Annotated in this window: 109 protein-coding genes, 1 tRNA gene, 3 pseudogenes and 1 riboswitch (2 of these 114 cut by a window edge); of the genes and pseudogenes, 39 read left to right on the top strand and 74 right to left on the bottom strand. The window is 44.2% G+C overall.

All coding sequences use genetic code 11. The features are described 5' to 3' along the window. On the bottom strand, positions 1 to 405 hold the beginning of the coding sequence (gene floT, locus GYO_RS37665; protein WP_014114915.1) for a flotillin lipid rafts scaffold protein FloT. It extends 1,125 nt beyond the left edge of the window; 405 of the gene's 1,530 nt are visible here — the first part of the coding sequence; the start codon lies at positions 403 to 405; its stop codon lies beyond the left edge, outside the window. A 20-nt stretch (positions 406 to 425) separates the two neighbouring features. Continuing rightward, positions 426 to 950: an NfeD family protein gene (locus GYO_RS37670; protein WP_041521049.1), complete on the bottom strand. Its 525-nt coding sequence runs from the start codon at positions 948 to 950 to the stop codon at positions 426 to 428. Positions 951 to 1,118: 168 nt separating this feature from the next. Between GYO_RS37670 and GYO_RS37675 the strand changes: the two genes are divergently transcribed. Then, positions 1,119 to 1,607, top strand: a complete 489-nt coding sequence (locus tag GYO_RS37675) for a DinB family protein (RefSeq protein ID WP_041521050.1) — start codon at positions 1,119 to 1,121, stop codon at positions 1,605 to 1,607. Between the two features lie 5 nt (positions 1,608 to 1,612). On the opposite strand, the gene GYO_RS37680 is transcribed toward GYO_RS37675, so the two are convergent. The 3 genes from GYO_RS37680 to betB form a co-directional block, all read right to left on the bottom strand. Beyond that, on the bottom strand, positions 1,613 to 2,194 hold the full coding sequence (locus GYO_RS37680) for an MOSC domain-containing protein (RefSeq protein WP_014114918.1): 582 nt from the start codon (positions 2,192 to 2,194) through the stop codon (positions 1,613 to 1,615). 84 nt (positions 2,195 to 2,278) lie between these two features. Continuing rightward, positions 2,279 to 3,487 carry a choline dehydrogenase gene (gene gbsB, locus GYO_RS37685; RefSeq protein ID WP_014114919.1) on the bottom strand — a complete coding sequence of 403 codons (1,209 nt, stop codon included), beginning with the start codon at positions 3,485 to 3,487 and terminating at the stop codon, positions 2,279 to 2,281. A gap of 15 nt (positions 3,488 to 3,502) precedes the next feature. Beyond that, the gene (gene betB, locus GYO_RS37690; RefSeq protein ID WP_014114920.1) at positions 3,503 to 4,975 is read right to left on the bottom strand and encodes a betaine-aldehyde dehydrogenase; all 1,473 of its coding nucleotides are present in this window, start codon (positions 4,973 to 4,975) and stop codon (positions 3,503 to 3,505) included. Between the two features lie 198 nt (positions 4,976 to 5,173). Here betB and gbsR point away from each other — a divergent pair, with 198 nt between their 5' ends. The 4 genes from gbsR (at position 5,174) to ktrB (ending at position 8,846) form a co-directional block, all read left to right on the top strand. Further along, a complete protein-coding gene (gene gbsR / locus GYO_RS37695; RefSeq protein ID WP_014114921.1) occupies positions 5,174 to 5,716 on the top strand; it encodes a transcriptional regulator GbsR in 543 nt (180 codons plus the stop codon). A gap of 205 nt (positions 5,717 to 5,921) precedes the next feature. Further along, a complete protein-coding gene (gene bslA / locus GYO_RS37700) occupies positions 5,922 to 6,467 on the top strand; it encodes a biofilm surface layer hydrophobin BslA (RefSeq protein WP_003222741.1) in 546 nt (181 codons plus the stop codon). A 145-nt stretch (positions 6,468 to 6,612) separates the two neighbouring features. Then, positions 6,613 to 6,761, top strand: a riboswitch (cyclic di-AMP (ydaO/yuaA leader). Between the two features lie 72 nt (positions 6,762 to 6,833). After that, a complete protein-coding gene (gene ktrA, locus GYO_RS37705; protein WP_014114922.1) occupies positions 6,834 to 7,502 on the top strand; it encodes a potassium uptake protein KtrA in 669 nt (222 codons plus the stop codon). A gap of 6 nt (positions 7,503 to 7,508) precedes the next feature. Then, positions 7,509 to 8,846: a Ktr system potassium transporter KtrB gene (gene ktrB / locus GYO_RS37710; RefSeq protein ID WP_014114923.1), complete on the top strand. Its 1,338-nt coding sequence runs from the start codon at positions 7,509 to 7,511 to the stop codon at positions 8,844 to 8,846. A gap of 35 nt (positions 8,847 to 8,881) precedes the next feature. On the opposite strand, the gene GYO_RS37715 is transcribed toward ktrB, so the two are convergent. The 3 genes from GYO_RS37715 to GYO_RS37725 form a co-directional block, all read right to left on the bottom strand. Next, complete coding sequence (locus GYO_RS37715) at positions 8,882 to 9,145, bottom strand: YiaA/YiaB family inner membrane protein (RefSeq protein ID WP_003222348.1); 264 nt, start codon at positions 9,143 to 9,145, stop codon at positions 8,882 to 8,884. 108 nt (positions 9,146 to 9,253) lie between these two features. Continuing rightward, complete coding sequence (gene lytG, locus GYO_RS37720) at positions 9,254 to 10,102, bottom strand: exo-glucosaminidase LytG (protein ID WP_014114924.1); 849 nt, start codon at positions 10,100 to 10,102, stop codon at positions 9,254 to 9,256. A gap of 159 nt (positions 10,103 to 10,261) precedes the next feature. Continuing rightward, a complete protein-coding gene (locus GYO_RS37725) occupies positions 10,262 to 11,797 on the bottom strand; it encodes an MFS transporter (RefSeq protein ID WP_014114925.1) in 1,536 nt (511 codons plus the stop codon). A 459-nt stretch (positions 11,798 to 12,256) separates the two neighbouring features. Here GYO_RS37725 and cdoA point away from each other — a divergent pair, with 459 nt between their 5' ends. Next, entirely contained in the window at positions 12,257 to 12,742 is a 486-nt protein-coding gene (gene cdoA, locus GYO_RS37730) for a cysteine dioxygenase (protein WP_041521051.1), read from the top strand. A gap of 617 nt (positions 12,743 to 13,359) precedes the next feature. Here cdoA and GYO_RS37735 read toward each other — a convergent pair. Beyond that, the gene (locus tag GYO_RS37735) at positions 13,360 to 14,091 is read right to left on the bottom strand and encodes a putative immunity/bacteriocin fusion bifunctional protein (RefSeq protein WP_014114928.1); all 732 of its coding nucleotides are present in this window, start codon (positions 14,089 to 14,091) and stop codon (positions 13,360 to 13,362) included. 50 nt (positions 14,092 to 14,141) lie between these two features. After that, positions 14,142 to 14,408, bottom strand: coding sequence for a hypothetical protein (locus tag GYO_RS37740; RefSeq protein ID WP_014114929.1), 267 nt, complete (start codon positions 14,406 to 14,408; stop codon positions 14,142 to 14,144). 289 nt (positions 14,409 to 14,697) lie between these two features. On the opposite strand from GYO_RS37740, the gene GYO_RS43505 reads away from it, so the two are divergent. Further along, entirely contained in the window at positions 14,698 to 14,946 is a 249-nt protein-coding gene (locus GYO_RS43505; protein ID WP_238528882.1) for a tyrosine-type recombinase/integrase, read from the top strand. 173 nt (positions 14,947 to 15,119) lie between these two features. On the opposite strand, the gene GYO_RS37750 is transcribed toward GYO_RS43505, so the two are convergent. From GYO_RS37750 to GYO_RS37760, 3 genes are all read right to left on the bottom strand, one after another. Beyond that, a tRNA-Ala gene (locus GYO_RS37750) sits at positions 15,120 to 15,192 on the bottom strand. Positions 15,193 to 15,296: 104 nt separating this feature from the next. Then, positions 15,297 to 16,127 (bottom strand): undecaprenyl-diphosphate phosphatase, encoded by an 831-nt coding sequence (locus GYO_RS37755; RefSeq protein WP_014114931.1) that lies wholly within the window; start codon positions 16,125 to 16,127, stop codon positions 15,297 to 15,299. 92 nt (positions 16,128 to 16,219) lie between these two features. Beyond that, complete coding sequence (locus tag GYO_RS37760) at positions 16,220 to 17,386, bottom strand: AI-2E family transporter (RefSeq protein WP_014114932.1); 1,167 nt, start codon at positions 17,384 to 17,386, stop codon at positions 16,220 to 16,222. A gap of 180 nt (positions 17,387 to 17,566) precedes the next feature. On the opposite strand from GYO_RS37760, the gene iolU reads away from it, so the two are divergent. Then, positions 17,567 to 18,553, top strand: coding sequence for a scyllo-inositol 2-dehydrogenase (iolU, locus tag GYO_RS37765; RefSeq protein ID WP_014114933.1), 987 nt, complete (start codon positions 17,567 to 17,569; stop codon positions 18,551 to 18,553). A gap of 40 nt (positions 18,554 to 18,593) precedes the next feature. Here the strand turns inward: iolU and rhaA are convergent, their stop codons facing one another. The 10 genes and pseudogenes from rhaA to mcpB all read right to left on the bottom strand — a co-directional run bounded on the left by rhaA (position 18,594) and on the right by mcpB (position 33,094). Next, positions 18,594 to 19,868 (bottom strand): L-rhamnose isomerase, encoded by a 1,275-nt coding sequence (rhaA, locus tag GYO_RS37770; RefSeq protein ID WP_014114934.1) that lies wholly within the window; start codon positions 19,866 to 19,868, stop codon positions 18,594 to 18,596. A 25-nt stretch (positions 19,869 to 19,893) separates the two neighbouring features. Beyond that, positions 19,894 to 20,208 (bottom strand): L-rhamnose mutarotase, encoded by a 315-nt coding sequence (gene rhaM / locus GYO_RS37775; protein WP_014114935.1) that lies wholly within the window; start codon positions 20,206 to 20,208, stop codon positions 19,894 to 19,896. A gap of 14 nt (positions 20,209 to 20,222) precedes the next feature. Continuing rightward, the gene (gene rhaB / locus GYO_RS37780) at positions 20,223 to 21,683 is read right to left on the bottom strand and encodes a rhamnulokinase (RefSeq protein WP_014114936.1); all 1,461 of its coding nucleotides are present in this window, start codon (positions 21,681 to 21,683) and stop codon (positions 20,223 to 20,225) included. Between the two features lie 4 nt (positions 21,684 to 21,687). Further along, positions 21,688 to 22,464, bottom strand: a complete 777-nt coding sequence (gene rhaR / locus GYO_RS37785) for a rhamnose catabolism operon transcriptional regulator RhaR (protein WP_014114937.1) — start codon at positions 22,462 to 22,464, stop codon at positions 21,688 to 21,690. Positions 22,465 to 22,524: 60 nt separating this feature from the next. Beyond that, on the bottom strand, positions 22,525 to 24,594 hold the full coding sequence (locus GYO_RS37790; RefSeq protein ID WP_014114938.1) for a bifunctional rhamnulose-1-phosphate aldolase/short-chain dehydrogenase: 2,070 nt from the start codon (positions 24,592 to 24,594) through the stop codon (positions 22,525 to 22,527). A 135-nt stretch (positions 24,595 to 24,729) separates the two neighbouring features. Then, positions 24,730 to 26,718 (bottom strand): methyl-accepting chemotaxis protein, encoded by a 1,989-nt coding sequence (locus GYO_RS37795; RefSeq protein WP_014114939.1) that lies wholly within the window; start codon positions 26,716 to 26,718, stop codon positions 24,730 to 24,732. Between the two features lie 112 nt (positions 26,719 to 26,830). Then, positions 26,831 to 27,781, bottom strand: coding sequence for a methyl-accepting chemotaxis protein (locus GYO_RS44375; RefSeq protein WP_371864114.1), 951 nt, complete (start codon positions 27,779 to 27,781; stop codon positions 26,831 to 26,833). Between the two features lie 42 nt (positions 27,782 to 27,823). Then, positions 27,824 to 28,819: pseudogene (gene mcpA, locus GYO_RS44380) on the bottom strand (methyl-accepting chemotaxis protein); the annotation flags it as partial. 119 nt (positions 28,820 to 28,938) lie between these two features. Beyond that, on the bottom strand, positions 28,939 to 30,930 hold the full coding sequence (gene tlpA, locus GYO_RS37805) for a methyl-accepting chemotaxis protein TlpA (protein WP_014114941.1): 1,992 nt from the start codon (positions 30,928 to 30,930) through the stop codon (positions 28,939 to 28,941). A 175-nt stretch (positions 30,931 to 31,105) separates the two neighbouring features. After that, on the bottom strand, positions 31,106 to 33,094 hold the full coding sequence (gene mcpB, locus GYO_RS37810; protein WP_014114942.1) for a methyl-accepting chemotaxis protein McpB: 1,989 nt from the start codon (positions 33,092 to 33,094) through the stop codon (positions 31,106 to 31,108). A 159-nt stretch (positions 33,095 to 33,253) separates the two neighbouring features. Between mcpB and GYO_RS37815 the strand changes: the two genes are divergently transcribed. Next, a complete protein-coding gene (locus GYO_RS37815) occupies positions 33,254 to 33,991 on the top strand; it encodes a protein-glutamine gamma-glutamyltransferase (protein ID WP_014114944.1) in 738 nt (245 codons plus the stop codon). A gap of 12 nt (positions 33,992 to 34,003) precedes the next feature. Here the strand turns inward: GYO_RS37815 and GYO_RS37820 are convergent, their stop codons facing one another. The 8 genes and pseudogenes from GYO_RS37820 to GYO_RS37850 all read right to left on the bottom strand — a co-directional run bounded on the left by GYO_RS37820 (position 34,004) and on the right by GYO_RS37850 (position 39,958). Beyond that, positions 34,004 to 34,258 (bottom strand): protein YuzH, encoded by a 255-nt coding sequence (locus tag GYO_RS37820; RefSeq protein ID WP_014114945.1) that lies wholly within the window; start codon positions 34,256 to 34,258, stop codon positions 34,004 to 34,006. A 24-nt stretch (positions 34,259 to 34,282) separates the two neighbouring features. Further along, positions 34,283 to 35,314 (bottom strand): nitronate monooxygenase, encoded by a 1,032-nt coding sequence (locus GYO_RS37825; RefSeq protein WP_014114946.1) that lies wholly within the window; start codon positions 35,312 to 35,314, stop codon positions 34,283 to 34,285. A 13-nt stretch (positions 35,315 to 35,327) separates the two neighbouring features. After that, on the bottom strand, positions 35,328 to 35,726 hold the full coding sequence (locus GYO_RS37830; protein ID WP_014114947.1) for a secondary thiamine-phosphate synthase enzyme YjbQ: 399 nt from the start codon (positions 35,724 to 35,726) through the stop codon (positions 35,328 to 35,330). Beyond that, positions 35,686 to 35,818 (bottom strand): annotated as a pseudogene (locus GYO_RS44355) (hypothetical protein). Before GYO_RS44355 ends, GYO_RS37830 begins: the two are co-directional and overlap by 41 nt. 26 nt (positions 35,819 to 35,844) lie before the next feature. Continuing rightward, complete coding sequence (locus tag GYO_RS37835) at positions 35,845 to 37,509, bottom strand: glycoside hydrolase family 13 protein (RefSeq protein WP_014114948.1); 1,665 nt, start codon at positions 37,507 to 37,509, stop codon at positions 35,845 to 35,847. A 126-nt stretch (positions 37,510 to 37,635) separates the two neighbouring features. Next, the gene (locus tag GYO_RS37840; RefSeq protein ID WP_014114949.1) at positions 37,636 to 38,928 is read right to left on the bottom strand and encodes a hemolysin family protein; all 1,293 of its coding nucleotides are present in this window, start codon (positions 38,926 to 38,928) and stop codon (positions 37,636 to 37,638) included. Positions 38,929 to 38,972: 44 nt separating this feature from the next. Beyond that, the gene (locus tag GYO_RS37845; protein WP_003220791.1) at positions 38,973 to 39,650 is read right to left on the bottom strand and encodes a zinc metallopeptidase; all 678 of its coding nucleotides are present in this window, start codon (positions 39,648 to 39,650) and stop codon (positions 38,973 to 38,975) included. A 44-nt stretch (positions 39,651 to 39,694) separates the two neighbouring features. Then, a complete protein-coding gene (locus GYO_RS37850) occupies positions 39,695 to 39,958 on the bottom strand; it encodes a YuzI family membrane protein (protein ID WP_014114950.1) in 264 nt (87 codons plus the stop codon). A gap of 46 nt (positions 39,959 to 40,004) precedes the next feature. Between GYO_RS37850 and mstX the strand changes: the two genes are divergently transcribed. Next, a complete protein-coding gene (mstX, locus tag GYO_RS37855) occupies positions 40,005 to 40,337 on the top strand; it encodes a biofilm formation protein MstX (RefSeq protein WP_014114951.1) in 333 nt (110 codons plus the stop codon). Next, entirely contained in the window at positions 40,334 to 41,320 is a 987-nt protein-coding gene (kbfO, locus tag GYO_RS37860; protein WP_014114952.1) for a potassium channel protein KbfO, read from the top strand. The genes mstX and kbfO overlap by 4 nt, the downstream gene beginning before the upstream one ends. Here the strand turns inward: kbfO and GYO_RS37865 are convergent. The 5 genes from GYO_RS37865 to GYO_RS37885 all read right to left on the bottom strand — a co-directional run bounded on the left by GYO_RS37865 (position 41,317) and on the right by GYO_RS37885 (position 46,114). Continuing rightward, positions 41,317 to 41,721, bottom strand: coding sequence for a YugN-like family protein (locus GYO_RS37865; protein WP_014114953.1), 405 nt, complete (start codon positions 41,719 to 41,721; stop codon positions 41,317 to 41,319). The two genes, kbfO and GYO_RS37865, sit on opposite strands and share 4 nt — an antisense overlap. 59 nt (positions 41,722 to 41,780) lie before the next feature. Next, complete coding sequence (locus tag GYO_RS37870) at positions 41,781 to 42,152, bottom strand: hypothetical protein (protein ID WP_072566771.1); 372 nt, start codon at positions 42,150 to 42,152, stop codon at positions 41,781 to 41,783. Positions 42,153 to 42,210: 58 nt separating this feature from the next. Next, positions 42,211 to 43,563 (bottom strand): glucose-6-phosphate isomerase, encoded by a 1,353-nt coding sequence (locus GYO_RS37875; RefSeq protein ID WP_014114955.1) that lies wholly within the window; start codon positions 43,561 to 43,563, stop codon positions 42,211 to 42,213. Between the two features lie 111 nt (positions 43,564 to 43,674). Then, positions 43,675 to 44,847 carry an iron-containing alcohol dehydrogenase gene (locus GYO_RS37880; RefSeq protein ID WP_014114956.1) on the bottom strand — a complete coding sequence of 391 codons (1,173 nt, stop codon included), beginning with the start codon at positions 44,845 to 44,847 and terminating at the stop codon, positions 43,675 to 43,677. A gap of 103 nt (positions 44,848 to 44,950) precedes the next feature. Then, positions 44,951 to 46,114: an iron-containing alcohol dehydrogenase gene (locus tag GYO_RS37885; protein WP_014114957.1), complete on the bottom strand. Its 1,164-nt coding sequence runs from the start codon at positions 46,112 to 46,114 to the stop codon at positions 44,951 to 44,953. A gap of 230 nt (positions 46,115 to 46,344) precedes the next feature. On the opposite strand from GYO_RS37885, the gene GYO_RS37890 reads away from it, so the two are divergent. Then, on the top strand, positions 46,345 to 46,581 hold the full coding sequence (locus GYO_RS37890; RefSeq protein ID WP_003220771.1) for a DUF378 domain-containing protein: 237 nt from the start codon (positions 46,345 to 46,347) through the stop codon (positions 46,579 to 46,581). Between the two features lie 205 nt (positions 46,582 to 46,786). Here GYO_RS37890 and yugI read toward each other — a convergent pair whose 3' ends face one another. The 3 genes from yugI to GYO_RS37905 form a co-directional block, all read right to left on the bottom strand. After that, entirely contained in the window at positions 46,787 to 47,179 is a 393-nt protein-coding gene (gene yugI / locus GYO_RS37895) for a S1 domain-containing post-transcriptional regulator GSP13 (RefSeq protein ID WP_003228864.1), read from the bottom strand. Between the two features lie 201 nt (positions 47,180 to 47,380). Then, complete coding sequence (locus GYO_RS37900) at positions 47,381 to 48,541, bottom strand: aminotransferase (protein ID WP_014114958.1); 1,161 nt, start codon at positions 48,539 to 48,541, stop codon at positions 47,381 to 47,383. Next, positions 48,542 to 49,042, bottom strand: a complete 501-nt coding sequence (locus GYO_RS37905; RefSeq protein WP_003220765.1) for an Lrp/AsnC family transcriptional regulator — start codon at positions 49,040 to 49,042, stop codon at positions 48,542 to 48,544. Between the two features lie 148 nt (positions 49,043 to 49,190). On the opposite strand from GYO_RS37905, the gene GYO_RS37910 reads away from it, so the two are divergent. Then, a complete protein-coding gene (locus GYO_RS37910) occupies positions 49,191 to 50,012 on the top strand; it encodes an alpha/beta fold hydrolase (protein ID WP_014114960.1) in 822 nt (273 codons plus the stop codon). A 27-nt stretch (positions 50,013 to 50,039) separates the two neighbouring features. Here GYO_RS37910 and GYO_RS37915 read toward each other — a convergent pair whose 3' ends face one another. Further along, positions 50,040 to 50,300 (bottom strand): YugE family protein, encoded by a 261-nt coding sequence (locus GYO_RS37915; protein ID WP_014114961.1) that lies wholly within the window; start codon positions 50,298 to 50,300, stop codon positions 50,040 to 50,042. A gap of 86 nt (positions 50,301 to 50,386) precedes the next feature. Between GYO_RS37915 and patB the strand changes: the two genes are divergently transcribed. The 3 genes from patB (at position 50,387) to kapB (ending at position 53,397) form a co-directional block, all read left to right on the top strand. Then, entirely contained in the window at positions 50,387 to 51,550 is a 1,164-nt protein-coding gene (gene patB, locus GYO_RS37920) for a cystathionine beta-lyase PatB (protein ID WP_014114962.1), read from the top strand. A gap of 128 nt (positions 51,551 to 51,678) precedes the next feature. After that, the gene (gene kinB, locus GYO_RS37925) at positions 51,679 to 52,965 is read left to right on the top strand and encodes a sporulation sensor histidine kinase KinB (RefSeq protein ID WP_014114963.1); all 1,287 of its coding nucleotides are present in this window, start codon (positions 51,679 to 51,681) and stop codon (positions 52,963 to 52,965) included. A 45-nt stretch (positions 52,966 to 53,010) separates the two neighbouring features. After that, positions 53,011 to 53,397 carry a kinase-associated lipoprotein KapB gene (gene kapB, locus GYO_RS37930; protein WP_014114964.1) on the top strand — a complete coding sequence of 129 codons (387 nt, stop codon included), beginning with the start codon at positions 53,011 to 53,013 and terminating at the stop codon, positions 53,395 to 53,397. 26 nt (positions 53,398 to 53,423) lie between these two features. On the opposite strand, the gene kapD is transcribed toward kapB, so the two are convergent. Both kapD and GYO_RS44170 read right to left on the bottom strand, forming a co-directional pair. Then, the gene (gene kapD, locus GYO_RS37935) at positions 53,424 to 54,041 is read right to left on the bottom strand and encodes a 3'-5' exonuclease KapD (protein WP_014114965.1); all 618 of its coding nucleotides are present in this window, start codon (positions 54,039 to 54,041) and stop codon (positions 53,424 to 53,426) included. 75 nt (positions 54,042 to 54,116) lie between these two features. Then, a complete protein-coding gene (locus tag GYO_RS44170; RefSeq protein ID WP_041521190.1) occupies positions 54,117 to 54,320 on the bottom strand; it encodes a hypothetical protein in 204 nt (67 codons plus the stop codon). Between GYO_RS44170 and GYO_RS37945 the strand changes: the two genes are divergently transcribed. The 3 genes from GYO_RS37945 to GYO_RS37955 all read left to right on the top strand — a co-directional run bounded on the left by GYO_RS37945 (position 54,223) and on the right by GYO_RS37955 (position 57,832). Continuing rightward, positions 54,223 to 55,431, top strand: a complete 1,209-nt coding sequence (locus GYO_RS37945) for a multidrug efflux MFS transporter (RefSeq protein ID WP_222593570.1) — start codon at positions 54,223 to 54,225, stop codon at positions 55,429 to 55,431. The two genes, GYO_RS44170 and GYO_RS37945, sit on opposite strands and share 98 nt — an antisense overlap. A 92-nt stretch (positions 55,432 to 55,523) precedes the next feature. Continuing rightward, positions 55,524 to 57,398 carry a transglycosylase domain-containing protein gene (locus GYO_RS37950; RefSeq protein WP_080010099.1) on the top strand — a complete coding sequence of 625 codons (1,875 nt, stop codon included), beginning with the start codon at positions 55,524 to 55,526 and terminating at the stop codon, positions 57,396 to 57,398. Between the two features lie 20 nt (positions 57,399 to 57,418). Then, the gene (locus GYO_RS37955) at positions 57,419 to 57,832 is read left to right on the top strand and encodes a thiol-disulfide oxidoreductase DCC family protein (protein WP_014114968.1); all 414 of its coding nucleotides are present in this window, start codon (positions 57,419 to 57,421) and stop codon (positions 57,830 to 57,832) included. Positions 57,833 to 57,849: 17 nt separating this feature from the next. On the opposite strand, the gene GYO_RS37960 is transcribed toward GYO_RS37955, so the two are convergent. Continuing rightward, entirely contained in the window at positions 57,850 to 58,407 is a 558-nt protein-coding gene (locus tag GYO_RS37960; RefSeq protein WP_014114969.1) for a YufK family protein, read from the bottom strand. A 177-nt stretch (positions 58,408 to 58,584) separates the two neighbouring features. On the opposite strand from GYO_RS37960, the gene malK reads away from it, so the two are divergent. From malK to maeN, 7 genes are all read left to right on the top strand, one after another. Then, positions 58,585 to 60,186, top strand: a complete 1,602-nt coding sequence (gene malK, locus GYO_RS37965) for a malate sensor histidine kinase MalK (RefSeq protein ID WP_014114970.1) — start codon at positions 58,585 to 58,587, stop codon at positions 60,184 to 60,186. Continuing rightward, positions 60,179 to 60,886: a two-component system response regulator MaeM gene (maeM, locus tag GYO_RS37970; RefSeq protein ID WP_003220739.1), complete on the top strand. Its 708-nt coding sequence runs from the start codon at positions 60,179 to 60,181 to the stop codon at positions 60,884 to 60,886. Before malK ends, maeM begins: the two co-directional genes overlap by 8 nt. Positions 60,887 to 61,355: 469 nt before the next feature. Further along, a complete protein-coding gene (nupN, locus tag GYO_RS37975; RefSeq protein ID WP_014114971.1) occupies positions 61,356 to 62,435 on the top strand; it encodes a guanosine ABC transporter substrate-binding protein NupN in 1,080 nt (359 codons plus the stop codon). Positions 62,436 to 62,510: 75 nt separating this feature from the next. Next, positions 62,511 to 64,043 carry a guanosine ABC transporter ATP-binding protein NupO gene (gene nupO / locus GYO_RS37980; RefSeq protein WP_014114972.1) on the top strand — a complete coding sequence of 511 codons (1,533 nt, stop codon included), beginning with the start codon at positions 62,511 to 62,513 and terminating at the stop codon, positions 64,041 to 64,043. Beyond that, entirely contained in the window at positions 64,036 to 65,082 is a 1,047-nt protein-coding gene (gene nupP / locus GYO_RS37985; protein WP_003241062.1) for a guanosine ABC transporter permease NupP, read from the top strand. Before nupO ends, nupP begins: the two co-directional genes overlap by 8 nt. Further along, on the top strand, positions 65,083 to 66,042 hold the full coding sequence (gene nupQ / locus GYO_RS37990) for a guanosine ABC transporter permease NupQ (protein ID WP_014114973.1): 960 nt from the start codon (positions 65,083 to 65,085) through the stop codon (positions 66,040 to 66,042). It begins immediately after the preceding gene. A 154-nt stretch (positions 66,043 to 66,196) separates the two neighbouring features. Further along, a complete protein-coding gene (maeN, locus tag GYO_RS37995; RefSeq protein ID WP_014114974.1) occupies positions 66,197 to 67,543 on the top strand; it encodes a sodium/malate symporter MaeN in 1,347 nt (448 codons plus the stop codon). A gap of 37 nt (positions 67,544 to 67,580) precedes the next feature. Here maeN and GYO_RS38000 read toward each other — a convergent pair whose 3' ends face one another. Next, a complete protein-coding gene (locus GYO_RS38000; RefSeq protein WP_014114975.1) occupies positions 67,581 to 67,796 on the bottom strand; it encodes a hypothetical protein in 216 nt (71 codons plus the stop codon). A gap of 229 nt (positions 67,797 to 68,025) precedes the next feature. Between GYO_RS38000 and GYO_RS38005 the strand changes: the two genes are divergently transcribed. Genes GYO_RS38005 through mnhG form a run of 7 tightly spaced genes read left to right on the top strand, consistent with a single transcriptional unit; the run spans position 68,026 to position 73,794 of the window. Beyond that, positions 68,026 to 70,431 carry a Na+/H+ antiporter subunit A gene (locus GYO_RS38005; protein WP_014114976.1) on the top strand — a complete coding sequence of 802 codons (2,406 nt, stop codon included), beginning with the start codon at positions 68,026 to 68,028 and terminating at the stop codon, positions 70,429 to 70,431. After that, positions 70,424 to 70,855 carry a Na(+)/H(+) antiporter subunit B gene (locus GYO_RS38010; RefSeq protein WP_014114977.1) on the top strand — a complete coding sequence of 144 codons (432 nt, stop codon included), beginning with the start codon at positions 70,424 to 70,426 and terminating at the stop codon, positions 70,853 to 70,855. Before GYO_RS38005 ends, GYO_RS38010 begins: the two co-directional genes overlap by 8 nt. Then, entirely contained in the window at positions 70,855 to 71,196 is a 342-nt protein-coding gene (locus GYO_RS38015) for a Na(+)/H(+) antiporter subunit C (protein WP_003220730.1), read from the top strand. Before GYO_RS38010 ends, GYO_RS38015 begins: the two co-directional genes overlap by 1 nt. Continuing rightward, positions 71,189 to 72,670, top strand: coding sequence for a Na+/H+ antiporter subunit D (locus GYO_RS38020; RefSeq protein WP_041521055.1), 1,482 nt, complete (start codon positions 71,189 to 71,191; stop codon positions 72,668 to 72,670). Before GYO_RS38015 ends, GYO_RS38020 begins: the two co-directional genes overlap by 8 nt. 5 nt (positions 72,671 to 72,675) lie before the next feature. After that, positions 72,676 to 73,152 (top strand): Na+/H+ antiporter subunit E, encoded by a 477-nt coding sequence (locus GYO_RS38025; RefSeq protein ID WP_014114979.1) that lies wholly within the window; start codon positions 72,676 to 72,678, stop codon positions 73,150 to 73,152. After that, positions 73,152 to 73,436, top strand: coding sequence for a Na(+)/H(+) antiporter subunit F1 (locus GYO_RS38030; protein ID WP_014114980.1), 285 nt, complete (start codon positions 73,152 to 73,154; stop codon positions 73,434 to 73,436). Before GYO_RS38025 ends, GYO_RS38030 begins: the two co-directional genes overlap by 1 nt. Beyond that, the gene (gene mnhG / locus GYO_RS38035) at positions 73,420 to 73,794 is read left to right on the top strand and encodes a monovalent cation/H(+) antiporter subunit G (protein WP_014114981.1); all 375 of its coding nucleotides are present in this window, start codon (positions 73,420 to 73,422) and stop codon (positions 73,792 to 73,794) included. Before GYO_RS38030 ends, mnhG begins: the two co-directional genes overlap by 17 nt. A gap of 38 nt (positions 73,795 to 73,832) precedes the next feature. Here the strand turns inward: mnhG and GYO_RS38040 are convergent, their stop codons facing one another. The 6 genes from GYO_RS38040 to degQ all read right to left on the bottom strand — a co-directional run bounded on the left by GYO_RS38040 (position 73,833) and on the right by degQ (position 78,694). Beyond that, positions 73,833 to 74,213 (bottom strand): hotdog fold thioesterase, encoded by a 381-nt coding sequence (locus tag GYO_RS38040; protein WP_003220719.1) that lies wholly within the window; start codon positions 74,211 to 74,213, stop codon positions 73,833 to 73,835. 15 nt (positions 74,214 to 74,228) lie between these two features. Then, positions 74,229 to 74,873: a two-component system response regulator ComA gene (gene comA, locus GYO_RS38045; protein ID WP_003220716.1), complete on the bottom strand. Its 645-nt coding sequence runs from the start codon at positions 74,871 to 74,873 to the stop codon at positions 74,229 to 74,231. Positions 74,874 to 74,953: 80 nt separating this feature from the next. Beyond that, the gene (locus GYO_RS38050) at positions 74,954 to 77,266 is read right to left on the bottom strand and encodes a sensor histidine kinase (RefSeq protein WP_014114982.1); all 2,313 of its coding nucleotides are present in this window, start codon (positions 77,264 to 77,266) and stop codon (positions 74,954 to 74,956) included. A gap of 15 nt (positions 77,267 to 77,281) precedes the next feature. Further along, the gene (gene comX / locus GYO_RS38055; RefSeq protein WP_014114983.1) at positions 77,282 to 77,503 is read right to left on the bottom strand and encodes a competence pheromone ComX; all 222 of its coding nucleotides are present in this window, start codon (positions 77,501 to 77,503) and stop codon (positions 77,282 to 77,284) included. Beyond that, positions 77,500 to 78,369 carry a polyprenyl synthetase family protein gene (locus tag GYO_RS38060; RefSeq protein WP_014114984.1) on the bottom strand — a complete coding sequence of 290 codons (870 nt, stop codon included), beginning with the start codon at positions 78,367 to 78,369 and terminating at the stop codon, positions 77,500 to 77,502. Before GYO_RS38060 ends, comX begins: the two co-directional genes overlap by 4 nt. A 184-nt stretch (positions 78,370 to 78,553) precedes the next feature. Further along, entirely contained in the window at positions 78,554 to 78,694 is a 141-nt protein-coding gene (degQ, locus tag GYO_RS38065; RefSeq protein ID WP_003220708.1) for a degradation enzyme regulation protein DegQ, read from the bottom strand. Between the two features lie 221 nt (positions 78,695 to 78,915). Between degQ and GYO_RS43830 the strand changes: the two genes are divergently transcribed. Both GYO_RS43830 and GYO_RS38070 read left to right on the top strand, forming a co-directional pair. Next, positions 78,916 to 79,041, top strand: coding sequence for a hypothetical protein (locus tag GYO_RS43830; RefSeq protein ID WP_014114985.1), 126 nt, complete (start codon positions 78,916 to 78,918; stop codon positions 79,039 to 79,041). Positions 79,042 to 79,155: 114 nt separating this feature from the next. Next, positions 79,156 to 79,524: a YuzC family spore coat inner layer protein gene (locus tag GYO_RS38070; RefSeq protein ID WP_014114986.1), complete on the top strand. Its 369-nt coding sequence runs from the start codon at positions 79,156 to 79,158 to the stop codon at positions 79,522 to 79,524. On the opposite strand, the gene pdeH is transcribed toward GYO_RS38070, so the two are convergent. The 7 genes from pdeH to GYO_RS38105 form a co-directional block, all read right to left on the bottom strand. Next, complete coding sequence (pdeH, locus tag GYO_RS38075) at positions 79,500 to 80,729, bottom strand: cyclic di-GMP phosphodiesterase (RefSeq protein ID WP_014114987.1); 1,230 nt, start codon at positions 80,727 to 80,729, stop codon at positions 79,500 to 79,502. The genes GYO_RS38070 and pdeH overlap by 25 nt on opposite strands. Before the next feature lie 135 nt (positions 80,730 to 80,864). Further along, positions 80,865 to 82,337, bottom strand: coding sequence for a nicotinate phosphoribosyltransferase (locus tag GYO_RS38080; RefSeq protein WP_014114988.1), 1,473 nt, complete (start codon positions 82,335 to 82,337; stop codon positions 80,865 to 80,867). 15 nt (positions 82,338 to 82,352) lie between these two features. Further along, complete coding sequence (locus GYO_RS38085) at positions 82,353 to 82,904, bottom strand: cysteine hydrolase family protein (protein ID WP_014114989.1); 552 nt, start codon at positions 82,902 to 82,904, stop codon at positions 82,353 to 82,355. 96 nt (positions 82,905 to 83,000) lie between these two features. Continuing rightward, complete coding sequence (locus GYO_RS38090) at positions 83,001 to 83,399, bottom strand: YueI family protein (RefSeq protein ID WP_014114990.1); 399 nt, start codon at positions 83,397 to 83,399, stop codon at positions 83,001 to 83,003. Positions 83,400 to 83,470: 71 nt separating this feature from the next. Next, positions 83,471 to 83,719: a YueH family protein gene (locus GYO_RS38095; protein ID WP_014114991.1), complete on the bottom strand. Its 249-nt coding sequence runs from the start codon at positions 83,717 to 83,719 to the stop codon at positions 83,471 to 83,473. A gap of 72 nt (positions 83,720 to 83,791) precedes the next feature. Beyond that, positions 83,792 to 84,013: a spore germination protein gene (locus GYO_RS38100; protein WP_014114992.1), complete on the bottom strand. Its 222-nt coding sequence runs from the start codon at positions 84,011 to 84,013 to the stop codon at positions 83,792 to 83,794. A 59-nt stretch (positions 84,014 to 84,072) separates the two neighbouring features. Further along, positions 84,073 to 85,182 (bottom strand): AI-2E family transporter, encoded by a 1,110-nt coding sequence (locus GYO_RS38105; RefSeq protein WP_014114993.1) that lies wholly within the window; start codon positions 85,180 to 85,182, stop codon positions 84,073 to 84,075. Between the two features lie 114 nt (positions 85,183 to 85,296). On the opposite strand from GYO_RS38105, the pseudogene GYO_RS38110 reads away from it, so the two are divergent. Beyond that, a pseudogene (locus tag GYO_RS38110) lies at positions 85,297 to 85,683 on the top strand (DUF2283 domain-containing protein). A 40-nt stretch (positions 85,684 to 85,723) separates the two neighbouring features. Here GYO_RS38110 and GYO_RS38115 read toward each other — a convergent pair. From GYO_RS38115 to GYO_RS38155, 9 genes are all read right to left on the bottom strand, one after another. Continuing rightward, positions 85,724 to 85,960, bottom strand: a complete 237-nt coding sequence (locus GYO_RS38115) for a YuzF family protein (RefSeq protein ID WP_014114995.1) — start codon at positions 85,958 to 85,960, stop codon at positions 85,724 to 85,726. A gap of 186 nt (positions 85,961 to 86,146) precedes the next feature. After that, entirely contained in the window at positions 86,147 to 86,677 is a 531-nt protein-coding gene (locus GYO_RS38120; protein WP_014114996.1) for an HD domain-containing protein, read from the bottom strand. A 196-nt stretch (positions 86,678 to 86,873) separates the two neighbouring features. After that, positions 86,874 to 87,605 (bottom strand): (S)-benzoin forming benzil reductase, encoded by a 732-nt coding sequence (locus tag GYO_RS38125; RefSeq protein ID WP_014114997.1) that lies wholly within the window; start codon positions 87,603 to 87,605, stop codon positions 86,874 to 86,876. 63 nt (positions 87,606 to 87,668) lie between these two features. Then, on the bottom strand, positions 87,669 to 88,124 hold the full coding sequence (essA, locus tag GYO_RS38130) for a type VII secretion protein EssA (RefSeq protein ID WP_080010100.1): 456 nt from the start codon (positions 88,122 to 88,124) through the stop codon (positions 87,669 to 87,671). A 31-nt stretch (positions 88,125 to 88,155) separates the two neighbouring features. Further along, the gene (gene esaA, locus GYO_RS38135; RefSeq protein WP_014114999.1) at positions 88,156 to 91,401 is read right to left on the bottom strand and encodes a type VII secretion protein EsaA; all 3,246 of its coding nucleotides are present in this window, start codon (positions 91,399 to 91,401) and stop codon (positions 88,156 to 88,158) included. After that, positions 91,398 to 95,885: a type VII secretion protein EssC gene (essC, locus tag GYO_RS38140; RefSeq protein ID WP_041521056.1), complete on the bottom strand. Its 4,488-nt coding sequence runs from the start codon at positions 95,883 to 95,885 to the stop codon at positions 91,398 to 91,400. Before essC ends, esaA begins: the two co-directional genes overlap by 4 nt. A 60-nt stretch (positions 95,886 to 95,945) precedes the next feature. Next, positions 95,946 to 97,277 carry a type VII secretion protein EssB gene (gene essB / locus GYO_RS38145; protein WP_014115001.1) on the bottom strand — a complete coding sequence of 444 codons (1,332 nt, stop codon included), beginning with the start codon at positions 97,275 to 97,277 and terminating at the stop codon, positions 95,946 to 95,948. 14 nt (positions 97,278 to 97,291) lie between these two features. Next, entirely contained in the window at positions 97,292 to 97,531 is a 240-nt protein-coding gene (yukD, locus tag GYO_RS38150; protein ID WP_010329928.1) for an ESX secretion system protein YukD, read from the bottom strand. A 70-nt stretch (positions 97,532 to 97,601) separates the two neighbouring features. Continuing rightward, positions 97,602 to 97,895, bottom strand: a complete 294-nt coding sequence (locus GYO_RS38155) for a WXG100 family type VII secretion target (protein ID WP_003220661.1) — start codon at positions 97,893 to 97,895, stop codon at positions 97,602 to 97,604. Positions 97,896 to 98,465: 570 nt separating this feature from the next. On the opposite strand from GYO_RS38155, the gene adeR reads away from it, so the two are divergent. The 3 genes from adeR to GYO_RS38170 all read left to right on the top strand — a co-directional run bounded on the left by adeR (position 98,466) and on the right by GYO_RS38170 (position 101,723). After that, positions 98,466 to 99,695, top strand: a complete 1,230-nt coding sequence (adeR, locus tag GYO_RS38160; protein ID WP_053407036.1) for a sporulation transcriptional activator AdeR — start codon at positions 98,466 to 98,468, stop codon at positions 99,693 to 99,695. A 101-nt stretch (positions 99,696 to 99,796) separates the two neighbouring features. Next, on the top strand, positions 99,797 to 100,933 hold the full coding sequence (ald, locus tag GYO_RS38165; protein ID WP_014115003.1) for an alanine dehydrogenase: 1,137 nt from the start codon (positions 99,797 to 99,799) through the stop codon (positions 100,931 to 100,933). A 112-nt stretch (positions 100,934 to 101,045) separates the two neighbouring features. Then, a complete protein-coding gene (locus GYO_RS38170; protein WP_014115005.1) occupies positions 101,046 to 101,723 on the top strand; it encodes a YukJ family protein in 678 nt (225 codons plus the stop codon). A 43-nt stretch (positions 101,724 to 101,766) separates the two neighbouring features. Here GYO_RS38170 and GYO_RS38175 read toward each other — a convergent pair whose 3' ends face one another. The 8 genes from GYO_RS38175 to GYO_RS38210 all read right to left on the bottom strand — a co-directional run. Next, positions 101,767 to 101,976 carry an MbtH family protein gene (locus tag GYO_RS38175; protein ID WP_014115006.1) on the bottom strand — a complete coding sequence of 70 codons (210 nt, stop codon included), beginning with the start codon at positions 101,974 to 101,976 and terminating at the stop codon, positions 101,767 to 101,769. A gap of 14 nt (positions 101,977 to 101,990) precedes the next feature. Then, a complete protein-coding gene (dhbF, locus tag GYO_RS38180) occupies positions 101,991 to 109,130 on the bottom strand; it encodes a non-ribosomal peptide synthetase DhbF (protein ID WP_014115007.1) in 7,140 nt (2,379 codons plus the stop codon). A gap of 19 nt (positions 109,131 to 109,149) precedes the next feature. Next, complete coding sequence (locus GYO_RS38185) at positions 109,150 to 110,085, bottom strand: isochorismatase (protein WP_014115008.1); 936 nt, start codon at positions 110,083 to 110,085, stop codon at positions 109,150 to 109,152. Positions 110,086 to 110,117: 32 nt separating this feature from the next. Beyond that, positions 110,118 to 111,737 carry a (2,3-dihydroxybenzoyl)adenylate synthase gene (locus GYO_RS38190; RefSeq protein WP_014115009.1) on the bottom strand — a complete coding sequence of 540 codons (1,620 nt, stop codon included), beginning with the start codon at positions 111,735 to 111,737 and terminating at the stop codon, positions 110,118 to 110,120. Positions 111,738 to 111,765: 28 nt separating this feature from the next. Continuing rightward, positions 111,766 to 112,962 (bottom strand): isochorismate synthase DhbC, encoded by a 1,197-nt coding sequence (gene dhbC / locus GYO_RS38195; protein WP_014115010.1) that lies wholly within the window; start codon positions 112,960 to 112,962, stop codon positions 111,766 to 111,768. Between the two features lie 25 nt (positions 112,963 to 112,987). Then, positions 112,988 to 113,773 carry a 2,3-dihydro-2,3-dihydroxybenzoate dehydrogenase gene (locus GYO_RS38200; protein WP_014115011.1) on the bottom strand — a complete coding sequence of 262 codons (786 nt, stop codon included), beginning with the start codon at positions 113,771 to 113,773 and terminating at the stop codon, positions 112,988 to 112,990. A 201-nt stretch (positions 113,774 to 113,974) separates the two neighbouring features. Next, positions 113,975 to 114,841, bottom strand: a complete 867-nt coding sequence (besA, locus tag GYO_RS38205; RefSeq protein WP_041521057.1) for a ferri-bacillibactin esterase BesA — start codon at positions 114,839 to 114,841, stop codon at positions 113,975 to 113,977. A 213-nt stretch (positions 114,842 to 115,054) separates the two neighbouring features. Next, a protein-coding gene (locus GYO_RS38210; protein ID WP_014115014.1) for a sulfite oxidase-like oxidoreductase crosses the window boundary here: on the bottom strand, positions 115,055 to 115,343 show its 3' end. The gene runs 308 nt beyond the window's last position; 289 of the gene's 597 nt are visible here — the last part of the coding sequence; its start codon lies beyond the right edge, outside the window — the gene reads right to left on this strand; it ends in the stop codon at positions 115,055 to 115,057.

The raw sequence follows: 115,343 nt of genomic DNA on the forward strand, positions 1-115,343 counted from the left end.
CGCTTCCTGCTCGCGGTCGTCTTTTGATTTTCCTAAAAATTGTTCGGCTGCTGTAGCGATTTCTCCTATAGAACCGCCGATTTTAATAATCGCAGTTCCATCGGCCATTACAGGCACTCCTTGTTCTGTATAGACTTCAGGTGTCGATACATCAAGTTTGCTCGATAATAGGCTTAGCGGCTCTGCCTGCTGGAAGACGGGAAGGACAAAGGTTCCTCCGCCGCGGACGATTTTAAGACGATTGCCGCCTTCATCGACATGAACATTTTTATTGCCCAGATAGCTCCCCGTTACGATTAACGCTTCATCAGGCCCTGCCGTACGATACTTTGTGATAAACACGGCTATAAGTGCAATTAATAAAAAGAATACAACTCCGATGACAATTATAATCGGCATTGTCATATCACATTCCTCCTTGTGTTTTAAATAGGTTCATGTGGAGTGACCGAAAGAACTCCGTTGTTAACATCCACGATCAAAACAGCTGTTCCGTAACTGATCTGCTGATTATCAAAACTGACCGCTGACTTTGAGATGGTACCGCCTATCCCTTCAATGACCACTTCACCATACCCATCAACAGGAACAGCTGTAATCACTTTACCAACTCTTCCTCTTAGATCATCTTCTTTATAAGCCAATGATTCTTCTGCGGATGATAATGGGACCAGTACAAAGATGTGAAGCAATACCACCAGCATGATCGAAAGGATGCAAGATAAAAGCGCGATCAACAGGCTCGACATGGGCAATATGAGCTCGCCTATATATCCGCCTGCTGAAAAACATGTAAAAAATGCGAGCACCAATGTCGGATTAAGAAAAGGAATGCCTTCTGACAGCCCTGCAAATACGTCTCCGAAAAATAGAAATAACAGCGTAAGACTGCCCGCAATAATAAGCGTATAAAGATAAATCGTTTGTATAGGAACGCCAAATAACTCCAATTCCCTCATCCTTTCTTCACCAATGCATTGATGAACGGCCGCCGTTACCATTTATACGAGATACAATGTAAAAGGTTTCAAAATTTTAAGATAAATAACCCATTTTGAAGTGCTTGATAAATGATAATTGCTTATATATATGGTAATGTCATTTTAGGAGGAGATATGATGAGTATCTTTAATGAAGCCAGATTAGAAACGTGGAACGAAGTAAAAGGACTTTCTGACGAAAAGCTGAATCAAAAGCCCTCTGCTGAAGAATGGAGCATACGGGAAGTGCTTGACCATTTGAAAAAAATCGATATGGCCGCACAAAAAATGCTGAAGGAACGTGTAAAGGAAGCTCCTGTTAAAGAAGTTGAAGAAAAACCGCTTGAGGTAGCACAGGATAGAAATAATAAACGGAAAGCTCCGAGTCATCTTGAGCCTGAGCATGATTTTATTTCAGGCAGCCAAATGAAACGCGAGCTTGATGTGGTGAGAGAGCAGCTGACTGCTGCAATTGCCTCTCTGAAAGAAGAAGATTTTGAGAGAGTGCTTCCGCATCCTGTGTTTCAAGAGCTGACTGTCAGACAGTGGATCGATTTTATCGGCCACCATGAAAAACGGCATCTCAGCCAGATTAAAGAAATTAAAGAGAAGATAGAAAGGGCCTGATTTGATCAGACCCTTTCTGCTTTTCGTGGTTTGACTTTCCGCTGATAGGAATGAACTTCTATTTCATCACCTGCGTAAACAGCTCCGGGTCTCTCAACAATGCACACAATCCCTCTTATGCCCAGTGCATGACGGACAAAAGCCGGTGCCAGCTTTGACTTGTCCGGATAATAAGACTGAATGACTTCTCCCGGCTGAATACACGGATCATTTTCTCCCTCACACAGCAAAGCGGCCCCACTTGGAAAAATGAGCCGGCTTCCTTCTTTTAATGAAGTAAGATCAGGTATGCCGCTGACTGCCACATTCGCCCCGAGCCATTCCGGCAAAATGCTCGGCACTCCCATTTTTAAAGCAATTTCATCACATTCCTCTATTGAAACAATAGAAATTTGTCTCCGGTTAAAAATTTCAGTCCCTCTTGAAAACATCGGTTCTCTGGCTCCCGCTTTTTTGGTCAGGCCAAAATGCAAGTCGCCGGGGATGCCGCCATAATCAAAATCTAGCTTGTCCATTTGCTTTGTTACGAAGCTTTCTGTATCTGCGATATATACACCTTCCGTTTTTGCGGTTATACGCTTCCACATCAGCAGCACCTTCCTTCTCTAAAATTTCCATCTATGCTTTATTATCCAAAAAAATCCCGCTCTGTAAAGGAGCGGGACATGTAGTTATACCGTTTTAGGTGTAAGGTTAAAGCAGCGCTTGTAGATCCAATTGTATGCTTTTTCATTTAAATCTCTAGGGTTTCCGAAGGTTTGCGGATCTTTCATCGCTTCTTTTGACAAACGTTCGATCATATCAGGTGATACTCCCTGCTCTTCTAAAGTCGGTACTTCTAAGTCTTCGACCAGGTCATACATCCAATTGACAGATGCTTTCGCAGCTTCTTCTGTTGTCATATTGCTTGTATCAATACCGAACGCTTTCGCAATACGTGCAAATTTCTCAGGGTAGCCCTTCCAGTTGTACTCCATGACAGGTCCCATCATCGCAGCCACACATTGACCGTGAGCGACTGGGATAATACCGCCAAGCGTTTGGCTCATCGCATGAGCCGCGCCCGCTGATTCACTGCCGTAAGAAAGACCTGCAAGCATCGCAGCCTGCGCCATTCCGTATCTTGCTTCCAGATCCTCTCCGTCAGCAAATGCTCTTTTAATGTAATGAGCGGCATATTCAATCGCCATCAAGGCAACTGCATCCGTGATTGGCTGCGCAAATTTCATTGTATAGCACTCAATGGCATGAGCAAGCGCATCAATTCCCGTCATGGCTGTTACATGCGGAGGCATTGAAACATGAAGCTCCGGATCAATGATGGTCAGGTGCGCTGCGATCAGCGGACCGCCCGTGTTGAATTTGAATTCTCTATCTTCATCTGTGATAACCGCCCATTGGGTTACTTCTGATCCTGTTCCAGCCGTTGTCGGAATTGTCGTCAGCGGAGGAATACGGTTTTCCAGCGGCTTTTTCCCATCTGCCGCTTCATAATCCAGCACGCTTCCTTCATGAGTGGCTTCTACTCCGATTGCTTTTGCAGTATCCATGGAGCTTCCGCCTCCGACTGCCACCAAACCATTACAGTTCTCTTTTTTGTAAAGCTCAGACCCTTCATTCACCAGACGGACAGGCGGGTTTGGCTCTACTTTATTAAAGAGCACCACTTCAATGCCTGCTTCTTTAAGTGATTCGATAACAGGATCTACGACGCCGGCTTTATAAATTCCAGGGTCTGTGACAAGGAGTGCTTTTGAAACGCCAAGCGCAGCTACTTCTTCACCCGTATTCTTGACTGCTCCGATTCCGTGCTTAATCACAGTCGGAATTTCAAATGTATGGAATTTGTGCATGCTTTCTATTTTCATATTTAATGTCATCATTAACTCCCCCTCTTATGAATTGAACCAATTAACCGCTGCCGGTTTTGTATTGCGATACACATGTTTGACTTCTGTGTATTCTTCAAGACCTATTTTTCCAAGCTCGCGTCCGAACCCGGATTGCTTATAGCCACCCCATGGCGCCTGTGCAAAGTACGGATGGAAATCGTTAATCCAAACTGTCCCCATTCTCAAGCGGGCTGCTACGCGTTCGCACTTTTCAATATCTTTTGACCATACCGCTCCGGCCAAGCCATAGATGGTATCATTCGCAAGCGCGATAACCTCTTCTTCCGAGCTGAAGGTTTCGACTGTCAATACAGGACCGAAAACCTCTTCTTGAACGATTCTCATGTCAGATTTACAGTTTGAGAAAATAGTAGGTTCATAGAAAAAGCCTTTTTGAAGCGCAGGGTCTTCCGGACGCTTGCCTCCTGTCTCCAGCTTCGCACCTTCTTCTATTCCGATCTCTACATATTTTTCTACTTTTGCCCTGTGCTCTGCCGAAATAAGCGGGCCGCTTTCTGTCTCTGCGTGAAAACCATTTCCGAGTTTTATGCGTTTTGTCCGTTTGACAAGCTCTGCTAAAAATTGATCGTGAATGGCATCTTCAACAAGCAAGCGGGAACCAGCTGAGCATACTTGGCCGGCGTGGAAAAATACAGCGTTTAATGCCTGATCGACCGCAACCTCTAGATCTGCGTCCTTGAAAACGATATTTGGATTTTTTCCGCCAAGTTCAAGTGCGATTTTTTTGACGTTTCCGCTTGCTGCCCGCATGATTTTTTTGCCTGTTTCGATTCCACCCGTAAACGAAATCAAATCGACGTCTTTGTTTACGGCAAGCTCGTCGCCCACTGTGGCTCCCGGTCCAAGAACAAGATTTGCGACACCTTTTGGAACACCGGCTTCTTCCATCAGCTTAAAGACTTTGATTGTCGTCAGCGGCGTGATCTCACTTGGTTTCATGACGATAGTATTTCCTGCAGCCAGTGCGGGTGCGATTTTCCAGCTCGCTTGCAGGAGCGGATAATTCCACGGCGTAATCTGGCCGCAAACCCCGATTGGCTCTCTGATGATTTTGCTTTCTGAATCAGGGATCGGAGATGAAATGATCTCTCCGCCATCTTTATCTGCCAATCCGGCGTAATATTGAAAAACATTGGCGATATCGTCCATATCCGCCTTGCTTTCTTCGAGTGTTTTTCCAGTATCAAGCGATTCAAGCTCAGCCAGCTCATCAAGGTCGCGCCTGATTAATTCCGCAATTTTCAGAACAATCTTCCCGCGTTCAAGCCCCGATAGAGATGACCATTCTCCTTTGTCAAATGCTCTTCGCGCGGCTGCGATTGCCTTGATGGCGTCCTCTCGACCTCCTTCGCTTACGGTTGCAATTTCTTCTTGATTAAATGGGTTGATAATGCTGCGGATCTGCTCTTTTTCGGCACTGATCCATTCTCCGTCAATATATAATGTTTGACTCATATAAGCCTCCTTGACGTAAATAAAGTTTGTTAAATAAAAATTTAACGTTTTTAACAATATTAATCTAACATACGAATTTTAAACTGTCAAAGCCCCATTTTGATTTTTCTTTTTGACATTTCTTTATGTTTCGTTAAGATAAAGAACATAAAGAAATAACTTAACGAATTTAATTTTCTAAAGGAAAAGAGGGTCAGTATGGATGAAAATCCAGAATTTGCAGCTATAGAACAGGCTCGGGATCTTGTTATCGACTCCATTGCTGAAACGATGGATCTTTACGGAATTACCCGCAGTGTCGGGATTCTATATGGGACGATGTATATGAGGGATGAGATGACGCTTGACGAAATGCGTGAGGAATTGCAAATGAGCAAGCCAAGCATGAGCACAGGCGTCAAAAAGCTTCAGGACTTAAATGTAGTGAAAAAAACATTTCACCGGGGCATCCGCAAGCATACATTTGTAGCTGAAAAAGATTTCTTCAAATTTTTCACAAATTTCTTTCCGCCCAAATGGGAACGGGAAGTTCAGGTAAATGTAGCAGCAATTGAAGAAGCTCAGGCTGATTTACAAGAGGTTTTAAACAAAGACAGTCTCAGTGAGGACATCAAAAATGAAGCACTGCAGTTATACGAGCAGCTGGAAAGCTCTAAAGCTTACTATGATTGGCTGAAACGGCTTGCTGAATCGGTGCAGAGCGGGGAAATTTTTAAATTTATACCGATTGAAACAAAGTAAAACAGAAACGCCTGGGAAACCGGGCGTTTTTTTGTTCTTTTATATGTAATTACTACAAATTTGAAAAATACGGGAAAAACACCCCATTTACTTCCAAAATATTTGATGGTAATTTTATGTAGGTAAAATTTGTATTTGGCCGTTCAGAGGAGGTGAAAAGCGGGCAGGCCTGTATATTTTATAACTTTTTAGGGGGAATTTTATTATGAAACGCAAATTATTATCTTCTTTGGCAATCAGTGCATTAAGTCTCGGTTTACTCGTTTCAGCACCTTCAGCTTCTTTCGCGGCTGAATCTAAATCAACTTCCGCTCATACTGAGTCTACTATGAAAACACAGTCAACAGCTTCATTGTTCGCAACAATTACAGGGGCCAGCAAAACTGAATGGTCTTTCTCAGATATCGAATTGACGTATCGTCCAAACACGCTTCTCAGCCTTGGCGTTATGGAATTTACATTGCCAAGCGGATTTACTGCAAATACGAAAGACACAATGAACGGACGTGCGTTGCGTGAAACACAGATCCTCAATAACGGGAAAACAGTAAGAATCCCTCTGGCACTTGATTTGTTAGGAGCTGGCGAGTTCAAATTAAAACTGAATAACAAAACACTTCCTGCCGCAGGTACATATACTTTCCGTGCGGAGAATAAATCATTGAGCATCGGAAATAAATTTTACGCAGAAGCCAGCATTGACGTGGCTAAGCGCAGCACTCCTCCGACTCAGCCATGCGGCTGCAACTAATCTAAAAGACCGGTTAACGCCGGTCTTTTTTACGTTTTTGACCTCCCCTTTTTCCTCTTTTTCCAGTTATCTTTTTCTAGTTTAAAATTTAAATTGACAAACTCTAGAAACAGGAGTAAATTCTTGAGTGTTCAATTTCATACAGTCTCTTTTACCGCTTAATCAAATACGAACGGGGGAACCAACGATTGGCTGTTTTTTTAACAGCCTTGGGGTGAATCTTACTAAGTAAGAGGGGGTACTCTGAATCCCTAATCCGACAGCTAACCTCGTAGGCGTTTACAGAGAGGAGGTCTATTAGCGGCCATTCTTTGAAATGGTCTTTTTTGCTTCAAAACGTTAATTTCACTAAGGGAGTTATGAACATTGGGAAGAATAAAAAATAAGCAATTTGCCGTGATCGGACTGGGCAGGTTTGGTGGAAGCATTTGCAAAGAGCTTCACAGAATGGGCCATGAGGTCCTTGCGATTGATATCAACGAAGAAAAGGTAAATGCATACGCTTCTTACGCAACTCATGCGGTGATCGCCAACGCCACCGAAGAAAACGAATTGCTATCGTTAGGAATACGCAATTTTGAATATGTGATCGTTGCAATCGGAGCGAATATTCAAGCGAGTACCCTGACCACCCTATTATTAAAGGAGTTTAACATTCCACATATTTGGGTGAAGGCTCAAAACCATTATCATCATAAGGTGCTTGAAAAAATCGGCGCTGACCGCATTATTCATCCTGAAAAGGATATGGGCGTCAAGATCGCACAAAGCCTTTCTGATGAGAACGTTTTGAATTACATTGATTTATCTGATGATTACAGTATTGTCGAGCTGCTGGCAACACACAAGCTTGATTCAAAATCGATTATTGATCTGAATGTAAGAGCGAAGTACGGCTGCACGATCCTGGCCATTAAACATCATGGAGATATCCGTCTTTCTCCAGCACCTGAAGACATCATACACGAACAGGATTGCCTGGTGATCATGGGGCACAAAAAGGATATTAAACGTTTTGAAAACGAAGGGATGTAGACATAGGTGACACTTCAAAAGGATAAAGTGATCAAATGGGTTCGTTTTACACCGCCTCAAGTGCTTGCAATTGGTTTTTTTCTTACCATTATCATCGGGGCTGTGCTGTTAAAGCTTCCGATTTCTACAATGAAGCCATTGTCATGGATAGATGCCCTTTTTACTGCAGCTTCGGCTACAACTGTTACAGGGCTTGCAGTTGTCGATACCGGTACAGAATTTACACTTTTCGGGCAAACTGTCATCATGGGGCTGATTCAGATCGGCGGGCTTGGATTTATGACTTTTGCTGTTTTGATCGTCATGATATTAGGGAAAAAAATCGGATTAAAAGAACGAATGCTGGTTCAGGAAGCCTTAAACCAGCCGACAATCGGCGGCGTCATAGGCCTTGTCAAAGTCCTGTTTCTGTTTTCCATCAGTATTGAGTTGATAGCAGCACTCATCCTATCCATCAGGCTTGTGCCCCAGTATGGTTGGGCATCCGGCTTGTTTGCCAGTCTGTTTCACTCAATATCTGCTTTTAACAATGCCGGGTTTTCGTTGTGGCCGGATAATTTGATGAGCTACGTTGGCGATCCTACAGTTAACCTAGTGATTACTTTCTTATTTATCACAGGAGGAATCGGATTTACCGTTCTGTTTGACATTATGAAAAATCGGCGATTTAAAGCCTTTTCTCTACATACGAAAATCATGCTGACAGGAACCCTGATTCTGAATGCGGTCGCTATGCTTGTGATCTTTATTTTAGAGTACAGCAATCCCGGCACGCTCGGCCACCTGCATATAGGAGATAAACTATGGGCTTCCTATTTTCAAGCTGTGACGCCAAGAACCGCTGGCTTCAATTCTCTTGATATTGGAAGTATGAGAGAAGGAACGATTGTATTTACTTTATTATTAATGTTTATCGGAGCAGGCAGTGCTTCAACGGCGAGCGGCATTAAGCTGACTACGTTCATCGTGATTTTAATGTCTGTGATCGCTTATTTGCGAGGTAAAAAAGAAACGGTTATTTTCCGCCGCTCCATCAAATATCCGATTATCATTAAAGCTTTAGCTGTGAGCGTCACCGGTTTGTTCATCGTGTTTTTAGGGATATTCGCCCTGACGATCACAGAGCAAGCGTCGTTTATTCAAATTGTGTTTGAAACTTTTTCCGCATTCGGAACTGTCGGTTTATCGATGGGATTGACTCCTGAACTTACAGAAGCGGGGAAATGTATCATTATTGTTATCATGTTCATCGGAAGAATTGGTCCTTTGACGTTCGTGTTTTCATTTGCGAAAACAGAGAAATCAAATATTCGTTACCCTGACGGCGAGGTGTTTACGGGGTAATAACAAAAAATCCGGCGATTTAGGCGCCGGATTTTTTATGATTCGATATGAGATTGATTTTGTCTTTTTTCCTGTTCCGCGATGATTTCGTTATCCTCTGCATTATCACGGGTCACTTTTTGTGTAAGAATCGCACCGACCGCTACAAGTATCATAACAGCGATGTAATAGCCTTTTTCATTGAGTTCCAGATTATCAGCATTATAGAGTCCGATACTAAACAAAAATACTCCCGCAAAAAAAGTGAAATAAGCTAGTACTGTAAAGGCAACCGTGTTTCTCCGTCTATATTTCTGCACCTTTGTTCCCTCCTGAAAGCATAGTCAATAAGTGATAACTTCCGTGGAATATTATACCTCAAATTCCCCTGAATGGAACAAAGAATTAAAAATACCAGGAGAAAGGGCTCAGGTTGCTTCCTTTATTTCAACAGCTGAATCATCAATCCAACCGATGAGTTTATCATTGATTTGAAATTGGTACCATACGGACTGGCCTTTCTGCTTTTTAGATACAACCTTTATGTCTTTGCCGACGTAAGATTGGGCAGAGGTGAGCTTTATGGACCGATCATCAGTAGAAGGCTTGGACCATATGTCTTGAACGGCACTGTCTTTAATGGCGGCTTTTAAATCCACTGATTTGAGCGATGGATTTACCTCATCGTACTCATCTAAATCGTATTTTTCCACAATAGCGCTGATTTTATCAGCGTAGTCAGGGTCTGTAGCATATCCTGATGTTTGCAATGCAGTTGCCGCTTCCTTATAATCCCCGGCCTCAAGCACCGGTTTATACTTCTTTTTATTCCACGATGTGCCGCGGACAAACAATTGGGCGTGGTCATCCATAGATTCAAAAAACGTGCTGTATTTTCGAAACTTCGCTCGAATGGTTTTTCTTTTCCCTTTTTCAAATTCGTCTGTTTCCATCGTGACATGATGGCCTTTATAATTTCCTTTTATGCCAAAAAGGTTGTTGGCCTGAGCAGCAAGCTCGCTGTTCCCCCAGTCGGATTCGAGTATGGCCTGAGCGATCGTGATGCTGGGGAGGACATGATATTTCTCATACAAAATTTGTGCATGTCCGGACAGGCTGTCTATAAATACCTGCTGTTCATCAATTTCTTCGGGTTCTTTGGATGTTTCTATCGGTTTTGATAACGTTGTCGCTAAAACAAACAGGGCTAGCGGAATCGATACAATGAAAAATAGTGAAATGAAGAGTCTACGTTTTTTCAGTTTTTTACGGGCCATGAAAACCTTCCTTCGAGTTAAAAGATTACGAATGTAAAAGAATCTACCTTTTAGAATTTTACTTGCACTTCTAATATTTTTCAATTCTTTAGGGACAAAGTTGGGAAAAGATTGCAACCAAAAAACCTTTCCCTCAAGGAAAAGGTTTTGATCGTGTATCTATTTTTGTAAATTTCTGAGTACATTACGGTATTCTGTATCATGTATCACTTTATGTGATGTAACAGCAGCTTTTGATAGTCCTTGTGTTGAAACAGCTGGTTCTTTCGGAACTGTTTTCGCTTTATCATGCGTTTTATGTGCCAACTTGTGCCCCTTACCTGTAGCGTTCATACAGAATGACAGGCAAACGAGCAGCACACTCAGAATAAAAGAAATGAAAAAGAGATCATGATAAGCAGTCATCATAGAATCCTGCATCGAACCGCTTTGTCTGGCAGCATCTTTTTTCGTGAAAAAGCCGATGAGGATTGGAACTCCCATATAGACAAACAATCTTAAAAACTGAACAGCTGTCATTCTCTTGACCAAATCAGGAAGCGGGCCGCCCATAGCAGCTCCCATCAGCCCTGCGGCCACTGTCAGTCCCGTTCCAGCGGCAAGCATGATAAACAGCACTGCAAACATATAGAGAGACGATTGATCCTTTATATGCAGCCATTGAAAATTCACAAACACGAGAATAAGAGCACCTATAATACCGAGCACCCCGGGCCCGACTTTATCATAAAACAAAGCGCTCACAATGGCGGCGATCGCCACTCCGATTAAAAGAGTTAAGTTTAAAAGAATAAGATGCTCCTGAGAAATATCATACATTTGACGGAGCAATCCCTGAAAAGCAGAAAGGCTGACAGCTACCGTTATCGTTCCTGCAGCTATAATGAATAAACCGAGCACCGGTTTTGGCAGCAGCATCAGTTTAATAGAAATGAAAGGATTTCTCACTTTATATTCCACAATCAATAGAACAAGGAGCAAACATAACGTCACCCCAAAACCAGTCCATACATAACCTGATGAAAGTCCCCATTTTTGCAGAAAAATGAATGTAACCGCTGAGGCTGCAGCAAGGCACACAGATAAAATGATTCCTGCACGATCTAGCGGCTGTTCTTGTTCTGCCGATCCATGATGCTCATCATGAAGAAAGAAATAGCTCACCGCGACACCGATCAGTGACAGCGCGCCAAAGATGTAAAACAGCCATCTCCAATGCCCGTAGCTTGTTGCAATCGTTCCCAGAATCGTGCCGATGATAACAGAGCCATAAAATCCCCCGATTAGCACCAGCAGTGCGTAGTTCCTGCGGTCAATCGGAAATGACAGGACAAGCATTGGAATCATAATCATCAGCATGACACCTGTAGCCGCCCCCTGTAAAAAGCGCCCTGCCGCCATCCATGCAATATCGCTGGAAAATGCGAAAAGCAGTGAGCCAAGTATAAAAACGGGTAATGAAGCCAGATAGATTGGACGGGCACCGAATTTTTTCCTCAGCAGCGGTCCTGCCGGCACTAATAAAGCAAAGGCCATATTGCCGATCAATATTGGATTCACCGATGTGAAGTCACTTGTTCCAACCGTCTTCTGAACAAGGCCTTGAACTGACGACAATGCCGTGTTAGACATCAATCCCGGCCCGACCGCTAAAACGGCGAGCAAAGAAATCACCCAGTAGTGTTTTGTCTTCATGTTGTCATTCCTTCCTAAATGAATACATACGAAACACATCATTTTTTGAAAACAAAAGAAGCTAATAGATTTTGCATGCCATTAGCTTTCATTCTAATACTCTCCCTATCTTGAGAATGATATTATTTTATTATAATTATGTGAACAAATGAGCATATATTCAAACATTATTCCAAATCGATTATGATTTGTCAATGGCGCAAATTTCAAGCAAAAAAATAAAAACTGAACAGCTTTTGACCGATATCGTATTTTGGAGACAAGGCGGCTTTAACCCTTTCAATTCACTATTCCCACTAATAAACTCGAATAAATTGGTGATAAGACAACATTTGGCCGCACAATTTTTTTATTCACTGGGCGTTTGCCGCCTCTAAATTGTGTATGGGTAAATACCATGAATTAATCTGTGAAATACCAATGTTTGTCAATTTTAAATAATCCGGGAGGCAAAAACGAATGGAACTGTATGAGTGCATCCAAGACATTTTTAGCGGCTTGAAAAATCCATCGGTTAAAGATTTGGCAACTTCTTTAAAACAAATTCCAAACGCATCAAAATTGAGTCAACCGTATATTAAGGAACCAGACCAGTACGCTTACGGCCGAAATGCCATCTATAGAAACAACGAATTGGAAATTATCGTTATTAACATTCCCCCAAACAAGGAGACAGCAGTCCACGATCATGGCCAATCCATTGGTTGTGCAATGGTGCTAGAAGGAAAGCTTCTTAATTCAATTTATCGCTCAACCGGCGAACACGCAGAACTCTCTAATTCATACTTTGTCCACGAAGGAGAATGCCTTATTTCAACCAAAGGTTTAATTCACAAAATGTCCAATCCTACGTCCGAACGAATGGTGTCTCTTCATGTCTACTCACCCCCTTTGGAAGACATGACGGTCTTTGAGGAACAAAGGGGTGTATTGGAAAATTCATGATTTACAGGTGAACTGCTTTACTTTGATTTCTGAACAACAAAAGGGTTCAGCGAATGGCCTTTTCCTCACAAACAAAAAAACCCTTATAGAATAAGGGTTTAAAGGTATGGAGCCAAGGGGGCTCGAACCCCTGACCTCTACGCTGCCAGCGTTATCCTTGCGTACTTTCTGATATTCTGACATACCCTTGAAACGTTGATTTATCAAGCTTTATAGTCTCTTTAATCCTTTTTAGTTCTTTCTCGTAATCCTTTATAATCGGGATTTTTTAAAAATTTTGTTGCCATTTTTATTTCTGCCTGACATCGCAAAATGCAGCACTTGCTGTTGAAATCATTATAACATGATTGATGTTTGGCAGAATGGCAAAATGACATTTCGGTATGGACCACTGCCCAAATACGACGGCATCCCATTCCGTTACTCCATCATCGTTCTCTCGGACTTATGTCTGAATGAACCATTCGTCCTTTAGAGTGATTTTACTAATTTCCGTATTAGTTGACAATTTGAATATTAATTTACTTTAAGGATGTATAAGCTATATATCCCCCTGCCGCATACTAACTAAACCAAAAAAAGGATAGACAATTTGTACATCCCTCAAAGCTAATATCCTATGCACATGCAGCAATCATTGCTAAATCACAAACAACTCCACAAGTTGCACCAGCTGGAAGATTAATCAAACCAATAACCCCACAATAGTTGACACAAGCCAATAAACCTAGCGCTCCACAGGCAAAGTTCTTTCCCCAAACACTAAAGCCATTTGTGTGGAAGTCACCCTCCTGAAGACCATCTAAATTTTTCCCATAAATTTTAAAAGAGTTATCATTATCTTGGATCAATACATCAAGTTCATCAGAATCGCCGCTAAAATCTTTAGGTATTCCTAATAAGCTAAAATTAAAAAATTCTTTAGTCTCTTTGCTATAACCCAAAGTATAAATTATGGAGTCGCCTTCTTCATTTTTATAAGCGCCATAAACAAATTCTAAATCAGATTTTGTACCTTCTTTGTCAATTTGAGCGCCTTTGAATAAAAGACTCTTATCCTTTAAATCTACTTTTTTGTATCCGGCATTTTTGTATTCTTCAATGTACTTTTTAAACGGTTCTTTCTTATCTAGAGCTATTTGCTCTACATTTTTTACCTCTTGCTCACTCAGTACTTCAGTTTCGATATTGTAAACATCTTTAATTTCCTCGATGATTTGTTCTCTGTCTCTCTCTTTCGAACAAGTTGTACATTCTGTTTTGGCATTACTTCCATTGCCAATCGCTAAAGTATTTATTGGCATGATAGATACTATAGCAATTAAAAACATCAGCACAAACCTTTTCATACGCTTTCCTTCCTTTCCATTAATATATTTAAAATACGCAAAAACGTATTTTAATCCTTACTATCATCTATCCAAACATCTCCAATCTTTGAATAGAAGTATTTTAAAGTAAACCCTAAAGCAATTCCAAAGATCACAAATCCAATTGAGAAAATAAGAAACTCAACGGTAAATACTGGCTTGCCTTTTAAATAACCTATTAACAGTTGTCCAAGAACAAACACCACTGACATTCCTGTCGTAATTAGAGGTAAACTTCTAACCCATGTTGTGAAATTCTTTTTCATTTGTTCGATAGTTAATTTTCTTTTTGCCATTTTCATCACCTCTTTAATTAGGTTAACACAAACTCTTTTTCCAAAAAAATGAATATTAAGAATCAAATTCTATATAACTTCGTTACTTATTTTCTATTTTAAGATTGAGACATTCCACATATTAATAGGCCTTAATTCTGCGCTACTCTCACAATTGATAATCGAATTTAGTGAATAATTAGCAGATCAATTTAGAGAGCAAAAAAAGATAATTGAAAGTGAGAAAGAAAAGTTTGGAGACGATTATCAGGATCAGGACTTAGTAATATGTACAGAGCTCGGTAATCCAATTAACGCAAGAAACGTTCTTAGAAAGCAAGCTAAGCTAATGAAGAAGGCTGGGGTTCCTAAGATAACCTTCCATGATTTAAGACACGTGCACGCCTCCCTAATGCTTTATTTCGGACATGATATTAAAGAGATATCCGAAAGACTTGGACATGCAAAATCGAGCTTTACTTATGACACCTATGTACACATCATGTCTAAAACTAAGAAGAAGCTTATAGATAACCTGCAGCAATCAATAAAACTGTGACCTCCTATGATGGGGGTTATTTTTTTTCGTTTTTTTCTTAAAATGAGACACCATATTGCCACTTTAAAAACTCAGACACAAATGTTGCCGTTTTGTTGCCAATACAGATTAGAACAAATAAAAAACCATCCTTGAAAGTCTCAAGAATGGCTTTAAATCAAGCTTTATTAGTATGGAGCCAAGGGGGCTCGAACCCCTGACCTCTACGCTGCCAGCGTAGCGCTCTCCCAGCTGAGCTATGGCCCCGTATGTAACGTCAAATTTATTATAGATGATTTTTTTTTGAAAAACAAGCTGTTTCCTCTTAAATTGACAGAAAAAAAAGGCTCCGAAAAGAGCCTTTTTTTAACTTACATCATGATCAAAAGTAAAATCACACCGAGAATGATTCGATAGATTGCAAATGGGACGAGTTTGATTTTGTTAATCAGTTTTAGGAAGAAACGGACGACAAACAGCGCGACAACAAAGGCACAGATAAAGCCGACGATGAAAAACGGCATCAGGTCCGAGCTTAAGCTGTCCCAATGCTTCACAAGGCTTAGAAAGCTTGCTCCCATCATGATCGGCATTGCCATAATAAACGTAAAGTCAGCTGCCGCGCGATGGTTCAAACCAAGAATAACGCCTCCGGAAATGGTTGAACCGGAACGCGAGAAACCAGGCCAAAGGGCAAGACATTGGAATAAGCCGACCCCTATCGCCTGCTTATAGGAAATGCGGTCGAGGGTATCTGTCGCTGCTTTCCGTTTATTTACCCAATCAGCAAAAAGCATCAGGACTGCTCCGGCGATTAAACCGAAGGCCACAGTTTTTACGGAAAATAAATATTCATCAATGTAATCTTCAAACAAAAAGCCTAGAACAGCTGCAGGCACGAGCCCGACGGCAATTTGGGCAATGCTTAATTTATGTCCCTGCTTTTGGTCGCTTGTAATATTCTTTTTCAAGCCGAGCAAATTCAAAATCCGATCTTTAAACACGATAACTACTGCTAAAATGGAGCCTAGCTGAATAACCACTTTGAATGAGTTAGCAGCTTCTTCTGACATCAGATTGCTTGATTTAAGCCAGATATCGTCTACTATGATCATATGTCCTGTCGAAGAAACCGGCGCGTACTCTGTTAATCCTTCTACGATTCCTAAAATGGCAGCTACAAACAATTCCCATAGAGTCATGATTTTGATTCTCCCCATTAGACATTTATTTTTTTACACAACGGGAGCTTTCCATAAATGGAAAGCCCGTCTTATATAACTATAAACGAAAATCACACTTTATGACCTGACGTATTTTCATTTTTTTCTTCGTCGTATAAATGTGACCGCATTTTAAACCAGTCAAATAAATGTGTCGTAATGACTTTGGCAACTGCATAGCCCGGAATTGCTAGAATGATTCCAACAACGCCAAACAGCTTGCCGGCTGTTAACAGCAGAAAAATAATCGTAATTGGGTGGATATGAAGGTTTTTTCCCATAATTTGCGGCGAAATCAGCTTCCCTTCAATCAGCTGAACAATGGTCCAAACGATCACCAGCTTGAGCAGCATGAGCGGCGATGTCACTATGGCGATGATAATCGCTGGCGTAATGGCAATCGTCGGCCCTAAATACGGAACGATGCTTGTACAAGCCGCAATGACGGCAAGCAATGAAGCATAATCCAGCCCGATTATCAAATAACCGATAAACAGCAAAAAGCCGATACAGAAGCTGACAATGATCTGGCCTCTGATATAAGAGCTTAACCGATGATTCATTTCACTTAAGACTGTGTATGTCTGTTCTTTCAATCGAGTCGGCACAAACTTTAGTATGTAGACCGGCAATTTCTTTCCATCTTTTAATAAATAGAAAAGAATAAACGGAACCGTAACGATTGAAATGATAATCTCAGTCAGAGCGCCGATAAAATTCCCAACGCCGGTAAAGGTGCTGTTCACAATCGTCGCTGCCTGATCTGAAACCTTTGTTGCGAGATCAGATATATTGATGTTCATGGTTTGCTGGGCCTGATTGACGAAGTTACTGCCGATCAGCTGTTTCGTCTGATCTTCAACGACATCCACATATCTCGGTATGTTGTCAATCAAACTCATAATTTGTTCTTTTAAAAAGGGAATGATGGACACGATCGTGATCGTGATCAGCCCGATAATCAATAGATATAACAGCAAAATAGAATAGATTCTTCTAATTCTTCTTCTCTCAAGGAAATCGACGACTGGGTTTAACAGATAATAAACAATGCCTGTTAAAATAATCGGCAGTGAAATCGTTTTGAGAAGAACAATAATCGGGGTGAAAATAAATGATGTTTTTGTAAAAACGAGAATATTTAAACCAATCAGCAGCAGCACAAGCAAAAATAAAACAAACTTATTGTCCAAGAAGAATCGCTTGAATCTGCCGCTCCATGTTTGCAACGTCTCCACTATCGTTCCTCCGTCATATATAGTTTAATTAAATTGTACACTATCGTCCCTATAATGAAAAATAAAAACCGTTAATTGCTGGAAAAACTTCCTTGCTTTAAAAATGTGATTTGATCTATCATGTGCTTTTCTCCTTTTTAAGCTATAATTTAGCTATATCATGCAAAAGGAGCGATAAGAGTGATACGTTTTGCAATAATAGGAACCAACTGGATTACAGACCGCTTTCTTGAATCAGCAGCGGAGATAGAAGATTTTCAGCTGACAGCTGTTTATTCAAGATCGGCTGACCGCGCTGCCGAGTTTGCTGCTAAACATAACGCTGAACACACTTTCTCAGACCTTCAGGAAATGGCGGCAAGCGATTGCTTTGATGCCGTATACATAGCCAGTCCGAATGCCTTTCACAAGGAACAAGCCGTTCTCTTTATGAACCATGGCAAGCATGTGCTTTGCGAAAAGCCGTTTGCTTCGAATACAAAAGAAACGGAAGAGATGATTTCAGCGGCTAAGGCAAACGGCGTTGTCCTCATGGAAGCGATGAAGACCACTTTCCTGCCGAATTTTAAAGAGCTGAAAAACCACCTACATAAAATCGGCACTGTCCGCAGATTTACCGCGAGCTACTGCCAGTACTCCTCACGGTATGACGCGTTCAGAAACGGTACCGTCTTGAATGCGTTTCAGCCTGAGCTTTCCAATGGGTCATTAATGGATATCGGAATCTATTGTATTTATCCTGCCGTCGTGCTGTTTGGTGAGCCGCAGGATGTGAAAGCGAACGGGTACGCTTTATCTTCCGGAGTGGATGGGGAAGGAACCGTCATTCTGTCTTACGACGGGTTCGAAGCCGTTCTGATGCATTCTAAAATCTCAACTTCCTATGCCCCGGCGGAAATCCAGGGTGAAGACGGGACGATTGTAATCGATACGATTCACCGGCCAGAACGAGTGGAAATCCGCTATCGCGATGGACGTCTGGAAAACATTTCGATTCACGATCCTAAACCGGCGATGTTCTACGAAGCGGAAGAATTTGTCACGCTCATAAAAGAGAACAAGCAGGAATCTGAAGAAAATACATTTGAACGATCAATGATCACTGCAAAAATCATGGAAGAAGCAAGAAAGCAAATGGGGATTGTGTACCCTGCTGATCAAGCCTAAAAAATCCGCCCGCGTGCAAATGCCGCGGCGGATTTTTTTATTAGACAATCGGAGAAGATGCCTTCCTCTTTAAAAGCACCTCTTGTTCATACTCTTTTATGTCATGAAGCCATGCCTCTTTTACCGGCACGCCCATTTGCCCACAGTAGGAATCCCAGATGGCCCCGAAAGGATATGTTTTGAATTCCTCCATCAGCGCCAGCCTTTCTGTATAGCGGCCCTCTTCCTGCAATTGTTTTAAATAGCCGGTCGGGAGAAGCAATGCATACAATAAAGCTTTAATCATATTTCTCGTTCCAATGGTCCAGGCGGCAACACGGTTAATGCTGGCATCGAAAAAATCCAGGCCGATGGCGACCTTCTCGATAGCCTGATTGCGTACAATTTCAAGAGCGATTTCTCTCAATTCATCGTCTAAAACCACAACATGATCGCTATCCCAGCGAACAGGCCGGGACACATGCAAGGCGAGTTTGTCTGTGTAAAGCAGCATCGACGAGATCTTGTTTGATACCGTTTCAGTCGGGTGGTAATGGCCTGTATCAAGTAAACAAAGCTTATGATTCGTCAAAGCGTAAGCTAAATAAAATTCATGAGATCCGACAACATATGATTCAGAACCAAGCCCGAACAGCTTGCTCTCGACCGAATCAAGATTGTGTTGTTCATTGATCTCCTCTGCGAAGATCCGATCAAGTGATTCTTTTAGTCTTTTACGCGGTGTCAGCCTGTCACTCGGGATATCCTTATAGCCGTCAGGAATCCAAATATTCGTCAAGCAAGGTGTGCCTAATTCTCTCCCGAAGTATTCTCCAATACGGCGGCAAGCGATGCAATGCCTGATCCAAAATTCCCTGATGGTCGGATCGGGGTGTGAAAGGGTGAGTCCGTCAGCCGCTTTCTCATGCGAAAACAAGGTCGGATTAAAATCTAAACCGAGACCGAGGTCTTTTGCCCATTTCACCCAGTTTTCAAAATGATGCGGCTTCAATTTGTCCCGTTCTACCGCTTCCCCGTTTGTTTCTGCGTATATCGCATGCAGGTTTACGCGGTGCTTTCCAGGAATGAGAGAAAGAGCCTTCTCCAAATCTCTTCTTAATTCTTCAGGGGTTTGCGCTTTTCCGGGATAATTGCCGGTCACGTCAATTCCGCCTGAAAGCTCACCCTTATTTACTTCAAAGCCCTCAATGTCATCACCCTGCCAGCAGTGGATTGAAATGGGCACTTGCTCTAATTGCCGAAGCGCCTCTTCAACATCAATTCCCCATTTTTCATATGCCTGTTTTGCACTGTCATAATTGGTTTTTATGGTCATGCGGCTCTCTCCCTTTTTCAGTTTTTTAATCCAAATAAAAAACTTCCTTAAGATCTATCGAAACAGGACTAAAATCTGGATTTGTTTTCATTAATGGCGACATCGATTTCCACCATCTCCGGCAAACTTCTGTGTCCCCCATCTTTCTCCACTTCTCTTCATCCTCTATTTCTAAATAAGCAAAAAGCCGGCCTGTGTCCTCGTCTAAAAAAATGGAATAATGGTGCGCTCCATGAGCTTTGAGTGCTTCTGCCATTTCAGGCCAAATGTCATCATGCCGCTGTTTGTATTCTTCGTACTTGTCTTGATGGACAAACATGATACTGGCTTTTCTAATCAAACCTGATCACCTCTTCACCTTTTAGATAGCGCTTTCAAAACAGTTTGATGAAATGACTGAATGATTGTGCTTCTGTCAATGTCTTTAGGTGTAAACACTTTGATCGGAAAGGAATTTCTGACGGCTTGCCGGGCTTCTTTTATGTCTTTGACTTCTTTGGCAGCAATCATTTGCATCAGCAGATTTCCGATGGCGGTTGCCTCTATGGGCCCTGCGTATACCGCTTTTCCGCTCATGTCTGCTGTTAATTGATTTAAGAAATCATTTCGGGCTCCGCCGCCGATGATATGAAGCTGCTCAATCGGTTTTTCTGTGATCGTTTCCAGCTCTTTGATGGCTATCGCATAGATGATGGCTAAATTGCTGTAGATGCAACAGGCAAGTTCGCCTGCAGTGTGGGGAATCTTTTGGCGGGTTTCTCTGCAATAATGTTCTATTTCCTCTATCATGCTGTCTGGATTCAGGAAACGTTCATCATTTAAGTTTATAAACTGCTGAAATGGTTCTGTTTTTCGGGCTGCTTCTGCAAGCTGCTGAAAAGAGTAATCTGCTTGTAATTGCCGTCTTACTTCTTGTATCACCCACATGCCGATGATGTTTTTGAGAAAACGAATGGTGTTGTTTGCGCCGCGTTCATTTGTATAGTTGTTTTTTAAAGCCAGGTCGGTTAATATCGGCGTTTTGTTTTCAACTCCGATTAACGACCATGTTCCGCTGCTGATATACGCCCAGCTATCGTTTACACCTGGGGCCGCGATGACGGCCGAGGCAGTATCATGCGTTGCGACTGTCATCACCTTGCAAGTCGGCAGATCATAATCTGGGAACCAATCATTTCTCAGCATCCCGAGCTCACGCCCCGGTTCAGTCAGCGGCGCAAATTGCTGTTCCTGAACAGACACGGCTTCAAGCAATTCGGGGTCAAGCTTTCCGGTTGAGACGTTTAAAAGCTGTGTTGTGGATGCATTTGTGATTTCTGTTACGGCTTTTCCGGTTAAACAATAGCCTAAATAATCAGGAACCATCATAACTTTATCTGTTTTTTTCAGCAGCTCACGTTTTTCTTCATACAATTGATAAATCGTGTTAAAAGGCTGAAATTGTATTCCTGTTTTTTGATAAATTGCGGCTTTTGAGAGGGTATGTTCCAGTTTGTCTATTGTGTGATCTGTTCTTCTATCCCGGTAGGACATCACTTCCCGCAAACGATTCCCTTTTTCGTCCAGTAAGACATAATCAACTGCCCATGTATCAATGCCCACAGTGCAGCGTTCATGCCCAAGCGCTTTCACTTTTTGCAGTCCTTGCAGGATTTGTTTTAGCAAATGATTAATATCCCAAAAGCAATGCCCGTCTCTTTGACTGAAACCGTTAGCGAATCTGTGAATCTCTTGTATGTCAAGCTTCCCTTCCTTCAGTTCACCTACCATGATTCTCCCGCTTGATGCGCCTATATCAATGGCAGTATAAATCATCCTTTCACCCTCTCTTCGAAAGAGGAACAGCTGTCACCTTCACCTTTTTGTCCTCGAGAGCTTTTACCGATGCCGGATCAAGTCCAGAATCCGTAATAAGGCGGCTGACATCTTGCAGCGAGGCAATATGTGAAAACTCGCGGTTCCCCCATTTGCTTGAATCGGCCATCAAAATGGTCTGGTCCGACCTTTCGATCATCCGTTTTTTGAGCAGCGCCTGCCACTCGTTTGAGTCGCTCATCCCGTTGTTTATGTCAAAGCCTTTACATGACAGAAAGGTTTTGTTGACGTGATAGGTCTCAAGTGAACGCTCTGCTAACGGGCCGGCAAACGATAATGATTTTACCAGCAAAATGCCGCCTGTCGAAATGACTGATATGTTTTCTTTATTGCTGAGCTCAAAGGCTGCCTTCATTGAATTTGTAATGACGGTGAGCTCAATATCAGGGAGTATTTTCGCCATGTACCAGGCGGTGGTGCTTGCATCGAGAATGATTCGGTCTCCGCTCTTTACATATTTGGCCGCTTCATGAGCGATGGCTTTTTTTTCTACGACATTTGTAATTTCCCGTTCAGAAAAATGAACTTCTGATTCCTGCTGCTGAATACTGACCGCTCCTCCGTGGCTCCGGCTCAGTTTATGTTCTTTCTCAAGCTTCTCAAGGTCGCGCCGAATGGTTTCCTCTGTGACAGAAAATATGTCACTTAATTCGGATACACGGATGCTTGAACGCATATTCACTATTTCCACTATTTTTTGCTGCCGTTCTGCTACTAGCATTGGTAACGCCCTTCCTCATATCATAATCCGTCTTATTGTTTTTAATATCATAGCATATTTCTAACGCGTAAAAGCAGCCGGGACGCCGCCGTCTACCGTGATCATGCAGCCCGTTGTTTTTTCGGCTTTAGAAGAAGCGAAGAATGCGATGGCTTCGGCAATATCCTGCGGGTAAATATTGACGAGCAGCGCCGTTCGTTTCCGATAATGTTCCTCCAGCTGATCTGGCTCAATCCCGTACGCCGCGGCCCGTTCCTCCCGCCAGCTTGACCCCCAGATTGCCGATCCTTGAAGAACCGCATCAGGCAAAACGGAGTTGACCCGAATGCCGAATTCTCCACCCTCTGCTGCGATACATCTCGCCAAATGGGTTTCAAGCGCTTTTACCGAGCTGTAGGCAGAGGCGTTTTTTCCCGCATAAACCGAATTTTTAGATCCGACAAATACCATGCTTCCGCCTCTGCTTTGCTGTTTCATTTGTTTAAACGCTTCACGGGCCACAAGGAAATAGCCAGTTCCTAATACATTCATATTAAGATTCCATTCTTTTAGACTTGTTTCGTCAAATGGGCTTGATGTGGCCAGTCCGGCATTATTGACGACGATATCAATGCCGCCGTAAGCAAGCGCCGCTTGTTCAAAGGCTGACCGTACTTCCTCTTCCTTTGTCACATCCATTTTGACAGCCATTGCCCGTCCTTCTCCGTATGCATCGTTTATTTCCCCGGCAATTTTCTGTGCACCCTCTATATTAAGATCAGCAGCGATCACGTGCCCTCCTTCAGCTGCAAAGCGGCGGCATGCTGCACTGCCGATTCCGCCGGCTCCTCCTGTTATCAACGCTACTTTACGGGAAAATTCTGCTTCCGGCGGGGCTAGCGTGAGCTTATATAATTCGAGCGGCCAATATTCGACATGGTAGGATTCATTTTCATTTAAAGAAACAAAGTGACCAAGAGCTGTTGACCCTTTCATAACGGCGATCGCTCTCCGGTATAAAGCGCCGCTCACTTTAGACATGGCATAACTTTTTCCCGTATTCACCATTCCGATGCCAGGAATCAATATCACCCGCGGGGCTGATTCAAAGATTTGATCCCCCTCCTGCTGATTGCGTGTAAAGTAAGCATGATATTCTGATGCAAAATGCTCGACTCCTGACTTGACCAGTTCCACAAGCTTGCGCACATCTTGAGTTTCCGGATTCCACTCAATGTACAGCGGAACCCGTTTTGTGTGAACTAGGTGATCCGGGCATGCCGCACCGATTTGCGAGAGCACTGGCGCTTGAACACTGTTTACAAATTCCAAGACGTCGTCATGATCATCATAGGAAAGGATCATTTTCTTTTCTTCACTTACAGCGCCTCTGATCACAGGCATGATGCCTGCCAAGATTTGTTTTCTTTGATCTTCCGGCAGCGGCTGATATCTTTTGCCTCCGAATATCTTATTTGGATTGATCCGGTCGTTAATATACTGCTCGGCTTCTTGAATGATGGATATCGTTTTTTCATAACATGCTTCAGACGTCTCTCCCCAAGTGACTAAGCCGTGTTTCTCCATTAACACAAGCTCGGCGTTGGGATTGTTCGCTACGCCTTCAGCGATCATTTTAGACAAAGTAAATCCAGGGCGGACGTATGGCACCCATACAAACCGGTTTCCGTAAATGTCTTCTGCAATTTGTTTTCCATTATCAGCGCAGCAAATGCTGATAATCGCATCGGGGTGGGTATGGTCAACATGATTGTATGGCAGAAAAGCGTGTAACAGCGTTTCAATTGAAGGACGGGGATGTTTGCTGTCTATCATACAATGAGACAAGTAGTCTACCATTTCTTCATCTGACATGTGGTCCCTTTCAATCAGCGGGCGGATGTCAGCTAATTTTAAACCGGTAAAGTTATGCGCTTTCATTGTTGCCAAATCTGAACCGCTTCCTTTCACCCACATGACTTCTGTTTCACGGCCTCTGAAATCCTTTTCCGTTGTTTTCATAGACGTATTCCCGCCGCCCCAGTTGCAGACAGTGCGATCTGACCCGATCAGATTGGACCTGTACACCAATTCCTCTACACCTTTCGGCAGCTGTGCAGCACGCTCTGAATCCCATACATGTTTCACCATATTTGATATTCCTCCGTCCCTTTTATTTGTATCCGTTTTCATTATATATGATATTTGTTTATTTTTGAATTGTTTTTGTTTATTTTTGTTTTCAATAAAAAAAGAAAGCAGCTGATGCCGCTTTCTCTTTCATTATTATGATTCAATTTTAAATTTCTTCGTGATGTCCTGAAGTTCTTCCGCCATGTTTGCCAATGTTTCAGCTGAAGAGCTGATTTCTTCCATGGAAGCAAGCTGTTCTTCCGCCGAAGCTGCGATGTCCTGAATGCCTGCTGAGCTTTCTTTCGACACTTCAGAAATGTCTTCAACCGCACTTGTCACTTCCTGCGATCCAACTGACAGCTGTTCAACCGTTGCGTTTAGGTTTTGCAATTCACCAGAAATTTGGGTTGTCATCTCGTAGATTTGTTTAAAGCTTTCCGCTGTTTGGTCAGTAATCTGCAAGCCTTCCTTCACTTCATGATTCACAGATTGGAACATCGCAAGCGAAGTGCTGATTTCTCTGACAATCTCTTGAATTAACCCTTCAATTTCCTTGGCAGAGCCTGCTGATTGTACGGCAAGTTTTCTGACCTCTTCCGCAACTACTGAGAAGCCTCTTCCGTATTCTCCCGCTCTTGCCGCCTCAATCGCAGCATTTAATGCCAGCAGGTTGGTTTGATCAGCAATGCCGTTAATCACATTCAAGATACTTGTGATGTCTTGCGATTTTGTTTCAAGACCCTTCACCACCGCTTCCGCTTTTTGAACGGATTGATCGATTGTTTTCATTTGACCGACTGTGTGCTCCACCAGTTTTTCTCCGCTGCCTGCTGCCTCGGAGGACTGGATCGATGACTTCGTAATCGTTGAAGAGGCCTGAGCCACTTTTGAAATCCCATCGTTCATTTGAGAAAGATGGTTTGAACTTGTTTCCAGTTTCTCGCTTTGCGCCTCGTTGCCATCTGAGAACTGTTCGATGGCAAGTGTGATATGTTCGGTTGCCTTGCTCGTTTGGGCTGCACTTGCCGTCAACTCTTCAGAAGATGAAGCGACGTTTTCTACAGACGTTTGAATAACCCCGATCACAGAACGCAATGAGGCAGACATTTCGTTAAAGCTATCGCCAAGCTGTCCAAACTCGTTTTTCGAGTGAATATCAATGACTTCTGTCAGATCTCCGCTGCTGATTTTCGCGGATGTAGAAACCAGTTTTCTTAACGGCTTGGTAATGGCACTGATAATAAAGAGAATAAGTATGCCGCCGATGACAAGTGACACGCATAGAATGATAATCGCTGTGTTCAGAACCGGGCTTGAAGCATCTTGCAATTCACTGACAAAGTACGTACCCGCGATTTTCCAGCCTGTCAGTTTATTTGTCGTAAAGGCCATTTTCTTTTCTTTGCCTTCGAAAGTATATTCAAATGAGCCTTCTCCTTTGGAATATACTTGGTTTGTCCAGTCGCCGGATCCAGTTGTCCCAGGCTTAATCGTCGGATGGGCGATATATTTTTTGTTGCCCGTTGTAATAAAGGCAAAGCCGTTTTTGCCGATTTTGATTCTCTGTGAAGCGGAAAGCACTTCATCCAGATTTAAATCAAGTGCTATAACCCCTGAACCGTCTTTTAATTGTTTTGAAATTGTGACAACCATATCCCCTGTTGCTTCATCAGTATACGGTTCTGAGAAAACAGCCTGTCCTTTTTTCGCAACAGCTTGTTTGTACCAGTCACGCCCTGTCGGATCGAAGCCTTTAGGAACGCCGCTATCCGGATATTTGTAAAGCTTCTTATCTTCTGAAGCAACATAGATTGCGCCTACATCGGCATTCAATGTTGTATACTGCTTAAATTTCTCATTCAGTGAGGTTTTATTTTTTCCTTGTAATAGATCTTTATCGATCGTCTCACTGTAATAATCAATTGCTTTTACTTTATTATTCAATTTGTTTTGCAGGGTGCTGTTGAGCTCTTCAACGTTCCCCATTGCACTACTCGTAAGTTCCCTGTCCAGTGCGTTCCAAGCTGATTGATAACTGAAATATGCTAAAACCCCAACCGGCAAAATAAGCACTGCCAGAAACGCAGCGATAAGCGGTTTGCTGATCGATGGCTGTTTGATCCATTGTATCATTTTTCCCATTCTAGTTGACTCCTCCTTTAAGCTAAATCTAATATCGTCAAACTAGGATAAAAGGTTTAATAAAAAAACTAAAAAAAACACCCGAGCGTACAGGCCCGGGTGTTTTGGCTTACTATTCGATTTTGAATCGTTTTGTCATATCGCGAAGCTCTTCCGCCATCGACGAAAGGGTTTCTGCTGACGAGCTGATTTCTTCCATGGAAGCAAGCTGCTCTTCGGCTGACGCCGCGATATCTTGTATATGAGCTGAGCTTTCTTTTGAAATCGATGCAATGTGCTCGGACGCTCCAGAAACTTCCTCGGAGCTGGCAGAAAGCTGCTGAACCGTCGCACTCATGTTTTGCAGTTCACCGGCGATTTGGTTCGTCATTTCAGAAATGCGTTTAAAGCTTATTTCTGTTTTATCTGTGATATCAAGGCCTGTTTGCACCTCTTGATTGACAGACTGGAACATGCCGAGAGATGTATTGATTTCCTTCACAATTTCGATGATTAATGCTTCAATCTCTTTTGCTGAATCTGCTGACTGAACTGCCAGTTTTCTTACTTCTTCCGCTACAACAGAGAAGCCGCGGCCGTACTCGCCTGCGCGCGCCGCTTCAATTGCTGCGTTTAAGGCAAGCAGGTTCGTCTGGTCTGCGATACCGTTAATCACACGCAAAATATTGGTAATGTCTTTCGATTTCGTTTCCAATCCGCGTACGACTTGTTCTGCTTCTTTTACAGACTTGTCAATGACGTTCATTTGGCCCACGGTTTGATGAACAAGCTTGCCGCCTTCGCTTGCAATTTCAGTTGACTGGACAGATGAATCTGTGATGACTTCAGAAGCTTGAGCCATATTCGTCAATCCGTCATTCATTTGATAAATGTGCTCTGCTGCAGTTTCAATGTTTTCGTTTTGTTTTTCATTGCCGTTAGAAAATTGTTCAATCGCCAATGTAATGTGCTCTGTTGCCTTGCTCGTTTGCGCGGCTGATGCGGTCAGCTCCTCAGAGGAAGCAGCAACATTGTCCACGGAATCCTGGATAGCGTGGATGAGAGAACGAAGTGACGACGCCATATTGTTAAAGCTTTTGCCGAGTTCGCCCAATTCATCTTTTGAACGGATATCAATGGTTTCAGTCAAATCTCCCTCGCTGATCCGCTTAGAGGAACCGACAAGCTGTTTCAGCGGCGTTGTAATCGACCGAATGATCAGTGTCATGACAATAATTCCTATGATAATAGCTGCGGCCAAGACAATTAAAGCAAGATGAAGGACAGGCTGGGCTGCCTCATGGATTTCATCCAAATACATGGTGCCGCCAATTTTCCAACCCGTTAACTTGTTTGTGTCAAAGGCCATTTTTTTCTTATCGCCGTCCATGGTATATTGAAAATCGCCTTTATCAGCATTTAGCATTTGATCGGTCCAGTCGCCTTTCAATTCAGTTCCTGAGGTTTCATTAGGATGGGCGACAACCTTATTGTCCTTCGTCATGATAAATGCGTAGCCTTGTTTGCCGATGTTGACTTTTTTAGTTGTTTTCAGCAGATTTTCAATCGTCATGTTGATTGCGATAACGCCTGAACCATCTTTTGTCTGTTGAGCGATTGTCACAACCATTGTGTTCGTAGAGGCTGTTTTATACGGGTCTGTAACCACGACTTTCCCTTTATTCGCAACCGCTTTTTTGTACCAGTCGCGTTCGACCGGGTTATAATCGCTCGGCATCTGAAGATCCGGGTAACGGGTAAAGCGCCCGTTTTTGTCACTTGTGTAAATGGATTCTACATCTTTGTTTATGCTGATATATTGTGAGAATTTCTCTTTAATACTTGCATTGCTTTTTGCATTATATCTCTCTTTTGTCAGCCATTCGCTGAAGTAAGCAGCGCTGTTTTCTTTTTCACCGATGCTGGTGTTAATGATTTCGTTTAATTGCTGTACATTTTCTAATGCGCTCCCCATCATCTGTCTGTCGAGCGAGCTGCTTGCCGATTGATACGCAATGGCAGCCAATATGACAACCGGTATGATGAGAATCGACAGAAAGGAAACGAGTAGCTTCCGTGTAATAGATCTTTGTTTTATTAGTTGGAGTATTTTTTTCATCATTCATTTCTCCTTTTTTATGCTACCCTTCATATCGGCAGGAAATGGGTAAATATATACAGTAAAAAAGAAGAAATTTAACGAACATAACTAATTTCCCATAAATAGATAGTTATTTAGCACTATTCCTTATTCACTTTAAATCGTTTTGTCAGATCACGGAGTTCTTCAGACATTCTTTCAAGCGTCTGTGCCGATGAACTGATTTCCTCCATGGATGCCAGCTGTTCCTCGGCTGAAGCGGCTATATCTTGGATGCCGTCCGAGCTTTCCTTAGAAATGGCTGTGATATCATTTGAAGCAGCGGAAATTTCTTGAGCTCCTGCTGACAGCTCCTCAACCGTCGCATTCATGTTTTGCAGTTCGGAAGCAATTTGATTGGTCATGTGAGATATATGTTTGAAGCTTTGTTTTGTTTCACCTGTCATGACAAGCCCTGTTTCAACTTCTTTGTTTACGGACTGAAGCACGTTCAATGATGTGTGAATTTCTTTCACAATTTCGCTGATCAGTGATTCAATTTCCTTTGCCGAGTCAGCTGATTGTACCGCGAGTTTTCTCACTTCCTCAGCGACGACGGAGAAGCCCCGGCCGTATTCTCCCGCTCTGGCCGCTTCGATGGCGGCATTTAAAGCCAAAAGATTGGTTTGATCTGCAATGCCGTTGATAACCCGCAAAATATTCGTGATATCCTTTGATTTGACTTCCAGCCCCTTCACCACTTGTTCCGCTTCTTTTACTGAGTGGTCAATCGTATTCATTTGGCCGGCTGTTTTCTGTACAAGTGTCTCACCCTCGCTTGATGCTTCTGTGGAATTTGCGGATGTTTCTGTAATCACTGCGGCAGCCCGCGCCAGTTCAGCCAATCCATCGTTCATTTCATTAATTTGCCCGGTTGTTGTCTCAATTTTGTCGCTTTGGCTTTCGGTGCCGTTTGAAAATTGCTCGATGGCCATCGTAATATGCTCAGTAGCTCTGCTTGTCTGGTCAGCGGATGCAGTCAATTCTTCTGATGATGAAGCAACGTGTTCTACTGAATCTTTTATGCCGTGAATGAGTGAGCGAAGCGAGTGGGCCATATGATTGAAGCTCTGGCTCAGAACACCGAGTTCATCTTTTGAATTGATTTCAATCGTTTCGGTTAGATCGCCTTCACTGATTTTTTCAGCTGATGTGACAATGCGTCTTAATGGCTTTGTGATCGACCGAATTACAAAATAAATTGCCGTAATTCCAGCTGCGATGGCAATCGCCAGAACGATTGAAGCCATGGTCAGAACTTTGCTTGCAGCATCGCGGATCTCATCCGTATACATCGTTCCGCTGATTTTCCAGCCTGTTGTTTCGCTTGTGGCAAACGCCATTTTCTTCTCTTTGCCTTGGTACGTATATTCAAAGTCGCCGCTTTTATTCTTGTAGAGCTTATCAACCCAGTCCCCTTTTAACTCTGTTCCCGCTTTTTCTCCGGAGTAGGCAATGACTTTTTTATTTGGGCTTAAGATAAAAGCATAGCCTTCTTTGCCGATATTGATTCCTTTAGCAGTCGTGACCAGATCATCAATTTTCATATCAATAGCGACAACGCCTGATCCATCCTCCGTCTGTCGGGCAATGGTGACGACCATTTTTCCTGATGAAATAGATTCATACGGCTCAGTGACGATTGTTTTGCCTTTATTGGCCATTGCTTCTTTGTACCAATCTCGTTCTAAAGCATTAAAGTCACTCGGCATGTCTGCGTACGGATAACGTGTGAATTCTCCGTCTTTACTGCTGGAAAATACCGCAGCTACATTGTCATTCATTTGGATAAATTGTTTGAATTCCTGTTTCATCTCTGTTTTCTTTTTATCCTTAAACTTATCTGCTGTAGCCCAATCGCTGAAAAACGCGAGGCTTTTTTCAGTCGTGCTGATTTTATCATCAATGATATGATCTAATATTTGAACATTTTCCTTTGCGCTTTGCGTCATCTGTATATCAAGAGAGGCAACTGCTGATTGATAAGCGCTTACCGAAAGGACGGTAATGGGAACAATTAAGATCAGCAGGAAAGAAATAATAAGTCTCCTGGCAATTGATGACCTGCGAATAGTGGTGAGTGTTTTTTTCATCCTATTGAACCTTCTTTCAATAATTTACAAATTATATCGGCGGTTCTTCCTTTATATTACATTGAAATTGAAGGTAAAAATGAAAAATAGTTCTAATATCACCGTGAATATTAGGTCTTTAAGATTAATTCCTTCACGAAAAAACAGCGCCTTGATAAGCGCTGTTTTTCTGCTTTTATTCGATTTTGAATTGCTTCGTCAGATCACGAAGCTCTTCTGCCATCTGCGCAAGAGTGGTCGCTGATGAACTGATTTCTTCCATAGAGGCAAGCTGCTCCTCGGCTGATGCGGCAATGTCTTGGATGCTTGCCGAGCTTTCTTTCGACACATCGGCAATGCCGCTGACTGCTGCTGAAACATGCTGTGAACGGCCTGACAGCTGTTCGACGGTGGAATTCATCGTCTGCAATTTGCCCGCGATTTCGTTTGTCATGCTGAAAATGCTCTGGAAGCTTTCTTTTGTATTGTCTGTGACAACAAGTCCAGACTGTACTTCCTGATTGACCTCTTTAAACATGTGAAGAGAAGTTTCGATTTCTGCTACAATTTCTTGGATCAGCTTTTCGATTTCTTTTGCTGAATCGGCTGATTGAACAGCCAGTTTGCGCACTTCCTCCGCAACGACAGAGAAGCCGCGTCCTGATTCTCCAGCACGCGCAGCTTCAATGGCTGCGTTTAATGCCAGCAGGTTTGTTTGGTCAGCGATGCCGTTTATGACTCTCAAAATGCTTGTAATGTCTTTTGATTTTCCTTCTAAGCCTTTGACAACAGCTTCAGCCTGCTGAACCGATTGATTAATCGAGTACATTTGTCCGACTGTCTGCTGGACAAACTTTTCACCCGTTCCGGCGATTTCCGTTGATTGGATAGACGCCTTTGTAATGTCTGATGATGTTTGTGAGACTTGCTGGAGCCCTTCATTCATTAAGTTCAGCTGATGAGAGCTGGATTCAACCTTTTCGCTTTGCTCCTCGTTTCCGTTTGAGAACTGCTCAATCGCCATCGTGATATGCTCGGTGGCTTTACTTGTTTGTCCGGCAGATGCAGTAAGCTGTTCGGACGATGCAGCCACATTGTTTACCGAGTCCTGAATAGCACTGATCAGTGAGCGGAGAGATTGTCCCATTTCATTGAAGCTCACCCCAAGCTCTCCAAGCTCATCTTTTGAACGGATTTCGATCGTTTCTGTCAGATCCCCGCTGCTGATCGTTTTCGATGATTGAACGAGACGTTTTAACGGTTTTGTAATCGAACGAACGATAAACAGAATTAAAAACCCGCCTGCCACAATGGAAGCGATCAGCACGATCATGCCTGTTATGAGCACAGACTTTGAGGCATCCTTTATTTCATCCATATACATTGTGCCGGCTATTTTCCACCCAGTCAGTTCATTTGTTGTATAGGTCATCTTTTTATCTTCGTTACCCAGAGTGTATTGGAGTTCACCGCTGTTATCGGCATACATTTTGGCAACCCAGTCTCCTGACAGCTTTTCTCCAGCCTTATGGTTCTGGTGGGCAACATAGGTTTTGTTTTTCGTTGCAATGAAAACATAGCCTTCTTTTCCGACCTTGATTTGTTTCATCTGTTCTAACAATTTATCAATGGTGATATCCATGGCGACAACGCCAGATCCGTCCTTCAGCTTCTGGGCAATGGTAATGACCATACTTCCGTCACTCGCTGCCACGTAAGGATCTGTCACGACAATTTCACCGCCTGCCTTCATCGCATCTTGGTACCAAGGGCGTTGTCTCGGATCGTATCCATCCGGCAATTGTTCTTTGGGTGCTTGTACGTAGGTGCCGTTTTCTGCGCCTCCATAAATTCTGGCTACCCCTTGATTGATAGATACGTATTGTGAAAATTTGGCCTTGAGCTCTTCTTGATTAGACTTTCCTTTGAATGCGGAGCTTTTAAGAGTTTCACTGAAAAAGGTGACCGCTGTCACTTTTGTTCCCAGATCATTTGTAACGGTTGTATTAAATGTATCGACACTGCTTTTCGCATTTCCCATAATTTCCTGTTCCAGCTTTCCGCTTGCGCTTCGATAAGAACTAAATTCCAATATAAGAATAGGGATAATGAGAATCGCAATAAATGAGACGATTAATTTTCTTGAGATAGACGGTTTCTTCAGCCAATTGATAAAAGTCTTCATGTCCAGTTTCTCCTTCAGGTTTGATACAGTATATATCGGCTGCTTAAAAAAGTTTTAAAATAAAAAATGGAAGAAGTTCTTTTTCGGCTGTCTTCTGTCTTTTTAACTTTCATTGCCCAAGCCCTTTGCATATCTTATAAAAAACAAGGGGGGCTAAAGATGATTATTGTATCCGGACAATTGCTCCGTCCCCAAGATATTGAAAACTGGCAGATTGATGAGAATCTAAATCCTCTGTTAAAAGAGATGATTGAGACGCCTGTTCAGTTTGATTATCATTCAATTGCAGAACTGATGTTTGAGCTTAAACTGCGGATGAATATCGTTGCAGCTGCTAAAACGCTGCACAAAAGCGGGGCGAAGTTTGCCACTTTTTTAAAAACATACGGGAATACAGCGTATTGGAGGGTTTCACCGGAAGGCGCCTTAGAGCTGAAATACAGAATGCCGCCTTCAAAAGCGATTCGGGACATAGCTGAAAACGGCCCGTTTTACGCGTTTGAATGTGCGACCGCAATTGTTGTCATTTATTACTTGGCCTTGATCGATACCATCGGGGAAGAAAAATTTGATGCCACCTTTAACAGAATTATTTTATATGACTGGCATTATGAGAAATTGCCGATATATACGGAAACAGGACATCACTTTTTTCTCGGAGATTGTTTGTATTTTAAAAATCCTGAATTTGATCCGCAAAAAGCCCAGTGGAGAGGCGAAAATGTGATTTTACTGGGAGAAGATAAATATTTCGCCCATGGCCTCGGAATCTTAAGCGGACAGCAAATTATCGATAAGCTGAATTCTTTTAGAAGAAAAGGAGCCATACAGCCAGCCTACCTTCTGTCTCAGGCGACCAGACTGGATGTTCCGTCTCTTTACCGCATCGTCCGCTAAAAACCCCATCGCCTATTTTCGAGACGATGGGGTTTCAAATGCTTTTCGTTTTCGATAAAAAGGGGCTGTGCCGAAAAACTGGTTCGCAGCCCACTCCATTTTTTCAAGGTCATGTCTTGTCACAATTGGATCTAGACTGCTCCATTTGATAAAGCGGACAAAATAGTAGCCTTTGATAGGAGCCATTGTAACTTTTGAGTGAGGCCAGCCTTCAAATACAAACTCAATTTTCCCTCTTTTTTTATAAGAATATTGAAGAATGTTCATCATCTGTCACCTCTGTTTATCAAGTTACGTTCGGCAAAGCTCGGCTAACAGCGTTTTCACATCAGCGGGCCTGTTCAGCATTCCGACAGATTGCCCAGCCCACAAAGACATGTACCCGGAATCTTTTTCTTTGGCTGCGTGTTTTCTCATCGGCTTTGTTAACGTGTTTTGCAATGGATAAGGCAGCACGTTTGCCTCCTCAGCCTGCTGCTCTTTCATCCATTGATTGACTATACCCCTTGCAGGCTTACCTGAAAACAATGCGGTGAGGCGTGTGTCTGTTCCTTGCGCTTTTTTTAATTCGCGCCTGTACGCTTCAGATACTTCGCATTCCTCACACATGAGAAACGGCGTCCCGATCTGTACGCCTTGGGCTCCGAGACAATGAGCGGCCTGGACACCGCGCCGGTCGGCAATTCCGCCTGCCGCGATCACTGGAACGGAAACGGCGTCTGCCGCTTGGGGAATGAGCGACATGAGGCCAAGTGTCGATTCTCCGCTGACCGGCAGAAAAGACCCGCGGTGGCCGCCCGCTTCGCTACCTTGCAGTACAATGATGTCCATTCCGCATTCTTCAAGCAGAACGGCTTCCTGCGGAGTCGTAGCTGTCCCGATGAGACAGCAGCCATTTTTCTTTAACGCTTGAATGCTTTCATCCGGCGGAATGCCAAACGTAAATGAACAGGCTTTTACATTGTGTTTGAGAATGATGTTCATTTTTTTATGGAAGTCGTCCCATTCTTCTTCCTCTGAAGAGAATGAAGGAGCCTGTTCGGCGCACGGAATCTTATTTTTCCAAGTTTGAACGATGTCCTCATCCGGTTCTTTTCTGCTTTCTGGAACAAACACATTCACCTGAAATACTCGATCAGTCAGCTGCTGCATCTCAATGATTTGCTTTTCGAGCATGTCGGGACTGAGATATCCGGATGCCAGACTTCCAAGCGCGCCTTCATTTGACACAGCGGCTGCCAGGACGGGCGTGACAAGCCCCCCGGCCATTGGCGCCTGGATGACAGGTTTTGTCAGCGATAATACTTTCATCCATTCCGTCATGAAAACCCTCCTGTTACCCCATGATTTTGATATAACAAGTCCGTGTACGCGGGCCGTCAAATTCACAGAAATAAATGCCCTGCCATGTTCCTAGAATCAGCCGGCCGTTTTCAATAATGACAAGCTGTGAAGCTCCCACCGTACTCGACTTCATGTGCGCAGCAGTATTGCCCTCCATGTGGCGGTCCAGCTCGTGTTCCCACGGATACACCTCATCAAATCTTCTGAGCATATCTGTTTTGACATCCGGATCGGCATTTTCATTAATTGTAATGCCCGCTGTCGTATGAGGACAGTAAATCAGCGCAGCGCCGCTCGTTACACCTGTTTCTTGAAGAAACGCTTCCACCTCGCTGGTGATCTCAATCATTTCATCTCGTTTGTTCGTGTTGATTTGCAGTGTTTTCAGCATTTGTTTCTCCTTTCATTTGTCCGCTCTATTTGCTAATTCGTTCTGTGTTCTTTTTTTCCTGTTAAACCACTCTCATAAACCTGATAAAAAATAAAAAACTCCAGTCTCTGGCTGGAGTTTAGCACCATAGATATATTCTTGCTTCATACGGCTTTAACAGTACTGATGTCATGTGCTTATGCGGGTCTGTTTCCACATTTGACAATACGAGTGCGCCTGATGACAATGGCAATCCGGGGTGCTTGAATAAGGCCGGCGTTCCTGTCAGATTGGCTGCAATCAGTGCAGCATGGCTATCGTTTTTCCGAAGATATGCAAAGATTTGCTGATCTTCCGGTAAAATGAGCGTATATGTCCCATTGATAAAAACATCGTATGTTTGGCGCAGCTTGATCAGGCTTTTGTAAAAGTGGTATACAGATGTTTTATCGGTTATTTGCGCCTCGGCGTTCAGCCATTTGTAATTCTCATTGGTTCCGATCCACGGTTCGGCTTCAGAAAATCCGGCGTATGGATCGGCATTCCATTGCATCGGCGTTCGTGAATTGTCCCTTCCCTTTTTCCAGACAATCTTCATCACGTCCTCGTGTGATGCGCCTTTCGCCGTTTCTCTTTCATATAGGCGTTTCATTGCGACATCATCATAGTCCTCAATAGACGGAAATGCCACGTTTGTCATGCCGAGTTCCTGCCCCTGATAAATAAACGGTGTGCCTTTCATGAGAAAATAGACAGCGGCAAGCGCTTTTGCACTTTCCTTCAGGTACACTCCGTCATCTCCCCACACAGAAACAGAACGGGGCTGGTCGTGATTTTCCATAAACAAAGCATTCCAGCCGATCCCTTCAAGACTGTCCTGCCAGTCAGTTAGAATTCGTTTGAAGGAAGCGATATCAATGCTTTCATTGATCTCTACATCCCACAGGCCGAGATGCTCAAATTGAAAAATCATGCTGAAGATGCCGTTTTTTTCTCCAACCCAATCTGCCGCTTCCTTTGCAGCGACACCGTTTGCCTCACCGACTGTCATAATCGGATAGCGGGAAAATGTGTTTTCTTTCAGCTCTCTTAGTAAATCCATTATGCCGTCAGCATTCATATGATAGGGGAAGGAAGGAACGCAGTCCAGCCCTTTTGGATTCGGCATATCGGGAAGCCCTTCTTTTTTCTTAATATGCGTAATGGCGTCCACCCGAAATCCGTCAATTCCTTTATCAAGCCACCAATTAATCATGTCGTAAACGGCATTTCTCACCTTTTCATTCTCCCAATTCAAATCAGGCTGTTTTTTATCAAAAAGGTGAAGATAATACTGGCTAGTCTTTTGATCATATTGCCATGACGGTCCGCCGAAAATGCTTTCCCAATTGTTCGGCGCTTTTCCGTTTTTGCCGTCCTTCCAAATATACCAGTCGCGCTTTTCGGAGTGTATGGATGAACGGGATTCGATAAACCATGGATGTTCGTCGCTTGTATGGTTCACGACAAGATCCATAATCAGCTTCATGCCCAGCTCATGAATGTCACCAAGCAGCTGGTCGAAATCCTCCATGGTGCCGAAATCGCTTAATATGTTTTTGTAATCCTTGATATCATAGCCGTTATCCGCATTGGGCGAATCATACAGCGGGCAAATCCAGATGACATCAGCGCCCAGCTCTTTTATGTAATCAAGTTTGGATCTGATTCCTTGAATATCCCCGATTCCGTCGCCATTTGAATCTTTAAAACTGCGGGGGTAAATTTGGTAGACAACCGATTCCTTCCACCAAGCCTTTTTCATACAGCCACTCCCTTCTAAGTGTGTGGTCTATATATCTTATGTAGAAAAAAGGCTTTACAGCATTGCTTTTTCTGAAAACCGCCAGCCGTCATAAAAAAAAACAGCCGTTTAATCTCCGGCTGCTTTTTATAAAAAGTCGGTTTTTTTAATTTCTACAAAACGGATGTGATGATCTTCGGCGTCGAGGATTTTAAATTCACACCCCTCCGCGTGTATCACATCTCCTGCTTTCAGCTCCATTTTTTGCGTCAGAAGCCAGCCTGCAATCGTATCAATTTCTTCGTTTTCAATCGCAATGTCGAACAGATCGTTTACTTCGTCTATTAACGCTTTTCCATCCATTACATAATGATGCTCGCCTTTTTTCAAAATATGCGGCGTTTCATCCTGATCATATTCATCGCGGATTTCCCCGACGATTTCCTCGATAATATCCTCGACAGTGACAAGCCCCGCCGTTCCCCCGTATTCATCTACGAGAATGGCCATGTGAATCCGCTCCTTCTGCATGCGAATCAAAAGCTGCTGAACAGGGATGCTTTCAATGACTCTGATGACAGGCCTCATAATCTGCTTCAGCTTAATCGGCTGTCCGAGAAAATAAGCTTTAAACATATCTTTGCTGTTGATGATCCCTAAAATATGATCTTTGTCTTCTTTAATGACAGGGTAACGTGTATACCGTTCATTAATGATGTGATGAATCGCTTCTTCAAGCGACTGCTCCAGAGAGATGACCGCAATTTCTGTCCGCGGAATCATAATCTCTCTTGCTACACGGTTGTCGAATTCAAAAATCTTATTCACATAGCGGAATTCAGACTGATTGATTTCTCCCTTTTCATAGCTTTCTGAAAGGATCAGCCTCAGTTCCTCCTCGCTTATGACAACCTCATGCTCCTTCACTGAATGAAAGCCAAACAATTTCACAAGAAAACTTGCAGAGCCGTTCAATGCTTTAATAAACGGATACGTGATTTTATAAAACCAGATCAGCGGCTTTGCAATCCATAAACTGACAGCTTCAGCCTTTTGAATGGAAACCGTTTTCGGGGCAAGCTCACCCATTACCACATGCAAAAAAGTGACGATGATAAATGCAATTACAAATGTGACAATGTGGTTAAACGGTTCCGGTATGCCTGTCGCTGTAAATAAGGGATGAAGAATGCGTTCAAATGTCGGTTCACCAAGCCATCCAAGGCCGAGGGCTGTAATCGTAATCCCGAGCTGGCAGGCTGATAAATACTCGTCAAGATTGGAGATGATTTTATGTGCGGCAAGCGCCCGGCTGTCACCGCTTTCGATGAGCTGATTGATTTTTGAACCTCTGATTTTGACGATTGCAAATTCCGCTGCAACGAAAACAGCCGTAATGCCGATCAAAACAAAAATGGCGATCAATTGTAAAATAAGCAAAAATAAACCCTTACCATAAATGGTAAGGGGCCACCTCCTTAACGTTAATTCTCATTACGACCGTTTAAGAAGATCATCACAAAGCGCAGAAGTTCAAACAGGGAAACCAGGGCGGCGGCCACATACGTTAAAGCGGCGGCGCTCAGCACTTTATTTACCCCATTCTCTTCATTGTTCCGGATGAATCCTTCTGACACAATAATTTGCTTCGCGCGTGAACTTGCATTGAATTCGACAGGCAATGTAATCAGCTGGAAAAAGACAGCGGCTGAAAATAGAATGATGCCAAGCCCGATCAAATTCAGGCTGCCGAGAAGCATACCTCCTAAGAAAAGCATAGGAGCTACACCGGATGCAAAATTCACGACTGGGAAGATTTTATGTCTCAGCACAAGCGCACCGTATGACTCCTGATGCTGCAAGGCATGTCCGACTTCATGGGAAGCTACGGAGATGGCGGAAATTGAGCGGCCATAATAGACCGGCTCAGATAAACGCACCACCCGTCTTGTCGGGTCGTAATGGTCTGTTAAAGTGCCTCTTACCGGTTCGACCGGCACGTCGTAAAGACCGTTTATATCTAAAATCCGTCTTGCCGTTTCTGCCCCTGTACGTCCGCTTGAGGCTTCCACTTTTGAATATTTTTCAAAGTTGCTCTTCACTTTAAATTGTGCCCAAAACGACAATCCCAATGCGGCTATTGTTAAAAATATAAACAGCATTTTTCATCATCCTTTTTCCATAATCAAATCTTTCTTTATTACAATTATTTTAATGAGTTTTCTTTCTCGTGTACAGAAAAGCGCTTCTTCTTCCGGCTCGGAGCACACATTCCAATCAGCAGAAAGAGCAGGCCTGCTGAAAACAAATAAAAGGCAAAGCTGCCGACAAGCTCTTTCAGAAAGCGAAGCCAGGAGAAGCTGCCGGAAAAGTGATTATATGAATTCAAATCGAAAATAAACAAAATCACCGCGGATGCCGCCAGCTGCGTACCGATCAAAACCACGATCGTTCTTTGAATGATCGTCATCTTTTTTCATCCTTTTTGTTTTAGTTTATGGAGAAATCCGTTTTATATGTTTTGTTCATTTTTTGAAAAACATCACCGGAAGTGGGACATACTGTTAGAAAAAAGCACGGGTGTGATGGAAGCCATGAAAGTGACGAGTGAGGAAAAGGAACAGCTGAGCACAGCAATCGACCGAATGAATGAAGGTCTGGACGCATTTATTCAGCTTTATAATGAATCGGAAATCGATGAGCCGCTTATTCAGCTTGATGATGATACAGCCGATTTAATGAAGCAGGCCCGAGATATGTACGGCCAGGAAAAGCTAAACGAGAAATTAAATACGATTATTAAACAGATTTTATCCATCTCATTATCTGAAGAAGGAGAAAAAGAATGAAATCAAATCGGATATTTATTTCATGGCTCAAATGGCCGTTATTTATCCGAATCGGGGTTATTATTTTATTTCTGATTCTTTTGTTTGGCCAAATCATTTATATTCTTGAGCCGAAGCAGTTCACTTCGGTTTTTGAGGGCATTTGGTGGGCTGTCGTTACCGTTTCGACAGTCGGCTATGGAGATTATGTGCCGCACACGCCGCTGGGACAGGCGGCCGGAATACTGCTGATTTTGAGCGGGGCAAGCTTTGTCACTGCATATTTCGCCACGTTATCAGCGGCCGCATTCAGCAGACAGCACCGTTACATCGAAGGAAAAGTTGCTTACAAAGGGCGCGGCCACATCATTCTGATCGGGTGGAATGAAAAAACAAACCGGCTTCTGAAGGACCTGCAGTTTACGGCCCCTTCCAAAACGGTTGTACTGATCGATGAATCTTTAAAAGAAGGCCCGCTTATCGAAAACGTCCATTTCATACGCGGGCACGCAGCCGATGATGAGACACTGAAACGGGCCAATATTACTGAAGCGGAATCAGTGATGATTACAGCCGATCAGTATAAAAGTGAAACTGAAGCAGATATGCTGTCAGTGCTGATTCTTTTATCAGTTAAAGGGCTTAATCCCCTTGCTTACTGCATCGTTGAGATTTTGACTGACCGGTTTGTCACCAATGCAGAGCGGGCAGGCGCTAATCAAATCATCGGAACTTCAGAATTTATCAGCCGGGCGATGCTGCAGCATTACCAAATCAAATTACGGCCGTCTAAACAGCAGAATGGAATCAATTTGACACTTGATCAGCATGTGAAGCTTCTTCCTGTTCCTGACGATCTAAGGGGAGCCGCTTACAAAACGTGTGTCCTCTATTTCCTTGATCACAACACGACAATTATCGGCGTACAAAAAGAGGAAGGGCCGATGATTTCCCCTCCTCTTACATACAAGGTGCTCGAAACAGACCAATTTCTTGCGATCTAATGCAGCAGAACATCCTCCAATTCTTTCACAAGGGAGGCGCCGATATCCAAATACGCCGGATCAATTTCCGCGTCGCGCCTTTCCGGCTCGGAAAATTGATTAAAGAGTGATTGGAAAGGACCTCCCTCGGCATAATCGTCAAGATCCGCCTGAAACACCTGCCTCAGCATAAACGGCGTTCCGATCCGAACGGCCGCCCCGCGTTCATCGAGACTGCCCTGTACCGCATTGACTGGAATCCTTAAAAACAAATAGCCATTTGTATCATCAATTTTATAATCAAAGTAGCCGTGATCGTATTCCCAACCGCCGTTTATCACATAACCGAGCGGCTTCATTACTTGTTCCAATTCTTGAAGCAGAAAAGACTGCCCATCTATCGCGGAAGGTATTGGTATCATCAAAATGCCCCTTTTTCACTTATCCTGTCCTGCCGAACAAGACTTCATTCAGAGGCGCACTACATGGAAATCGTTGTTTCTTTGGTGCGGCTAACAGAAAAGAAAGCGCATTCAATTAAAAAGTAAACAGCCATTGCCGCTGCAAGCCCTGCAGCAGATTCCCATGAAACATAAACAACTGCGGCATAGAGTCCTAATTTAGTGAAAAGAGTATGAGATCGTTTTAACTGCATCATCCGGTGTACCGCATCGGTAAAAAGCGCAAGCGGCAAACCAATAAGAAGAAAGGCGTGGATGAAGAAGTGTGATAACGTGCCGCCAAAGTTTGAAGAAAACTCTGTATACACGGCATCGAAGGAGATGAGGATACTTAGAACAGCCGCAGAAAAACCGGCAATGATGAGATGTTTAACCATTTGTTTCATGAACATCAGCACCTTTCTGATTTTATAAAAAGCCGACCGGCAAATGCCAGTCAGCTTTCTCACATTAATCTTCCAGACGTTTTTCAAGCTCAGCTTTTTTCTCTTCAAAGCCAGGTTTGCCAAGCAATGCAAACATATTGACTTTATATGCCTCTACTCCAGGCTGGTCAAACGGATTGACGCCAAGGAGATAACCGCTCATCGCGCAGGCTTTTTCGAAGAAGTATACAAGGTATCCAAAAGTATATGCATTCAGCTCAGGAATGTTGACGATTAAGTTCGGAACATTTCCGTCTGTATGAGCAAGCATCGTGCCCTGGAACGCTTTCTTGTTAACGAAATCTACCGTTTTTCCGGCTAAATAGTTTAAGCCGTCAAGATCGTTATCCGCTTCCTCGATTGTCAGCTCATGTTTAGGTTTCTCTACATTCAGTACCGTTTCGAATAAATCTCTGCGGCCTTCTTGTACATACTGGCCTAATGAATGAAGGTCTGTTGAATAGTTAGCTGAAGAAGGATAAATGCCCTTCTCATCTTTCCCTTCACTTTCTCCGAACAGCTGCTTCCACCATTCTGCAAAGTATTGAAGGGCTGGTTCGTAGTTGATGAGCATTTCGATTGTTTTGCCCTTATTATAAAGCACATTGCGAACGACCGCATATTGGTATGCAGGGTTTTCTTCCAATTCAGATGTTGCAAAATCCTTGCTCGCATCCAGTGCGCCTTTCATCATGTCGTCAATGTTGACGCCGCTGACAGCAATCGGCAAGAGGCCTACAGCTGTTAATACAGAATAACGGCCGCCGACATCATCAGGAATGACAAATGATTCGAAGCCTTCTTCGTTAGATAGCGTTTTTAATGCGCCGCGCTCTTTATCAGTTGTCGCGTAAATCCGCGCTTTCGCTTCTTCTTTGCCGTATTTCTCTTCAAGAAGCTTGCGGAAAATACGGAAAGCGATTGCAGGTTCAGTTGTCGTACCTGATTTAGAAATCACATTAATAGAGAAGTCAACATCTTCAAGAAGATCCATGACATCTCTCATATAAGATGAACTGATGTTGTTTCCGATGAAAATAACTTGCGGATTGCCGCGTTTTGCTTTTGGCAAAGTGTTGTAAAACGCGTGATTAAGCGCTTCAATCGCAGCCCGCGCCCCAAGGTAAGAACCGCCGATGCCGACAACAAGCAATACATCAGAATCAGATCTGATTTTTTCCGCGCTTTTTTTAATGCGCGCGAATTCTTCTTTATCATAATGTTCAGGGAGGTCCACCCAGCCTAGAAAATCGCTGCCCGCGCCTGTTTTTTCATGAATATTATGGTGTGCTGTTTTTACAAAGTCCCGCAAGTATGTAAGTTCATGTTCGTTGAAGAAAGTCAACGCTTTTGAGTAGTCAAAGCGTACATGCGTCATTGCTTGTCCCTCCATAACGGTATAATGTTTTCATCTTTCACTTTATATGAACTTATCTGTGAAATCAAGTCAAGAAGAAAGGGCGGAATGACTGTATTCCGCCCTCTGGGTTTATAGAGACGCGCGAAGGATGGCGAGCACGTCATCTTTGTTCAGTTTTTGGAAGTTGCCGAAGCCGCCGTGTTCCATTTCTTTGGCTGCGATATCAGCAATCAGCTCAAGCTTTTCTTCTCCGATATTGTAATCGGCAAGTCGGGAAGGCGCGCCGAGGCTTGTCCAGAATGCAGACAGCTTATCGATGCCTTCAAGCGCAATTTCTTTATCTGTTTTGCCTTCAGTATCAATGTCAAACATGTTGAGCATGAGGTTTTTAAAGCGGCCGACATTTGTATCAAGCGTGTATCTCATCCAGTTCGGGAACAGAATCGCAAGTCCGCCCGCATGCGGAATATCATACACAGCTGAAACAGCGTGTTCCATTGTATGAGAAGCCCAGTCGCCGAAGTAGCCCATTTGGAGCGTGCCGTTTAAAGCGATTGTACCTGCATACAAAATCGTTTCACGATGTTCGTAGTTTTCCAGGTCTTCAAGAAGCTTAGGAGCTGTTTCGATGACCGTCTGCAGAACCGCAAAACACATTCTATCCTGAAGCGGCGTATTTTCAACATTATGGAAGTATTGTTCAAATACGTGGCTCATCATGTCAACCATGCCGTATACTGTTTGATTTTCTGGAACAGTGAACGTATTTTCAGGATCTAAAATCGAGAAACGCGGATGAGTCACATTGCTGCCCCAAACATATTTCTCGTTTGTTTCCCAGTTTGTAATTACGGAATCAGGGTTCATTTCAGAACCTGTCGCAGCAAGAGTTAAAACAGTGCCGAACGGCAGCGCATCTTCTGCTGTTACTTTTTTGCTGAAAATATCCCAAGCGTCGCCGTCGTATTTGACGCCGGCAGCAATCGCTTTTGTGCAGTCAATGACACTTCCACCGCCGACAGCAAGCAGAAAATCAATGTCATGCTCTCTGCATAGGGCTATGCCTTTTTCCACTGTTGCAAGACGCGGGTTCGGCTCTACACCTGACAGCTCATGAACAACAGCGCCTTCTTCTTTTAAAATGCCTGTAACTTGATCATAGAGACCGTTGCGTTTAATGCTGCCGCCTCCGTAGACAAGCAGCACCTTCTTGCCGTATTGTTTTAATTCTTTTCTTAAATGTTCAATCTGACCTTTTCCGAAGATTAACTTCGTCGGATTATAATAAGTGAAATTTTCCATTGTAAAACCTCCAAATAATGCTGGTAAAAAAACAGATTTTCCATTGTAACATAAGCAGGCAAAAAGAAAAAGGGAAGCAGCCAAACGGCTGTTTCCCCTTTTTTTATAGAGATGCTTTCAAAATGGCAAGCACATCTTCTTTGTTGAGCGATTTAAATTGGCCGAATGTACCGTTCGCCATAGCCTTGTCAGCAATTGTGTCAAGCTGCTCATCATTGATATCATAATTAGCAAGACGATTCGGAGCGCCAAGGCTTGTCCAGAACGCAGACAGCTTATCGATACCTTCAAGTGCGATTTCCTCATCTGTTTTACCAGCTTCTTCTACTCCAAACACGCGAACTGCAAGCTGTTTCATGCGGGCAGGGTTTTCAGACAATGTGTGTCTCATCCAGTTCGGGAACAGAATCGCCAGTCCGCCAGCATGAGGAATATCATAAACGGCTGATACTGCATGTTCAATATTATGAGTTGCCCAATCCCCTCTTGCACCCATAGAAAGCATGCCGTTTAATGCAATTGTTCCTGTGTACAGGATCGTCTCACGCAATTCGTAATTTTCGAGATCATTGATCAGCTTAGGCGCTGTTTCAATGACTGTGCGCAGAAGTGATTCACACATACGGTCCTGATACGGCGTGTTTGATACATGATGGAAGTATTGTTCGAATACGTGGCTCATCATGTCAACCATACCATAGATCGTGTGATTTTTAGGAACGGTGAACGTATTCACCGGATCAAGAATCGAGAATTTAGGGAATACGAGCGGGCTGCCCCAGCCGTATTTTTCTTTTGTTTCCCAGTTTGTAATAACCGAGCCTGAGTTCATTTCAGAACCAGTTGCAGCAAGAGTCAATACGGTTCCGAATGGCAAAGCATCCTTCGGCTGATGTTTTTTCGTGACGATATCCCACGCATCACCATCATACTTCGCTCCTGCGGCAATCGCTTTTGTACAGTCGATGACACTTCCGCCGCCGACAGCCAGCAAGAAATCAATGTTATGTTCTTTGCAGATGGCAACACCCTTATTAACAGTCGACACACGCGGATTCGGTTCTACACCTGCTAATTCATGCACGGTCACTCCGGCTTTATTCAGCTGTTCAATCACTTGGTCATACAGACCGCTGCGTTTAATGCTTCCGCCTCCGTAGACAAGCAATACGTTTTTCCCGTACGGTTTGAGTTCCTCTGGCAGTCTTTCCACTTCTCCGCGCCCGAAAATTAATTTGGTCGGATTCCAGTATGTAAAGTTTTGCATGACATCTCCTCCTTAGATTTTTTATTATGCAGAATGTCCTCACTACATGTAAAGCAATCAGCTCTCACCGGCCAACATATGGCATGGTTTTATATGGCAAGATGCTGGGAAAGAAATTGATATAAGTGAGGGCAGACCGGTTTCCCTCAATATGGAGAATGCATGTATAGATTCTCCAATATGTCACAATCTATAACTGTTTTAATAATTCATGGAGGAGGTTGCAAAACATGAGTACCATCCAAAGAATTTGTCTTGTTTTAACGATCATTGGCGCTATTAACTGGGGACTGATCGGATTTTTCCAATTTGACTTAGTAGCGGCCATCTTCGGCGGCCAAGGGTCAGCCCTTTCCCGCATCATTTACGGACTTGTCGGAATCGCCGGCTTAATCAACCTCGGTCTGCTGTTTAAACCAAACGAGGAAAGATCACGTGAAGAGGCAGCAAATCCTGAAATGCGATAGGATAAAAAAGCACCGAACATTCCTGTCCGGTGCTTCAGCGAGTTGACAAACCTTCGCATTCGTTGTCAGGTCTGTGCGTCGGTGCTCACGAATTGTACATTCGCTGTGCTCCAATGCTCGCCCTTCCTAGACTTCAAAGGTTTTCAATCACGCTGAAAAAAGAAACAAAAGCACCGGACATTCCTGCCCGGTGCTTTTTTCATGCTTATTTTTTGATAAGGTCTTTGCGGTTGGACATTTCGATCCACTCTTCAAGCTTATCTTTTAATGTGTTGAAACCTTGTGGTGTAGAAGCTTCTTCGCTTACTTGCGCAGCTTTAGGTTTTCTTGGTTTGCTTTCTTTTTTCTCAGGCGCAGCTTGTGTCGCACGAATTGAAAGGCTGATTTTTCCTTTTTCTTCATCAACAGCAAGTACTTTTACTTGTACTTCGTCGCCAACTGAAAGGTGCTCGTTGATATCTTTTACGAAACCGTGAGTCACTTCAGAAATGTGTACTAAACCTTGAGTTTCTTCATCTAATGCAACAAACGCACCATACGCTTGTAATCCTGTAACTTTACCAGTGTAAACACTGCCCACTTCAAATTTTGCTGCCATTCATAACAACTCCTAAGTTAAATTAAATATCTGTTTATACGCAATTTAAAATTATATCACACATGTCTTATTTCCGCAAAGAAAACTTTTTATTAAAAAATCAGGTTTATGCACAGCAAAAAGGGGGTAAACTGAAAATACCAAAGGCTTTCTAGTATTCCCCCCTTTTATTGGATGCGAACAAAAGGTTCGTATCTTTTTTTATGTTGTTTTATGCAGGAAGCGTTTCATTCTGACTAACGCTTCTTGAAGCTGTTCGATCGAGGTTGCGTATGAACAGCGGATATACCCTTCACCGCTCGGACCAAACACACTTCCCGGAACAACAGCCACTTTTTCCTGCGTCAGAAGCTCTTCGGCAAACTGCTCCGAGCTCATTCCCGTGCTTTTGATGGATGGAAAAGCATAGAAAGCGCCGCCCGGATGATGACAGCTGAGGCCGATTTCATTGAGCGTTTCCACAAACAAATTCCGTCTTCTTCGGTAGCTTTTTTTCATTTTTTCTACGTCTTCCATGCCGTTCTTCAAGCCTTCAAGGGCGGCAAACTGCGCCATTGCCGGCGCGCACATCATCGCATACTGGTGAATTTTAAGCATTGCATCCCGAAGCACAGGTGGTGCTGCGGCAAAACCGAGCCTCCAGCCCGTCATCGCAAACGCTTTTGAAAAGCCTGAGATGACAACCGTCCGTTCCTTCATTCCCGGTAAAGCCGCTATGCTTGTAAATTCCTCATCATATGTCAGCTCCGCGTAGATCTCGTCGGCTAAGACGATGACATCATGTTTTTTGGCAAACTCAGCAATCTCATTCAGCTCTTCCTTCGAATAAACCGAACCTGTCGGATTCGATGGCGAGCAGATGAGAATGGCTTTTGTTTTTTCAGTGACTGCCGCTTCAAAATCCGCAGCCGTTGCTTTAAATCCTTTGTCTGCCGTTGTATGAACGTGAACCGGGATGCCTCCTGCCAAGGAAACAAGCGCATCGTACGCCACAAAACACGGCTCAGGAATGATGACTTCCTCACCTGGATTCACAATGGCGCGGATCGCAATATCCAAAGCCTGACTTGCTCCTACTGTCACAATCAGTTCATTGTCTGGCGAATAGCTAAGGTCAAACCTGCTGCTCAAATAACGGCTGATTTCTTCTCGCAATGAGTATAAGCCGGCATTTGCAGTGTATGACGTATATCCTTGTTCAAGGGAGAGAATGCTTGCTTCGCGGACATTCCATGCGGTAACAAAATCAGGTTCGCCGACGCCTAAAGAAATGACGCCTTCCATCGTTGCCGCCAAATCAAAGAATTTGCGGATGCCGGACGGCTTTATTTGTTGTACATAGTCAGATAAATACGAAGTCATTTACGGTGACACCACGATTCTTTTGTCGTCGTCTCCTGTTTCAAACACTTTGCCGTCATGCTTGTATTTTTTCAGGATAAAATGGGTTGTCGTAGATACAACTGAATCAAGCGTGGATAGTTTATCTGAAACAAAACGCGCTACGTCAGACATCGAATTGCCGCGAATCACAACAGACAAATCGTACACGCCTGACATCAGGTAAACTGATTCAACCTCTTGGAACCGGTAAATCCGTTCCGCCACTTCATCAAAACCGACTCCCCGCTTCGGCGTTACTTTAACGTCAATCATGGCTGTGACGCCTTCATGTCCGTCGACTTTTCGCCAGTCAATCATAGCGGAATAATCGATGATAACCTTTTCTTTTTCCAGCTTGTCAATAATTGTTTGTACTTCATTTACAGGGATACCCGCCATCTTTGCGATTGTTTCTAAATCGGCGCGACTGTTTTCGTCTAAAATTTCTAATATTTCTGTTTCTTTTTCTGTCAATTTCATTCGATTCACACCTTTGCAATGTCAAGAAATCTCATGACATTATATCACGTTTTTTGACGAATGCTAAGAAAAAACGAGGAGAAACTTCCGCTAGAATTGACAATTTCAGGGCACAATACAGACATCACATGAAAGGGAGTGACATAGAATGGAGGCGGTTTCACCAACAAGGCGGCTTACAGTCGATGGCGTAAATGTATACTACGAACATTATCAAAATCCGGGCAGGCACACGCTGGTTTGCATACATGGTTTTTTATCGTCTGCTTTCAGCTTCAGAAAAGTCATCCCTCTCCTTCGGGACAGGTACGACATCATCGCGCTTGATCTGCCTCCTTTCGGCCAATCTGAAAAATCAAGAACTTTTATCTATACCTATCAAAACCTCGCTAAGCTTGTCATTGGGATTTTGGAACACTTGCAAGTCAAGCAGGCTGCGCTTGTCGGCCATTCTATGGGCGGACAGATTTCGCTGGCCGCTGCTCTCCAAAAGCCGGAGCTTTTTTCAAAGGTTGTGCTGCTTTGCAGTTCAGGGTATTTAAAACGTTCGCACCCATCGATCATTTTTGGGACCCACCTCCCGTATTTTCATCTTTATATCAAGCGCTGGCTTTCGAAAGAAGGCGTGATGAAAAATTTATTAAATGTTGTGCATGACAAATCGCTGATCGATGAAGAAATGATTGACGGCTATGGCAGGCCGTTTCAAGACGAGCAGATTTTCAAAGCCATGACAAGGTTTATCCGTCATAGAGAAGGAGATTTAGAACCCGAGCAATTAAAGAAAATGAACAAGCCTGCTTTATTGATTTGGGGCGAGGAGGACCGAATCGTCCCTGTGGAGATTGGTAAACGGCTGCACGGAGATTTGCCCGATTCCGTGCTGTACTCACTAGGTCAGACTGGACATCTGGTGCCTGAGGAACGGCCTGAATTCGTTTCCGAACACATTGCAGAGTTTATCAAATAACAAAAAAACCGGTGCTGAACCGGTTTTTTAAGGCGTGCAGGAGCTGCTGTCTTTAATGAATAAAAGCTGGCCAGCCACTTCCCGGCAACTGTCAATCGGCAGCGTTTGTTCAAAAGAAGCTTCAAATATATGCTGAATGCTTTTTGCCAGCACGTCGGGATCGTCTTCATCATAGACAGCCTGCACGACATCAACAGCCTCCGTTTCGTAAAACTCTTCTCCATATTTAAACGGGTCCCATTTGGCAATGATCTTGATCATTTCCCTGACCGCTTGACTTTCTTCCATATTTATCACCGCTTATAATAAAATTTGCAGTTCAATTTTATCATAGTTACGTTAAGAAGAATAAACATACATGAGGGGGTAACAGAATGAACTTTGATAAACGAGAAGAACGCCTTGGCACCCAATCGGTCAAATGGGACAAAGCAGGCGAATTATTCGGCGTGACAGACGCACTCCCGATGTGGGTGGCGGATATGGATTTTCGCGCGCCGGAAGCGATAACTGAAGCATTAAAAGTGCGCCTTGACCACGGGATTTTCGGTTATACGGCTCCAGATCAAAAAACGAAGGATGCTGTGTGCGGATGGATGCAAAACAGGCACGGCTGGAAGGTGAACCCAGAAAGCATCACATTCAGCCCGGGCGTTGTCACAGCTTTGGGCATGGCGGTACAAGCTTTTACAGAGCCTGAAGACCAAGTGGTTGTCCAGCCTCCTGTTTATACACCTTTTTACCATATGATTGAGAAAAACGGCCGGCGCATTTTACATAATCCGCTGCAAAAAAAAGACGGCACGTATGCAATGGATTTTGAAGATTTGGAGACGAAGCTTAGTGATCCAAGCGTCAAATTGTTTATTTTATGCAATCCTCATAACCCTTCAGGACGTTCATGGGGACGGGAAGATTTACTGAAGCTCGGCGAATTGTGTCTTGAGCATGGGGTTACAGTTGTGTCGGATGAAATCCATTCCGACCTCATGCTGTACGGACATAAACACACGCCGTTCGCTTCTCTCTCTGACGATTTCGCGGAGATATCTGTGACATGTGCTGCACCAAGCAAAACATTTAATATCGCCGGATTGCAGGCGTCGGCCATCATTATTCCGGACCGGCTGAAGCGCGCCAAGTTTTCCGCAAGCCTGCAGCGCAATGGTTTAGGTGGACTGAACGCATTTGCCGTCACAGCGATCGAAGCTGCTTACTCAAAAGGCGGACCATGGCTCGATGAATTGATCTCTTACCTTGAGAAAAACATGAACGAAGCTGAAGCCTTTTTGAGCACCGAGCTGCCGAAAGTCAAAATGATGAAGCCGGACGCATCTTACCTGATCTGGCTCGACTTCAGCGCTTACGGCTTGTCCGACGCGGAGCTTCAGCAAAGGATGCTGAAAAAAGGAAAAGTTATTTTAGAGCCCGGAACGAAATACGGGCCTGGCGGAGAAGGATTTATGCGCCTGAACGCGGGATGCTCTCTCGCAACCTTGCAGGACGGCCTGCGCCGCATCAAAGCAGCCTTAGCGTAAAATATAGCCTGTTAAACGCCTTTACGTCTACATTCGTAAAGGCGTTCTTTATAAAGGAATTTTATATTTTACTTCTAATATTTAGTGTTATAATAGATTCATATTTTATACGAAAGGATTTCACACGAATGGAAATTCTAAAAGACTATCTCCTGCATATCTGCTTTATTTTGTTTCCTATTCTTCTCTACCAAGTGTTTTGGCTTGGAAAGCCGGCGATCCTTGTGCCCAAAATAAACAGCGGGTTGGTCACGTTATTCGCCTGCGGCGCCTCTGTTTTATGCATTATATTCCCTATTCATGAAATGGACTACATACAATACGGCCTTCAGATGATTCCCGTTATCATTTGTTTATTTTACATTAGTACTGCTTCCGGCCTTACAGTCGCCGCAGCTGTCTTATGTTTTGAACTGCTGTTTTACGAACCTTCCGCAATGTTTGTTTTCACTTTGCTGCCTTTTCTTATCATCATCCCAATCTTATTTCAGAAAAAATGGCCATTCATGTCCAAAGCGAAAAAACTGCTGCTGTCTTTGTTGATCAGCTGCTTGGAGATCTTCTTATTTTTCGCCTCCAGCTGGATTTTTTCTGCCTTGAATATTTTAAATTTTCAAAAATCAGGAATTTTACTTTGTGAGGCAGCTGTCTCAGGGCTGTTCCGCTCCAGCGTTCTTCTTTTAAGCATCTATATTATAGAAAGCATCGCCGAAAATATCGCCCTGCGTTCACAGCTTATCCATTCAGAAAAAATGACGATTGTGAGTGAACTGGCAGCGAGCGTCGCTCATGAAGTCAGGAATCCACTGACAGTTGTCCGCGGGTTTGTCCAGCTGCTTTTTAATGACGAAACCCTTCAGAACAAGTCGAGTGCGGATTACAAAAAGCTTGTACTGTCAGAGCTTGATCGGGCGCAAGACATTATTACAAACTATCTCGATATGGCCAAACAGCAATTGTACGAAAAAGAGGTCTTTGATTTATCAGCTCTTATCAAAGAGACAAGCTCCCTTATGGTGTCGTATGCCAATTACAAGTCTGTAACCGTCGAGGCTGAAGCAGAGCCGGACCTTTTTATATACGGAGATGCAACAAAGCTGAAGCAGGCTGTCATCAACCTGATGAAAAACAGCATTGAAGCCGTTCCCCACGGGAAGGGGTTGATCCACATATCTGCCAAAAGAAGCGGCCATACGATTACGATTAACATCTCAGATAATGGAGTCGGCATGACAGACAATCAAATGCAAAAACTCGGCGAACCTTATTACTCATTAAAAACGAACGGAACGGGACTCGGGCTTACTGTGACCTTTTCAATTATTGAACATCATCACGGGACCATTTCTTTTAACAGCAGCTTCCAAAGAGGCACCACGGTGACAATTAAGCTTCCCGCTGATCTTCCTCACTAGCAAATCGATTGGAACTTTTATAGAATAAATGCGAGGTGATGAAAGATGAGCACGTTTGAAACTGGCTCTATCGTTAAAGGATTTTACAAAACAGGTGTATACATAGGAGAAATTACTGCTTGCAGGCCACAGCATTATTTAGTGAAAATCAAAGCGGTTCTCACCCATCCCACTCAAGGAGACCTTCATCATCCAAAACAGGCTGATGTGCCTTTTTTTCATGAGAGAAAAGCGCTCGCATACGGCGAACAGACCAATATCCCCCATCATATGGTGAAGCCTTATGACGGTGAAGTGCCGGATTATACCGAGTCTCTTCGGGAGGCGGCAGCACAACTGAGAGCCAAATTGAATGAGGATGGTTCGGAGTGGGCAAAGCGCTCCCTGAATAATCTGGACGTTTTAGAACAAGAATATTTTAACCGGCCATAGCCCAGTCTGACAAAAGATTGGGTTTTTTATGTTGCGCGCTTGAACAGTTCGGATAAATCGATTCTTTCGCCGATTGTCGGAGGTTTTGGCTTTTCGAGATACTGCTTATCCTGCTCGACAAGCTTAAAAAGCTTATAAGCAGTGAGGGCGTCATCAAGCGCTTTATGATGGGTGCCGGTTCCGGTATCTCCATACTCTTCGGCAGCTTTCCATAAACCCGTGAGTGTGCGGTCTCCAAAAAAGTTTTTGTATTCAAGCGATAAATCTCTCATTTCTCCTTTAAATGGGAAAGGAATATGGTTAAACATACAATTTTGCTTCAGAACTTTCATGTCCATGTTTCCCCACGTAATAATCGTGCTGTTTTTCTCAGGATCAAGCTCGTTTAGTTTACGGATAAAATCTTCGAACCTCATCCCCTCGTCTACCTGCTTTTGTGTTATTTTTAAAAATGATTTACAGCGTTTCGTCAGCTTCGGGAATTTTTTCGGTTTGATATAGCTAGAAAACGTCTCAACTACTTCATCATCAACCGACTTTACAATTCCTGCTTCAATGATTTCCGGGAAAAAGTTTTGCGGGCTGTACTTTCCTTCGGGCATCGTAAATTCGAAATCAATAATGAGTAAGCTGTTTGTCGTCACCTTTTTACACCTGCCTTTCCTCCGATCAGAAAATGCTATCTTTATAGTATATCTATTTCCCTTCTCGACCTTTCTTCATTTTCTAAAAATAATGAATTTTCCCAGCCGCTTTGTTTCTTTTAAATTGTGAATCGTTTCTTTATAATTAGTAAGGAACCCGAAATAATAAGAAGGTGATGTTATTTCTATCCGTAAGAAAAACTTTGTCATTGTGTGGCTGGCCAACTTTTTTGTCTCTGCCAGCACAACGATGATCGTTCCTTTTCTCTCCTTATATATTGAGACGCTCAGCACTTTTTCAAACGGCTTTGTGCAAAGGTGGAGCGGCTATGTGTTCGGCATTACATTTCTCATGGCGTTTTTGGTATCCCCGTTTTGGGGGCGGTTCGGAGACAAACGCGGATACAAGAAAATTCTTATGGCAACCGGAACGGGCATAGCCCTCAGCATTTTATTAATGGGCTTTGTTACATCGGTGTACCAATTGTTTTTTCTGCGTATGGCAATGGGGCTTGTAACCGGATTCATCCCGACATCTCTTGCGATGATTTCGGCACAGACTCCGAAGAGCTCAGCCGGTAAAACACTCGGCACGCTGCAAATGGGGCAAGTGTCCGGAAGCTTATTCGGCCCGCTTTTGGGAGGCATGCTTGCTGATAATTTCGGCTTTACGTATACCTTTTTTATCACATCCTTTGTGATTTTCTTATCTGTTCTTCTCGTGTTATTCGGTGTCAAAGAAAAACCCCTTGCAGAGAAGACAGCCAAACGTACGTCTTACACGAGAAAAGAAGTGCTCTCCTATATTTTTCACCAGCCGGCGCTTTGGGTCATGATGCTGTTAACCATGCTGATTCAAACAGGCAATTTCAGTATCCAGCCGCTGCTCGCTTTATATGTAAATGAGCTGCACGGACCTGTCAACCTGGCCTTTTTCTCCGGCATGGCATTTTCAGCAACTGGACTCGGAAGTTTGCTGCTGGCTAGAAAATGGGGTGATCTGGGCGACCGCTACGGCCACCGCCGCATTTTAATCGGACTTTTACTTGCCGCCTCTTTCTTTTTTATTCCACAGGCGCTCGCGTCCTCACTCAACGTGCTCCTTGTTTTCAGATTTTTATTCGGAATGGCGATGGGCGGTTTGCTGCCATGCATCACGGCAGCGATCCGCGTTCAGGCTCCCGGCAGCATTCAAGGAGAAGTACTCGGCTACAATGTCAGCTTTCGCTTTTTAGGAAACGTGCTCGGGCCTCTTCTGGGCGGAATCATATCGAGCCATTTTACAATTTCAGCCGCCTTTTATGTCACAGCGTTTCTCTTTTTCGCCGGCGCCTGCATGCTTTGGATCATGCAGAAATTCCGGAAAGATTCTTATGCCAAAGCAAGCTGATTCTCAGAAAAAACTGAGGAATCTTCTAAATTTAACCTTCTCGTAAACTCAAAAGAATGGTACGATATGGCTAGAATTTAGGAGAAAAGAGAGTGACCATGTTACGAAAAATAATCGGATGGATTTTGCTCCTTTGCATAATCCCATTGTTTGCATTTACAGTTATCGCTTCCGGAAAAGAAGTAAAACAAATGAAGTCCCTCGATCAGGTGCTTGATAAAAATATTAATCTGAAAGATATCAGCCTTGTTCAGAACAGCTACATGTATGACAGGGACGGCTCCTTGGTCTCGGAAATCGTCAGCGATCATGAAAATCGCGTGCTCGTTCCATTTGACAAGATTCCCGAGGAAGTCAAACAGATTTTCTTAACGTCTGAAGACCGGCATTTTTACGAGCATAAAGGCTTTGACTTTATGGGAATGGTGCGGGCAACCGCTTCTAACGTAAAAGACAAGAAAATTGATCAGGGCGCAAGCACCATCACACAGCAGCTTTCAAGAAACTTGTATTTAAGCCACGAACGCTCCTTCAGCCGTAAGCTGACTGAGCTCGCGTATTCTTATCAGCTAGAGAAAAAGTATACGAAAAATGAAATTCTTGAAGCTTACTTAAATACCATTTACTTTAACAATGGCGTTTACGGCGTCGGTTCAGCGGCTGAATTCTATTTCAGCAAACCGCTGAAATCTCTCACAGTGGGAGAAATGGCTTTTATCTGTGCTATACCTAATAACCCTACATTATATGATCCTCTCAAGCATTTTGACTACACGAAAAGCCGTCAAGAACGTTTGCTTAAAGGGTTAAAAGATGCCGGGGTCATTACAGATAAAGAGCTGAAAAAAGCCGTCAAACAAAAAATCAAGCTGGATGTTGAAAAGAGAGAAGACAAATATCCGGACTACGTTTCCTATGTCAATGATGAATTCACTCAACTGGTGTCTGAATCAGAAGGCTACGATAAACGTCTTCAAAAAGCGTCAGGGAAACAAAAAGAAAAAATCGAAAACGAGCTGTCCGCAAGAGTCAGCACTCTGATGAAAGACGGCGTGAAAATTTATACTGCACTTAATCCGTACATGCAAAATCAGGTTGTGGCACAAATGAATGCCAAGCTCCCGTATGCGGACGTACAGGGCGGAGCGGCTGTGATTAATCACCAGACGCATCAAATCATCGCTCTATCCGGCGGGAAAAACTATCAAAAATATGACTTTAACCGCGCCTACCAGGCATACAGACAGCCGGGTTCATCCATTAAGCCGCTTCTTGATTACGGTCCTTATATTGAACAGACCGGCGCGACAGCAAGCAGCACCATTGATGCCAGCAAGTTTTGCAGCAGAGATTACTGTCCGCAAAACTACAATAACCGTACGTACGGGACAGTGACGCTCGACACGGCATTTAAAAATTCATATAATACACCGGCCATCAGAATGCTGGACCGTGTGGGCATCCAAAAAGCATTCAGTTATATTGAGCCGTATCATTTTGCCAAACTTGTCGACAGCGACTATCTTCTCCCGGCCGCGCTTGGCGGATTTACAAACGGCATGACGCCTCTTGAGATGACAAAGGCGTATACGACATTCGGCAACAGCGGAAGCTATACGCCGAGCCATGCGATTACAAAGGTGACAGACCTTAAAGGAAAAACGCTTTATAAATGGAATGATAAATCGACTCAAATATTCAGTGTCCGCACAAACATGCAGCTGAAAAACTTAATGTCTTCCGTTGTGAAAAGCGGAACAGGAAAAAAAGCATATTTTAAAGCGCCTTACATCGGCGGTAAAACAGGAACATCAAATGATTATCACGATATGTGGTTTGTCGGCCTGACAGATACGTACACAATGGGTGTCTGGGTCGGAAAAGATACACCGAGCAGCGTTGAATATCTTCACAGCATCAGCCCTCAGCTTTCCATCTTTAAAGGAACGCTGCAAGCGGCTTATTAAAGGATCGGAGGGGATCTGGCGTGGCATCAGAACAAATTCCAAATCGCGTTTTGCTGTTTGACGGCGTGTGCAATTTATGCAATGGCGCCGTGCAATTTATCATTAAACGTGATCCAGACGGACTGATTTCTTTTACATCGTTGCAGTCGGAAACAGGACAGAGCCTGCTGAAAAAAAGCGGGCTCCCGACTGATCAGTTTGACAGCTTTGTCTTTATTGAAGACGGCCAAGTGTACACAAAGTCAACTGCAGCCATTAAGGTTTTCAGGCATCTGCGGGGCCTATGGCGCCTATTCGTCCTGTTTTTCGCAGTGCCGAAGCCTTTCAGAGATCTGGTCTATTCTTTCATTGCCAGGAACCGTTATAAGTGGTTTGGCAAAAAAAATGAATGTATGCTCCCCTCCCCTTCTATCAAAAAAAGATTTTTACCGTAAACGAAAAAATGGCTAGCTTACACAGGTAAGCTAGCCATTATGCTATTATAAAGCTTGATAAATATGAACAGAATACCGATAACAAAGGTAAACCAAAACAGCAGTTCCAATAGAATGAATCCGACTAATGACATGAGGGAAAGCGTCGAATAAATCCGGTATACAATAAACACAAAGTAAGCGAGCGTAACGACCGCAAACCAGATCACAATCCAGATGACATTTTGCAAGAGCACAAAGGATAAAATCCCGCCGCTTAAATAAATCATGGAACCCATTCTGATTTTTTTCAGATTGTTCCCTTCCGGATCATTAGCAAAAAACAGCAATGACAGCTCAGTCACGGTATTCGCAATTAATTTCAGAGCGGACAGAACCATAAAATATAAAAGTGCAAAGGCAGCAAATAACGCAAGCCTGATCCCTTTCTCTGAAAAATAATCGAGCATTCCATCATACATTCCAAATGAGGACAGCATCTTCAACGCATAAAGTGAAGTTGAAATGGATAACGACGAACTAAAAAGCAGGATCGCAATCAGCGGAAAGTATCCTGTCAAATAAGTATTTTTCATATAAAAAAGTCCCTTTCTATAATCTACCTCATTTATTATGGAGGACTTAAAACACATTGACAAGATAAATTATTCCATTTTTTCTCCTTTTTACGAATTACGATCCCAAATCTTCACAAAGCAGCATTTTGAGAGTAAAGTAGTACGCAGGAATCATAAAACGTAAGGAAGTTTTATATGAAAAAAACATTGAAACTGCAAACCAGACTCACCATATTTGTTTGTATCGTTGTGTTAATCGCGTTGCTCATTACATTTTTTACAGTAGGTGCCCAAACCACCACACGGATTAGAGATCAGGAAAAAGCCACTGCGCTGCAGACTGCTGAAATGGTAGCCGAGGCGCCGATCACAGCTTCTGCTTTAGAAAGCGGAAAAAACCAGAAGGAACTGCAAAACTACACAAAGAGGGTTCAGAAAATCACGGGCACGGAATTTGTTGTCGTCATGGATATGGACGGCATTCGTAAAACCCATCCCGACCCGAACAAAATCGGAAAAAAATTCAGGGGCGGTGATGAATCGGAAGTATTAAATGGTCATGTCCACATCAGCACTGCCTCTGGCACGCTCGGGAAATCGCAAAGAGCATTCGTCCCTGTCTACGCGGAGAATGGAAAACAGGTCGGTGCAGTCGCGGTCGGCATCACCGTAAATGAAATTGATGAAGTGATCAGCCACAGCTTACGGCCGCTCTACTTTATTATCTGCGTCAGCATTTTCGTCGGTGTAATCGGGGCTGTTATCGTCGCACGTACGGTGAAGAATATCATGTACGGACTTGAACCTTATGAAATTGCCACTCTTCTTGAAGAACGGAGCGCGATGCTGGAATCGACGAAGGAAGGAATACTTGCTGTCGATGAACACGGTAAAATCAAACTTGCCAACGCGGAAGCAAAGCGTCTATTCGTGAAAATGGGCATCAACACAAATCCCGTTGATCAGGATGTAAATGACATCTTGCCGAAAAGCCGCTTGAAAAAGGTCATTGAGACAAAAAAACCTCTTCAAGACAGAGACGTCCGCATTAACGGATTAGAGCTTGTGTTTAATGAAGTTCCCATCCAGCTGAAAGGACAAACCGTCGGAGCGATTGCGACATTCCGGGACAAAACCGAGGTAAAACATTTAGCTGAACAGCTTTCCGGTGTTAAAATGTATGCAAACGCATTGAGAGCGCAGTCTCATGAATTTATGAACAAACTGCATGTGATATTAGGCCTCGTCCAGCTGAAAGAGTATGACGATCTTGGAGATTATATTAAAGATATTGCCATTCAGCAAAAATCAGAAACAAGCGAAATTATAAACGATGTCAAAAGCTCCGTACTAGCCGGTTTTCTGCTCGGAAAACAGAGCTTCATACGGGAGCAGGGCGCAAATCTTGATATAGAATGCAAAGGTGTCATCCCGAACGCGGCAGACCCTTCTGTCATCCATGAACTCATTACAATCATCGGAAATCTCATCAACAATGCCCTAGACGCCGTTGCCGATATGCCGAAAAAACAAATCACCATGTCCATGCGCTTTCATAACAGCATACTGGACATTGAAATTACCGATACTGGAGCAGGCATGTCTGAAGAAGACCAAGCCAAAGTATTTGAGCAAGGCTATTCAACAAAGGGCAAAAACCGGGGATTCGGCCTTTATTTTACACAGCAAAGCATCGAAAATTTAAAGGGCCAAATGATCCTCACAAGCGAAGAGAATGAAGGAACGACATTCAGTCTTCGCGTCCCGTACGAACCGAAGGAGGAAAATCATGATTAATGTACTAATAGTTGAAGATGACCCCATGGTGGGTGAATTAAATAAACGATACTTAAGCCAAATAGAAGGCTTTCAGCTGAAAGGCATCGCCTCTTCCTTTCAAAGCGCTCTGCATATTTTAGGAGAGCATCACATCGACCTTATTTTGCTCGATATTTATATGCCGGGTAAAAACGGGCTGGAACTGCTAACCGAACTGCGGGCCCAAAATGAAGCGGTTGACGTGATTGTCATCTCGGCGGCCAGCGAGCTTGACGTTATCAAGAAAACACTTCGTTACGGTGCTGTCGATTATTTAATCAAACCGTTTGAATTTGAACGTTTCCAAACTGCCCTGTCTGATTACAGACGAAAACAAAAGGTATATTCAACCCATCGCAACATGAGCCAGAAAGAACTGGACGCCGAGCTTTTCCAAAAGAAAGAAGCAACAGAAAAAGTACAGCTTCCTAAAGGCCTGACAAAAAGCACGCTGAAGCTGATTTGGTCCAGTATCCAGTCATTTGAAAATGAATCTTTTACAACAGAAGACCTGGCAAAGCACACAGAAATCTCTCAAGTATCCATACGAAAATACTTGAAGTTTCTTGAAGATATACAGGTTCTAAATGTAGAAATGGCGTACGGTACAATCGGAAGACCTGTGTTTCAGTACAACGTCAACACAGGAAACCTTAATGGAATTAAGCAATATCTATAAAAAAACGCACTGTTCACTCCGAGCAGTGCGTTTTTTTGTCATATCTCTTGCCAAGCTGCTTGTTCTATTGGTGATTAGTTATACAAGAATAATATAGGGCCTTTTTACATTTTTGAGCAAACAATTCTAAAAATAGATATTTTTAAAAAATTATGCGAAATTCTATTTATTTCTTGTGAGTAAAATGATAAATTATGATTGGTTAGTTGATCCCAAAACTAAGTCATAAGTCTCACTTCAGAAAAAGATGTCACGGTTTTCCGCCTGGAACGCCTTCCGCATCCTTCTCTTCCCCTCCTTTCGAAGGAAACACTCACACCACGCTTATTCAGGGAAGATCAGAACTGTCTCAGCGTATTCCATTTGTTATTATCAGAAAATTTTATCGATTCTAAGAAATTGTACAGACAGCCCATCACATGACTGGCCGGATCAGCTTTGAACCAAATTTTTCTGGGGGGTTATATCTTTGAATAAACGCAAAATCGGATTGGCGATGTCACTTGTGATCGCAGCAGGCACCATATTAGGAGCATGCGGAAACAGCGAAAAAAGCAGCGGCTCCAGCGAAGATAAAAATAAATTCAGTGTGGCGATGGTTACTGACGTCGGCGGAGTAGATGACAAATCCTTCAACCAATCAGCCTGGGAAGGCATTCAAGCCTTTGGCAAAGAGAACGGACTGGAAAAAGGCAAAAACGGTTACGACTACCTTCAATCAAAATCAGATGCAGACTATACAACGAACTTAAATAAATTAGCACGCGAGAATTTCGACTTGATTTACGGGGTCGGCTACTTAATGGAGGGCTCAATCAGCGAAATTGCTGATCAGCGCAAAAATACAAACTTTGCGATCATAGATGCTGTGGTTGATAAAGACAACGTCGCAAGTATTACGTTTAAAGAACAGGAAGGCTCATTTCTCGTTGGAGTGGCCGCAGCCCTATCAAGCAAATCAGGAAAAATCGGATTTGTAGGCGGCATGGAATCAGAGTTAATCAAAAAATTCGAGGTCGGCTTCCGTGCCGGCGTGCAGGCTGTAAACCCTAAAGCCGTTGTCGAAGTGAAATACGCAGGCGGTTTCGATAAAGCCGATGTCGGTAAAGCCACCGCCGAAAGCATGTATAAATCCGGCGTAGATGTTATTTATCACTCTGCAGGCGCTACTGGGACAGGTGTCTTTACTGAAGCGAAAAACCTGAAAAAAGAAAATCCGAAACGCGATGTCTGGGTCATCGGTGTCGATAAAGACCAATACGCAGAAGGCCAGGTAGAAGGAACAGATGATAACGTCACCCTCACTTCCATGGTCAAAAAAGTAGATACAGCGGTTGAAGATTTAACGAAAAAAGCACGCGAAGGAAGGTTCCCGGGCGGCGAAACACTCACCTACGGCCTTGATCAGGACGGGGTCGGCATTTCCTCATCTCAACAAAATCTATCGGATGATGTGATTAAAGCGGTTGATAAATGGAAGAAAAAAATCATCGACGGATTGGAAGTGCCGGCAACTGAGAAAGAGCTGAAAACCTTCAAAGCTGAATAAGAATCGCGGGGATAAGGAGGTCGAGCCCTTATCCCTTGTTTTTCTTTTATTTTGATTAAAGGAGCGGTCAAATCAGTGGAATATGTCATTGAAATGCTCAATATCCGCAAGGAGTTTCCTGGTATTGTCGCCAATGACAATATCAATCTTCAGGTCAAAAAAGGCGAAATACACGCGTTGCTCGGTGAAAACGGAGCGGGGAAATCAACGTTGATGAATGTCCTTTTCGGGCTGTATCAGCCGGAGCGGGGTGAAATTCGGGTGCGCGGCGAGAAGGTGCACATCAACAGCCCGAACAAAGCGAATGACCTTGGCATCGGGATGGTACACCAGCACTTTATGCTTGTTGACACCTTTACAGTTGCTGAAAACATTATTCTCGGCAAAGAGCCAAAAAAGTTTGGCAGAATTGACCGGAAGCGTGCTGTCCAAGAGGTGCAGGACATTTCCGACCAATACGGCCTTCAGATTCATCCCGGAGCAAAAGTCGCTGACATATCTGTCGGCATGCAGCAGCGCGCAGAAATATTAAAAACCCTCTACCGCGGGGCAGACATTCTGATTTTTGATGAACCGACGGCTGTATTGACCCCTCATGAAATCAAAGAACTGATGCAAATCATGAAGAATCTGGTCAATGAGGGAAAATCAATTATCTTAATCACCCATAAACTGAAAGAGATTATGGAAGTTTGTGACCGCGTTACCATTATCCGCAAAGGAAAAGGCATCAAAACACTTGATGTCCGTGATACAAACAAAGACGAGCTCGCCAGTCTTATGGTCGGCCGCGAAGTATCGTTCAAAACCGAAAAGAAGGCTGCTCAGCCGGGAGCGGAAGTGCTTGCGATTGACGGAATAACTGTAAAGGATACCCGCGGAGTAGAGACAGTCAGGGATTTATCGCTTTCTGTCAAAGCAGGAGAAATTGTCGGCATAGCCGGCGTTGACGGAAACGGGCAGTCGGAGCTGATTGAAGCAATAACAGGCCTTCGCAACACAGATTCAGGAACAATCACCTTAAACGGAAAACAAATCCAAAACCTGACGCCAAGAAAAGTGACCGAATCCGGAATCGGGCATATTCCTCAGGACCGCCATAAACATGGTCTCGTCCTTGATTTTCCGATCGGAGAAAATATCGTGCTGCAAAGCTATTACAAAAAGCCGTATGCAGCATTTGGCGTATTACATAAAGGCGAAATGTACAAAAAAGCACGCTGCCTGATCAGCGAGTACGATGTCAGAACGCCGGATGAATATACACACGCCCGGGCATTGTCAGGTGGAAACCAGCAAAAAGCGATTATCGGGCGGGAAGTAGACCGGAATCCTGATTTATTAATCGCCGCCCAGCCGACTCGCGGCCTTGATGTCGGAGCGATTGAATTTGTCCATAAAAAGCTCATTGAGCAGCGCGATGCTGGAAAAGCCGTTCTTCTCCTCTCGTTTGAGCTTGAAGAAATTATGAATCTCAGTGACAGAATCGCCGTTATTTTTGAAGGACATATTATCGCCACGGTCGATCCGCAGGACACCACTGAGCAGGAACTCGGTCTCTTGATGGCAGGAAGCATGCAAAAGGAAGCGGGGAAAGCAAATGGTTAAACGTCTCTCTCATTTACTCGTGCCCCTCATTGCAATCATCCTCGGTCTTGCGGCCGGCGCGCTGATTATGCTTGCGAGCGGATACAGTGTGATCAGCGGATATTCGGCTTTGTGGAATGGGATATTCGGAGAAATCTATTATGTCGGAGAAACCATCCGGCAAATTACACCTTATATTTTATCGGGGTTGGCTGTCGCCTTTGCATTCCGAACTGGACTCTTTAATATCGGCGTCGAGGGCCAGCTGCTCGTCGGCTGGACAGCAGCTGTTTGGGTCGGGACAGCGTTTGACGGACCGGCATATATTCACATGCCGCTCGCACTGATTACAGCGGCGGCTGCAGGAGGATTATGGGGTTTTATTCCCGGTGTTTTGAAAGCGCGCTTCTACGTTCATGAAGTCATTGTCACCATTATGATGAATTATATCGCGCTGCATATGACCAATTACATTATTTCAAACGTCTTGACAGATCGTCAGGATAAGACGGAGAAAATTCACGAATCCGCCTCCCTTCGCTCGCCGTTTCTTGAACAGATAACCGATTATTCACGGCTGCATTGGGGGATCATCGTTGCTCTTCTCGCAGCAGTTGTCATGTGGTTTATCATCAACAAAACAACAAAGGGATTTGAGCTTCGAGCGGTCGGATTCAACCAGCACGCTTCCCAGTATGCCGGTATGAGCGTGCGGAAGAATATCATGACCTCCATGCTCATCTCAGGTGCTTTTGCAGGTCTTGCAGGAGCCATGGAGGGGCTTGGGACTTTCGAATACGCAGCCGTGAAAGGCGCATTTACCGGCGTAGGCTTTGACGGTATCGCTGTCGCTCTTCTCGGGGGGAACACAGCTGTCGGTGTTGTGCTGGCTGCATGCCTGCTCGGCGGACTGAAAATCGGTGCTTTAAATATGCCGATTGAATCAGGCGTTCCATCAGAGGTTGTCGATATTGTGATTGCCATTATCATTCTGTTTGTGGCTTCAAGCTACGCAATTCGTTTTGTCATGGACAAATTGAAGAAAAAGGGGGCGAACTAAGTGGACTTTGTGCAGATTTTATCCATCATTGTCCCAGCCACACTCGTCTATGCCGCCCCGCTTATTTTAACTGCTCTCGGCGGCGTGTTTTCCGAGAGATCAGGAGTTGTGAATATCGGTCTTGAAGGCCTCATGATTATCGGAGCGTTCACCAGCGTGTTATTTAATTTATTTTTAGGTCCGGAATTGGGTGCCGCCGCGCCTTGGCTTTCACTCCTTGCCGCCATGGCAGCAGGCGCGCTGTTCTCACTGATTCACGCGGCTTCGGCCATTTCGTTTCGCGCCGATCAGACAGTCAGCGGCGTCGCCATTAACATGCTGGCGCTCGGGGCAACTTTATTTATTGTAAAACTGATCTACGGCAAAGCGCAGACAGACAAAATCCCTGAGCCTTTTTATAAAACGAAAATTCCCGGCTTGGGCGACATTCCTGTATTGGGAAAAATCTTCTTTTCGGATGTCTATTATACGTCTATTCTTGCAATTGCATTGGCCTTTATTTCTTGGTTTATCTTGTTCAAAACACCGTTCGGCCTTCGTATCCGTTCTGTCGGAGAGCATCCGATGGCGGCCGATACGATGGGAATCAACGTATATAAAATGCGCTACATCGGCGTGATGATCAGCGGATTGTTCGGCGGTCTCGGCGGCGGCGTATATGCCTCCACGATTGCGCTTGATTTCACGCACTCTACCATCTCCGGACAAGGCTTTATCGCACTGGCAGCGCTTGTATTCGGAAAATGGCATCCAATTGGAGCACTGGGGGCCGCCCTGTTTTTCGGATTCGCCCAAAGCTTAAGCATCATTGGATCGCTTCTCCCTCTTTTTAAAGACATACCAAATGTGTATATGCTGATGGCCCCTTATGTCTTAACGATTCTCGCTTTAACCGGCTTTATCGGGCGGGCTGATGCGCCAAAAGCCAATGGCGTGCCTTATATTAAAGGAAAAAGATAAAACATTCTCCCCTGGGAAGACGCTTCTCAGGGATTTTTTTCTAATCCAAAAGACCCTCTTAATTTAATTGTTTATCAGTTTTTTAACTTAAAAAAATATGAAGTGTTAACGCTTTCTTGTAGACTGTAACAAACAATACATGGGGGTGTATGACATGGGAGCAATTCCAAAAACGGGGACAATTTCACCCGAGCAAAAAGACCCACAGGGGAAAAACCTGTTTCAAAAAATCTGGTCTTGGGAAATCGGTGTGATTCCTCTGCCATTATACACAGTATTAGCTGTTATTATTATTCTTGCAGCCTATTACAATGAGCTGCCGGCAAATATGCTTGGCGGGTTTGCCATCATCATGATTCTTGGCGTGTTTCTTGGAGACATAGGCCAACGCATACCGATATTGAAGGATATTGGCGGCCCTGCCATTTTATCTTTGTTTGTTCCTTCATTTTTAGTCTTTTACAATGTGCTGAATTCAACATCTTTAGACGCTGTAACCAATCTGATGAAAACGTCTAACTTCCTTTATTTCTATATTGCTTGTCTGGTTGTGGGAAGTATCCTCGGAATGAACAGAACTGTATTAATACAAGGGTTTATCAGGATGTTCGTTCCGCTTGTTGCAGGAACGATCGCAGCAGTTGCGGCCGGCATCCTTGTCGGATTTATTTTTGGCTACAGTGCCTACGATTCCTTTTTCTTTGTTGTTGTTCCGATTATTGCCGGGGGAATAGGCGAAGGAATTTTACCGCTCTCAATCGCTTATTCACAAATACTCGGTTCATCCGCTGATGTGTATGTGTCTCAGCTGGTCCCTGCTGCTATTATCGGAAACGTTTTTGCTATCATCTGTGCTGCCTTAATGAAAAAGCTTGGCGATAAGCGGCCTGATCTAAATGGAAACGGACGCCTCGTCAAATCTAAAAAAGCAAATGAGATTTTCAATCAAAAAGAAGCGGAAGCAAAAATTGATTTTAAATTGATGGGAGCCGGCGTTCTGCTCGCGTGTACATTCTTTATTTTCGGGGGATTATTGGAGAAATTCATCTTCATCCCTGGCGCGATCTTAATGATTATTTCAGCGGCGGCTGTCAAATATGCGAATATTCTTCCGAAAAAAATGGAGGATGGCGCTTACCAGCTTTATAAATTTATTTCTTCAAGCTTTACATGGCCGCTGATGGTCGGTCTCGGCATCCTCTTTATTCCGTTGGATGACGTGGCATCTGTGATTTCTATTCCGTTTGTCATCATTTGTATTTCAGTTGTTATCGCAATGATTGCTTCTGGATATTTTGTGGGCAAGCTGATGAACATGTACCCGGTTGAATCTGCAATCGTCACCTGCTGCCACAGCGGTCTCGGCGGAACTGGTGATGTTGCGATTTTATCAGCGTCAGGAAGAATGGGCCTTATGCCGTTCGCCCAAATTTCCACCCGCCTCGGCGGTGCAGGTACAGTTATTTGTGCGACAGTTCTGCTTCGTTTTTTCACTTCATAATCAGAAAAAGAGTTCCGTTATATGCGGAACTCTTTTTTTATCTGTTCACAATCCGGATATACTCTCGGGGGCCAAACGGCAGATCCTTTGATTCCATTTCACTCAATCTGGCTGACAGGTGGTGCTCCAATAAATACAGCTCCCACTCCTCACTAGCATCCGCACCGCTGCGCCCGTCATATTGATTCAAAATGAATGCCCCAGCAAATACTGAGCAGAATAAACCTGAGCACATCAATACCTTTCTTTTCACATGACCAGCTCCTTACATTCAGCTTGATCAGGAATGATTTTAAATATACAAATGACATTATTTTTGTTAGACTTATTTTGAGGTCAAAAGAACTCATAAAAGCTCATTGCGCAGTTCGAAGCATGGCAGCTTGCAGAAAAGTGCGATATAATTTGGACTAGGTCGTTTGACCGTATATTTGATACATAGCGCATTTTTCAATTGAGAAAGAGAAAAAGGAGGTCTAACTTTGCAGCTCTTACATTTTGCTATTTTATCGCCTTTCTTATTTGCTTTTATCATTCCCTTTTTGGCAAAATACGCAAAAAGAGTGCACACGGGCTGGTTTGTGTTGATCCTGCCCGTCTTGCTGTTTATATACTTTCTCCCAATGATCAGGATGACACAATCTGGAGAAACACTGCGGTCGGTATTTGAGTGGATTCCTTCACTTGGCATTAACTTTACCGTTTATATAGACGGTCTCGGATTATTATTCGCCTTACTGATCACAGGCATCGGCTCTTTGGTCACTCTTTACAGCATTTTTTATTTATCGAAAGAAAAAGAACAGCTTGGGCCCTTTTATGTCTACTTATTGATGTTCATGGGCGCCATGCTCGGTGTCGTTCTTGTAGACAATGTCATTGTTCTCTACATGTTTTGGGAGCTTACCAGCCTTTCGTCCTTTTTGCTGATCGGCTATTGGTATAAGCGTGAAAAGTCGCGCTACGGCGCCGCCAAATCACTTTTGATTACGGTCAGCGGCGGGCTGTGCATGCTCGGCGGATTTATTCTCCTTTATCTGATAACGGATTCCTTCAGTATTAGAGAGATGATTCATCAGGTTCAATTAATTGCCGGCCACGACTTGTTTATCCCGGCTATGATTCTCATTTTATTAGGGGCTTTTACGAAATCCGCGCAATTCCCTTTTTATATCTGGCTGCCTGATGCGATGGAAGCTCCGACACCTGTCAGCGCTTATCTCCATTCAGCTACTATGGTCAAAGCCGGCATTTATGTGATTGCGAGATTCAGTCCTATTTTCGCTTTTTCTGCTCAGTGGTTTTGGATCGTTTCCCTCGTCGGGCTCTTTACGATGGTTTGGGGTTCATTCCATGCCGTGAAACAAACTGATTTAAAATCGATTTTGGCATTTTCAACCGTCAGCCAGCTCGGAATGATCATCTCCATGCTCGGAGTCAGTGCTGCGGCCCTTCATTACGGCCATACAGAATATTATACAGTTGCCGCCATGGCTGCCATTTTCCATTTAATCAATCACGCTACCTTTAAAGGGAGCTTGTTTATGGCAGTCGGGATTATCGATCACGAAACAGGCACACGGGATGTCCGGAAGCTAGGCGGCCTGATGGCGATAATGCCGATTACATTTACGATTTCCTTAATCGGAACATTTTCAATGGCCGGCCTTCCGCCGTTTAACGGGTTTTTGAGTAAAGAAATGTTTTTCACAAGCATGCTTCGCGTGACACATTTCGATCTGTTCAACGTACAGACATGGGGCATTCTATTCCCTGTTCTCGCCTGGATCGGAAGCGTATTTACGTTTATCTACAGCATGAAATTGCTGTTTAAAACATTCAGAGGAAGTTACCAGCCTGAACAGCTTAAAAAACAGGCTCACGAAGCGCCGATTGGCATGCTCGTATCACCTGTCATTCTTGTCGCTTTGGCTGTCAGTCTCTTCTTTTTCCCGAATATATTGTCGTACAGCTTGATAGAGCCTGCGATGAACTCGATCTATCCGACACTGCTGGACAGCCATGAGAAATTCCATGTTCACATTTCACAGTGGCACGGGTTGAATACAGAAGTGCTGATGACTGCAGGCATTATTGTTATCGGCACCATCGGATATTTGTCGCTGAATAAGTGGAAGGGAATCTATAAGCTGTTTCCTTCGAAGCTCACACTCAACCGGTTATACGACAAGCTTGTGACGCTGATGGAGAAAGGGTCTTACCGAGTCACAAAGCAATATATGACCGGGTTTTTAAGGGATTACTTGCTGTATATCTTCGCTGGTTTCATCATTCTGATGGGCGGAGCTTTTGTCATCAAAGGCGGATTTTCCTTTACAACAGAAGGCATGGCTAAAATCGGCGTATACGAAATCATTTTGACGCTTGTCATGATCAGCGCCACAGCGGCAACTGTTTTTGCCAGATCAAGACTGACGGCGATTATCTCACTTGGTGTCGTCGGTTATGCGCTCGCATTGTTTTTTGTGATTTTCAGAGCGCCGGACTTGGCCTTGACCCAGCTTGTCATTGAAACCATTTCTGTGGCACTGTTTCTGCTTTGTTTCTATCATCTGCCGAAACTGAGGCTGAAAAAGAAAACGAGAACGTTCCGATTGACGAACTTTATCATTGCTTTAGGCGTCGGTATTATCGTCACCCTGCTTGGTATCGCATCATCAAGCCAGCGGACAAAAGACAGCATTTCATCCTTCTTCTTAAAACACAGCCACGATCTCGGCGGAGGGGATAATGTCGTCAATGTCATCCTCGTTGATTTCAGGGGCTTTGATACAATGTTTGAAATTACGGTATTAACGATTGCCGCTCTTGGCATTTACAGCATGATTAAAACAAAAGTAAAAGAGGAGGGGAAAAGCGGTGAATGAACAAAAAACAAATGACTTGATTCTTCAAACCGTGACAAAGCTGGTATCCTTTATCATTTTGCTTTTCTCTTTCTATTTATTTTTATCAGGGCATAACGCACCAGGAGGAGGCTTTGTCGGCGGACTGATCACGTCCTCTTCCATCGTTCTATTGCTCTTGGCATATGATTTAAAAACCGTGCGTTCCATTTTGCCGGTTAATTTCATTTATATCGCGGGAGCCGGCCTTCTGCTCGCTGTATTAACCGGGGTTGGCTCCTTTGTCTTCGGGGCTCCTTTTTTAACCCACACATTCGGATACTTTCAGCTGCCGATCCTTGGGAAAACGGAGCTCGCCACGGCGACGATATTTGATTTAGGCGTTTATCTAGTTGTCGTAGGCATTACGATGACCATTATTCAAACGATTGGAGAGGAAGAATAATGGAAATCTTAATGGCTGTTTTAGCCGGTATTATTTTTATGGCTGCTACGTATTTGCTGCTGTCTAAAAGCCTGCTTCGCGTCATTATCGGAACAGCACTGTTAAGCCATGGCGTTCATTTAATGCTTTTGACTATGGGAGGATTAAAGAAAGGTGCCGCTCCGATTTTGAGCGAGCATGCCAAATCATTTGTCGATCCGCTTCCGCAAGCCCTGATTTTGACCGCAATTGTCATTTCATTTGGCGTTACATCATTCATCCTCGTCATGGCCTTTCGCGCTTATCAGGAATTGAAATCGGACGATATGGATCAAATGAGGGGAAATGATCAACATGAATAATTTTGTTATTTTGCCAATCCTGATCCCGCTTCTGTCGGCCATTCTGCTGATTTTCATGACGAAGAATCTTATGCTCATGCGGATCTTCAGCACTGCGGCATCGGCAATCGGGATTGTGATCAGTGGCATACTCGTACAGACTGTCTTTACAAATGGTATCCAGACACTCAGTTTGGGCGGCTGGAAAGCGCCGTACGGCATTGTGCTGGTCGCAGACCAATTCGCCAGCCTGCTCGTTCTCACAACATCGATAATTGGTTTATTGGTTGTGCTTTATTCCTTCCGTTCCGTCGGTGAAAAACGGGAGCGTTCCTTTTATTACTCTGGTGTTCAGTTTTTGCTTGCCGGTGTCAGCGGAGCGTTTTTAACAGGCGATTTATTTAATATGTACGTGTTTTTTGAGCTCCTGCTTATTGCTTCCTATATGCTGATTGTATTAGGCGGCACAAAAATTCAGCTGCGGGAGTCCCTTAAATATATTGTGTTTAATATCGTATCGTCTGCCTTGTTTGTCATCGGCGTCGGCTTTTTATACGCTGTAACCGGTACGTTAAACATGGCCGATCTTAGTGTGAAAATCAGCGAATCAGGACAAACCGGGCTGATCACTGTGATTGGTGTCCTGCTGCTTTTGGTATTTGGCATGAAGGGCGGAATCTTCCCCCTCTACTTTTGGCTTCCAGGCTCTTATTACGCGCCTCCAGCGGCAATCTCCGCGTTGTTTGGCGCATTGCTCACAAAAGTCGGTTTATACGCGATCACTAGGGTCTTCACATTGATTTTTATTCACGATACAGCCTTTACCCATCAGCTGATGATTTGGCTCGCGGCGCTGACTGTGATTTTCGGTGTTATCGGTTCACTCGCTTATTCGGATGTCATGAAAATTGTGATCTACAACATTATTACTGCTGTCGGCGTGATTTTGTTCGGTGTGGCAGTTCATACCCCCGCATCAATCCAAGGCGCGATTTATTATCTGATTCACGATATGCTGATTAAAGGCGCTTTATTTATGCTGGCAGGGACGCTGATCGCATTGACTGGAACAGCGAGCCTGCACAAAATGGGCGGGCTGATCAAACGCTACCCTGTTCTAGGATGGATGTTTTTCATTTCAGCTATTTCTCTTGCGGGCATCCCGCCTCTCAGCGGATTTGTCGGCAAATTGAAAATTGCGGAGGGCGGCTTCACAGAAGGTGAATTTACGATTTCCATGCTGATTCTGCTTTCGAGTCTGCTCGTACTTTACTCTGTGCTGAGGATCTTTATACATGCGTTTTGGGGCGAAGAAAAAGAAACACCAAAACCAAATCATAGAACAGCTAAAGGACTTCTTTATCCGGCAGCTATTTTTCTCTTACTGTCTCTTCTCTTCGGATTGGGTACAGAATGGGTGTCACCTTACGTTGATCAAGCGGCCGAGACGTTGCTGAATCCGGAAAAATATATTGAAGCTGTTTTGAAGGAGTAGATCGCATGGCATTTCAAATTTTATTAAATGTGTTTCTCGCTTTTTGCTGGATGTTCTTGAGCAATAGTCCAAGCGCCGCAGGATTCTTCACAGGCTATATTCTGGGGATGCTCTCTCTCTTTTTCTTCCGGCGCTTTTTTACTCGCCAGTTTTATCTATGGAAAATGTTTTCTATCATCAAACTCCTTTTGATTTTTTTAAAGGAACTGTACCTTGCCAATGTCAGTGTGCTGAAATCAGTCCTATCGCCGAAGCTGAATATCAGACCGGGCATTTTCGCTTTTAAAACAGAGCTTACGACGGATTGGGAAATCACCCTGCTGTCACTGCTTATTACATTAACGCCGGGAACCTTGGTGATGGACATTTCAGATGACAGGACGATTCTTTATATTCACGCGATGGATATTGAGGATGCGGAAAAGGCCATTTTTGATATTCGGGAGTCATTTGAAAAAGCCATACAGGAGGTGAGCCGCTGATGTTTACGCTGATTCTGCAACTCGCGCTCGGCATTATGGCAGTGTCTACCTTTTTGTATGTCATTCGTGTTATTAAAGGGCCGACTGTGCCTGACCGGGTCGTGGCTCTGGATGCAATCGGCATCAATCTGATCGCGATCACGGCGCTTGTCTCCATTTTGCTGAAAACAAGTGCGTTTCTGGATATTATTTTGCTGCTGGGGATTTTATCATTTATCGGAACGATCGCATTTTCCAAGTTCCTGGAGAAAGGAGAGATTATCGAAAATGATCGAAATCGCTAAGGTCGTTGTGGCTGTATTCATTTTGCTTGGCGCACTTGTGTGCCTCGTTGCTTCATTAGGAGTAATTCGCCTTCCCGATGTGTTTACACGTTCTCATGCTGCATCTAAAGGCTCAACGTTGGGCGTCAATATGATTCTGCTTGGTGTCTTCTTCTATTTGTGGTTTGTGACGGGGAACATTTCCGCTAAAATTCTGCTCGGGATTCTCTTTATCTTTATTACGTCGCCTGTCGGAGGACACTTGATCTGCCGTGCCGCGTACAACTCCGGCGTCAAGCTTAATGAGAGAAGCGTACAGGATGACTATAACGGGATCAGAAACTTTGTGATTAAACGAAAAGAGGATTCTTACTTATAAAAATAAGCAGCCGGACAGGCAGAGTTCCGGCTGTTTTTTTATTTTTTGATGACAGCCAGCGTGCATCTGGAGATACAGATCAGCCTCTCTTGCTCGTCATAAATGTGAATTTGATAGACAATAGTCGTTCTGCCTATATGAACGGGTTCGGCTACTGCCTTTACCGTTCCTTCCTTTACGGATTTTAAATGGTTAGCGTTAATTTCCAAACCGACACAAGCTTGTGTTGTGTGATCAATCAGATTCTGCGCACCTGCGCTCGCCGCGGTTTCCGCCAGAGCCACTGAAGCGCCTCCATGCAAATATCCGAACGGCTGCACCGTCCGATGATCCACTGGCATGACTGCAACGCATCGTTCCGCTGTGTTTTCAACAATCTCAATACCAAGCGCTTCAAGCAATGTGTGTTTCGTATCCATCATATCCCCCCTTATTTAAAGTACACCGTCTGATTTCGCAATCAAAACCGCTTCCGTCCGGGAACCGACATTCAGCTTATTGAAAATCGATGTCAGGCTGTATTCAATGGACCGCTTGCTTAAATGAAGTGCATCTGCGATTTCTTGGTTTGTAAATCCCTTTTCAACTTCTTGAAGAATCAGGCATTCTCTAGGTGTGAGCACATCTTGTTCTTTTTGAGAGGAAGGAGCCGGCTTTGTTTTTTGCTGAGTCATCAGCTGTTTAAAGTAAGCAAAATCGACTAAAATTTCTCCATTGAGTACGTGGTATATGTATTGGGTGATCTTTTCTTTAGATTCCGTTTTGCTGATGGCACCGTGCAGTCCCGCACGAATCGCTTCCTCAAAATAATCCTCAACCTCATAACCGGTATACACGATAATTTTACAATGAGGATTCTCTTGTAATATCTGTTTAGAAAGCTCCATCCCATTGACCTCGCCGCCTAAATTCAGATCCATTAAAATGAGATCATATGACGAGAAATCATGCTGCTTGATAAACTGTTCGCTCGGTTCAGGACTGAGACAATCAACAGACAGATTCGAATCCGTTTCCAAAATTGTCTTGGTGCCTTCCATGACAGCCGGATGGTCATCAATCACTAGTATCTTTTTCATGTTTTCCTCCCTTTTACTCACTCATTTCCATTTTATAAAAAAGACTTGGCCTGTGCCAAGTCGTTTCCGTTATAAAACCATTACAATTCGATTTCAATATCAGCCTTAAAGCCCTTTCCTTCACTTGTTTCAATCCGAAGGCGTCCATCTAAAGCCCTGACTCTCTCCTTAATGCCAGAAAGCCCCATACTCATGGAATGTTCATTATTTTTTTCTTGATCAAACCCTACGCCATCGTCCTCATAATGAAGAACGATTTTGTTTTGAATACTGATGAGCATAATCAGCACATCCGTCACCTGGGAGTGCTTGACCGCATTAGACAGAAACTCTTGAATGATCCGGTACAAATTCAACTGCGAATCCAGATCAAGCGAAGCCGTAAATCTGCCGGTATTTAAACGGATATGAAACGGAACCCGCTCCTGCTGCTGCGCCACCAGCTTGGACAGCGCCTTCACCAGCCCAAGATCATACAGAAGCTGCGGCCGCAGCTCATGACACGTCTCCCTCGTCATCGAAATCACATCAGACATCTGCTCATTCATCTGTACAAGCTTGTCCTGTACCTCTTCCTGACACGGATTATTATCCTTCTTAAAATCAGCCAAAAACAGCTCACACTGGCGCTTTAATGAAATCAAATCCTGAAGAACAGAATCGTGGAGATCGCGGGCGAGATCAGAACGTTGTTTTTCTTCGATCGTGTACATGAGTTTTTTGAGCCAGACGGGGTTTGATTCTTGTTGTTTTAAATCCTCAAGATGCATCATCAATTCTTCAATTTTCATGACGTTTTCCAATGAAACACTTGTATAGAACGCTAATGTTTGAAGCCAAGCAATTTCATCTCTTGTTAATTTAAAAGTATTATAACTTGAGAAACAGAGTACTAAAAATGATCTGTCTCCTCGTTCACCTATTTTAATAATAAAACCTTGTTTAAACTCTTTAATTTTACCGATATCACCAGAAAATTTTTTCACATATTGCTCATGATTTTTATAAGTCATATCTTTAAAGTTGTTCTTACTAAGGAGGGTGATTTCCCCTTTAGAATTATCATACACGCAAGCATTATCTATGTTTAATACTTCTAGGATTGTATTTTTAAAGTGATTAAGTACTTGATCTACCGATGATGCTTGCTTAATTAACTGAGTAAATTTAAAAATTCCATCTTGATAATTAAATTTCTCTGTAAATCTTTTCAACTTGAAACGAAAATCAATGATTTCTTTAAAGTAAAAGACAGCAAACATAAGCAAATATATTACAACTGTTAGTTTAACGGAGTAAAAGTTATCTTCTGGTTTTTGAATGTAATTAAATATGGTGACCACAATAACAGTAGGAGTAATGGCTAAAAATCCATAGTACTTAAGCCGTCCTACAACAAAGTCAATATTATAAAGTCTATTTGTCATAAATTGATACACTAAAGAAAAAGGTATAACAAGGGTAAAAGCTGCCAAACTAAAGGGTGAAAGATACTTATCAAACAACACATAGGGAATAACAAAAAAGATAATAAAGGGACTAAAAGACAGGATATTTATATAAGCAAGGATTTTTAAAATTGACTTTTGCTCATTTTGTTTGATTTTTCTAATCCCTTGATGGATAAGAATACATACAGTAAGGACTAGGACAAAAAAGGAAATCAAGTTCAAGTTAGACAAAAAAGCCGAAGAATTTAATCTATTACTCAAAACAGCTTCTAGTAACAGGTTTACGAGTGGAAGTATATACATAATGATTAAAATCTTCTTTTTGAATAACTTAGTGCCCAATTCCGCAAAGTATTTATATATGAAATGTATATATAAAATTGGACAACTTACTAAAGTAAGGACAAGCAGGTAAGTGCTGACCTCTTCACCTCTTCTTGCCCCGCAGGCACTTACATATGCTACTGATACAAATAACAAAAATAAGATTAAAACAAAAGCAGAAGGTGATTTTCTTACTTTATTTATTCTGTAAACAAAAAATATACAAAATAAACAGATTGAATAAGATATGAGTGGAATGAGATACATAAATAAATTTTCTTCACTTATTAGGCTTACATTTTGTAAATGAAATGATTTATTATCTCTCTCAACAGTTAAGCTTTCTACGTTGACCAATCTTCCGCTTTCTAACTGGATTTCGCTTCCCTTTTGCCCATTAACTTCAAGAATGATGTCACCCTTTTTTACACCTGAATAATATTCATCTGTATAATCCACAACTTTGGTAACCTCTAACTTACCCTGTTCATTAATCTTCACATCCGCACCTACAAAGATATTAAAAACAGAAATATAAGAGAGGTAGATAACATAAACAAAACTTAAAATAATAAAAGCTAGAGACAAATATTTATAGAAGTTATTATTTCTGTGCATCTCATCATCCCATAATTAAATAAAACTTTTTCTTTTATCATCCTCAAAAAAACTACTGATAGTTTCTATTGGGGGCCAATTGCTTGTTCTCGGTGCCTCTCCTTCTTCAAACGCATATAATATTGCTTTCTTTTCTTTTTCATTTATATTTAGCAAGGTTAAGTTCCCATTCTTAAATTGATCAAAAGCTTCCGGATTGTTTACTAGATGGCTTATGATTTTATCGATATGTTTCAATTTATATTCCCCCTTAATAATTGATCAAGTAGTTTATTCTTTCTTTGTTCATCTAATCTCAGTTTTTTGAATGATTCTTTAAAATTTTCCAGTGCTATATTTTTAATAACATTCAAATATTGGATTACACCTGATTCTTGTAACTTCTTTTTCAATCCATCCATATTATTTATCTGATTATTTTCTTGCGCATAAAAATTTAATAAGTCAATCGATGATTGGTTATATTTATTTTTTAGATAGTAGAAGGCAAGATTGTGTCTAGTTTTTATGTCATTATTGTCAGGATAATATAGCCCATGGTGATCATTCGCAATTTGCTCGACTATGCCCAAATAACGTGAATACTCCTCGACTGTTTCATTAAATTCTCCAGTTGCCAAATATACACCAAGAACACTAGGCAATGTTACAAGAGAACCTGACTTAAGTTTAATCATTTCAATATACTCTGATTCTGAAGAGACTGTTACATTTAAATCTGCATGTTGCCCTTGTAAAGATTGAAGTGAATATTGTAAAGTAAGACTTAAAAGTTTTGGATTATTCGAGACTGAACTTATCACTTGCAGACTCAATGTATAAAGTGCAGTTGCTGCGTTAATCACTATCGAAGGATCTATTTTCATCCAAGAAGCCTGAAGATTGTCCTTATCCTCAATATCGTCAAAAATGTCAGCAGATAAAATTAAAAGTTCTATACCAGAAGCCAACAACTCAATTGCTGTAACATCTTTTCCGTCAAATGCTATGTAATGGTGATAAGCTAATTCTGCAAATGAAAATTGTTTTTTTTCTTCAATAAAAGATATAAGTTTTGTTTTTAAGTCTTCATTTAAAATATTTTCATCTACAATCTCCTTCATTTTCTCCTTGATTCGGACAGAATCTAAACATATCTGCTCAATAACGACTTCCCCCCTCCCATTCCATTTTACTAAATGGGACATTTAAAGGACAGCAGGTTTTTCGTTTTTTAACAATCATATAATACTTTATCCTTTTATTGTATGGGAAGAACGAAAAAAAAGACTTGTTTCCAAGTCTTTTTCACGAAATTTTCATTGCGTAATTGTATTTATCGAGCTGATCAATGCTTTTGTTAATGTTTCGTAATGAATCTGTCGTTTCTTTAATATCAAGTTCGAGTCGGAATAACAATTGTTTTACTTCTTCAAGTTTCTTTTCCATCGTTTCCACACTCCTTTTTTTGAAAGATCAATGAATTGTGTATGGTGAACGAGTCCTAGGTATTTGATCTGTTACTAATAGTGTATCTGCTTTCGGCTTATTTTTCACCGAAAAGTATACAAAAAAGTCCTGCGTGACACCGCAAATCTCAATAGGCCCTTATGCTCAAAGGGATCACAACGAGAACGGGACTATCTTTCTATGCGGAAGAGCGTTAATATGTGCTGAAATTGAGAAAGATTCTTAATCTCCTTGATTTTAACGGGTTTCGCATTTTTACTAAGCAAGACTATAGTCCTTGGTACTGTATTTTCAAAAATGAATATGCGATTCTTGGCGTATCCTGACCGACAAACACCGAAAAAGACCGCAACGCTAAAGTTGTGGCCTTTTCGCTTTGTCATATTCGGCAATTAAGGATCTATACATATAGAAACATCCCTTTTGTGTGAGGTGCTCCCATGAGTTATCGTTATCCTTGGTTTTACGCCTATCCGTATGAGATTCGCCGCCCTCCAGCTTCTCCTGCCAATCCAGATGTCTTTATCCGTTCAGCGAGGGAGGCGTCAGGGCTGTTCGCCGATGCCCAGCTTGTTCTCAGTCGCATTGCGGGCTCGCGGGAGCTCTCGCACCGCATTCTGACCGCAGCCGAGCAGTCAGACAAACAATCTGTAAAGCGCCTAATCAAACAAATGGGCGTACGGCATGAAGTGGATACGGTCTTTAATCCCGACGGCATCTACATCACCCTCATCGGGACGCAAAGCCGAATGATTCTTGCTTTGCGGTGGTCAGAGGACCGCAATCATTTTGCGTCCATCAGATTATGACACCACTCCAGAGCTTCAAGGTAACATTCATACGCTTCTTCTTTATCCAGTTCTTTGCCTAATTCTGTGCAAGTGTCCCAGTTGTTGCTTTCAATTAATTTCACAAGCTCAAGCATTTGGTAATAGTCGTTTTGATGGCCTAATAACGCTTGCCCGACTTCATCTTTTAAAGGCAATTCTTGAATAATCTCCTCTATTTCTCGGTGCAGCAGGGTGTCTATGAGAGAAAACATTCCGATCAGCATATAAGACGCAGGCTGCGGCCGGGCTGTTTTTCTCGCCAGCAGCTCACAAAGCTTTGCTCTCATCAAAGAAATCTTAATGATCTCGTGCTTGCTGGAATGCCCTTTTCTGCTTAAATCCTTAAAGGAAAGAATGTATATCCATCGTTTGATTTCATTAAACCCAAGCAGCATAATGGCCTGTTGAATACTTTCAATTTTCTGGCTCAAACGGCTGTGGGATGAGTTTAAAAATTTTAGGATTTGATAGGACAGTGATAAATCCCGCTCTATGTATTCGGTCACACGCTTTATGTTAGGCTGTTCTTTGCTCAATTCGTTAAGCAGTTCATAGTAAGAATAGAAATGAGTCGACAGATCATGCCCGCTGATGATGCGCGGTTCGCTGAAAAAGTAGCCCTGGAATAATTGAAAGCCGTCTTGTGCCGCTTGTTTATATTCTTTTCGGGTCTCTACTTTTTCCGCTAAAAAAATCAAGCCTCTGCAGCCGTAGGTTTGCAAAATTTTTCTGCGTTCCATTCGTGTTGTTTTGAGAAAATCAATTTTCAATATATCAATATAGCTCATGAGCTTTTCCAATAAGCCTTCATTTTGCGGGTTTATTGCATAAAAATCATCAAGTGCCAGCATATACCCCATTTTTTTCAGCTCTTTGCATCTTGAGATGAGGGCCGGCGTGATCGGTATATCTTCAAGGATTTCAATGACAAGCTGTTTCGGATTGAAGGAGGTAGGAAGGTTCGAAAACATCAGGCTTTCCGTAAAATTAACAAAACAGCGTTTCCCTTCCGTCAGCTTCTCAATTCCGATGTTTAAAAAGCTGTTGATTACTAAATCTGTTGTTGCCTGATCGCCGTCTTTCGCGCTATATACATTCTCTTCGCTTTCTCTATACAGCAGTTCATAAGCAACAACCTGTTCTTTTCTATTAAAAATAGGCTGTCTTGCAACAAACACCCTCATTGATTTATCCCCCTTACAATACGCGCAGCTTTCACCCTTAAGTATATCAAATAATTTGACGAAAATTGTCTAAACATGAAAAATAATATATTCAAAAAGAAAACTGGCCCTTCGCGAACGAAAGGCCAGTTTTCTTTATTCTTCCTCAAGCTCTTCATCAAGTCTGCTTTTCACTTCGTGAATCCGCTGCATTTTATTGCTCCAGCAGTCCTCGCTTAAATCTACCGGATATTCCTCCGGCTTGCTGATTCTCTTATACTCCTCCCACAGCAGGCTGAGGTTATCCTGCACATACTGCTGTATGTCTGAGATCTCAGGGTTTTGGTAGCAGAGAATGCCCTTTTCAAAAATCAGCTCATGAAGATCCTTCGCATAAAAATTCGTGACAAATTTGCTGATGAATGTATGAACCGGGTGGAACATTCTGAGCCGCTTCTGATCATTCACCTGCTCATCATATAGCGCAATATAGTCGCCTTCAGAATGATGATTGGACTGATTGATAATGCGGTACACTTTCTTTCTGCCCGGTGTTGTCACTTTTTCAGGATTGGACGAAATTTTGATCGTGTCGACCATTTTCCCGTCTTCTTCAATGGCAACGAGTTTGTAAACCGCGCCGAGAGCCGGCTGGTCATAGGCCGTGATCAGCTTCGTACCGACACCCCAGACATCAATGCGCGCTCCCTGAGCCTTTAAATTCATAATGGTATGCTCATCCAAATCGCTTGAAGCAATGACTTTCGCATCTGTAAATCCTGCTTCATCGAGCATTTTCCGGGCTTTTTTTGACAGGTACGCCAAATCGCCGCTGTCCAGGCGGATGCCGATGAAATTAATGCGGTCTCCGAATTCCTTGGCCACTCTAATCGCATTCGGCATGCCTGAGCGAAGCGTGTCATACGTGTCGACTAAGAAGACGCAATCCTTATGCGTTTCCGCGTATTTTTTGAAAGCTGTATATTCATCACGGTAAGCCTGCACAAGCGCATGCGCATGCGTGCCGGATACCGGGATATTAAAGCGCTTTCCGGCTCTTACATTGCTTGTCGCGCTGAATCCGCCGATTAAGGCTGCTCTCGCTCCCCACATGGCTGCATCCATTTCATGCGCCCGTCTTGTTCCGAATTCAAGTGCGACTTCATCGCCGATGACGCCTTTAATCCGGGCAGCCTTTGTTGCGATTAATGTTTGGTAGTTCACAATGTTGAGCAAAGCCGTTTCAATCAGCTGCGCTTCTACAAGGGGGGCTTCCACCCTCATAATCGGCTCATTGTTAAATACGAGCTCTCCTTCTTTCATGGAGTAAAGTGAACCTGTAAACGTTAAACCACGCAAATATTCAATAAAATCTTCATGATACCCGAGTTCTTCCTGTAAATAATTCAGGTCACTATCCGTAAACTTAAAATTTTCCAGGTATTCGATGGCTTTTTCCAAACCTGCAAACACCGCATAACCATTTTCAAACGGAAGCCTTCTGAAAAAAAGCTCAAAAATGGCTTTCTTTTCATGAATGCCGTCTCTCCAGTAAGTTTCTGCCATATTGATTTGATAAAGGTCTGTATGTAATGACAGGCTGTCATCTTTAAATCCATACTCTAACACTGTTTTTCCCCTTCCTTACTCTGCCACTTGCGCTCCGATGCTGTTTGCAAAATGGGAAAGAGCCCACGTGTGCCCCTCCTGATTAAAGCTGGCAACAGCCTGTTTGTGCACAACAATCCGAAAACCTTTGTTGTAAGCGTCAACCGCTGTATGCAACACACAAATATCTGTGCAGACACCGGCAAGATGCAGTTCGTCAATCTGCCGCTCTCTGAGTTTGAGCTCTAAATCAGTTCCCGCAAAAGCAGAATATCTCGTTTTTTCCATGTAGTAAACATTTGGTTCATGTTCATGTTGCTGATATAGAGGCAAAAGCTTTCCGTACAGATCTTTTCCATCCGTGCCTTTAATATTATGCGGAGGAAAAAGACGGGTTTCAGGGTGATATTGATCCCCTTCATCATGAGAATCTACTGCTAATACGACGTAATCACCGTTTGTGATGAATTCTTCAGTCAAATTGACGATCGCCTCTTCAATCATTCTGCCGGGCTCCCCGCAGGTCAATTTTCCGTCACTCGCCACAAAATCATTCGTATAATCAATACAAATAAGTGCTTTTTTCATAGCCGGCCTCCCCGCCATCAGTATGAGAACATTATATCTTATCTCCAGTTGTAAGTGAATTGCCATGAATAAAAAGACAAACGGTCCGTTTGTCTCTTAAGGTTTCAGCACTGACCGGTTAAAAATGTCGTCCTGAATATATATCAATTCACGATTCACAGCGATGTCTGCCGCAATGACAAGGCCTAAAGGCGTATGAAACTGAAGATCTGATACGATCTTGAAGTGCACTCCGTTCCGGTTCGCCATTTGGATATAGGGAGAGTACGACTGATACTGAAGCTCTCCATTAATCAAAAGGGTTATGTTTTTGCTGTTTTTCAGCGCCTGCTCCGCTTCTTCATACGGTTTGCTTCTGAGCACCTGCCCTTTCGTCAATGCCAAAAGCACTCTTTCCCTTAATGAGCCTAAAAACAAATGGCGCTCGTCAGGCTTTGTCTCCAAGGGCCCGTACATTCCTTGCTGCAAATAGAGATCCATTTTTTCATCACTCAAAAGCTTGTCCTCCCGTCTTGTTTGTCTTCATTATCACCTGATCAGGCAGGAGCTAAACTTTCAAGGGCGGTTTACATTTCTGTTACCCAATGAATGATTTTTTTGGCCAGCTCACCAGCCGGTTCTTCCTCTGTATGCCGGCGCAAAGAAGCTTCCAGCCGTTCAGGCAGAGATGCTTTATCTTCTTCATAAGAAATGATCGTACTCCACTCCAGCTGCGGAACCGCTACTAACGTGCGCAGTTCTTTTCTGTTTTCATGCAGATACACGTCCGTGATCATTCCGGTTTGCGTATTGATATTCGCTTTTCTGATTTTCATAACATGACCTCTCTACTCAAAGACTACCCATATTATACAATAAAAAAGCAACAGCCTCTCCTGAAAAGGCTGTTACCCGTTAAACGAAACTGTTTCATCAATGATATCGGCATCTTTGAAAATCGTTTTACTGTGTTCATTATTGACCTTCATATAATCACCTAATTGAAACGCACCCGATCCTGCGCCTGTGTGATCAACGCTCTTTGGCGAAATCGCAAACACATCTCCAAAGCTGGCCGCTGCATCACCTGATATGGACATAATATAAATCGGACCTACAATCGCAGGCATTTCCCCACCTCCGCATTGATTTACAGCATCATATGCAAAGAGGCGCAAATGGTGCCCGCCTATTCAGCGGACTTGGCGTTTTCTTCAAGGCGTGACCGCTGGCGCAGCTTGATCAAGCGGACAATATTCAGGAAGAATGCCTTCACTACCGCGTAGACCGGCACTGCTAAAATCATGCCGAGAATTCCGCCGAAGCTTCCAGCTCCGATCAACAGCAAAATAATTGTAAGCGGATGCGTATTCAGCCGCTTTCCGATCACGAGAGGAGACAGCAGGTTCCCGTCGAGCTGCTGAACGATGACAACCACAATAATCGCAAACAGTGCTTTGGCCGGAGAGTCCATAAAACCAACAATGACAGCCGGCGCAGCACCGAGGAAAGGCCCGACATAAGGAATGATATTGGTAATCGCCATGACAATCCCAAGAATTAAGGCATACGGCAGCCCGGCAATTAAGTAGCCGATAAAACACGCTGTTCCGACAAAAAGACAGATCAACAGCTGTCCCTGAAAATAAGCCGCAAGCGTATCGGATAAATCTTTAAAAATCTTTAAGCCTTCTGTCCGATAGGAAGCCGGAAGAATTTTTACCGCCAGATGCGGAAAGCGGTGTCCGTCTTTCAGCATATAAAAAAGGATAAATGGAACAGTGATAATAACAAGCGTGATGTTTGTCACGACACCAAACACCGCAGATAAACTGGACGTGATATTTTGCGGCAGGTTTTGGAGAAAGCTTGTCAACGACTGTTCAATTTTTGATATCGATACATAATCCTGATTCATCATCCAGGTAAACCATTGGGAATGGGACATATCTTTTGTGAGCGACTGAATCTGTTTTATATAATCAGGAAGATTGTTAAACAGCCCGGTCACTTGCGATGTTATGACAGGTCCGACTGACGCTGAAACGAAGGCCAGCAAACCGATAAATAGTAAATAGATCAATAGAATGGATAATGTCCGCGGAATTTTTTTCTCAAGCAGGCGGACGACCGGATTAAAAATGAAATACAAAATTCCCGCAATCAGCATCGGGAAAAACAATGTCGAGATAAAAACGATAAACGGCTGAAATACAAATGAAACCTTTGTTGCTACGTAAATAATCAGCAAAACAAATAAAATCTGCAATGTCCAAAAATGGACTTTTGATTTCAACAAGCTTTGTTCCTCCTAGTTTTTCTTTGTCTGTCAGATAAAAGGACTTATACCCCATCATTGTAACAAAAATGAACTCATATCAGAACTCTTAATATAATGAAAGGAGTATTGATGATGCAGGCAGTCACATACGACAGAGATTCACTGGCTTATATCTATGTTCTTCCTCCAAAATAGAGCAGGAATGTACGGTCTGAGGAGCTTAGAGTCAATGATTGCATCCTGCTGGATATCAGCCAAGACGGCAAAATTGCCGGATTCGAATGTTTTGGTGAGGCAGCACTGCTCTGTGCCCCATTTGCCGGGAAATCCAGGCTATATGTAAAAGATTCAGATGGTTATCATTTTCGTGTCCGCCAGCATGCTTCAGTCCGTTCCTGCTATACAGTGTACGGCGTCACTTTTTGTTTTTCAGATGGTGACTATCAAGAATTTGCCGGTTTTGACCTTGACGATACATTGTATCATAGTGCTTTTTTACAGCGCTTAACTGAAAAATAGGACGTCCCGGTGTACGCCTATTTTTCATGCGCAAGCACTGTTAAACCCGCTCACTATAATCTGGCGTAACGGAAATCATGTGCTGCATTCTGATCAAACAAACAGAATTTCGGGCTCCTTCAATGGTGATATGGTCAGGTTTTACATCGATCAGTCTGCCTCTGACCGTATCTCGTACTGTCTGTATCACGAACCTTGAGCCGATGAGCTTTTTAATGGTCTGATAGACATAAGGATCGACTAAAGAGACCAGTTGCGGACTACCTTGGTTGACCATACTTCAATCCCCTTTTGATGTTTTATCTCAGTTTATGCCGCAATTATGGATAATGACACAGGCTTACCTGATAAAACCAGGAACGCGGGGATTTTAGGAGAATATGTTTGGAAGCGGGTGTAAAGGAAATGGTGATGAAGCGGAGACAGCGAAGAGAGCTGGCGCTGTTCCGTGAAAAAAAGGGACTTATACAGGCTTTATCATGGATGCCTGGGCTTGGTCGATTAATCGGTCCAGCTTTTCTATTTTTTTACGTGCAGTTGAAGGATCGATTTGGCGGTAATGATGGTGGCCTCCCGGCTCTTCATCAAGTTCGTCCGCTTTTTTGACAATCTGCTGCAGCGTGTTTTTATCTAATTCGCCTTCAGGTAAATAGGAATCGGTATGAAGCAAAATGGCAAGGGCAATCTCTTTTGCCGCTTTCGGTTCCTCGCCAAGCCGAATCAGAAGCTTATGAGCCCGTTCCGCCCCTTTAATGGCATGAATGTCATTTCTTTTGTATTTCTCATAGTCCCACTTTCCGTCTGTATACCATTCATAATGGCCGATGTCATGCAGCAGCGCCGCTTTTGCAGCTAAATCAGGGTTGATGTCAGCCTTTATAGACAGCCTGTACGCATGGTAAGCGCAGGCAATCGCATGTGCCACGCCGGAACGCTGTAGATATTTTTGTGCAATTGGATGGGTGAAAACATCCATTAATGTAACCTTTCTCATGGAAACCCCTCCTTTAGATATTTTTAGAATCCTAACATAATTTGCAGAGAAACTCAATTCTTATGTCACATCATTTTGTCTTCTAATCATCATTGTTATACCCTAAAAGCAGAGTTTCAGTCAGTATATGCGGCTGTTCAACAGAATGCGAGGGCGATTGACTTTTTTATAAAAAAAAGAGCAGAAAATGTCTGCTCTACAAAAACTCTTTAATATCGTAAATGCGTCCGTTTTCTGTCCCTGTTTCTAATAAAGAAAGCAGTGTGCCGGCAATAAAGGACGGACTGCGAAGGCTTCCTGTTTCATTTAATTTCTGGAAACGTTTAATGTCGTGGAAATCCTTTTTCGATGAAGAACGGATGACAGCTTGCATCTCAGTGTCCATAACACCTGGTGAGAAAGAAATCATGTTCACTGGCAGTTCTTCATCTTCTTGTTCAAATCCGAATGTCCTCGTAAACATGTCGAGCCCGGCTTTTGAGCTGCAATACGCGCTCCATCCCTTATATGGATTTTTGGCGGCGCCTGACGTAATGTTGACAACCGTCTTTTTGCCGCTGTATAAAGCAAACCGTTTTGTAAACAGCTGACTCAAAAGGACGGGCGCAGTCAGGTTCAGCTGATAATGGCGCTGAAGCTCGTCAAGAGACGCTTCGCCGGCGCGTTTGATCGGCGTTACCATTCCGGCGTTATTTATCAGGGTAATACCTGAATAACGATCTGGATTAATGGATGAAAGCAATGTTTCAAATTGCTGTTCAGCTTCTGCGAGATTGATGAGGTTTATTTGATGCTGCGTCAGTTTTTCGTGAGAGACATCCGCTTTCGTTCTGGATAAGGCATGGACTTCATGACCCTTCTCTAAAGCCTGTAATGCAATGGCTTCACCCAGTCCTTTTGACGCTCCGGTGATGATATAAAGTTCCATTGGAAACCTCCTCCTTCCATTCCTATTGTACGGTACCGCTTTTGCACAACACAAGCACAGGGCCTATGCCTTTTTGTTCTCCTGCGCTGTGACTTTTGGGATGAGAAACACAATGCCTGCAATTCCGAGCAGGATCAGTACGACATAGATCATCGGCAGCAGCAATGAAGATGTTTCTTGTCCTTCTTCTGTTTCCGTGGATGACGTCTTTGTCATTGGTTTTTCAGCAAACGTAATCCCGAGCTGTTTCGACTGGGCCGCAATCGTGTTGGATTCCTCGGCATTTGTTGATGTAAACAAATCTTTTATCAGCTCGGCGTCCTTGTCCTCGGGCTTATCAAAAGTGATATCCTTCTGTTCCTCAGGCAGTTCTGTTTTCTCTTCATAGTAGGTATCTTCATGCAAATAATTCGTATCAATTTCGATGTCTTTTTTCTCATACTGGTTTGGCGCGACATCTGTGTTTTCCTCGGTTTCGGCTGCTACGGCAGAGGGTATGAAAAGGGAAAAGGAGAGCATACAAATCATGATCCCCTTTTCCATGCTGCGATTACGCTTCATACGTTTCATCGCTTTCTGCTGTGTGTTCGGCCATCATCCGGATGATCAGCGGCAGAGCCGCGGCAATCACCGTAATGATCAGCAGAACCGTTATTCCCATTGTAAACAAGTGTCCTGTACCGTACTGGATGTCGATATATACTTTCGAAACCGGATCTTCAAATGTAAAGTTCGGCATAATCAAATCAATAAGCGGTGCGACGTAGAATAGAATCATTGCCGCTGAAGCAACCCATCCAGGGATCGATCCGAATCTGAATGCTGTCCGGATGAAGGCAGAGCTTGCGACTAGCAATAGAATCGTAAACACCGACCACTTAATCGTCTGATCGTCCGGCAATGAATAAATATTCAAACCGAACAAGCTGATCATGAGTCCGACAAGGATATTCAGAATTCCGAATAGCGCTCCTTTGACGAGAAGCGGCGCGTTTTGGTAATACGAGCTGAAATAGCCGATTAACAGACTGCTGATCAATACAATGACAAGGATGACAACCGGCGGCACCGTCTGAGTTTTTTCTTCCGGTACCTCTCCGCTGATTTTAAGCGGATTCGCCAAGTAATCATATACATAGCCGTTGTTTTGCCCGTCTACTAATGTATTTCCGAGTATGCCGTATACGTCATTGCGCACGAGTTTCGTGGAAGCGACATTTTTCCCCCAGTTGTTGTTTAAGGTGTCAGCTTTCGCCTGAACATCATTGACGCTTTGCTGCATATTCGTCGTGTAATCAATAATGCCTGACTGGCGATCAGACAATGACCCCATCATGTCTGACATTTGCAGCACTTCCTGGCCGACCGTATCTTGGACACTCAATGCCATTGTGCCAGACAGCCCGTCGTTACTGAACGTCGCAGCTTCTTGCGTTGTACCTGTTACCAGCTGTTCTGACGCTTTTGCGGCACTTTCAGAGATTTTCGTCAGTTCGTCAAGAACACCTGCTTGAGAGTCACGGATGAAGCCGCTGTAGTCCTCCGTAAATTTGGTCATGCCGTCGATGAAGCTGTTAATGTCTTCATCGGTTTGCATCGTGTTGTTTTTCAGATCTTCCCAGCTGGCTGTTTCTGCAGGTGAGAGAGCCAGGACTGATTTGACGTTGCCCTGCTGGTCTTTAATTGCATTGGTTTTCGCAGCGCTGTCTATCGTTCCGGATAATACAGAGTCATAAACTGATAAATATTTATAGTATCTCATTAAAGCGGAGATGCTTTCTGTATTGATCTCTCCGGAGAATTGAAGCTGATCTTTATTTTCCAGCTCGCGAATCGCGCTGTAAATCCCTTCGAACTCCCGCTTCCGTTTCGCTTCAAGGTTTTCAAGTTTACCTTCTAGCTTTTCCACTTTGTCTTTCAAGTCAACAATTTCATCATTGAGACCATCCATTTGTTCTTTTAGTTCTTCTAATTTCTTTTTCAGCTCTTCATTATGGGAAGTTTCTTTTTCTTTGAGCTCTTCTTCAATTTGCTTGATTCGCTCAGATGCTTGGCTGAGCTGTTCTTTTGCTTTGGCGATATCAGAAATCTCATCGTTTCCTGTTTGACCTTCGTCCTCAGGCTGAGCCGCGCCACCGTCGCCTCCAGTATCTCCTGAATCTCCGGTTCCGCCTTCATTTGCCAGCTGGATAAATTGAAGGGCTGAGTCAGATGAAGCAGTCTGTTCGGCAGATGTACCCGTTTCGGTTTGTCCGCTGTCTGACTCACCATTAGAGGCATCGCCGTTCTGCTCCTGACCGCCTGTTCCCTGCTGCTGGTCTTGATCCTGAGTATCGCCGTCCGTTTGTCCGTCAGTCCCGGTACCACTATTGTTATCATCGTTTCCGGTGTCTCCCTGTGTATCATCGGGATTTGTGTTGTTTCCGTCATCAGGTTTTTCCGGGTTGTCAGTGGATGGCTCGTCTGTTCCCGGATTTTCAGTTCCCGGGTCCTCTGGCGTCGGCTCCTCTTTTTCAGGTTCCTTTAGATTGTCTGAAATGTCCTGAATATCCGCCGCAATGTTTTTCAGTTCTTCACGCTGTTTTTCAAGATCAATTTTCAGTTCTTCAGGATCTTCTTCTTTTGGGTCTTTATCTTGATCATTGTTGTCAGAGCCATCATCTTTGACTGGATCGTCCCCTTTCGCAACTGTCAGTGCCTCACGCGCTGGGACAAGCAGTTCATAAACCTGATTTAATGCTGTCTGTTTTGATGCAACCTGGTATTGATTAATTAAATCGCTTTGTATCTTCGCCATACCAAGTTCCTGCTGAGGCACTTGACCCTCCCTAAGTTGCTGGGCATTTGCCAACACTGTACTTGTTTGTGCAAGCTGTGTTTTCGCTTGGCTGATCCCAGTTGCCAGTCCGCTCATGCGTTCGCTGAACTGATTTGCCTTTTGCTGTGCTGCGATTGCATCCAGACCTGTCTGGATTTGCTGCTGAGTTGAATCCTGGGCTGCCAAAAGCAGTTTTTTCTGATTTTCTTGATATTCTTTGTATCTTTCAACGGTATCAATGAATTCTTTCAGCGTGTTTTTGGCTTCCTCCGCTGTTGAAGCTTTTTCTTTTGTCGTGCCCTGCACTTCGTTCATTGATTTCTTCAGCTCATCGATTAAGTCTTTTTGCTGTTTGATTTCACCTGCTAAATCATTAGAGCTTGGTTTGTAAAAGTTGTACATGACATTCTGGAATTCAGATTCTTTATTGACGATTTTGTCAAATTCTCCTCTGATGTTGTCCACTTTTTGTGAAACAAAGTTCCAGTATAAGGCCGACATTTTTTTGTTCATTGTCTTTTGCGCATCCTCAAGCTCACGCTGAACTTTTTCTTTGTTGACCGCATTCAGGTTATCTTGAATGCTGAATTCGAGCGTTGCTTTTTGAGGATGATCTTTGTCATAGCTCAAAATGTTTTTTGAGAAATCCGAGGGAATGTAGACGATCGCATCGTATTTCTTTGATGCGAGACCAGTCTCGGCCGCGCTTCGGTTTACGACCGTCCATGAATAATTAGGACGCTCACCCAGAAAGGCCGCTACTTCCTTGCCGAACTGGGCGGATTTGTCCTCTTCATCAGATTTTACCTCATCACTCAATACGCCTGTGTCTTCATTCACCACCGCGATTTGCCGCGTGGAATTGACTGCTTTCTTCGTCGGATCGTCTCCGATAAATCTGAAAAACAAAACCGGCAGCAGCAAAATGATGATGACGGCGGATATTAACTTGATCAAGCTTTTTCGTTGTTCTGTCATCTAGCACTCTCCCTTTCAGCAGAACATAAAGGAATTTGAACTTTTTGCTCCTTCCCGTTTTCCACAACATATCCGAAGCCCGGCTGAATCTCAGGCTCTTGTCTTTGGTACGGGAGAGGAATGACATTTTGCTCAGATTTTTTCATCAGCAGAATTGCGTGGCGGATCTGCTTCATCTCTGTCGTCAAGGAGTCATAGCCTTTTGAGAATTCGCTGTGATTTCCGCCCGGGATAAAGCTGAACCCAAGATGCGCGTATGATTTCATGAAGTTTGCGAGACGGTCTTGTATTCTCGTATCAATCGTCTGCTGGAATCTCGTAATCCCGTCAATCATCAGCACCACTTGTGAGAATCGCAGATTTTGCGCGTCTCCCTGGCGGACGGCTTCTACATACATGGCTTCTCTTGTTTTGAAAATGTCTTCTGCTGCTTCGATCCACTGCTCAATATCTTCTTTCGTTTCCAAATATGAGACATCCGATTCCTTCGCATATTGGGACAATCCGCGGTCAATCGAGTCAAACAGGCCAATCATTTCGGTTTCATCATCAATCAGATGTTCAAGCATTACTTTTAAGACGTTTGTTTTTCCGCGCTGGGTCTGGCCTAAAATCAGGCAGTGCTTGTGCTTGCCTAAATCAAAATAGACTGGGCTGACTGTTTCTTCATGAAGCCCGATCGGTACAGATAAAGGCTTGCGTTCCAGCTTGAAGCGGAGAGAAAATTCTCTCGTCGACAGGCTCTCAGGCAGCATTGGAATTGGTGCGGGCTGCTCCATTGAAGCAAAGCGCTCCTGAAGATGCTGAACGTCTGATTTCAGTCCGTTGAACATGCTGATATCATCGTCCGTGTCAACAGGCAGGAACATTTGCGCGAAATAAAGCTCTTCCTTTTGAATGATGACGCGCCCCGGAATCGGTTCAAGATTGAACTTCGGCCGTCCGTAAATGGAATATCCCTCAGATTGATCCATGAGATAATGGACAACCTTTGTTTTCAGGTTATTTAATAATGACTGGCGGACCGCATTAACCCGCGTTGCTGTCAGCATGAAGTAGATGCCTAAGCTCTGCCCGTCTCTGGAAAGCTGGACAAATTCCGATTCAAGCTCATGCATCTCATCCTTGACAATGTCAAAGTTGTCAATGGTGATGAAAATGAACGGAAGCTCTTCTTCGCTCAGCGCATTGTACATTTTGATGTGGCTGATTTCTTTTTCCCTGAACAGACGTTTACGGCGGTCAATTTCTTCTTTGATTCGAATCATGAACTTTTCGATTTTTCTTGACTGGTCCATCAGGAAGTAATCCGCGGTATGCGGGAGCTTCGCTAATGGCAGAAGCGTTCCGTTTCCGAAATCAAAGATATAGACATGAAGCTCTTCTGGTGTGTATACGTCCGCAAAGCTCATCAGGAACGTTGCGGCTGTAATCGATTTTCCATAGCCGGAAGAGCCGAATATGCCGATATTTCCGTCTTCCATCATCTTATAAGCAATCGGCGCCTGTCTTTGCAGATCAGGTTCATCGACATACGCGAAGTGGAAATGGTCTTTTTCCTCTGAAGGGAAAAGAGTGCGCGGGATACGTTCCGCGAGCGGCGGCAGCCAAGGGCTTGACAGCTTCTCGATTCCCATTTCATCTTGGATGCGTTCAATTTCGTCAACTACAGCTTCGATTTCTGTTTGAACATCTTTTTTCGCGATATCTTCGGTATCCACTTCAGAAAGCGGGATCAGACCCGTATCCGTGACGATCGCAATTTCATCCTCTGTTCCGTAGACTTCCTCTAAGTAAGGAGCCCCGCTCCAGGCGGATTGGAACAGCTCATACACTTCATTGTTTCCGACCTGCAAATAACCGCGTCCTGTCACGGTAATGTTTGCGGCATCGCTGTTTTTCAAAATTTCTTTACTGTCGGTGGCATCCTGAACCTTCAGCGCTACTTTAAAGCGTGAGTTACTCCAGATCTGGTCGTCAATGATGCCGCCCGGCTTCTGTGTCGCCAAAATCAAATGAACGCCGAGGCTTCGCCCAATACGCGCGGCGCTGACAAGCTCCCTGATAAAATCAGGCTCCTCGCTTTTCAGCTCGGCGAACTCATCAGAAATTAAGAACAAGTGAGGCATCGCCACTTCTGCTTTCCCCTGCTTGTACAGCTTTGTATAGTCATTGATGTGATTGACTTGATATTGGTCAAACAGGCGCTGCCTTTTTTTCAGCTCACTTTTAATGGAAGCAAGCGCACGCATACTGAAGTTTTTGCTGCCTTCAATATTTGTGATCGTGCCGAGCAGGTGAGGAATGTTGCGAAACGGCTGCGCCATCCCCCCGCCCTTATAGTCAATTAATAAGAAAGCCGCTTCATGCGGGTGAAAATGCACCGCAAGTGACAGGATGTAGGTCTGGAGAAATTCACTTTTCCCTGACCCCGTTGTCCCCGCAAGCAACCCGTGCGGACCGTGGGCTTTTTCGTGAAGGTTCAGATACACAATGTCATCTTTTCCTTTATAGCCGATCGGCACTGACAGCGACTTCGACGATTCACTCGTCAGCCATCTTTGCTGAATGCCGATTTCTTTTACTTCCTTGGCATGGAAAAGCTCCAGGAACGATACCGTTTCCGGAATGGAATTTGTAATGCCGACCTGGTGATTCAGCGTCCGCAGTGTGCGTGAGAACCGTTCATTGTCCCCGCGTTGATGATGATCAAGGCGGAACGGAATTCTTACCGCTTTTTTCTTCTGTATTAAAATGTCGCCTTCATGCTCATTGATGTAGCGGACAAGAGTCGTAATGTTTTCCGACAAGCTTTCCTTTGTTTCCGCAGCGACAATTGTAGAGATGCCCAGATGCTCATGCTGTCCTTCTAAATATTCGAGAATGACGTGCTCTGAGATCAGCTGCTGGTTCGTGATGACAAATACAAAATGCGGTTTGAACTGCAGTTTTTCTTTGTCATCTTCAAGATCGCGCTCTCTGATCAATTCATAAAGTGAAGACAGGAGCTGATCTCGGGTTTGCTCATTATATATAAACCCTTTCGCATAAATATGGGGCATTTGAAATTGCGGAAGCCACTTCATCCACTCCCAGTCTTTATACTCTTCTTCATGAAAAATAAAAACGAAACGCAGATCGTGATAGCTGTTAAAGAACGACAGCTGTCCGATCAGCTGGTGAATCTCATTTTTCACAATTTGCGATTTACCGACAAGCCCCATCGGACCTTCCGCCAAATCGACCGTAACCGGCGCATTGCGGATATCCTTATAAACACGCTGCATGTGCTGCGATTTTTCCATGAGGTCATCAATATCACGATTGGCCAGGTCTCCGCCGCTCATATTGATTTCATAACTTGAAGGGACTGTTCCCGTCCCCAGCCGCAGCTGGAGATAATCCTTGCTTTCTAGTGATTTTTCCCAGATCCGGTCGCTGATTTCACTTGTTAAGTATTTCATTTGTTCGAACGAAGGGAAGTGAAATTCAAGTACCTGCTTTTGCTTTTCAGCTAACGCCTGAAGCTCTTTCCGCTTATTGTCTAGGTAAAGCTTATACACGCGCTCCCGTTTTTCCTCGCGTTTTTTCCGCTGGTTTTTATCCCGGAAATATTGTACCGTCGAGGTAATAAGGGTCATCATAAACATCGCCAGAGAAACGAGTATGAATATGCCGCGCGGCTGGATGAGTGCGACAACGCCCATCACGATCAGCATGACAAGCGGCGGAAGAATGACGAGCCACAGCCCTCTGTTGGTTTGATCGCTCTCCTGAGAGGGAAAACTGAAAGAAACGCGGTCATCCGGCAAATCGTACACCATCCGCGGCGTTCTTCTGTATTGCGGGTATTTTTTCTGCATCTCTGTGCTCGGTTTGACCGTTTCTGTTAATGCTGTTTCAAACGGTGCAAAATGGACAATTTCTAAAAGGTCTTGTTCCGTCACTCTCATTTGCGTAAAGTTCCAGAAAATTTCATCCCCCGGCTGGAGCGGTGTATGGGCGATGATCCTCTCTCCGTTCAAGAAGATCGTCCCGCTTTCAGGATGAACCGACCAGCTTTCGCCGACACGAAGCATAGAAAACGTGCTTTGATCTGCAAAAGCAAAATCTTGCGGATTCAAATAAATATCTGCATTTGTTTTTTCTGAAGAGCATATGATTTCATCCCGATTCCCCGTAAAATAAATGGATTTCTCAGGCTCACTGCCCATCAAGATCAAGCGTATACCCTGCTGATCCGTTTGGAGAGTAAATGATGTATCAGGCTCAATCGTGCCGAGACAATCATTTCCCAGGAAAACTTCGTATTGGCCGCCGGATTCCTTTCTTTGAAGAGAAATCACTCCGCTTTCAAACGGAATGGTGCCGATCGTCACGGAATCCTTCACATCAGGCCCTATGGTCACCGGATGGGACGACGGGAGGTCAGACAATTTCAGTTTTTGAACGTTATTTTGGTAAAAAACCCATAATAGACTCAAATGGCGAACCCCCTAACGGCCGAATGGCAGCATGCGATGACCTGCGCTTCATGTCTCACGTTATTTGTCATCTTTTTTCTCATCTTTCTTTTCTGTTTCTTTTTCTTTCTTCGCTTGTTCTTCTTTTTTCGCTTTTTCCTCGGCTGCGGCTTTTTCTTCTGCCGCTTTCTCTTCAGCTTGTTGTTTTTCTTCGGTTGTATCAGTTGTTGAAGACTCATTATTCGATTCTTTTTTCTGTTCAGCGTTAGCTTTATTCACTTTATCAAGTTCGCTGTCTACAGAATCAAGTTCTTTTTGAGTTGCTTCATCATTACTATCCTCAGCTAAGAGCTGCTGTTTATATTTATAAAGGCCAAGCCAAATGTATGGGTTATACTCGAGCTTATGTCCAATACTGATCGCTTCTTTATAATCCCCTCTACCAATATCAATCCAATAAAGGAAATGCTGCGGTTCAGATTGCAATGTCACTAGCTTCTCAATATTATCCCGTTGATAATCTAAAAGCTGTTTTTCAACTTCTACATAGGAATAAGCAAGCTGATACTGCACCGATTCAGGCAGGCTTTCCGCATCGTACTTAGACAGTGTGCTGATAACTTCACTGTACTGCTTATTTAGGAAAGCACGGTTGCTGTCCACTATCGCCTGGTGCTTTGGCTGTGCGAAAAATAATGAGTACATCGAATAAATAAGGGCGGGCACAAGCAAAACAATGAGCCCCAGGCCGATATATCGCTGGATGTTCCATTTCTTTCTCGGGATATGTATGTATGTTTTCGCTTTGGCTTCGAGCTCATCGATATGGGTTTGAATCAGCTCGAGCAGGTCATCATAGGACGCCGCATCCAATATCGCCTTAGCCTCTGCGGAGAACGTCAGCGTTTCATTAAATTTCAGGTAGTCTTCAAAATCAAAAGCGCCGTCAACTGCCAAAGCCGCTGCCGCTTTCAGCTCCCTCCACACTCTTTCCTCATCATGCTCGTAAGGAGGAATGCTTTCTTTTACTCCATAATGGAGAAAATAAGGCGTTAGGCCTTTATCGAATACAATGTTTTCAGGAGCGACAATCAAATTCAGCCTTGACAGATTGTGCTGCTGTACAGCTTGAACAAGCTGATAGGCAAACTGCCATTTGCTTTTTTTATCTTTAGCTTTCATGAAGCGGAATGCTTTATAGGAGGGAGGAGGTTGGATTGTGATGATCACTTCATCATCCGTCACATCGATCTCTTTATGAAAAAATGGATTTACATCTTTGATCACGTTGGCTTCGAGACCGTCCAGGAGCTTTATTTTTTCCCGCTGAAAGGTAAATGTATAGCCGGCATCTGTTTTCTTGGCAACGGCTTCTAATTGGTTTTCTAAATATGATTTTTGTTTACCTGACATTCAACCAGATCCTTTCATAATATTTCAAGCCGGTCTCCGTTTGTAATGCCGCAATCTGATAGCTTGCATTCTCCGGAAAACACCGTATCCTTATTAACCACTCTGATCCAGTGCCCTTCGCGCGGAGGTATAGCTACGCTTTGAGCCTGCCAAGCAATATCAATTACTTTTTTCACCGGGTGGTAATCTGACAATCTGAGATCAAAGACACTGCCATTATAATGTTTCAAATCTATTGTAATATCAATATACATTTTAGGATCACCCTTACATAGAAAGAGCGCCGTCTTCTCGTGAATCAGGCGCTCCTTCCCTTTCATACTGTTATCCGCGGATTTGATTTGCGATGTCTTGGTCAGTAGACTCAAGTGTATTTGCTGTTTGATCAAGCTGCTGATTCACATCTTGAAGCAAATCTGACATTTTGATAAATGAAGGTTTGAGCTGCTCGTATTGATCTGCGAACGCTTCGCTTGAAGCACCTTCCCACATGCTTTTCAAATCAGAGATCATGCGATTTAAACGATCGACCTGATTTAATACTTCTTGGCTTTCAACGCCGTATTGCTTCGCCATCGCTCTTAGCTCTTCGGGTGTGACACGAATTAATCCTGCCATATTCCTCATTACCTCCTGTGCCATCAGCCTAAATATGGGCTAATTCACTTATTTTTAGAACGTCATTATTATAAAAACAGTTTTTCGGTACAGTCAAACAAATATGTTTTAATTTTACAAAATGAGTCCAATGGTTTATCCCGAATCGCTTAAAAATGACATATATTGTTAAACAAGTAGGTTTATTTTCTTAATCTTCTCTTCATTCTCCGAATAATCCAAAAGACCCAAATGATTCACCAACTCCCAAAAAAAACCTTTCAGAAAATTTGATGCTACAGCACCATTTCTGAAAGGTTCAGTTTTTTCTTTCCTTAATCAGTCTTGCCCCCCGATGACTTTCTTAGAAGAATAATAGGATAAGTTTCGTATCATTTAAGGCATACAACTGTACTGTAAAAAGGCGAATGCACTGCCAATCATATATTAAGACGTTGCTCTCAATATGCCATGTACTTGTTTTTTTGGCTTCCGCTCTTTGTTGTTGATTTTCCCAAACAACAACAATCATAATAAAAGGAAGGGGATGAGATGTCAAAGAGAAATCAAGCATGAAAAGTAGGGAGATTTATGACCATGCCGAATGATCCGTTTAAATACAGTTTTGACAGACTTGAAGATGTAGCTGATCATATCAGCGACGTTCTGCGGTGCCCGATCACCATAGAGGATGTTAACCACAAGCTGCTTGCCTACAGCACACACAGTGACTGCACAGATCCTGCCCGAACGTCTACAATCATTGGCAGAAGAGTACCCGAGAAGGTCATTAACAAGTTGTGGAAAGATGGGACGATTCCAGCTCTTTTAAAAACGGACCAGCCGATCAGAGTAAAGCAAATAGATGAAGTCGGACTAAGCAATCGCGTTGCAATTTCCATTTGGAAAAACAACCAAGTGCTTGGCTTCATATGGGCGCTTGAGATCCAAAAAACATTGTCTGACGATGATCTGATGACATTGCAAATGGCGGCAAAAGCAGTGAGAAACAAGCTTCTCAAACTCCAAATCAGAAAAACGAAAAATGAAGAACGCAGCCAAGAATTTTTCTGGAAAATGCTGACCGGTCACATTCATCAGGAGCATGACATGGCGGATGGCTTCCACAAGCTTGGAATGGCCGCCCCTTCTGAGTTTTCCGTTATGATCATCCGGATAAACGGCGAGCTGACTGAAAAAATCGAACAGCAGCTGCAATATTTGCAGGAAACGACCCAGCAGGTTCACGTGCTGCTGACAACCGTAGATTCCAATGAACTCATTATTTTAACCGCCCCTAAAACAGATCACCCTTTTCAAGATTTAAAGCAGTTTGCTTTAAGTACGCAAAAACAGCTGAAAGAACGTTATAAAATAGAAGACGTTTCTATCGCTTTTGGCGGAATATACCATTCTATTTCTTTTGTCTCCCGCTCCTATCAGGAGGCATTGTCTGTCTTAAAAGCAAAGGAACGTTTCGCAGAAGAGACAAAACATCTTTTCAGTTTTTCTGAGTTAGGCATTTATCAATACTTGGATATCTTAGATGAAAAACGGAAACAGACTGGATATTTTAACTATTCGCTTTCCAAACTGGAACAGTATGATCGAGATCACCAGTCAAATATGGTAGAAACGCTAGAGCGTTTTATTGAAGCAGACAGCAACGTGAATACAGCCTCCAAGATATTAAATATACACGTTAATACGTTGAATTACCGTCTCAAGCGTATCAGCCAGATTGCTGAAATCGATTTAAAAAATGTGAATCAAAAATTCACCATCTATTTAGATATCAAGCTTCGGCACATGGATTTGTGAAATTTCACAAATCCATGTTTTTTTATTTTCTTTTTCAAACAAAGAATTTTCTTAAGAATCAAGCTACACTAAAAACATCACAGATACAGGAGGAGACAGATATGATCATAGGGGTTCCTAAAGAGATAAAAAACAATGAAAACCGTGTCGCACTAACACCTGGAGGCGTTTCTCAGCTCATTTCAAACGGCCACCGAGTACTGGTTGAAACAGGCGCGGGCCTTGGAAGCGGATTTGAAAATGAAGCCTATGAGTCAGCAGGAGCGGAAATCATCGCTGACCCGAAACAGGTGTGGGACGCCGAAATGGTCATGAAGGTAAAAGAACCGCTGCCAGAAGAATATGTCTACTTCCGCGAAGGGCTTGTGCTGTTTACGTACCTTCATTTAGCAGCTGAGCCTAAGCTTACACAAGCCTTGAAAGATAAAGGGGTTACGGCGATCGCATATGAAACAGTTAGTCACGGCCGGACATTGCCGCTTCTGACGCCGATGTCAGAGGTTGCAGGCAGAATGGCAGCGCAAATCGGAGCTCAATTTTTAGAGAAACCTAAAGGCGGAAAAGGCATTCTGCTTGCCGGAGTGCCAGGCGTTTCTCGCGGAAAAGTAACGATTATCGGAGGAGGCGTAGTCGGCACAAACGCAGCGAAAATGGCTGTCGGCCTCGGGGCGGACGTGACCATCATCGACTTAAACGCAGACCGCCTGCGCCAGCTTGATGACATCTTCGGCCATCAGATTAAAACGTTAATTTCTAATCCGGTCAATATTGCAGATGCTGTGGCGGAAGCGGATCTTCTCATTTGCGCGGTCTTAATTCCGGGGGCTAAAGCTCCGACTCTTGTCACTGAGGAAATGGTAAAACAAATGAAACCGGGTTCAGTGATTGTCGATGTTGCGATCGACCAAGGCGGCATCGTCGAAACTGTCGACCATATTACTACACATGATCAGCCGACATATGAAAAACACGGCGTTGTCCACTACGCTGTGGCGAACATGCCGGGCGCTGTCCCGCGTACATCAACAATCGCCCTGACTAACGTTACTGTTCCATACGCGCTGCAAATTGCTAACAAAGGGGCAGCAAAAGCGCTCGCAGACAATGCGGCACTGAAAGCTGGTTTAAACACAGCAAACGGACACGTGACCTATGAAGCTGTGGCAAAGGATTTAGGATATGAGTATGTTCCTGCCGAGAAAGCTTTAGAGGATGAGTCATCTGTGGCAGGTGCTTAATGACATTGAGCTTGCAGAAAGATTTCTGCAGGCTTTTTTTATTTTTTAAAAGGAAAAAAGAGACCATTTCACGAACTAAAACGATGAAACTTGATCATAAAGGAGGATTCATATGGCTGTTCAGCAATATGGCGTGTTAAAAGGCATTGTCTTAGATATGAAGCGGGAAACTGATGATGACAGTCCTCATTTCCAAGTCAAAGTGCTCGGTGAAGAGAATACGTATTACAGGTGCGCCATCAATGTGATGTCCAGTTCCGAGGAATCTGAAGTATTGTATTTGGCTGACGATCAGTTTGATTCAAGCTCAATTACCATCCTTCCGAACATGCCGTATGGATATACAAAGATCAATGAAGCAAACCGTGAAGTGGCGCTGGATTATGTGCGGGGCAATTTGTTTGACCCGGGAGAAATGAAGCCTTTGCCGCATGAGATCACGGGGCCTGATAATGATTTAAATGACTTTATTGAAACGTATATGAAGAAAGCGCAAGAAGAGAAAGCACCAATTTATATTTTCGGTTCAAAATTTGGGCCGGAACAGGCTGCAGATAAAATATTCGGTTTTACCCCGACTAACGGCATGCACAATATCCATATGAACCAAGGGAATGCAATGGATAGCCGCTGGAAAAAAGACAACGGCTCTTGGCATGACGGAGGCATTCTGATTCAATTCGCCGATCAGTGGGCCGCAGTGTTTTTAGCGTTTTTATCCCAATCTTGGTGTACGGATGAAAACGGAAACCCGGTCAGAGATTGTGATCATACCCAAACGTCTGCGTAAGATAGAAAAAGAGACTGCGGCAAGCAGTCTCTTTTTCATGCGATTACACATTTTCAACAGGCTTTAGGCTGTTGGGCCTCATATCGCTCCAATGCGATTGAATATAGTCCAGACAAGCTTCACGCCCTTTTTGCTCATGAACGACTGTCCAGCCGCTCGGCACATCTATAAAACCGGGCCACAGGGAATATTGGCCCTCTTCATTGATCAGCACCAAATATGTGCCATCCGCATTTTCAAAAGGATTTGCCATCTCTTTCTTCCCCCTTATTTATTCATCTCTTCCAGTTTGACAGCGAGAACCTTGCCGATTTGAGCGAGCGGTTCCGGCTGACAAAGATCTTTATGGCGGCAGTCGATGTCGATTTGTTCAATTTGTCCGTTAATATAAGGCTTCCACGAATCCGGTTCAATCGGATCAAACCATTCAGGTATGATTGTTGATCTGAAAAACAAGACATTTCCACGGAAGGTTTTCGGCTTATATGAGCCTAAAATGCCGACAGAATTGACATACGTATTCTTCAGATTTAAAATGACCGATTCATCCAGGCTTGCAAGCGCGCTTCCGTCCCGGCGAAGAATCTCAATTGCCGTTTCAAAATCAAGCGGTTTGTCCCCTAAGCTGTCTGGGTCGTACCCGCCTAACGCCAGAAGGGCAATAAGCGCTTCCTCATCATCCGGCGCCTTTTTTATAGGAAGGAAGTGGTTCGGATAGGCGTCCAGCATCACCAATAGGGATACTTCTTCCCCTTGATTTTGCAGCTGGGTGGCCATCGCTTGAACGACATTCCCACCAAGGGACCAGCCCAGCAGATGGTACGGTCCTTTCGGCTGGATTGTTCTGATTTGTTCAATGTAGTCGGCAGCCATGTGGTCAAGTGTTTTCGGAAGCTCTTCCAGCTGCCCGATTCCCCGTGCCTGCAAGCCGTAGATCGGATACTCTGTTCCTATGTTCGTCATCAAACCGGCATAGCACCAGCTGAGTCCGCCTGCCGGATGCACACAGAATAAAGGAAGTTTGTCTCCGCTTGTTCGGAGCGGCAGCAGAACGTCGAGTGCGCTTTGGCTTGAGCCCATCTCAAGTCTTTCTGCAAGCCCGGCTACAGTCGGCGCTTCGAATAGGTTTCCGATGCTGAGTTCTACGCCGAGTGCTTCGCGAATGCGGCTCATCAGCTGTACAGCAAGCAAGGAATGTCCGCCTAAATCAAAGAAACGGTCATCAATGCCGACACGCGGCAAGTGAAGCACCTCCATAAACAGGTCACAGAGGATTTCTTCCTGCGGCGTTCTCGGTCCGCGTCCTGTCACGGCCGCTGCGAAATCCGGTGCGGGCAGCGCTTTACGGTCAAGCTTTCCATTCGGTGTCAGCGGCAATTCTTTCATCGTTACAAAGGCAGAAGGCACCATGTAATCTGGCAGTCTCTCAGCAGCATATTTGCGCAGTTCCGCCGTATCAATTGTGTCTTCCGAAGAAGGTATGACATAAGCTGCCAAACGTTTATCTCCCGGCTGATCCTCACGCACGATTACTGCCGCATCTTCAAGCTGCGAATGCTGAACTAGCGCCGCTTCAATTTCTCCTAGTTCAATTCGGAAGCCCCGAATTTTCACTTGGTGATCGGCACGGCCGACATAGTCAAGAGAACCGTCAGCGCGGAGGCGGGCCACATCCCCAGTGCGATACATTCGGGTACCCGGAGGACCGAACGGATCAGCTATGAAGCGTTCCGCTGTTAATCCAGCCCGGCCTAAATAGCCTCGTGCCAACCCCGCTCCTGATACATACAGCTCTCCAGCAACACCCGGCGGAACCGGCTGCAAGCGCTCATCCAGCACATAAACACCAAGATCGGGAATGCCGCAGCCGATCAAGCTGTTTGCCCGTAAAGCTGCAATGCTTCGGTCTAATTCGATATAGCTCACATGCACAGTCGTTTCTGTAATACCATACATATTGATAAGCTGCGGTCTATTTTCAGGGTGGCGGTTATACCAATCCTCTAAACGGCTGAGTTCAAGCGCTTCTCCGCCAAAAATGACATAGCGCAGACTGAGCGCCTGACCGAGATCAGGCTGCTCCCGTTCCGCCTGCATCAACTGATAGAAGGCAGATGGTGTCTGATTCAGAACGGTCACACCCTCTTTGACAAGCAGGCGCAGAAACGCTTCTGGCGATCTGCTGACGTGATGAGGCACGATCACAAGACGTCCGCCATGCAGCAGAGGACCCCAAATTTCCCACACCGAAAAGTCAAACGCATAGGAATGGAACATGGTCCAGATATCGTCTGAGCTGAAATGGAACCAGTGATCAGTCGCTGCAAATAAACGCGTTACGTTTTGGTGAGGAATCATCACACCTTTTGGAACACCCGTTGAGCCTGATGTATAAATGACATACGCCGTATTCAAAGGAGAAAGCGGCTGAATTCTATCCGTATTGCTCGGATTCTCAGCAGGGTAGGTGTTTAGTTTCTCTGCCAGTTCGGGATCATCCAGCACGATTTTCGGCACGTTTTCCGCTGGCGGAATGTTCTCTGCAGCTTTTGTGTTCGTCATGATAAACGCAGGCTGCGCATCTTCCAGCATAAAAGCGATTCGGTCAGCCGGATAGTCAGGATCGAGAGGCAGATAAGCCGCGCCGGCTTTCAGCACCGCTAATAGCCCGACAGCCATTTCCAAAGACCGAGGCATGGCCAAGGCCACAAATTGCTCCGGTCCGACGCCTTCGCTGATCAGCATTCGGGCAAGCCGATTTGCTCTTTCATTCAGCTCTTCATAGCTCAGTGACTGATCTTCACAAACAACGGCAATGGCATCAGGACTTAAAGCAGCCTGCTTCTCAAACTGCTCCGGCAAACATGCGTGCGGAATCTTTTCAGAAACACTTTGCCAATCTGTCACCATGCTGCTGCGCTCCTCCCGTGCAAGGATGTCCAGATTTCCGATTTGCTGGTCAGGATCAGATTCGGCAGCCTCCAGCAGGCGCATCAGACGGTCAGCAAAAGCCTGAGCAGTTTCCTGCTTGAAAAGATCAGTGCTGTACTCGAGCAGTCCTTCCAATCCGTTTGGAGTCCCGTCAGCAAGACGATTTCCACTGATTTCCAGCGTCAAATCAAACTTGGCAGAACCGACACTGTGGATCTGCAGGCTGCTTTCCATGTCAGGAAGATTCAGTTCAGCGTCCGGTGTGTTTTGGAACGCAAACATGATTTGGAATAAAGGATGCGTCGCACGCGAACGAGCCGGATTGAGCACCTCTACGAGTCTCTCAAAAGGCAGATCCTGATTTTCATAGGCTGCCAGATTCACTTCCCGCACTCTGTCAAGAAGCTCACGGAAGCTTGGGTCACCGGACGTATCGGTTCTGAGCACCAATGTATTGATAAACAGCCCCACAAGATCGCCTAGCGCATCATCATTCCGACCCGCTATCGGGCTGCCGATCGGAATATCAGTGCCCGCCCCGAGTCTTGTCAATAAAGCTGCGAGACCAGATTGAAGCACCATAAACAGGCTCACTCTATTTGCGCGGGCCAGATCCTGCAATCGCTTGTGCAGCTCAGGCTCAATGCGGAAATGAATCGTATCCCCATCATGACTCGGTTCAGCCGGACGTGAATAATCGGTTGGCAGTTCAAGCTGATCAGGCAGATTCTTCAAGGTTTCTTTCCAGAAAGCAAGCTGTCCGGCAATCAAACTATTTGGATCATCCCCGCTTCCAAGCAGTTCTTGCTGCCAAAGCGCATAGTCTGCATATTGCACAGTAAGCGGCGCCCATTCAGGAGCTTTTCCGTGACAGCGAGCCGCATAAGCCGCTCCAAGATCGCGGGTCAGCGGTGTTAAGGACCAGCCGTCCCCGACAATATGATGCACGAGGAGAAGCAGCACGTACTCGTCAGGACCGATGACAAAAAGCTCAGCACGAAAAGCAGGTTCAGCTGCAAGATCAAAACTGTAGCGCACAGCTTCAGCAAACCGCTCAGAAAGCTCCTTCTCAGTAATTTCTGTAACATGTAAAACAGGCCTTGCTTGATCAGCGTCTAAAATATGCTGATAAGATGTCCCCTGTGATTCAGGAAAAATCGTCCGAAGGCTTTCATGGCGGCAGACGAGATCATAAAGTGCCGCTTGCAGCACTCCTTGGTCCAGCTCACCCGACAGACGGACAGCAACCGGAATATTATAAGTAGGACTAGGCCCTTCAAGACAATGGAGGAACCATAGCCGGCGCTGGGCAAAAGAAAGCGGAATTCTTTCAGGCCGCTCAGCTCTCTGCAATGCGGGGCGTATACTCTGCGCCTGATGAAGATGGGCAGCGAGTCCGGCTACTGTCGGTTCGTCAAATAGATTCACGATACCGAGTTCGGCTCCCATTACCTCGCGAATGCGGCTCATCAGACGGGCTGCAAGAAGCGAATGACCGCCAAGCTCGAAGAAACTGTCATCAATACCGACGCGTGCCAAACCAAGAACCTCGGCAAACAAGTCACACAATATCTCTTCCTGAGGAGTCCGCGGTCCCCGATCGCTGACAGATGTGCTTAAATCAGGCGCCGGCAGTGCTTTCCGATCGAGCTTGCCATTAGGTGTTAATGGCAGTTCGTCCATCTCCACAAATGCCGCCGGCACCATATAATCAGGCAGACTGGCACCCACATAACGGCGAAGCGCGGCAGTATCAATAGCTGAAGCAGCGACTACATATGCCACCAATCGTTTGTCTCCCGGCTGATCTTCCCGAACGACAACCGCGGCCTGTTCGATGTCCGGATGCTTGGCAAGCACGGCATCAATTTCTCCAAGTTCAATTCGGAACCCGCGAATTTTGATTTGATGATCCGCCCGTCCGATATAATCCAAAGACCCATCAGCGCGCCAGCGGGCCTGATCTCCTGTCCGATACATCCGAGCCCCCGGCGGTCCGTATGGATCTGCAACAAAACGCTCAGCCGTTAAATCAGGGCGGCGGAAATAACCTCTAGCCAAGCCCGTCCCTGCAATATAAAGCTCTCCGACAACTCCCGGCGGCACCGGCTGCAAACCGTTATCAAGCACATACACCTGCGTATTCCAAATCGGTTTGCCAATTGGCGGAACGCCCTTCAGCCCTTCTTCAAGAAAAGCTGCTGCAGACCAAATCGTTGTTTCAGTAGGCCCATATAAATTCGTGACTGGACAATGAAGCTCTTGAAGCGCCTGCAAAAGGCCGCTCGGCAGCGCCTCGCCTCCGACAAGCACTCTGAGTCCCCGAAGTGTCTCAGGTTTATTCGTCACCAGAGCATGCCATAGTGTCGGTGTCGCCTGCATGATATTGATATCGAAATATTCAATCATTTGAGCTAATGCCTGGGGCTCACGGATCGTTTCTTTTTTTGCGATCACGATTTGCGCCCCGCTGATAAGCGGAAGATATAACTCCAATGCTGAAATATCAAAAGCGACAGTCGTCACAGCCAACAGCCTGTCTTCTTCTCCTAGAGAAAATGCCTCCTGCATGGACAGCAGAAAATTGCTCAAGCTTTTCAGCGTAACAACGACACCCTTCGGCCTTCCTGTTGATCCTGAGGTATAGATGATATACGCAGGATGATCAAGAGAAACCGATAGATTCGGATTGTCAGGCGAATAGCGTTTTACAACCTCCTGTGTAACAGTCTGATCAAGCACAAGCTGCGGAATAGACAGGTCATCAGGCAGACGGGTTGCTATTTCCTCAGTCGTTATGATGCATGAAGGTTTCGCGTCCTCGAGCATGTAAGAAATTCGGTCGGCCGGAAACTCCGGATCAAGCGGAAGATACGCCGCACCCGTCTTTAGTACAGCAAACATCGAAGCCACCATCTCTGGAGAACGGGGCAGCGCCAAAGCGACAAATTGCTCCGGACCAAGCCCTTTTTCGATCAACAGATGCGCGAGGCGGTTTGCCTTTTCATTCAGCTCTTGATAGTTTACTTGAACGTCATCACATATGAGAGCGATACGTTCCGGCGTAAGGATTGCCTGCTTCTCAAACATGTCCTGAAGGCTGAGCAGCTTCTCAGATTTTGCCGTCTCATTCCATTCACGAATGACTTGTTTTTTCTCGTCTGGCAATAGAAGCTCCATTTGCCCAATCAGCATGTCCTCCCCGGCAGAAGCCGTTTGCAGCAGCTGTAAGATCCGCTGCTGATGAAGTTTAATATCTGACTTGCTGTATACCTCAGGATTCGCATCTACATCAATCCGCAGCCCGCTGCCGTCCGTTCTGTCATATACATTGATTGATAGATCATCGACAGGACCGGCTGAAAGGTTATGCGTTGTTCCTCGGGCCCCGGCAAAGTCAAGACCGTAATCAAACGGCATGAGGTTGATTTGCGGACCAAATAATCTATGGTTTTCTCCTATTAATTTCAGATCACGCCGAAGCTCTTCATGGCGATACTTATGATGTCTCCGAATACTGCGGATTTCCCGGGAAATTTGCTGAATAAGTTCAGAAAAGCTCATTGAAGAGCTTACAGACAGCCGGAGCGGGAGAAGGTTCATCACCATAGCCGGCACATTCAGTGATGCGGACCCTATCCGTCCCATCATAGGCAGACCAAGCACAACATCCTCAGAGCCGGTCATCCGGTGCACATAAACAGCTGACACTGCAATCACGACTTCATGCCAGCTTCCTGAGAAATAGCGCGCCGATTCTTTTAATGCGTTCACATCAGATAGAGGCAAATACGCCGTTTGACGAAGAAAACTGTTAGATGTTCTTGGCGCACGATCAGCTAAACTCACAACTTCTGGTCCATCAGCAAAACGATCCAGCCAGAATTGGCGATCCTTCTCATACTGCTCTGATGCGCGATAATCTGTATCCTCCTCCAAAATGGCTTGGAGCGACCCAAAGGAACGATCTGTAGCTGATTGTCCTTTCATAAGCGCGGCATACGTACTTGCCACACGCTGGGCAATCAGGGAAAAGCCGAAGCCGTCAATCGCAATATGGTGAATGCGCTGATACCAAAAGAAACGATCAGGACCGGCTATAAACAGAGCTTCATTGAACAAAGGGTCATATTCTAAATCGACCGGCTTTGCCAAATCTGCTTTCATCCAGTTTAATGCTGTTTTTTCCGGATCAGGCTCAGAGCTGACGTCAATAACGTGCAGCTGTACATCCGGAGACGGGTTTATCATCTGCCAAGGCCCGTCCATATTTTCACCGAAGCGGACATGCAGCGATTCCGCTTCCTTTATCACGTGCCGCAAAGCTTCTTCAAAAAGAGCAATATTGATTGATCCATTGATTTCTATATATTCCGCTGTATTGTAGATTGGATTGTCCGGATCTAGCTGCTGAGCAAACCATATGCCGGTTTGCGCTCCGGTCAAAGAATATTGAAGGTCTTTTGTATCAGGCATCCGTTTGTTTATCCTCCTTTTATAAATAATCCGCGTTTGGCAGCACTTGCTGGCTGCGGGTTGTGAGCAGTTTCTGCCATTCTTCGATCGTCGGGCGTTCAGCCAGTTCCACGAATGTCACCTCGGCTCCTTCACGGCGCCATTGTTCTACCAATATCATGATCCTTACCGAATCAAGCCCCCGGTCGAGCAAATCCTCTTGATCTGTAATATCTTCAGGTGTTTCTTGAAGAAGCTCAGCAATTTGTTTACGGATATTCTCACATGTAAACACTTCTTTGCCAGTGTTTATTGACGTTTTTTGAGCGTCTGCCGGCGCATTCTTCAGCTGATCGAGAAGACTGTCAGTCATCACGGTAAACGCACAGCAGCCAGCCGCATAGTCCAGCGCCATTTGATGTTTTTCTAATGAAAAATCAGCAACTGCATCTCCCACAAAAAAGGCTTCGATATCCTCCATAAATGCTTCACATGCTGTAACGAGACAGCCAATATGGGCGTAAATCCCGGAAATGATCAGCTGATCGCGTCCCTCTTTGCGCATAATCTCCAGCAGATTCGTTCTCTTAAACGCGCTGTATCTCCATTTTGTCAGCACAAGATCAGCATCTTCCGGTGCCAGTTCGGTTATAATTTTCTCCTCATAAGGGCCGCTGTTTAACCCAGGACCCCAAAAGTCAGTCAGCAGCGCCCGATCAGCCGGATTTTGGCTTCCCGGCTGCGCAGTATAGACAACAGGAATCCCAAGCTGAGCACATTGATCCTTCAGCTTCCGTATATTTGCTGAAAGCTCTGTCACCGGAGAGGCTCCCGCTGTGAAAGCATCGACAAAATAGTTTTGCATATCGTGTATTAACAGAACTGCCCGATTTGGATCAGGCACCCATGTAACTTTGTTTTGTGGCATATCAGACACCGTCGGCATTTGATACGGCTGAATGGCAGGTATAGCCATTTAGAACACTCCCTCTCAAATTGTTGTTTGTTTTATTTTTTTGATCCTGCAAGAAGCTTCTCGGCAATGGCTTCACGAAGCGCTTTTTTGCTGACTTTTCCTACCCCTGTCTGCGGAAAGGATTCGACAAATTCAATGCGATCGGGGATTTTGTATGCCGCCAGTCCGCGCTCTCTCAAAAAAGCTTTGAGCTCTGCGGCTTTCGGGGCTTCATCCCGGGGAATAATGAACACACAAGATCTTTCGCCAAGAAATTGGTCAGGCATTGAGACCATTGCGGCATCATGGACAGCCGGATGCGCCAGAAGATGATTTTCTACCTCTTCAGCCGCCACTTTTTCTCCCCCGCGGTTAATTTGATCCTTCGCCCTGCCTTCAACGACAATATAGCCGTCTGATGTCAGCCTGACGATATCACCCGTGCGGTAAAAACCGTCCTCAGTAAAAGAAGCAGCATTGTGCTCTTCTGCTTTATAGTAACCCCGAATCGTGTACGGCCCCCGTGTCAGCAGATGCCCTGTTTCACCAGGTTTTACGTCACGATCCTGATCATCCCAAACACGTACTTCATCATATGGGGACATCGGTTTTCCTTGGGTGTTGACAATGACTTCCTCAGGGTCATCCAGTCTCGTATAATTGACGAGACCCTCTGCCATTCCGAACACCTGCTGCAGCGTGCATCCGAAAACAGCTTTAACCTTGCGCGCAGCTTCAGCACTGAACTTGGCGCCGCCGACCTGCAGAACTTGAAGGCTGGATAGATTGTCATCGCGTGAGGATGCCGCATCCATCCATACCATTGCAAGGGGCGGAACAAGAGCGGTAATTGTGACTTGTTCACGTTCAATCAAAGGAAATGCGTCATCAGGACTTGGAGAAGGAGATAATACCACTCTTCCTCCGGCGTATAACACGCCGAGAACTCCAGGCGAGCTCAGCGGATAATTATGCGCCATCGGCAATGCTGCCAAGTACACCGTGCTGTGGTCGAGCCAGCAAACCTCTGCACTCCGCCGCAGACTGTATATGTAGTCATCGTGAGTCCGCGGGATCAGTTTTGATAAGCCGGTGCTTCCTCCAGAAAGCTGAAGGAACGCCACATCAGAAGATTTGACTTCAGGTAGTTTTACAGGTTCTGTATGCAAAGCCTCCAGTGGCAAAAATTCCTCTGCCTCACCTGCAACAATGACATGTTTTAAAGATGGCAGTTTGCTTTGAACCTGTCTGGCAAGTGAACGGTAGTCAAAACCGGAATAGGAGTCGGGAATAATATAAGCAGCCGCTTCAGCAAACTCGCAAAAATATGTAATTTCACTGCTTCGATGAGAAGGCAGTGCGAAAACCGGAAGCGCCCCCAAACGGAAGAGTGCGAAAATGACTTCAAAAAACTCTGCGATATTCGGCAGCTGCACCACGACACGATCCATCTGTTGAATGCCGAGCTTCTGAAAACCGGCAGCCAGTTGATCAACCCTTGTGTCAAGCTCCTGATAGCTCCAATGGGTGTTTCCGCATGTAATTGCAATGCGATCGCCATGTTTAGCAGCCCGGTCCCTTAACAAATCTCCAAACGTCTCGCCCGCCCAGCAGCCGTTCTTCCGATATGTCTCAGCTAACTCTTCAGGCCAAGGAGTAAATCCATTCAGCATGTTGTATCCCTCCAGCAATTCATTCTGATCATATGTGATTGACGCCCATTGCCCGCAGCATTGTCCGAAACTTCGCGGATGTCTCCTGGAGCTCGTCCTCGGGTTTTGACCCGGCAACAACACCAGCTCCTGCATACAGGCGGAGTGAGCGTTCTTCTGCCTCTGCACAACGGATCGTCACGATCCATTCTCCGTCACCAGCATTGTCACACCAGCCGACCATGCCGGTAAAGAAACCTCGGTCAAACGGTTCAATGCTGTGAATCGCTTCTCTTGCAAGGTCAGTCGGTGTTCCGCAGACGGCCGGCGTCGGGTGGAGCGCCGCTGCCAATTCCAATGCGGTCACAGACGGGTCGGAAAGCTCTCCCTTAATCACGCTGGACAGATGCCACATCGTCTCCGTTTTGATGAGTGAAGGCTTTTCCGGTACATCCAGCGTCCGGCAGAAAGGCCGCAGCGCTGCCGCAACCGCGTCAGCTACAACCGCGTGTTCGTGGAGATCCTTTGCGGAAGAAAGCAATTCATCAGCCCGGCGCTGGTCTTCAGCAGGATCGTTACTGCGAGGCCTTGAGCCGGCTAATGGATTGGAAACGACCTGAGTTCCCATTCTTGAAACGAGAAGCTCCGGACTTGCACCAAGCAATGTTCGGCGGGAAGGCGTTTCCGCTTCGCTGGACACGTCCGCGGCAAACGTGTAGCCATGTGTGTTATGCTGCGCCAGATGGCGAAGCAGTTCATCCGTCTGAATCGGTTCAGACGATGTCAAATGCAGCGATCTGGACAGGACAATCTTGCTGAGAGTCCCATCGGCAATGCGTGCCAGTCCTTGTTCGACACCATTTTTATACCCCTCTGGTGCAGGAACAGGTTCTATGTGGTATGTATGCTCAGGCTGCTGTTCCTTCTCCGCATGATCAAATTGTAGCGGTCCTGACCAGCGCACATCTTCAGGAACAACGAGCCGAGCTGCTTTTACATGATCAAAAGGAACAGCTCCGACAACAAGCGGACGGCTTTGCCCTGATTGCTTTGCTTGATTCAGCGTCTCTGCAATACGGCCAGAAAGGGTTTTTATTTGGTTTTGCCCGTCTGCTTCCGGTACGATTTCACATATGCCTTTCGCTAACAGTACGCGGTGAGGAGAAGCTAAGAAAAAAGCCCCCGGCTGATACTCATGAAGCAAATGCTCCGCTTTTGTTTGTGATATAACGTTTTGTTCCAACATTCTCATGAACCTCCTTTAAAATGAGTTACACGCCTAAGGTCGCGCCGCCATCTACGCATAAATTATGCATCGTAATATGCCCTGCTTGGCCAGAAACCAAAAAGAGCACGGCATTCGCAATATCCGAAGGCTGAGCCAGTTTTTTGAGCGGGATGCCTGTTTTAAATGTCTCAAGTGATCCTTTTATGACTTGCTCCGCTCCGTTTTCATCGGCCCATAATGACCACTGCATGTCTGTTTCCGTTGATCCGGGAGACACAATATTGCAGCGAATATTATATTCTGCAAGCTCAAGGCCAAGGCATTTCGTAAACATCACAGCCGCAGCCTTTGAAGAGGCATATGCCGCCATTGATGTCCTCGGCACACCGGCAGCATTCGATCCGACCGTTACAATCGAACCCGATCTCCGGTCCATCATATATTTGCTGACTGAACGCGAGGCGTTAAATACACCAGTCGAATTCACCGAAAACGTGGCCTCCCATTCTTCGTCACTGAGTGAATGGATCAATCCCGGGCGAAGGACACCCGCTACATTCACCAAAATATCGATCGGCCCCATTTCACGTTCGATACGCGCCGTGATCTCGTCAATCGCCGCGCTGTCTCTCACATCCGCAGGAAAGGCTTCCGCACGGCAACCTTCCGCTTTGAGGCTGCTCACAACCTTTTCCAGCTTTTCAGGATTATAATCAACTGCCGCAATGTGTGCGCCTTGATCGGCAAGCTTCCGCGCAACAGCTTCACCTATCCCTTGGGCAGCCCCTGTTATAAAAGCAATTTTGCCCTTTATACCCATTGCATTCATGTCATCAATTCCTTTCTTCGCTTCAGATGCCGTACTGACATCCAGCGAAAAAGACTGTTGCGTCTTGAAAAGAAAAACGCAATTTATTGATAATGATTATCATTATCAATTATAAAAATAATCATATCCAAATGTCATGTGACAGTCAAATATAATTTCAGTGACTAATATTTTATTTTTAGAAGCAAGGCTGAGAATGTCTCAGCCCATTGAAATATGCGGTCCGTCAGGGTGAAGCGCAAAACGCAGCGCCCGGCTGACCAAAACAGGAAGAACCGAAATATGTCCTTCTCCTGAAAACTCACAAAATTCTGCCCGTATGCCTTGTTCAGATAAAACGGCCAGCCGCTCGTAAAGCTCCCTCGCATTATCGTTCATCCGGCTTTTATGGTGCTGCTCCAATTCTCCTGCCGCAATCAAAAGATTGATAGGCTGATTGTTTTCCTTGAAGCGTGAGACGAAATGGTCCGCTTTCTCGAGAATAAACGGTTTATTCCAATGAATGGACGGACTTCCCGCGATATAGGTTTGAAACGCACCCGGCTTTGTTAACAGCACCTGCAGCACGAACAGCCCGCCAAGTGAGTGACCAAAGATCGTTTGTCTGTTGCTGTCGATCTGGTAATCTCGTTCTATCTGCGGTTTTAGATCCTCTTCAATAAATCTGAAAAAGCCCTCTGCTCCGCCATGCTCCGGCCAATCTTTTCCGTCTGGCCTTTTTGGCAGCTTCGATTGAGCTGTCGGCATTGTAAAATCCCGGTGACGCGCTGAGGAGAACGGTCCTTCTGTCTCATAGCCAATGCCGACGATCACAGCAGGGATCACCCCGGTTTTTTCAGGACGGCGCCCCTGTATTCGAACGGCCTCCGCCATCGTTCCGAAGACAGAATTGGCATCCAGCAGATAAATAACCGGATAACCAGCGGGCGGCGGCGGCGTATTCGGTTTCGAGATAAAAATTTGATAGGCACGGTTTTCATTGCGTGAAGACATCATACGCACTTCCGTACCAGGAATGGTAAATGCGTTTTGTGTCCCGCCTTTCGCCCGATCTGTTTTCTCATTCATGCAGTACGACATTCCTCTCCTTAAACTAAATCACAATATATGATAATGATTTTCACTATCAACTAGACACCTCAAATAATAGGTTTTCTTCCAGAGAAAGTCAACTTTTTCCTAAATAAAAAAGGCACCTTCATCAAATAAGGTACCTGAAGACTATCAATATGGAAATAAAAACCTGATAAAGATGCAGATTATCCTACTTGAAATAGAACCTTAATCCCATGTAAACCTTTGATTTTGCCAAGGATCGCCTCTCATGTGATAGCCGTTCTGCTCCCAAAAACCGGGGTGATTCTCTTTCGTAAATTGGATGCCGCGCAGCCACTTGGCGCTTTTCCAAAAATATAGATGCGGAAACACGCCCCGCAGCGGGAAGCCATGTTCAGGCGTTAAAGGGGCGCCATTATGCGCATAAGCCAAAAGTGAAGTTTCAGCCAAAAAATCAGCAAGCGGCAGATTGGTCGTCCAGCCCTCTTCCGCATGTAAAATGACGTAGCCCGCT

The organism is Bacillus spizizenii TU-B-10 (assembly GCF_000227465.1).
GTDB classification, from domain to species: Bacteria; Bacillota; Bacilli; order Bacillales; family Bacillaceae; genus Bacillus; species Bacillus spizizenii.

Excerpts from the sequence above, each read along its gene's own strand:
- GYO_RS37675 (WP_041521050.1), top strand. The coding sequence starts at position 1,119 with ATGAGTATCTTTAATGAAGCCAGATTAGAAACGTGGAACGAAGTAAAA.
- GYO_RS37680 (WP_014114918.1), bottom strand. The coding sequence starts at position 2,194 with ATGTGGAAGCGTATAACCGCAAAAACGGAAGGTGTATATATCGCAGAT.
- gbsB (WP_014114919.1), bottom strand. The coding sequence starts at position 3,487 with ATGACATTAAATATGAAAATAGAAAGCATGCACAAATTCCATACATTT.
- betB (WP_014114920.1), bottom strand. The coding sequence starts at position 4,975 with ATGAGTCAAACATTATATATTGACGGAGAATGGATCAGTGCCGAAAAA.
- gbsR (WP_014114921.1), top strand. The coding sequence starts at position 5,174 with ATGGATGAAAATCCAGAATTTGCAGCTATAGAACAGGCTCGGGATCTT.
- bslA (WP_003222741.1), top strand. The coding sequence starts at position 5,922 with ATGAAACGCAAATTATTATCTTCTTTGGCAATCAGTGCATTAAGTCTC.
- lytG (WP_014114924.1), bottom strand. The coding sequence starts at position 10,102 with ATGGCCCGTAAAAAACTGAAAAAACGTAGACTCTTCATTTCACTATTT.
- GYO_RS37725 (WP_014114925.1), bottom strand. The coding sequence starts at position 11,797 with ATGAAGACAAAACACTACTGGGTGATTTCTTTGCTCGCCGTTTTAGCG.
- cdoA (WP_041521051.1), top strand. The coding sequence starts at position 12,257 with ATGGAACTGTATGAGTGCATCCAAGACATTTTTAGCGGCTTGAAAAAT.
- GYO_RS37735 (WP_014114928.1), bottom strand. The coding sequence starts at position 14,091 with ATGAAAAGGTTTGTGCTGATGTTTTTAATTGCTATAGTATCTATCATG.
- GYO_RS37740 (WP_014114929.1), bottom strand. The coding sequence starts at position 14,408 with ATGGCAAAAAGAAAATTAACTATCGAACAAATGAAAAAGAATTTCACA.
- GYO_RS37755 (WP_014114931.1), bottom strand. The coding sequence starts at position 16,127 with ATGACTCTATGGGAATTGTTTGTAGCTGCCATTTTAGGAATCGTAGAA.
- rhaA (WP_014114934.1), bottom strand. The coding sequence starts at position 19,868 with ATGACCATAAAAACCAATTATGACAGTGCAAAACAGGCATATGAAAAA.
- rhaB (WP_014114936.1), bottom strand. The coding sequence starts at position 21,683 with ATGATTTATACTGCCATTGATATAGGCGCATCAAGCGGGAGAATCATG.
- rhaR (WP_014114937.1), bottom strand. The coding sequence starts at position 22,464 with ATGCTAGTAGCAGAACGGCAGCAAAAAATAGTGGAAATAGTGAATATG.
- GYO_RS37790 (WP_014114938.1), bottom strand. The coding sequence starts at position 24,594 with ATGGTGAAACATGTATGGGATTCAGAGCGTGCTGCACAGCTGCCGAAA.
- GYO_RS37795 (WP_014114939.1), bottom strand. The coding sequence starts at position 26,718 with ATGGGAAAAATGATACAATGGATCAAACAGCCATCGATCAGCAAACCG.
- GYO_RS44375 (WP_371864114.1), bottom strand. The coding sequence starts at position 27,781 with ATGGCGTCGTCACTTCGTTCTCTCATCCACGCTATCCAGGATTCCGTG.
- tlpA (WP_014114941.1), bottom strand. The coding sequence starts at position 30,930 with ATGAAAAAAACACTCACCACTATTCGCAGGTCATCAATTGCCAGGAGA.
- mcpB (WP_014114942.1), bottom strand. The coding sequence starts at position 33,094 with ATGAAGACTTTTATCAATTGGCTGAAGAAACCGTCTATCTCAAGAAAA.
- GYO_RS37815 (WP_014114944.1), top strand. The coding sequence starts at position 33,254 with ATGATTATTGTATCCGGACAATTGCTCCGTCCCCAAGATATTGAAAAC.
- GYO_RS37820 (WP_014114945.1), bottom strand. The coding sequence starts at position 34,258 with ATGAACATTCTTCAATATTCTTATAAAAAAAGAGGGAAAATTGAGTTT.
- GYO_RS37825 (WP_014114946.1), bottom strand. The coding sequence starts at position 35,314 with ATGACGGAATGGATGAAAGTATTATCGCTGACAAAACCTGTCATCCAG.
- GYO_RS37830 (WP_014114947.1), bottom strand. The coding sequence starts at position 35,726 with ATGCTGAAAACACTGCAAATCAACACGAACAAACGAGATGAAATGATT.
- GYO_RS37835 (WP_014114948.1), bottom strand. The coding sequence starts at position 37,509 with ATGAAAAAGGCTTGGTGGAAGGAATCGGTTGTCTACCAAATTTACCCC.
- GYO_RS37845 (WP_003220791.1), bottom strand. The coding sequence starts at position 39,650 with ATGCTGTTTATATTTTTAACAATAGCCGCATTGGGATTGTCGTTTTGG.
- GYO_RS37850 (WP_014114950.1), bottom strand. The coding sequence starts at position 39,958 with ATGACGATCATTCAAAGAACGATCGTGGTTTTGATCGGTACGCAGCTG.
- mstX (WP_014114951.1), top strand. The coding sequence starts at position 40,005 with ATGTTTTGTTCATTTTTTGAAAAACATCACCGGAAGTGGGACATACTG.
- kbfO (WP_014114952.1), top strand. The coding sequence starts at position 40,334 with ATGAAATCAAATCGGATATTTATTTCATGGCTCAAATGGCCGTTATTT.
- GYO_RS37865 (WP_014114953.1), bottom strand. The coding sequence starts at position 41,721 with ATGATACCAATACCTTCCGCGATAGATGGGCAGTCTTTTCTGCTTCAA.
- GYO_RS37870 (WP_072566771.1), bottom strand. The coding sequence starts at position 42,152 with ATGTTCATGAAACAAATGGTTAAACATCTCATCATTGCCGGTTTTTCT.
- GYO_RS37875 (WP_014114955.1), bottom strand. The coding sequence starts at position 43,563 with ATGACGCATGTACGCTTTGACTACTCAAAAGCGTTGACTTTCTTCAAC.
- GYO_RS37880 (WP_014114956.1), bottom strand. The coding sequence starts at position 44,847 with ATGGAAAATTTCACTTATTATAATCCGACGAAGTTAATCTTCGGAAAA.
- GYO_RS37885 (WP_014114957.1), bottom strand. The coding sequence starts at position 46,114 with ATGCAAAACTTTACATACTGGAATCCGACCAAATTAATTTTCGGGCGC.
- GYO_RS37890 (WP_003220771.1), top strand. The coding sequence starts at position 46,345 with ATGAGTACCATCCAAAGAATTTGTCTTGTTTTAACGATCATTGGCGCT.
- yugI (WP_003228864.1), bottom strand. The coding sequence starts at position 47,179 with ATGGCAGCAAAATTTGAAGTGGGCAGTGTTTACACTGGTAAAGTTACA.
- GYO_RS37900 (WP_014114958.1), bottom strand. The coding sequence starts at position 48,541 with ATGACTTCGTATTTATCTGACTATGTACAACAAATAAAGCCGTCCGGC.
- GYO_RS37905 (WP_003220765.1), bottom strand. The coding sequence starts at position 49,042 with ATGAAATTGACAGAAAAAGAAACAGAAATATTAGAAATTTTAGACGAA.
- GYO_RS37910 (WP_014114960.1), top strand. The coding sequence starts at position 49,191 with ATGGAGGCGGTTTCACCAACAAGGCGGCTTACAGTCGATGGCGTAAAT.
- GYO_RS37915 (WP_014114961.1), bottom strand. The coding sequence starts at position 50,300 with ATGGAAGAAAGTCAAGCGGTCAGGGAAATGATCAAGATCATTGCCAAA.
- patB (WP_014114962.1), top strand. The coding sequence starts at position 50,387 with ATGAACTTTGATAAACGAGAAGAACGCCTTGGCACCCAATCGGTCAAA.
- kinB (WP_014114963.1), top strand. The coding sequence starts at position 51,679 with ATGGAAATTCTAAAAGACTATCTCCTGCATATCTGCTTTATTTTGTTT.
- kapB (WP_014114964.1), top strand. The coding sequence starts at position 53,011 with ATGAGCACGTTTGAAACTGGCTCTATCGTTAAAGGATTTTACAAAACA.
- GYO_RS37960 (WP_014114969.1), bottom strand. The coding sequence starts at position 58,407 with ATGAAAAATACTTATTTGACAGGATACTTTCCGCTGATTGCGATCCTG.
- malK (WP_014114970.1), top strand. The coding sequence starts at position 58,585 with ATGAAAAAAACATTGAAACTGCAAACCAGACTCACCATATTTGTTTGT.
- maeM (WP_003220739.1), top strand. The coding sequence starts at position 60,179 with ATGATTAATGTACTAATAGTTGAAGATGACCCCATGGTGGGTGAATTA.
- nupP (WP_003241062.1), top strand. The coding sequence starts at position 64,036 with ATGGTTAAACGTCTCTCTCATTTACTCGTGCCCCTCATTGCAATCATC.
- maeN (WP_014114974.1), top strand. The coding sequence starts at position 66,197 with ATGGGAGCAATTCCAAAAACGGGGACAATTTCACCCGAGCAAAAAGAC.
- GYO_RS38015 (WP_003220730.1), top strand. The coding sequence starts at position 70,855 with ATGGAAATCTTAATGGCTGTTTTAGCCGGTATTATTTTTATGGCTGCT.
- GYO_RS38020 (WP_041521055.1), top strand. The coding sequence starts at position 71,189 with ATGAATAATTTTGTTATTTTGCCAATCCTGATCCCGCTTCTGTCGGCC.
- GYO_RS38025 (WP_014114979.1), top strand. The coding sequence starts at position 72,676 with ATGGCATTTCAAATTTTATTAAATGTGTTTCTCGCTTTTTGCTGGATG.
- GYO_RS38030 (WP_014114980.1), top strand. The coding sequence starts at position 73,152 with ATGTTTACGCTGATTCTGCAACTCGCGCTCGGCATTATGGCAGTGTCT.
- mnhG (WP_014114981.1), top strand. The coding sequence starts at position 73,420 with ATGATCGAAATCGCTAAGGTCGTTGTGGCTGTATTCATTTTGCTTGGC.
- GYO_RS38040 (WP_003220719.1), bottom strand. The coding sequence starts at position 74,213 with ATGGATACGAAACACACATTGCTTGAAGCGCTTGGTATTGAGATTGTT.
- comA (WP_003220716.1), bottom strand. The coding sequence starts at position 74,873 with ATGAAAAAGATACTAGTGATTGATGACCATCCGGCTGTCATGGAAGGC.
- GYO_RS38050 (WP_014114982.1), bottom strand. The coding sequence starts at position 77,266 with ATGCACAGAAATAATAACTTCTATAAATATTTGTCTCTAGCTTTTATT.
- GYO_RS38060 (WP_014114984.1), bottom strand. The coding sequence starts at position 78,369 with ATGAAGGAGATTGTAGATGAAAATATTTTAAATGAAGACTTAAAAACA.
- degQ (WP_003220708.1), bottom strand. The coding sequence starts at position 78,694 with ATGGAAAAGAAACTTGAAGAAGTAAAACAATTGTTATTCCGACTCGAA.
- GYO_RS38070 (WP_014114986.1), top strand. The coding sequence starts at position 79,156 with ATGAGTTATCGTTATCCTTGGTTTTACGCCTATCCGTATGAGATTCGC.
- pdeH (WP_014114987.1), bottom strand. The coding sequence starts at position 80,729 with ATGAGGGTGTTTGTTGCAAGACAGCCTATTTTTAATAGAAAAGAACAG.
- GYO_RS38085 (WP_014114989.1), bottom strand. The coding sequence starts at position 82,904 with ATGAAAAAAGCACTTATTTGTATTGATTATACGAATGATTTTGTGGCG.
- GYO_RS38095 (WP_014114991.1), bottom strand. The coding sequence starts at position 83,719 with ATGAAAATCAGAAAAGCGAATATCAATACGCAAACCGGAATGATCACG.
- GYO_RS38100 (WP_014114992.1), bottom strand. The coding sequence starts at position 84,013 with ATGCCTGCGATTGTAGGTCCGATTTATATTATGTCCATATCAGGTGAT.
- GYO_RS38115 (WP_014114995.1), bottom strand. The coding sequence starts at position 85,960 with ATGGTCAACCAAGGTAGTCCGCAACTGGTCTCTTTAGTCGATCCTTAT.
- GYO_RS38120 (WP_014114996.1), bottom strand. The coding sequence starts at position 86,677 with ATGAGAAAGGTTACATTAATGGATGTTTTCACCCATCCAATTGCACAA.
- GYO_RS38125 (WP_014114997.1), bottom strand. The coding sequence starts at position 87,605 with ATGGAACTTTATATCATCACCGGAGCGTCAAAAGGACTGGGTGAAGCC.
- essA (WP_080010100.1), bottom strand. The coding sequence starts at position 88,124 with ATGCTCTCCTTTTCCCTTTTCATACCCTCTGCCGTAGCAGCCGAAACC.
- esaA (WP_014114999.1), bottom strand. The coding sequence starts at position 91,401 with ATGACAGAACAACGAAAAAGCTTGATCAAGTTAATATCCGCCGTCATC.
- essB (WP_014115001.1), bottom strand. The coding sequence starts at position 97,277 with ATGTCAGGTAAACAAAAATCATATTTAGAAAACCAATTAGAAGCCGTT.
- yukD (WP_010329928.1), bottom strand. The coding sequence starts at position 97,531 with ATGTATATTGATATTACAATAGATTTGAAACATTATAATGGCAGTGTC.
- GYO_RS38155 (WP_003220661.1), bottom strand. The coding sequence starts at position 97,895 with ATGGCAGGATTAATTCGTGTCACACCCGAAGAGCTAAGAGCGATGGCG.
- adeR (WP_053407036.1), top strand. The coding sequence starts at position 98,466 with ATGACCATGCCGAATGATCCGTTTAAATACAGTTTTGACAGACTTGAA.
- ald (WP_014115003.1), top strand. The coding sequence starts at position 99,797 with ATGATCATAGGGGTTCCTAAAGAGATAAAAAACAATGAAAACCGTGTC.
- GYO_RS38170 (WP_014115005.1), top strand. The coding sequence starts at position 101,046 with ATGGCTGTTCAGCAATATGGCGTGTTAAAAGGCATTGTCTTAGATATG.
- GYO_RS38175 (WP_014115006.1), bottom strand. The coding sequence starts at position 101,976 with ATGGCAAATCCTTTTGAAAATGCGGATGGCACATATTTGGTGCTGATC.
- dhbF (WP_014115007.1), bottom strand. The coding sequence starts at position 109,130 with ATGCCTGATACAAAAGACCTTCAATATTCTTTGACCGGAGCGCAAACC.
- GYO_RS38185 (WP_014115008.1), bottom strand. The coding sequence starts at position 110,085 with ATGGCTATACCTGCCATTCAGCCGTATCAAATGCCGACGGTGTCTGAT.
- GYO_RS38190 (WP_014115009.1), bottom strand. The coding sequence starts at position 111,737 with ATGCTGAATGGATTTACTCCTTGGCCTGAAGAGTTAGCTGAGACATAT.
- dhbC (WP_014115010.1), bottom strand. The coding sequence starts at position 112,962 with ATGTTGGAACAAAACGTTATATCACAAACAAAAGCGGAGCATTTGCTT.
- GYO_RS38200 (WP_014115011.1), bottom strand. The coding sequence starts at position 113,773 with ATGAATGCAATGGGTATAAAGGGCAAAATTGCTTTTATAACAGGGGCT.
- besA (WP_041521057.1), bottom strand. The coding sequence starts at position 114,841 with ATGAATGAGAAAACAGATCGGGCGAAAGGCGGGACACAAAACGCATTT.